We start from the raw sequence: 112,431 nt of genomic DNA on the forward strand, positions 1-112,431 counted from the left end.
CAGCACCAGCTCTTTGCGTTGCGGGCGCAGTCGGGGAAACCGGCTGCGCCTTGATCTTGGTCATCTGCGGCTGTGGATTTTCCACCTATGCTCGCTACGGTGGAACCAGGGGGAGTACCTATGGAAGAGACCCGGATCACCAAATCGGACGGTGTCAGGATCGTCTCCAACATGACCGATTATGACGCCCTGAGTGCTGCCTTTTCGTGGCAGCAGGGGCGGGCGCTGATCGATGGGCTGCCCGGTGGCAAGATGAACATCGCCCATGAGGCCGTGGACCGCCATGTCAGTGCAGGCTATGCAGATCAACTTGCGCTGCGCTGGATCACAAAGTCCGGGCAGCGGCATGACTTCACCTATGGCGACCTGCAGCGCGAGGCCAATCGCTTTGCCAATGTACTGCGCGCGCAGGGCTTTCAGAAGGGTGATCGGGTCTATGCGCTGTTGGGGCGGGTGCCGCAGCTTTATATCGCGGCCCTTGGCACGCTGAAGGCAGGTTGCACCTTCTGTCCGCTGTTCTCGGCCTTCGGCCCCGAGCCGATCCGGGCGCGGATGGAGATCGGCGGGGCCAATGCTCTGGTCACCAGCGCGCGGCTTTACAAACGCAAGGTCAAGGGGCTGCGCCCGGATTTGCCGGATCTGCGCCAGGTCTTCGTCATCGATGACGCCGCCGAGAATACGCTGCCATTGGCGGATCTGATGCGCGTTGCCCCGGATCATTTCAAAACCGAACCGATGGACCCCGAAGAGACCGCGCTGCTGCATTTCACCTCTGGCACCACCGGGAAACCCAAGGGGGTCGTGCATGTGCATGACGCCGTTGTCGCCCATAACTGGACCGGCCATATCGCGCTGGATCTGCGGGCGGGGGACATCTACTGGTGCACCGCCGATCCGGGCTGGGTCACTGGTACCTCCTACGGGATCGTGGCGCCGCTCACCAACCGGACCTCGATGATCGTGGACGAGGCGGAATTCGATGTAACCCGCTGGTATGACATCCTGCAAAACGAGCGCGTCACCGTCTGGTACACGGCCCCGACCGCCATCCGCATGCTGATGAAGGCGGGAACCGAGGCGATGCAGGGGTATGATTTCTCTGCCCTGCGCTTCATGGCCAGCGTCGGCGAGCCCCTGAATCCCGAAGCGGTGATCTGGGGTAACGCGAGTTTCGGCCAGCCCTTCCACGACAATTGGTGGCAGACCGAAACCGGCGGCATCATGATCGCGAACTACGCCGCGGCGGATGTGAAGCCCGGCTCCATGGGGCAGCCGCTGCCGGGGATCACTGCCGGGATTGTCGAAATGGACGGGGACAGCGGCGCCCTGCGCGAGGTGACGGAACCCGGTGCCATGGGAGAGCTGGCGCTGCGGGCGGGCTGGCCCTCGATGATGCGCGGCTACCTGCATGAACAGGCGCGATACGACAAATGTTTCCGCGATGGCTGGTATCTGACCGGCGATCTCGCCATGCGCGATGCTGATGGCTATTTCTGGTTCGTGGGCCGCGCCGATGACCTGATCAAAAGCGCAGGCCACCTGATTGGTCCCTTCGAGGTGGAAAGCGCCCTGATGGAGCATCCCGCCGTGGCCGAGGTGGGCGTCATCGGCATTCCCGATGAGACCGCCGGTGAGCTGGTCAAGGCCTATGTGGCGCTGAAACCGGGGTATGAGCCGTCCGAGGATCTGCGGCTCGATCTTCTGGGTCATGCCCGCAAACATCTGGGACCGGCGGTGGCCCCGAAAGATATCGCCTTTCGCCAGAACCTGCCCAAGACCCGCAGCGGCAAGATCATGCGCCGCCTCCTGAAGGCGCGCGAGTTGGGCCTGCCCGAGGGCGATATCTCCACCCTGGAAAGCGACGAGTCATGAGCATCGATCATGTGAAACCCCGTCTCGATCACGCGCATCTGCGCGATCTTCTGAAGGCGATGATCCGCATCCGGCGCTTTGAGGACACCTGCGCCGAGATGTACACCCGCGAAAAGATCCGCGGTTTCCTGCATCTTTATGACGGGGAAGAGGCAATCGCGGCGGGCATCATCCCCTTGCTTGAAGAACGGGACCGGGTGGTGGCCACCTACCGCGAACACGGCCACGCCTTGATGCGCGGCATCCCCATGGGCAGCGTCCTGGCCGAGATGTACGGCAAGGCGGAGGGCTGCGCCGGGGGGCGGGGCGGCTCGATGCATCTGTTCAGCCGCGATCACAATTTCTATGGCGGCAATGCCATTGTCGGGGGCGGTCTGCCTCTGGCCACGGGGCTGGCGCTGGCGGATCGGATGCAGGGCACAGGCGCCGTCACCGCCTGTTTCTTTGGCGAGGGCGCCGTGGCGGAAGGCGAGTTCCACGAGAGCCTGAACCTGGCGGCGCTTTGGGATCTGCCGGTGCTGTTCGTCTGCGAAAACAACGGTTACGCCATGGGCACGGCGCTGGAGCGTTCGGAGTCGCAGACCGACATCCATGCCAAGGCCGCCAGCTATGGCATCGACGCCCACGTGGTGGACGGCATGGATGTCGTCGCGGTCGAAGGCGCGGCGCGAAAGGCGCTGAAGGCCATCGCCGAGACCTGCAAACCGCAGTTCCTGGAGTGCCGCACCTACCGGTTCCGCGCCCACTCCATGTTCGACGCGCAGCTATACCGCCCCAAGGAAGAGGTCGAGGGTTGGCGCGCCAAGGGGCCGATTGTCCGGTTTCAGACCTGGGCCGAGGACAACAACCTGCTCCATGCCGGAGAAGTGGAGGAGATCACCGCCGAAGTGGACGCCGAGATTGCCGAGGCCGTCGCCTTTGCCGAAGCCGGTACCGAGGAACCCGTGGCAGACCTCACCCACTATGTCATGGCGCCGGACCGGCCTGCGCCGCCCGAGGTCGCACCTCCCGGCACCACGGTGACCACCACCTACCGCGAGGCGGTGCGCACAGGGATCGTTGATGCGATGACTCGCGACCCCCGCGTGTTCCTGATGGGAGAGGACGTGGGGCGCTACGGCGGCTGCTATGCGGTCTCCAAAGGTTTGCTTGATCAGTTCGGCGAGGATCGCATCCGCGACACGCCCCTGTCTGAATCCGGTTTCACCGGCGCCGGGATTGGCGCCGCGATGGCCGGGATGCGCCCTATCGTCGAGGTGATGACGGTCAACTTCTCGCTGCTCGCCTTGGACCAGATCCTCAACACCGCCGCCACCTTCCGCCACATGTCGAACAACCAGTTCGGTGTGCCCGTGGTGATCCGCATGGCCACCGGTGCGGGCCGCCAGCTGGCGGCGCAGCATTCGCATTCGCTGGAAGGCTGGTACGCCCATATTCCGGGGCTGCGGGTGCTGGCGCCCGCCACGCTGGAGGATGCGCGGGGCATGCTCTGGACCGCGCTGGAGGACCCGGACCCGGTGCTGATCTTCGAGAATGTCATGCTTTACAATCGCGAAGGCGAGCTGGCCGAGAACGCCGGAGCGGTGGATATCGACCACGCCGTCGTGCGGCGGGACGGCACCGATATCTCGCTGATCACCTATGGCGGCTCCCTGTTCAAGACGCTGGAGGCTGCCGAGGCATTGGCGCAGGAGGGGATCAATGCCGAGGTGATCGACCTGCGCTCCCTGCGGCCGCTGGACAGTGAGACGATCCTGGCTTCGGTGCGCAAGACCCGCCGCGCGGTGATGGTGGACGAGGGCTGGAAGACTGGCAGCCTCGCGGCCGAGATCGGCATGCTCCTGGCCGAAGAAGCCTTCTGGGATCTCGATGCTCCCCTGGCGCGCGTCTGCAGCGCCGAGGTGCCGATCCCCTATGCCGCCCATCTGGAGCAGGCCGCGATCCCGCAGGTGGCCGAGATTATCACGACCGCCCGCCGCGTGATGGGGGAGGCGCCATGAGCGCGTTTCTCATGCCCTCGCTGGGTGCGGATATGGAGGCGGGTACGCTGATGGAGCAGGTGATCGCCCCCGGTCAACCGGTTGCGCGCGGCGATATCATCGCGGTGGTGGAAACCCAGAAGGGTGCGATCGAGATCGAATGTTACGCGACCGGTACAGTCACCGAGTGGCTGGTGGCGATTGGCGAGCGGGTTCCCGTGGGCACGCCGCTGGCGCGGATCGATACCGGGGAAGAGGAAGCGGAGCAGGCCGCCCCACCGCAGCCAGAGCCTATGCCGCAAGTGGTGGAACAGGCGCCTGAACCAGCGCCCGTCCCCAGACCTGTCTCCGGCGGCACGCGTGTGGCGGCTTCCCCGGCGGCGCGGCGATTGGCGGCTGAGAAGGGCGTGGAGCTTGGCACGATCCCGGTGACGTCCGGCCAGCCGATCCGGCACGGCGATGTGGCGGCGCATCTCAAGGCGGGCGATAGGCCCGAGTCACAGACGGGTCTCAGCGCCATGCGGCAGGCGATTTCGGCTTCCATGTCGCGCTCCAAACGCGAGATTCCGCATTTCTATCTGACCCATCAGGTGGATCTGACCGCACTGACCGAGTTCATCGCGGAAGAGAACGCCGGTCGCGCGCCCGAGGAGCGCCTTTTGCCACCGGTCTTCTACCTGCGCGCCATGGCGCGGGCCTTGAAGAAATATCCTGAGTTCAACGGGCATTTCGAGAAGGACATATTTACCCCGGCGGAGGCCGCTCATATCGGCCTGGCCATCGCCCTGCGCGGCGGCGGGCTGGTGGCGCCGGCGCTGTTTGATGTGGCCGGGCAAGAGCACGACACCCTGATGGTGCAGATGCGCGACCTGATCGCCAGGGTGCGCGCGGGCCGCTTCAAGGCGCGGGAGCTGTCGGATGCCACCATCACCCTGACGAGCCTTGGCGATCGCGGGATCGACGGGCTGTTTGGCGTGATCTACCCGCCGCAGGTGGCCATTGTCGGCATCGGCACGCCCGCTCTGCGCCCCTGGGTGGTGGACGGCACGGTGATGCCGCGCCAGATCGCAACCCTCACCTTGGCCGCCGACCACCGCGTCAGCGACGGCCACCGCGGCGCGCTGTTCCTGCGCGCCATCGACCGATTTCTGCAGGAGCCCGAAACCCTATGACACGTGACGACATCGCACAGGCCTTTGGCGAAGAACTGGTCCGGATCGCCCCGGATATTCCGCTGGACGAGATCGACCGCAGCGCGGATCTGCGCGATGAGTTCGATATCGATTCCATCGATTTCCTGAATCTGGTCACCGCGCTGGGCAAGCGGTTTGCGCTTAAGATGCCCGAGGCGGATTATGGCGCGATGGACAGTTTCGATCATATGGTCGACTATCTTGCCGAGCATCTCTCCTAGGCTCAGGACCAATTGATCCTGCACCTAGTCTCTATCGGTCTTGCGCGTAAGCAGCAGGATCTGCCCGATCAGCAAGGGCAGCAGGCTGAGGGCGACAGAAAGGGCAAGCCCGGCGGGTCCGGGATCGGGCAGGCGCAGCAGCCCGGCCAGCGCAGGGAACCATAGCGCAGATGCGATCAGGGCCGAACACAGGGCCAGTGCTGCCCAGACATAGGGGTTGCCGGTGACCTCATTTGCCAACAGCCGCCCCTCCGCGCTGCGCACATTGAAGACATTCCACAGCTGCGCCAGCGCCAGTGTCAGGAAGGCGACGGTGACCGATTGCGCCTCTTCCAGTTGCAGCCAGAACAGTGACAGCACAAAGGCCGAGAGGGTGGCCAGGGTAATCAACAGGCTCAACACCCCGATCCAGGTCCATTCGGGTTGGCCCGCGATGGGTTCGGAGGGGTCGCGGGGCGGGCGGGCCATCACCCCATGGTCGCCCTTGCCCAGCCCCAGCGCGAAGGCGGGGAAAACATCCGTCACCAAGTTCAGGAACAGGATCTGCAGTGGCAACAGCGGCGCGGGCAGGCCTGCGCCGACGGCGATGCCGACCACCAGCACCTCGCTGACATTGCAGGACATCAGGTAGACCACGAACTTGCGGATATTGTCGAAGATCACCCGCCCCTGCCACATGGCATCGATCAGAGTGCCAAAGGCGTCGTCCTTCAGCACCACAACGGCAGCCTCGCGCGCGACCTGGGTGCCGCGCTGCCCCATGGCGATGCCGATGTCGGATTTCTTCAGGGCTGGGGCATCGTTCACCCCGTCTCCGGTCATGGCGACCACATGGCCAGCCTTCTGGAACAGGCGGACGAGGCTCAGCTTGGTTTCGGGTGCCACGCGGGCAAAGACATCTGCCGCCAGCACCCGGTCGCGCAGGGCGGGATCTGCGGTCTCGGGATCGAGATCGCGCAGTTCCTTGCCTTCGATGACATGCAATCCGCCCTCTTCCAGCCCGGCCTGGCGGGCGATGGTCTCAGCCGTGGCGGCATGGTCTCCGGTGATCATCGCCACCCGCACGCCTGCGTCCAGACTAGCGCGGATCGCAGCGGGGACATCGGCGCGCAGGGGATCAAGGAAGCAGACCAACCCCACCAGGGTGAGACCCGAATAGGGATCGGTATCGGCCCTGTCGGCACTTTTGCAGGCCAGAGCCAGCAGCCGCAGGCCTTCGCGCGCGGCGGCCCCTTGCCGGGCCTCCCAGTCCTGGCGGGCGGTGGCATCCAGCGGCACCGGCCCGCCCTGACCATATGCGTGATCGCAGATCGCCAGTACCGCTTCGGGCGCGCCCTTTACCGCGTAGAAGAAATCAGGCCCGTCCGCGTGCACGGTGGCCATCATCTGCCGGTCGGGGTCAAAGGCGTGCTGGGCCACCTCGGGCAGGCTGTGCGACAGCTCTTGCCGCGCAACCCCTTGAGAGCTTGCAAGCCGCAAGAGGGCGATCTCCATCGGTTCGCCACTGGCCTCGGCTGCCCCATCGCCATGGGCGAGTTCGGCGTTGTTGCACAGGGCGCCGATGCGCAGGGCGAGGTCAAAGCGTGGATCCCCTTGCGGGGCGGTTCCGCTGCCTTCCAGGCGCAGATCACCCCCGGCCAGAAGATAGCGCACCGCCGCCATCTTGTTTTCGGTCAGCGTGCCGGTCTTGTCGGTCAGGATCAGCGTCGTGGCGCCCAGGGTCTCGACCGAGGACAGCCGGGTGATCACCGCATTGCGCGCCGCCATCCGCCACATGCCACGCGCCAGGCAGAGGGTGGCGACGATGGGCAGCCCTTCGGGGACGGCGGCCACCGCCAGTGCCGTACCGGTGCGGATCATGTCGATCAGCGCATGGCCGCGCATCACGCCAGCCACCACCATCAGCACCGCAAGGCCCAGCGTCAGCCAGACCAGCCGGTGCCCCAGCCGATCCAGCCGCCGTTCAAGGGGAGAGACCTCGGCCTGGGCTTCTTCGGTCAGGGCGCTGATCCGGCCGATCTCGGTCTCCATGCCGGTGGCGGTCACGATCCCCTCTCCGGCGCCCTGGGTGATGGCGGTGCCCTTGAAGGCCATGTTGCTGCGGTCGGCGACATCGGTTTTCGGTGGCAGCGCATCGGTGCCCTTGGCGACCGGCAGGGATTCCCCGGTCAGAATAGATTCGTCGCTTTGCAGGTTGGAGGCCTTCAGCAGGCGCAGATCGGCGGTGATCACATCGCCCGCATCCAGGATCACGATATCGCCCGGCACCAACGCGCGGGCATCGATGCGCTGCACATGGCCGTCGCGGCGCACCAGGGTCTGCACCTCGGCAATGCGCAGCAAGGCCTCCATCGAGCGCACGGCGCGCAGCTCGGTGAAGAACCCGATGGCGCCGTTGAACAGAATGACGACAAGGATCGCGAAACCTTCGGCCAGATCGCCAAAGGCAAAGGACAGCACCGATGCCGCCGCCAGCAGCCAGATGATGATGCTGCGGAACTGATGCGCCAGCAGTCCCCATGCGCTATGCGGTTTTTGCGCGCGCAGACGGTTCATCCCGTGACGCGCGCGTCGGGCTTCGACCTCCGCCGCAGCAAGGCCCCGTGCCGGATCCGAGGCCAGCGCCGCAACAATATCTGCCACCGGCAGGCCATGTGGCAGACCGGTGGGCAGACCGTGGGGCGCAGCGCCCGTGGATTGTGTCATTTCCGTCTCCGTCACGTGGCTGTCTGCGTCCTTTGTGCGTCAGCCCCGTCGCGGATCATACTGTTGCGGATTACACCGGGGTCGAGTGGCGATGACCTGCATCCTTGATGGTTTCGGAAACCGCGTCCATGGTTTCCTTGTTTGCAACCGCCTCGCCCGAGGCGACATGTTCGGCGCTGCGGGTACAGAGGTCGATCCATTCCTGGATGTCCGCGCTCACCCGTTCGGCGGATTGCATCTGCCAATCGCGCAACACCTTCGCGGCGGCGGGATCGCCGGGGCTTTTCTCAAAAATCGCGGCGGTGGCCTGGAGCGCCGTGCGCGCCGCCGTATGGCGCCGCTCGAACCAGTGTTTGGTGAAGGCTTCGGTCTCTTTCAGCAGCTTTTCCTGGATCTCCCAGAACTGGTGAAGCTGGGGACCGGCCAGCGGGCTAAGCGACAGCAGGGCCTGCGCCGGGCCTTCCAGTGCATTGGCGGATTTGGGGGCGGTTTGTGTCTTGGCCATGGGAATACCTTTGGGATTTGCGTGGGTGGCATGTCGAGAAACAGGCGCCCGGCGTATCGATCAAAGCCGCCCGGCCCTGGGTATTGTGACAAGGCTACCCTGATTCCCGCGTTACGGATTTGACCCCAATCAAGGTCAGGTCCCGCAATGGTTGAAAATTCAGCACAAAGCCGTGCAGCGGGCCGGACATGCACAGTGATCGAGCCAATCCGGTGCAGGCCCGGGGCCGATCAGCTGCCTGACACGGGAGCCTGACACGGGTACTATTGCGGTGTCAGTACACGTCGCGGACGTAACGCTTGTCGCGCTTGAGGCGGTTCACATAGTCACTTGCCGCCTCGGGCGTCATGCCGCCTTGGGTTTCGATGATCGAATGCAGGGCCGCGTCGACATCCCTGGCCATGCGCGTGGCATCCCCGCAGACATAGAAGGATCCGCCCTCTTCCAGCTGGGCGAATAGATCCTTGCCATTCTCGATCATGCGGTGCTGCACATAGACCTTCTCGGCCTGATCGCGGGAGAAGGCGAGATCCAGACGTGTGAGCAGGCCGGAGGCGCTGAAGGCGCTGATCTCATCCTCATAGATAAAGTCGCTCGCCCGGGTCTGGTCGCCAAAGAACAGCCAGTTCGCCCCGCTTGCCCCGCGCATCTGGCGCTCTTCCAGGAAGGCGCGGAAGGGCGCGATACCGGTGCCGGGACCAACCATGATCATCGGCGCGCTGTCATCTTCTGGCACCCGGAAGCTTTTGTTGGGCGACATGAAGATACCCGCCTCTGCGCCTTGCGGCACGTGGTCGGCAAGGAAGGTGGAGCAGACACCGCCATGGGGGCGGTTCTCGGCCATCCAGCGCACGGCGGCAACGGTGAGATGCACCTCGCCCTGGTGGGCCTTTGGGCTGGAGGAGATGGAATAGGCGCGGTGCTGCAAGGGTTTCAGCCAGCTTGTGACCTCTGCCGGATCGAGCTTCAGATCAGGGGCGAGGTTCAGCAGATCCAGCGCGTCCTTGCCCCACAGAAAGGCCTCCAACGCCTCCTTGTCGCCATTGCCGACGACATGGCTCAGCTCGTCATGGCGTGCCAGCGGTTCAATCGCGCGGATGAGATCGCGCGACGGTGTCATGATTTCCAGATCGGTGCGCAGCAGATCGCCCAGCGCGGTGCCGCCAATATCGGTCTCGGCGCTTGCGTCCAGACGGGTGAGCCAGGCCTCCACCAGATCCGGTGCGTTGACCGGCATCACGCCCAGCGCATCGCCGGCCTCATAGGTCATGCCGCTTTCGCCCAGGTCAAAGGCGATATGACGGATTTCCTTGGCGGATTTCGGCCCCGACAGCAGGCGATTGTCCAGCATGGTGGAGCGATAGGGATTTTTGCGGCCCCAGCCGGATTTGGCCTTTTTCGGCGCCGCCTGCGGCGCTGGGTCCCCGGCAGGGGCTGCGGCGCTGATACTGCCCGCATCGGGCAGGGTTGCGGCGATCCAGGCCTCGGCGGCATCCTCGAAATCCACATCGCAATCGATGCGCGACCCAAGTCGCCTGGCGCCCAGTTGCTCCAGCCGGGTATCGACCAGCTTGCCCGCCTGGCAGAAGGCATCATAGGAGGTGTCGCCCAGGGCCAGCACAGCGTAGCTGAGGCTTTCCAGGCGCGGGGCGGTGGGCCCGGACAGGGCCTCCCAGAACTGATGGGCATTGTCGGGCATCTCGCCCTCGCCATAGGTGGAGACCACGACGATCAGGGTCTGCATCATTGCCAGCTGCTCCATCGTCACCTCGTCCATTTCGGCAACCCGCGGGGTGAAGCCCCTGGCGCGCGCCTGGGTGGCGGCCTCCTCGGCAAGGCTCTCGGCATTGCCGGTTTGCGTGCCGTAGAGAATGTCGAGGTATGTGACCTCTGCCGCTTGGCCGGCAGGGGCGGCGGCAGCACCACCCACGCCTGCGGCAAGGCGGGAATGCAGACCTGCGAGAAAGCCGCCAAGCCAGATCTTCTGTTCGCCGGAGAAAGGCGCGTCTTCGGGGATATAGGGAACTTTGGTTTTCATATCAGTCATGTCCGTCATTCCGCCGCGGTGCGGGCGATCACCTCGGGGATCGCGTTTTCGACAAAGAGCGCGTCAAAGCTGGGCACAGCACCCAGTGCCGCGCGGTTCTTGGCGCTTTGATGCAGGATCCAGGCATAGGTGCCGGGGCTGTCCATGCTGAGGATGTTGCGCAGGGAGAGCGCGCGTTTGAAATCGCTCAGGCGTTTGTTGGCCACCAGTGCCGCAAGGCCCGCATCGTCATAGCCATCGATGGCCGCCTTGGCGTGTTTGGCAAGCGCCGCCATCAGCGCGAAATCCTCGGTCAGAATGAGGTTGCGGGCGGTCTTGTCTTGGGCAAGGCGGTCGGCGCTCCGCAGCCGCCTGGCGGCAAGGGTTTGCGCCTGCTCCAGCACGATATAGCTGCCCAGGAGGCGGGCCATCTCTTCGGTGTCCATCTCGCCATAGTCCGGCACCGCACCCTTTTGCACCGGGCGGCCCCGCTTCCAGGCGTTCTTCAGCGCGGTGATCTGATGCGCGGCGAGGGCGGTGGAGAGTTCCTCGACCAGTTCCTTGCGCGAGCGGGCGGCGAGGATGGCATCGGCGTCCTGATATTGCAGCAGGGCCTTGGGCATGATCCAGGCCATGTGCCGACGGGTGTTGTCCCAATCCTTGAGCAGGTCGCTGCCCCGCCGGGAGCCGGTCGCCTCGACATGCCATGCCAGCATCTGGCGCACCGCGCCTTCATGGATCGCTGCGTGGTCGGAGCCATCCGCGAGGGTGCCTGAGAACACGGAATCGGCGCTCATCAGCTCGGGAAGACGGCCTTCGGGATCGAATTGATAGGCAAAGCCCCCGGACATGCCGTTGCCAAACCCCTTGGCAAAGCTGCCGATATTCAGGATCGCGCCGTTGGTCATATATTCGGCGCAGAAGTCCCCGACGCCTTCGACCACGGCGGTGGCCCCGGAGTTGCGCACAGCGAAACGGTCCCCGGCCTGGCCTTCCACGAAGGTGCGCCCGCCTGTTGCTCCGAACAATGCGAAATTGCCGATCAGCACATTCTCGCGCCCCTGGGCGCCGCCGGGGCTGCGCACGATGATTTCGCCGCCGGACGCGCCCTTGCCGACGCCGTCATTGCAGGTGCCGGTATGTTCGAGGACCATGCCGTCATTGCAAAAGGCACCGTAGCTTTGCCCGGCTGAGCCGCTGGTGAAGATCTGCACCGCGCGCGGTTCAAGATAGCGACGGCCCCGACTGTCCTCGAAGGCGGCCGGGGGCAGCGCGGTCAAGTCATGGTTCAGCAGGCGCTCGATATCGATGCCAAGCTGACCGCCGACGGTCTTGTTGCGGTTGTTCAGCGGCGCGTTGGGGCTCAGCTTGATCTGTCGCTCGCCCTTGTCCACCAGCCTGGACTTCACCTGCTCCAGCAGGGCGTCATCGACCGAGAAATCCTTTTCCAGATAGATCGGGTTCGCTACCTTGATCTCGGGAACAGGGGTCAGCATCGCCCGCAGATCCAGCTGGCCGACCGAGGAGGGGTGATCCAACAGGTGCAGCAGGTCGCAGCGGCCTCTTGCCTCGGCCAAGGAGCGCAGCCCCAGGCTGGCCAGGATTTCGCGCACCTCATGGGCGATGTTCAGCAGATACTGTGCCAGGGCGCGCGGGTCGCCATCGAACACCTCGGGGTTCGTGGTCAGGCCGGCGGGGCATTTGACATTGCAATTCTTGGCCATCACGCATTTCAGCATCATCAGCGCGGTGGTGCCGAATTCGAAACTGTCGCCGCCCAGCAGCGCGCCCTTGACCACATCCGAACCGGTCTGCATCGCGCCAGAGCAGCGCAGCAAGACCTTTTGCCGGATCCCATTGGCACAAAGCGCCTGGTGGACTTCGGCGATGCCGATTTCGGCGGCGCGGCCGGTGTATTTCAAGGAGGTCACAGCCGCAGCGCCGGTGCCGCCTGTATTGCCTGCGATATTGATCACATCGGCCCCGGCCTTGGCGACGCCGACGGCGATGGTGCCGATACCCTCGGAGGAGACCAGCTTGACGATGACGCGCACCCGGGCGGCCTTGGCGTCGTGGATGAGCTGGCCCAGATCCTCGATCGAATAGGTGTCGTGATGGGGCGGCGGGCTGATCAGCTCCACCCCCGGGGTGCCGCCCCGTGCGGCGGCGATCTCGACGGTGACCTTGGCAGCGGGAAGCTGCCCCCCTTCGCCGGGCTTGGCGCCCTGTCCGATCTTGATTTCGATCTCTTCCAGGTTGGGATCGGCCAGATACCCGGCCCAGACACCAAAGCGCCCAGAGGCAAACTGCTTGATGCGGGAGGCGCGGATCGTGCCATAGCGCGACAGGTGCTCGCCACCCTCACCGGAGTTGGACATGCCGCCCACCATATTGGTGCCATGGGCCACCGCCTCGTGGGCAGAGGCGACCAGCGCCCCGTGCGACATGGCGCCGGAGGCCAGGCGTGGCGTGATGTCAGAGGCCGGTTGCACCTCGGACAGGTCAATGCGGTCTGCAGCAGGGCGCAGGCGGGATACGTAGTCCAGCGCCATGCCCTTGACCGTGACGTGCAGCGCACCCCTGGTGATGTAATGCCCTTCGACATCCTTGCCGAAGCGCTCCACCAGGGTTTCCGCCAGCACATCCAGGCGACCAAGATCCCCCGCCTTGGGTCCGGTCAGGCGGAGCCGGAACAGTTTTTTGTCGAGCGGTTCGGCATCAAGGCCGCGAATAACGAAGTCAGTGTTGCCCGCGCGGTTGAAGAGCATCATCTCGCGCTTCATCTCCGCCACCGTGTCGAGGAAGGTGATGTCCGCCGGAAAGGCAAGCACATCGCGCAAGGCGGCCGGGCGGCGGTTGCGTTCTTCGGCCATGGTCGCCGAGAAGGAGCGATAGCCCGGCGTGATCTGAAACCCGTCGATCTGCGCCTTGGACAGCTTCTCGAAAGAGGTGTTCACATAGCCGGTGTCGTCGATGCCGAAGGCGTCATCCATCTGTCGCAGGGTGAGCAGGCGGAAGGGGTCGGTTTCGCCATCCAGATCGCGCGCCTGGTCCGTGGCAAATGTGATGGCTTCTTCGGTCAGATCCACAAAGCCCCGCACGGCAGTGGTGCCATAGGAGTGGCCGGCCCCCTCGGCGCGTTCCTTGAACAGGCCAAGGATGGGGATGTCCTTGTCGCTTTTCACGCTGAGGGCGCGCTCATGCCAGTCGGCCACCGATTTGGCGACCACATCAAAGCGCACACCGCCGACCGGGGTTTTCATATTGGGCAGGTATCTGGCGAATACAGGATCGTTGGTGTCCAGGAAGTTGGGTTCGAAGAACTCCCCGCCCGAGTAGGATTCGACGGTGCAGAGCCCCACCTTGCCCATGGTCTTCATCAGGGATTTTTCTGCCGCTTTCCGGAACTTGAGATAGGCCGCGCGGGCTCCCTCCTGGCCATATAGCTCTTCGGCGCGCATCCGCACGGCGAGCGGGTAGACCGCAGAGGCCCCGAACCCAAGCGCGCAGGCGATGTGATGCGACGAGCAGATCTGCCCGCTTTCCACCACCAGCGAGACCTTGAAGCGCATCCCCTCCTCGATGAGCCGCTGGTTGATCGCCGAGACGGCAAGCGTCATCGGCATCGGAGCCAGGGCGCGGCTGATATGACGGTCGGACAGAATCGCGATACCGCCCTGGTCGCGCGCAAAGGCGACCACCTCATTGGCGATGGCGTCGATGGCCTTGGTCAGCGCCGCCTCATTGGCCGTCCCATCCGCGAAATCCGGCGCATAGAGCGTGTCAAAGCGTGCCCATGGGGTTGCGTCCTGCGCCTTGATCTTGAGCATTTCGCCCATCAGCAGAACCGGCGAGTTCACCACGATCTGCCGCGAGCGGCTTTGTCCCAGATGCGGCTTTTCGCCAAGCGCGACGCGCAGCGTCATGCCATCCGCTTCACGGATCGAGTCCAGCGGCGGATTGGTCACCTGCGCGAACCGCTGGCTGAAGTATTTGGCAACGCCGCCTTCATTGTCGCTCAAGGCATTGATCGCGTTGCCATAGCCCATCGCGGACACCTTCTCGACGCCGGTTTGCAGCATCGGATCCATCAGGAATTTGAAGCATTCCTGGTTGAGCGTGTAGCCGACATAGCGCGCGGGGCGCTCAAGATCGCCCTCATAACCCGCGGCGGCAACCGTAGGGGTCGTCACCGCGCATGCGGGCAGATCATCGATATTGACCTGTGCCTCGGCGAGGAGACGGGCGTAATCCTTGGCCTTGGCCAGCCGTTCCAGCGCCTCTTCGGTCTCGTAGATGCGGCCTTCGGCATGGTCGAGATAGATCATGCCGCCTGCCTCGACGCGGCCACGGCGCAGCACGGTTTCGGGCGGGAAATCGATCTGCCCCGCCTCGGACATCACCGCGAGATAGGCATCGGTTTCGACCGTGCGCATCGGGCGCAGGCCCAGGCGATCAAGACGGGCGCCAATGATGGTGCCATCACCAAAGACCAGCGCGGCGGGGCCGTCGTTCTTTTCTTCCGAAAGCGAGAAATACTCCAGCATCTGCCGCACCTGCGGGCTGATGCGGGCGTCGTTTTCCCAGGCCGGCGGCATCATCGCCACCACGGCGGTGACCAGATCGAGACCTTCGCCATAGACGCGGGCATTCAGGGTCTGATCCAGACGGCAGCTGTCCGATTGCCCCTTCGGGCGCAGGATGGCCGTGTTGCGCGCCAGCGCGATTGCGGCCTCGGAGAGGCGGTTCTTCTTGTCGGTGTTCAGCTCGCCATTATGCGCCATCAGCCGGAACGGCTGCGCCATGGACGGATGCGGATCGGTATTGGTCGAAAACCGGGTGTGGAAGTAGAGCGTATGCACCGCGTGGTCGGGGTCGCTCAGATCGCGGAAATACGGGATGATTTCCCAGGAATTGAGACGGCCCTTGAAGACCTGCATCCGCGCCGAAAGCGACAGCGGATAGAAGCCTTCAAGCGCCGGATCGGTATAGGCCTGGGCCTCGATCTCCAAGAGCGCCGAATGGATGCGCCGGTCAAAGGCGGCTTGTTCCATGCCTTCGGGCGCGGTGAAGACCCATTGCACGATGGGCAACTGCAACTTGATGGCGCGCGGCCCGATCGCGTCAGTGTTGACCGGCATATTGCGCTGGGTCTTGGTCTGGAACCCGGCCCCGGAGAGAGTGGTTTCGATGATCCGCGCGGCGCGGTCATGCTGCGCCGGATCGGCAGGCAGGAAGAAATTCCCGACGCCAAAGCGCCCTTTTTCCAGGTCCACTCCGGTCAGCTTGCGAAAGAAGGCCACAGAAAGGTCCACCGACACGCCGGCGCCATCGCCAACGCCTTCGGACGACATGCCGCCCCGATGCGGCACCGCACAGAGCGCCTCATGGCCTTTCAGCAAGACGTCATGAACCTGTGTTCCGTCTTTGCGCGTGAGGAATCCGACACCGCAATTGCTGTGTTCAAGCGTAGAGTCGTAAAGACCATGGGGATTGGGACAGGCGGGCAAGCTTATCTCCCTAGACAGCATTATGAGACGCGAAAGGAGGGATCCTTTCGTGCACAAGAAGGCTTTGATGTCTGGCGAAAAGCTTGAGAGCCACGTTGAGCCGAGACGGGGTATCCCGCCTCTGGCCGATTTGCAAGGGGCTGGGCCCGGAACACGGAACCAGTACCCTGCACCGGGGTGCCGGTGGTTCCGAGGCTAGAACTTGGTGATGACGGTTGCGCCGACGGATTGGAACTTGTCCATGTCCATCAGGGCTGCGGGCGCCTCTTCAAGGCTGATCCTGTTGCCCACCAGACGTCCGGGATCCAGTTTGCCATGGGCGATCATATCCAACATGGCGTCATACCGGTGGGCTTGCATGCCATGAGAGCCGATGATTTCGATCTCCTGGCCAACGACTTTTGGCATCGGAACGGCAGGGGCCGCGTGATCGCCCAGCAGCAGGCCGACTTGAATGTGCTTGCCGCGTCGTTTCAGGCACATGATCGAATTGTGCATCGTCACCGGGTGCCCCAGGGCATCAAGCGACACATGCGCACCACCACGGGTGATCTCCATTATGGCCTCCGGAACGCTGGCGACAGTCTTGCCGTTGATCGCCGCGACAGCACCAAGATCCCGGGCCAGCTGCAGCTTCGTGTCGTCCAGATCGACCGCGATAACGTTGCAGCCCAACGCGTTGGCGATCATCACCGCGGACAGGCCCACGCCTCCGCAACCATGCACGGCAACCCATTGACCGGCTGCGGCCTGTCCCTGATCCACGACCGCGCGAAACGAGGTCGCAAAGCGGCAGCCAAGGCTGGCGGCGGTGGCGAAATCCATGCTTTCGGGCAAGGGCACAACATTCAGATCCGCCTTGTGGATCGCGACATATTCCGCGAAGGATCCCCAATGGGTAAAGCCGGGCTGTTCCTGATTGTGGCAGACCTGCTGATTGCCCGAATGACACTCCGGGCAGGAGCCACAGCCGGAAATGAAGGGGACCGTCACCCGGTCACCGGGCTTCCAGTTCTTGACGTCGCGCCCCACCGCTTGGATCACGCCGGCCAATTCGTGGCCCGGCACATGCGGCAACTCGACATCGCTGTCATGCCCCATCCAGCCGTGCCAATCCGAGCGGCACACGCCGGTGGCCTCGACCTTGATGACAACCCCATCAATGTCGGGAGTCGGGTCATCAACGGTGACCAGCTTCGGGGCCTCTTGGAATTTCTCAAACAGGACTGCTTTCATGGCTGTACCTTTCGACGCATCGGCAAACCCGGGGCGGTCTGTCCCGGCAGGGTGGAGAAGCCTTGCTAACCCAGCCTTGGCGTGAAGAAAACAGGGCAGGGGCTTCCACACGGTTACGGGTCCATGAAGGAATCCGTGCTTGCAGTGGCCGACCAACAAGGATGCCCTGCTTGGGGCACCGGGACACACTGGATGCCGGAAAAGCGCAGGCAGGGGACATTCCCGACGTGCCGATACGGGAAAAACAGGTCTGTCGTGAGCCGCGCCAGAGAAGATGATTTCCATCTCAAAAGAACGGACCAAGCCCCACCGCAAGCGGCAGCATCGCGTGTGGTCTGTTTTCAGTGTTTTGATTTCATTTCAGAAAGTGGTGAGCCGTGCAGGATTCGAACCTGCGACCCACTGATTAAAAGTCAGTTGCTCTACCAACTGAGCTAACGGCCCACTTCTGTTCTGCGGTCTAAGCGAATTCATCCAGAAGGATCAAGCGCTTAATTCGCTTCGGTCCGGCTTGGCTTTGTCATCCATGCTGTCCCGATAGGCGGCGTATCTAGGGGGAGAGCGGCGGGGGGTCAACCCCTTTTTTCAAGTTTATCCGCGCAAGGCTGGATTCATTTCGATGCGAGGTCTATATGCCCGCCATGAGCACATCAGATCATATCGGATTCCCCTTCATGAAGATGCACGGGCTGGGCAACGACTTTGTCGTTGTGGATACGCGTGCACAGGATATCGCGATCACGCCCGCGCTGGCGAAGGGAATCGCTCATCGCCAATTCGGCGTGGGTTTCGATCAGCTCGCCGTGATCTCAAACGGCGCCGGGGATGCGCATCTGACCTTCTACAATGCCGATGGCTCCACCTCGGCGGCCTGCGGCAATGCCACGCGCTGTATCGCCCGTCACCTGATGGAGGAGAGCGGCAAGGACGCGCTGCATCTGACCACCGATCGCGGCGATCTTTATGCGCGGGACGCGGGGGAGGGGCTGACCTCGGTCAATATGGGTGCCCCGCAGTTGGACTGGCAGGAGATCCCACTGGCCGAGGAAATGGACACGCTGGAGCTGCCCATCGAAGGCGGCCCCACCGCCACTGGCATGGGGAACCCGCATTGCACCTTCTTTGTCGAGGACGCCGATCTCATTCCGCTGGAAGACTTCGGACCGCGCTACGAGCATCACCCGCTTTACCCCGAACGCACCAATGTGCAGGTCGCGCATATCGTCGGCCCCGATCACATCCGCATGCGGGTCTGGGAGCGCGGTGTGGGGGTGACGCTGGCGTCTGGGTCCTCCTCTTGCGCCACCGCCGTCGCAGCGGCGCGCAGGGGCCTCACAGGGCGCCGGGTGCGCATTGATCTGGATGGGGGCACCCTGTGGATCGACTGGCGCGAGGATGGCGTCTGGATGACCGGTCCGACCATGCATGTGTTCAGCGGCAGCTTCACCGCCGAATTTCTGGAGTCGCTGGGATGACAGCGCCCAAATTCACCACATTGGGCTGTCGCCTGAACGCCTATGAGACAGAGGCGATGAAAGAGCTGTCCCGTGCCGCCGGGTTGGAGGACGCGCTGGTGGTGAACACCTGCGCGGTAACGGCCGAGGCGGTGCGCAAAGCGCGGCAAGAGATTCGCCGCCTGCGCCGGGAAAACCCCGAGGCGCCGATCATCGTCACCGGCTGCGCCGCCCAGACCGAGCCCGAAACCTTTGCCGCCATGGAAGAGGTCACGCGCGTCATCGGCAATACCGAGAAGATGCAGCCCGAGACCTGGGCCGAAATCGCCAAGGGGCCGGATTTCATCGGCAAAACGGAAAAGGTTCAGGTCGACGACATCATGTCGGTGACGGAAACCGCAGGCCATCTGATCGATGGATTCGGCACCCGCAGCCGCGCCTATGTGCAGGTGCAGAACGGCTGCGATCACCGCTGCACCTTCTGCATCATCCCCTATGGCCGGGGAAATTCGCGCTCGGTGCCTGCTGGCGTCGTTGTAGACCAGATCAAGCGGCTGGTGGACCGGGGCTATAACGAGGTGGTGCTGACCGGCGTTGACCTGACCTCCTGGGGCGCCGACCTGCCCGCACAGCCGAAACTGGGCGATCTGGTGATGCGGATCCTGAAGCTGGTGCCGGACCTGCCGCGCCTGCGGATTTCATCGATCGATTCGATCGAGGTGGACGAGAACCTGATGCAGGCCATCGCCACCGAGTCGCGCCTGATGCCGCATCTGCATCTCAGCCTGCAGCATGGCGACGACATGATCCTGAAACGCATGGCGCGGCGGCATCTGCGTGACGATGCCATCCGCTTTGCCGAAGAGGCGCGCCGCATGCGCCCCGATATGACCTTTGGCGCCGATATTATCGCGGGGTTCCCGACCGAAACCGAGGCCCATTTCGAGAATTCGCTGAAGCTGGTCAGTGATTGCGATCTCACCTGGTTGCACGTCTTCCCCTACTCGAAACGCGAAGGCACGCCTGCGGCGAAGATCCCGAAGCAGGTGAATGGCAAGGTGATCAAGGAGCGCGCCGCGCGTTTGCGTGCCGTAGGTGATGCACAGGTGCAAAAACACCTGGCGGCGCAGGTCGGGCGCAGCCACCGCATCCTGATGGAAAACCCCCATATGGGCCGCACCGAGCAGTTCACCGAGGTGACATTCGATGCGCCTCAGGAAGAGGGACAGATCGTGACGGCGGTGATTACGGCTGTGCGTGGGGGCCAACTGATAGCGGCAAACGACGAACATTCCTGATCACCGTTGATTGCGCTTACAGATATTGGGTGCGCTTGTGGGAATGTCGTCAGCGTATCACCCTTTTGGCGACACACTCATAAATTGTTCACCATCTTTCTCCACTCTCCCTCATCACACTGCAAACAGAATGTTTGAGGGAAAAATGGTAGAAATTCATTTCAGTGGCGGCAACGTCGGCATGTTTTCCTGGAGCGGACGGGGGTACCGCTTCAACCCGGAGACCGGTGCGTTCAGGCTGCAAAGCGGCAATGAACCCGGGAGCTATGAGCCTGCGGTCACGATCGAGACAATCGCGGGCAAAGGTGATGTTGTCACTGAGTTCACCCTGCGAAATACATCCGAAGATATTGGAAGTTGGGAGGTGGAGACGCTTGGTGTTTCCGGCCTCGAAATACCCGTAGACGAATTCGCGAGCGTCATATCTCGCGGCTTTTTTGTAATCGACGAGATTGTGAATTACGCCGAAGCAGAAAATGGTTCGGGAAACTCAGGTGTTGTGAGCATCCATGGCGGCATCGACAAGGATGTCTTCTATCAACCGGATTCCGCCGCCCTTGCCGTCGATAATACGATTCATATGGGCGGTGGCGACGACGTGGTGTCTGCTGGAAATGGCCGGGATACTGTCTTTGGTGGCGCAGGCAACGACAATCTTCTTGGTGGCGATGGAAATGACCGGCTCTTTGGCGGGCGGGGGGATGACTACCTGATCGGCGAAGGTGGAAACGACAGGTTGAACGGCGGCGCAGGCACCGACACGCTTTACTCCAACTATGGAAACGACACGCTGCGTGGCGGCGGTGGGGATGATATTTTGATCTCCATAGGCGGCGATGAAGGCGGCGATCACCGCCTTTACGGTGGGCGTGGAAATGACACTCTTTGGGCAGGTGATGGCGGCGATGGAATGCTCACCGGCGGCGCAGAGGCGGACACCTTCTTCTTCCGGCAGGGTACCGGTCATGACACGATCACCGACTTCGAGCTGGGGGTCGATACGCTTTGGCTGCATCCGAACATGGGGGTCGATACGCAGGATCTGGCGTCGGTTACGCAGATCACCGATGACGGGATCGTCCTCACCTTTGGGGCTGATGACAGTATCACGCTGCTGGGTATCAGCGATCTTGATGCCCTGATCGACAATAGCATCGTGTCCTACAGCGACGGCACCCTGAGCTTTGGTGATAGCGTGGTCAATATCCTGTACTGACGCCTGGCCGTTCTGGAGTGCGCTCAGTGAGGGCTCATAAGAAAAACCCCCGCCACTGGCGGGGGTTGCTGTTTCTGCATCAAGGTCCGACCCGGTTTAGGAGGTCTTCTTGCCCTTGTGCGGTGCCCAGAGGCGCTTGTTGGTCAGGTACAGCAGAACCGACAGCAGGGTCAGGATCAGCACACCGACGAAACCGGCCTGTTGGCGGGCCATCATCTTGGGCTCGGCGGTCCACATCAGGAAGGCCGCGACGTCCTGCGACATGTGGTGCACGTCATTGGCATGGCCGTCAGCGAATTCCACCTGCTCGTCGGACAGCGGCGGCGCCATCGAGATCCAGCCACCGGGGAAGGCGGTGTTCTCGTAGAAGATGGTGCCTGCTTCTTCCTTTTCCTTGCCGGTGTAGCCGTCCAGCAAGGAGGCGATGTATTCCGCACCGCCCATGCCCTTGAACAGCTGGTTCATGCCCGATCCGTAGGGACCGTGGAAGCCGGCACGCGCCTTGGCCATCAGGCTGAGGTCGGGGGCACCTGCGGCGGTGTTCGCCGGGAAGTGATCGACAGGCTTGGCCGGGCGGTCTTCGTCCAGTTCCGGGTCGTAGACGGTGAAGTTATCGGCCGCATAGGCGCGCACCTGTTCCTCGGGCAGGCCGGGGCCGCCTTCATCGGAGAGGGTGCGGATCGGCACGAACTTCAGCCCGTGACAGGCCGCGCAGACCTCGGTGTAGATCTGAAGGCCGCGCTGCAGCTGGTTCTGGTCGTACTTCCCGAAGGGACCTTCGAAGGAGAACTGGAAGTCCTCCACGTGGCCGGACCCACCTGCCGCAAAACCTGCGGCAGGGACGAGCGCCAGAGCGAAGGCGGCACCGGTTGCGAGTTTCTTCAACATAGGTAGCAGTCCTTCTAGCTTACTCGGCAGGAGTGGCTTCACCGGATTTCTTGCCATAGTGGGCGTCGAAATCCTCTTCGATGGTTTCCGGCATCGCATCCGGCTTCTCGATCACACCCAGGAGCGGCAGGATCACCAGGAAGTAACCGAACCAGTAGGCGGAGGCGATCAGCGAGAAGGAGGCATAGGGCTCTTCCGCGGGCATCGCACCCAGCCACATCAGGGCGAAGAAGTCGATGACCAGCAGGTAGAACCACCATTTGAACATCGGACGGTAGCGACCGGAGCGCACGCGGCTGGTGTCCAGCCAGGGCGCCAGGGCCATCACCGCGATGGCACCGAACATGGCCAGCACGCCGAAGAACTTGGCGTCGATGATGCCGCCGGTCACGAAGGAGGCGATCTGAACCACCCAGACTTCGGAGGTGAAGGCACGCAGGATCGCGTAGAAGGGCAGGAAGTACCATTCGGGCACGATGTGCGCAGGTGTCACCAGCGGGTTGGCTTCGATGTAGTTATCGGGGTGACCCAGGTAGTTCGGCATGAAGCCGACGATGGCCCAGAAGATCACCAGCACCACGGCCAGACCCAGGAAATCCTTGATCACGAAGTAGGGCCAGAAGGGCAGGGTGTCTTTCGCGGCTTCTTCCTTGGACCCTTTGCGGACATCAACACCGGTGGGGTTGTTGTTGCCGGTGGTGTGGAACGCCCAGATGTGGACGATCACCAGGGCGGCGATCACGAAGGGCAGGAGGTAGTGCAGCGAGAAGAAGCGGTTCAGCGTGGCGTTGTCCACGGCGGGTCCGCCCAAGAGCCAGGTCTGGATCGGCTCGCCGATGAAGGGGATGGCGCCAAACAGGCCGGTGATCACGGTCGCGCCCCAGAAGGACATCTGACCCCAGGGCAGAACGTAGCCCATGAAACCGGTGCCCATCATCAGCACGAAGATCAGCATGCCGATGATCCAGGTGATCTCGCGCGGGGCCTTGTAGGAGCCGTAGAACAGACCGCGGAAGATGTGGATGTAGACGGCAACGAAGAACAGCGAGGCGCCGTTGGCGTGCAGGTAGCGCAGCATGAAGCCGCCGTTCACGTCCCGCATGATGTGCTCGACGCTGGCAAAGGCCAGGTCCACATGGGGGGTGTAATGCATCACCAGGACGATGCCGGTGACGATTTGCAGCGCCAGGCAGAAGGCCAGGACGATGCCCCAGATCCACCACCAGTTCAGGTTCTTGGGGGTGGGGATCATGATGGTGTCATAGATCAGGCCGACGATGGGCAGGCGGCTGTGCAGCCACTTTTCTGCGCCCGTCTTCGGTTCGTAATGGTCGTGCGGAATACCGGACATGTTGCGTCTCCTTATCCCAGCTTGATGGTGGTTTCGTCGACGAATTCGGCGACCGGCACATGCAGGTTCTCAGGCGCGGGACCTTTGCGGATCCGGCCTGCGGTGTCGTAGTGCGACCCGTGGCAGGGGCAGAACCAGCCGTTGAATTCACCGGCACCATCGCCCAGCGGCACACAGCCGAGGTGGGTACAGACACCCATCATCACCAGCCATTCGCCGGCTTCGTCCATGGCGCGGTTCTCGTCCGACGCGTCGGTGCCCGGCTTGTTCGGGTTTTCCGAAGCGGGGTCGATCAGATCCGTCAGTGCAACCGCACGGGCTTCGTCGATCTCCGCCTGGGTGCGGCGGCGAATGAACACCGGCTTGCCCAGGAACATCACGGAAATCTGTGTTCCCACTTCCACGCCACTCACATCCACCAAGATCGAGGACAGAGCCTTGACGTCAGCAGAGGGATTCATCTGGTTGACCAGCGGCCAGACTGCGGCACCTGCGGTGACAGCTCCGGCGCCAGCGGTAGCGTAGTAGAGGAAATCTCTCCGAGTTCCTTCGTTATCTTCTACGTGGGACACGAGGTTTTCTCCAATTCCAGCGCCCGTTTAGGGCAAACATGCGCATGCACTGCTAGAATTCCGCAGTGCCTCATCGCGGGTATCTAGCGGGGAGAACTGCTTTCGTCCAGCCGTCATATACGCGCAGTACCCCGGTGCATGCAGTTTCTTTCGACAAGCTGTCACAAAAACCACTGTTCCCCGGTAGGGATCCGTTAAACCTTAAAGGGCGGTCTCAGGCGGCGGGCGGCATGCTGGCCTGCATCGAGGGGCGCGATTCGAACTCTGCGAACCAATCGGCCAGGGCCTCGTTGCCGTGACGCCAGTTGGAGGTGGGATGGCGGAAATCGAGATAGGCCAGCGCGCAGCCTACGGCGATTTGCCCCATGTCCAGCGGCCCCTTCAGATGCGCCATCCAGCGATCGTTGAGCGCCGAGCAGGCGCCCAGAACCTTGCCCAGCTGCGCCTCCAGCCAGGGCTCGAAAACCATCTCCTCGGGGCGCAGGCGGCGCTCGTAGGTCATCAGTACGGCGGCATCCATGATGCCATCCGCCGTGGCCTCCAGCACCTTGGTATCCCAGGAGCGCCCATATAGATTGCTGCCCGCGCGGTGATCCAGATAGGCGCAGATCACCCGGCTGTCATAAAGCGTCGGCCCGTTGCCGCGCGACAGGGCCGGGATCTTGGCCAGGGGGTTGCTGGTCTTCACGCCCTCGTCGGGGTTCAGTGCCGTGGTCTGCACATCGATGATATCCACGTCGTCCAGCTGCTCGGTTTCGTGCAGAACCACCATGACCTTGCGCACAAAAGGCGAGGCCGCCGAGTAATAGAGCTTCATGATCTCTCTCCCCTGATTTTTCCCGCAGCCTACAGGCTGTTGCGACAAAGGAAAGAGGCGCTATGGCTCCTTGGCCGCGCGCATCAGGGAGGACAGCTCCTCCAGTTCCGCGCCAAAACCGCCGGAAACAGACCCCGCGGCGCCCAGACGGGCGGTCTCCGGTTTGTTCTGGCTCAGCTTCCAGGTGCCGTCCACGCCGGTAATCTCCAGCCGGACGGGAACGATCATCCGCATCAACCGGTCCAGCGCCGAGGCGTCCATCTTGGCGCTGGTCCAGGGCGGTTTCGGCAAAAGTCGCGCCTCGTAAAAGGCCGATTGCCGGTCCAACAGGTCACGCAGCTCATCGTCGGGGCGCCGCTCCAGCCTGCCGGTCAGGTGGACGGCGATATAGTTCCAGGTCGGCACCTGGTCCTCCAGCCCGTACCAGTCGGGCGAGATATAGCCATCCGGCCCGCTGACGGCGAGGCGCGCGGGCTGCGGAGTGGCCAGCGCTCGCGCAATCGGGTTTGACCGCACCAGGTGCAGATCCGCATATGTGCCATCGTCGCTGAGCAGGAAGGGCACATGGCTGAGCAGGGGCGCTTCATCGGCCGAAATCGCCAGCACGCCAAAGGCGCGCATCCGGGCGAACTGCAAGTTCTGCGCGGTATCGGCATCGTGAAAGATGGGATTGGGGTGCATGTGGGCCTCCTGACGTCGCGAACAGACTTGAATCACCCGGGCGCTCTTGGCAAGTTGCATCCGTTCTCAGGGCGGGGCGGAATTCCCCACCGGCGGTATGCGGGGCATCGACCCCGTAAGCCCGCGAGCGGCTTTTCGGGTCATGCACCCACAGCCAATGGAACGAGGATCGGCTCCGGTAGCTTGGACCAACGCGTCCACAGCCCAAAAAGTGGGAACCGGTTTTCGGATCAAGCTGTGGAGCAGACAGGAAAGTGTCTAGCAGATCTGGTGAGAAGCCAGAGCCGACGGTTACAGTCCGGATGGAAGAGAACGTACGACAGGGCCTGCCAATGCGGCGGGTCTCCTGCCGTTCGTTATCGCCTTGGGTGACGTGTCGAACCTAAAGGAGATACCCATGACACACACCCGATATGCATTCATCAAGGCCAACTGGCATGCCGATATCGTCGATCGCGCGCTGGAGGGGTTTCAGGAATTGATCCCGGCCGATCAGATCGATGTTTTCGATGTGCCCGGCGCGTTTGAGATGCCGCTGATGGCGCAGGAATTGGCAAAGACCGGCCAATATGCCGCTGTGGCCTGTGCTGCCCTTGTGGTGGATGGCGGCATCTACCGGCATGATTTTGTCGCGCAGGCCGTGGTGGACGGGCTGATGCGTGCGGGCATGGACACCGGGGTTCCGGTGCTGTCGGTCTCGCTGACGCCGCATCATTTCCAGGAAACCGATCATCACATGGCGATCTACCGCGATCATTTCGTGCAGAAGGGCCGCGAGGCCGCGCAGGCTGCGCTAATGATCACCAAGACGCGGGAACAGGCAGCGGCGATCTCCGCCGTGAAGGCTGCCTGATAAGTGGTGTGCGCCCGCCATCCTGCGCGGGCGCGTCCCTAACCCAGATAGGCCTTCAAGGCAGGCGGCGGGTTGTCCAGCAGCTCCGCCGTTGGCCGGGGCGGATGAGCCGTGCCCTCGGCGACCAGCACCACCTGATCGGCGATGCGGCGGGCGTCATTTGGGTCATGGCTTACCATCAACAGCGTCGCGCCACTCTCGGCTGCCAGCTCGGCCACGAGATCCAGCATCTCGGCCTTCAAGGCCGGTCCCAGCGCCGCGAAGGGTTCATCCAGCAAAAGGATATCCCGCCCCTGCACCAGCACCCGCGCCAGCGCCACCCGGCTTTGCTGTCCGCCCGACAGCGCCGCGGGCTTGCGCGACTCCATGCCTGCAAGGCCGACGCGCTCCAGCGCCTGCTGCACACGGGCGTGTTCACCGTCGCTGAGCCGCAGGTTCGGATTGAGGCCAAGGCCCACGTTCTGCGCTGCCGTTAGATGGGGAAAGAGGTTGCCGTCCTGAAACAGCATCGCCACCGGGCGCTTGCCGGGCAGATGGTCTGTCAGTTCCACACCCCGCCACAGGACACGGCCAGAAACGAGGGGGAGGAACCCGGCAATCGCCTCGATCAATGTGGATTTCCCGGCACCAGAAGGACCGATCACCGCCACGCGGGCGCCGCGCGGGATCTCCAGATCAGCGGCCAAAGTGAAGGTGCCGTTCTCGATACGGGTGCGATCAAGCTTCAGCATGCCAGCGGCCTCCACGGTCCAGGATCCAGAACGCCCCCATCGACAACAGCAGCAGCAAAAGCGCCGCGCCCGCCGCCGCCTGCATCTGATAGGCGCCCATCAGGCGATAGACCTGCAGGGGCAGGGTGGCGACCTCGGGGTCGGCAAACAGGGCGATGACCCCAAGATCCCCCATCGACAGCGCCGCGGCAAGCCCTGCGGCAAATCCGATCTGCGCCCGCAGGCGCGGCAGCACCACCCGGCGCAGGAAGGGCCAGCCGCGCATATCGAGCGTCAGCGCCAGTTTCCTGTGCCGCTGAACCACGTCACGGCTGGCGGGCACCAGAATGCGCAGCGCGAAAGGCAGTGCCATCACCGCATTGACCAGCGCCGTCACCGGCAGCGCCAGCGCAAAGGGGCTGGCCACGGGATAGATAAGGATGAACAACCCCGTCCCGATCACCAAAGGAGAGGCCGCAAGCCCCAAGAGCCCGGCAATCTCCATCGGCAGGGTGCGTCCCAGCGCTGCCGCCAGCGCCATGGGCAGGGCCAGCGCCAGCAGGATCAGGGTGCTCGCCCCTGCTACAAGGACCGAGGCCAGCGCCGCCTGCCAGACCGAAGCGGGCAATGAAAGCACGCCGGGTAGCCCGGACAAGACGACTGCCAGCAAAGGGAGCAGCAGGAAGAGAGCTGCAAAGACAATCCAGAAGGCATCAAGCCCTCGTGCGACCGCGCTGCGCCCGTCCCAGCGGCGTAAGATCCGGTCAAGGCCGGTGCCGAACCCCTCACCCACCGGCGCGCGCAGGGCCAGCGTTGCCGCCAGCGCGGTCAGCACCAGTTGTAAGCCCGACAGAAGTGCCGCGCGCCCCAGATCGAAATCGAAGCTAAAGGCTTGGAATATCGCCAGCTCGATGGTGGTGGCGCGGGGTCCGCCGCCCAGGGTCAGCGCCACGGCGAAACTCGACAGGCAAATGGCAAAGACCACCGCCAGTGCGCCCGGCACGATCCTAGCCAGCATTGGCGCTTCCAAGAGCTGCCACATAGCGCGCGGGCCTGCATCCAGCTGCGCGGCAAGTCGGAAACGTTCGGCGGGGATCTCTTGCCAGCCCTGCAGGATCAGCCGGGTTGCCAGCGGCAGGTTGAAGAAGACATGCGCCAGCACCACGCCGTGCAGACCATATATGGAGAGCGGCTCAAGCCCGACCAGCGCCAGCGCATCGCTGACCCAACCCGCACGGCCAAAGACAGCCAGAAGACCAAGGATCGCAACGATCACCGGCAGGATGAAGGGCGCGCCGAGAAGCGCGATCAGCACCGAGCGCCCCCTGAACCGCCGCCGCGCCAGCGCACGGGCAACAGGTACCGCCAAGGCAACGCTGAACAGGGCCGAGAGGCTCGCTTGTATCAGGGTGAACCGCACCGCCGACCAGTCGGCGGCACTGAGACCCCGACCGGCCTCGGCCCGCAGGGCGACAGCGGCCAGGGTGCCAAGGATCAGCGCCGCCACAAGGGCAGCGGCGCCATATCCCGCAGCCGGGCTTAACGGCTGAGCGCGCCGCGCCATTCGTCCAGCGCCGCATCACGCACCACCGCAGCCTGATCGGCGGGCAGCAGCAGCGATTTTTCCGGGGTGATCAGCGTTTCAAACCCCTTGGGCAGACCGCCTGCGGGGGTCACCGCCGGATACATCCAGTTGGTGGTGGGGATGATCGACTGGAAGGCATCCGAGACCATGAACTGCAGGAACTGGTCGGCCAGCTCGGGCTGATCACTTGCGGCCAGCTTTCCGGCGACCTCGACCTGCATGTAATGCCCTTCGGCGAAGGCGGCGGCGGCTTTGCTCGCGTCCTCCTCGGCGATCAGGTGATAGGCGGGCGAGGTGGTGTAGGAGAGCACCATGTCGGCCTCGCCCTCAAGGAACATGCCATAGGCCTCGGACCAGCCCTTGGTGACGGTGACGATATTGTCGGCAAGACCGTCCCAGATTGCAGGCGCCTCGTCGCCATAGGCGGCCTTCACCCACATCAGCAGGCCCAGGCCGGGGGTAGAGGAACGCGGGTCCTGGATCACGATCTTGGCGTCGCTGGCGGCCAGTGATTTGAAATCGCCGGGAGCAGCGGCATCCGCATTGTGCACAAAGGCGAAATAGCCCCAGTCATAGGGAACGAAGGTGTCGTCCTCCCATGCGATGGGCAGGTCATAGTCGGCGCTGACGGAATGCGCGGCAAAGAGCCCGCTGTCCCTGGCGGCGGCGGTGAGGTTGGTATCGAGCCCCAGCACAACATCCGCGTCCGAGCGCGCGCCTTCCAGCTTGACCCGCGCCAGAAGGGCCGCGCCATCGCCTGCGCCGACCAGTTTCAGGTCGCAGCCGCAGACCTCTTCAAAGGCGGCCTCAACCGCCGGGCCGGGGCCCCAGTCGGAGACAAAGCTGTCATAGGTGTAAACGGTCAATTCGGGCGTCTCGGCAAATGCCGCCGATGCGCCCAGCAGTCCCGCTGCAAAAACAGAATACTTCATGGCATCCTCCTTTGCGGCGACGGGCAAGGGTGGAGCCTTCTGAGGGGTCTATCCATAACCTTCCCTCCGCCGGTGTTAGCCGGTTCAGGTTCAACGGGTGTGATCTCAGCGTCTTTTGCGACGCACCCCGAGGTGAGGCGCACCCTAAGTCCCGAAGTCAGAGAAGACAAGAAAGGACGGGATGTTTCGCGTGCGAAACAGGTGACCGGGACCTTGCCGCGCCGTGCGCTGCGACTGCAATTGCACTTGAGCCATGCCCGCCCCGCCGCTAAGCACGTTTCGCAAAGGAGACCGCCCCCATGTCGATGAACAGCTTTGGCCATCTTTTCCGCGTCACCACCTGGGGTGAAAGCCACGGTCCCGCGCTGGGCGCCACCGTCGATGGCTGCCCGCCGAACGTGCCGATTGAACCGGAGATGCTGCAGCAGTGGCTCGACAAGCGGCGCCCCGGTCAGAACAAGAACATGACCCAGCGCAACGAACCCGATGCGGTCAAGATCCTGTCGGGCGTCTTCGAAGGCAAATCCACCGGCACGCCGATCCAGCTGATGATCGAGAATACCGACCAGCGGTCCAAGGATTACGGCGATATCGCCCAGACCTTCCGCCCCGGTCATGCGGATATCACCTACTACCAGAAATACGGCAACCGCGACTATCGCGGCGGCGGGCGCTCCTCGGCACGGGAAACGGCGGCGCGGGTTGCGGCGGGCGGCGTTGCGCGCGAGGCGATCAAGACGCTGGTGCCGGGTCTTGAGATCAAGGGCTACATGGTCGCCATGGGCGAGATGGAGATCGACCGGGAGCGGTTCGATTGGGACGCCATCGATCAGAACGACTTCTGGATCCCCGATGCAGGCGCGGTTCAGGATTGGGAAGACTACCTGCAGGCCCTGCGCAAGGCGCATGATTCCGTCGGCGCCGTGGTCGAGGTCGTGGCCCGCGGCGTGCCCGCCGGAATCGGCGCGCCGGTCTATGGCAAGCTCGATACCGATCTGGCGGCGGCGATGATGTCGATCAACGCCGTGAAGGGCGTGGAGATCGGCGAGGGCATGAATGCTGCGCGCCTGAAAGGATCGGAAAACGCCGATGAGATCTTCATGGGCAATGACGGCCAGCCGGTCTACTCCAGCAACCACGCGGGCGGCATCCTGGGCGGGATTTCCACCGGTCAGGATGTGGTGGTGCGCTTTGCGGTCAAGCCGACCTCCTCGATCCTGACGCCGCGCCAGTCGATCCGCAAGGACGGCACCCCGGCGGAGGTGATCACCAAGGGCCGCCATGATCCTTGCGTCGGCATTCGCGCCGTGCCGGTGGCCGAGGCGATGATGGCCTGCGTGATCCTCGATCACCTGCTGCTGCATCGCGGCCAGATCGGCGAGAACCAGGGGCGGATCGGCTAGGGGGAGCGGGCCGATGGGCGCGATCCTTGCCATCACATTCCCGATCTATGCGGCGCTGGGCCTTGGCTATCTCATCGTCTGGAAGGGCTGGTTCAGCCCTGAGGACATGCGCCGGTTTGGCGCTTATGTGCTGAATATCGCGCTGCCTGCGCTGATCTTTTCCGCCGTTGCGGCGCGCAATCCGGCAGAGGTGTTCCAGCCCGGCTATGTGCTGATCTACGCGCTGGGTGGGATTGCCACCATTGTGGTGGCCTATCTGCTGTTCACCCTTCGCGGCGTCGATCCGCGCCGCCGGGCGCTGGGGGTGATGGGGTCGACCTGCCCCAACAATGGCTTTGTCGGCTATCCGATCATGCTGCTGACCTTCCCGGATCTGGCCGGGGTGATCCTGGCGCTGAACCTCTTGGTCGAGAACCTGATCCTGATCCCCACCTGCCTGTTGCTGATGGAGCTTGCGGGAAGCGCGCCGGGTCAGCCGCGGCTGCCGAGGCTGCGGGGGATCCTTTGGAACATGGCGAAGATGCCGATGCTGATCGCGCTGGCGCTGGGCATCGTGGTCTCGCTTTCTGGCCTGTCGCTGCCGGGTCCGGTCTTGCGGTTCGTGGATATGCTGGCGGCCTCGGCCGGGGCCTTGTCGTTGGTGGTGATTGGTGGCTCACTGGTGGGGCTGCCGATGCATGGCAACCGCAGCCTTGCCGCACAGATCGCGGCGAGCAAGCTGCTGTTGCATCCCGTCCTGGTGGCGGGGGTGGCGGCCTTGCTGCTGGGGGCGGGGCTGGTGACGCTGCAGCCCGAGTTGCACAGCGCGGTGATCCTCTCGGCGGCGATGCCGATGTTCGGGATCTACACGGTGCTGGCCCAGCGACAGGGGCTGGAGGGGGCTGCAAGCCTTGCCATGCTGACCGCCACGAGCCTGGCCTTTGTGACCTTGACCGTTCTTCTGTGGCTGCTGGTCTGACTTGATTTTGTGCCATGACCGAGTGCTCCCGCGCCCGCAGAGGCCCGACGTTGCCGGACCCCTTTCGTGCGGCCTTGGGCCGGGCGCTGCCCTTCGGGCAGCGGGGAAGGATCTGCTGAGAGGTCCATTGAGGGGCAAATATGCCCTCAATGGACCCTTTCGAGGGTCATGCCCTCTGGCGAAGCCTCAAGGGTGAACCGCGCTGTCGCGCGGCCGCGAGGCGGCCCTTGACCCCTCTCCAGAGCACGGAACCGGATCAGGCGGTCGGGATGGCGTAGCAATTCACCGGGCGGGATACATTGTGCAGCTCGACCTCTCCCAGCGGGATGGCGGTGGAGGGATCCTTCAGCACATCGGCGCTGACCACGATCTGGTGGCCAAGCGATTTGCCGTAGTCCCCGAGCCTTGCTGCCACATTGGCGGCCTGGCCGATCACGGTGAAATCGAGCCGTTCCTGCGAGCCGACATTGCCATAGGTGACCGATCCATAGGCCAGCCCGGTGGAGCAGTGCAGCGCCTCCAGGCCGGTTTCGGCTGCAAGATCCGGCAGGGCATCGACGATGGCGCGGGCCGATTTCAAGGCCTGGTTGCGGGCGCGGAAGCTTTTCTGCGGATCGGCGGGAAACACCGCCAGCACCGCGTCGCCGATGAATTTCAGCACCTCGCCGCCATTGTCGTGGACAATGGTCGAGGCGCGTTCAAAGAAGCCGTTCAACAGCTGGATATAGGCGCGCCGCCCCAGATCCTCTTCCAGCCGGGTGGAATTGCGCAGGTCGCAGAACATGATGGCGGCGTCGATCTCGTCGCCGTCGCCGCGGCGGATCTCGCCGCCCAGAACCCGCGCACCGGAGCGTTTGCCCACATAGGTTTCCAGCAGGGATTGCGCGTTCTCGCGCTGCATGAAGACCTCGTAATAGCGGGCGATCACGGCGGAGCATTCGAAGATCAGGCCGAGATTGGCGGTGGTGAAGCCATCCGGGTGATCGCTGGCGACGGTGATCACGTTGATGCGCCCGTCGGAGAAGGGCAGCGGCATGGCGACGTAATCGGTGGCGCCTGCCTCGCGCAGGTCCTGAAGGATCGGGAAGGCATCATCCGGCAGATCGCGGTGCAGCCGGTGGCGCACACCCCCCAAGCCTTGGGAGACATGGCGCAGGGGGCTGCTCTGATACTCGGGCGAGTTGAGGATGTCATAGCTGGGGGTCATGACCGTGATCTCGTCCGTGCCCTGTTTCCAGACATAGTTCTTGCCCGCGATCATCGGATGCAGCGACCAGGAGAGCACCGACAGGCGGGTCAGATGCACGCCCTGTTCGCGCAGTTTCTCGGCCAGGGCCTTGGTAAATCCCTCGGGGGTGGGCAGCATGGCCGCCTCGCGCAGGAGCCAGTCGATCAGCGGCCCGGAGATATTGCCATGGGCGGGCGGCGTCAGCTCGTTGTCGCCCAGATCGATATGGGTGTTCTGATCGCAGACAAAGCCCACATGGCCCGCGATCCCCGAGGCTTCGGGGAGGGTCTGCTCGTAGATCCAGACGGCGTTGTCGATGCGCTCTTCCTGCAGTTTCAGGTCGTGGTAGCAGGCGGTGCCCTTGAAGGGGCAGAAGGTTTGGCGGCCGACCCGATCAGACAGCGGCACGAGGATATCTTCGCGCGGGAAATAGACCGTGGGCGGCATGCGGGTTTCATACATGACCTTGGCGGCCTGGCTTTCGGCCAGAAGGATACCGTTTCGATAGACACGAACCGGACCGCTGAGCGGCTCGACAAGGATGCCATAGCCTCCGGCGGGTGGCGCAACATGAACGTTCATCGGACAGGAACCTGTTTTGGACGGTATGCCGCTATATGGAGCTGCCACCGCCCGGTTTCCAGAGAATGTCACAGTCGCTCTCGCACAGGTGATGTGCAGAGGCTGCGCCGATCTGTTGGGTCGGCACGGTCAGATCATGCGGATGACGTCCTTGCGGATGGCCAGCACATAGCCGCGTTTGGCGATGTTCTTGACCAGTAGCTCGCTCACCATCTGGTTGCCCAGGGTATCGCGCAGGCGCTTGATCCGTGTGGCGCCCGCGGCCTCGTCGCAATCGCTGCTGTGACGGCCCGAGATCACCGCTTCGATCTCGGCACCCGAAAGGACATCATCATCCATGCGCGCCTCAGCCAGGGCCGAGAGGGTTTCCATCGCGGCGGGGGTCAGCTTGAAGCCCATGCTGTTGAGGTAGACGGTGTTCTCTTCCCGGCTGATCAGCAACTCGCTGACCTGGATGCCCGACCGTTCGATCTGGGCCATGCGCCGGTTCAGCATCATCAGCATGGTCAGCACCACCAGGGCGGCAATCAGCATGGCGGTGGCAAAGACCAGCAGCACGAAGATCACCATGCGGTAGCTGGCCAGCGTGTCGGCAAAGGCGGTGCCGGACTGGGCGAGGATTTCCAGCAGCTTGATCTCGGCCTGGCTGGTCAGGTCGTTTTCGACAAAGACCCGCTCGACCCGGGCATTGAAGGCATTGGCATCCGGCAGGGTCAGCAACAGCCATGTGCCCGCGAAAACCAGCATGGCGACGATGGCGCCGATGCCCAGGGTGATCACCCGCCCACCGGCGGCGCGCATCTCAGAAACGGAGGAAGTAGGTGCCCGCATTGGCCTTCCTCTGTTGCAGGCCGTCGGGGCCGAAGACCGAGATCACATTCAAGAGCGTCCAGCCCGTGGGCGCAAGGCGGGCGGCGATTTCCTGGCGTGCGGCGCCTTTCTTGCAGGGGCCCGAGATCTGGATGACGCCATAGTGCAGTTTCAGCGGGTTGTCCTGCTTGGCCTTGTAATCGGCGTAGCAGTCTGCCGCGCGGGCCTGTGCAGCGCCCGACAAAAGCGCCAGAGCCAGGACGGGGATGAGGAGGAGCTGTTTCATGCGCCAACCCTGCGCGCGATTGCGGTGATATTCAATAACAACAGCGCTTTGCAGGGGCTGATATTCGATATCAGGCTGCCGTTATTGCCTGTCCGGCCGGGGCAGGGGGAGGGTCATCTCATCGGCCCGGAGATCTTGTCCGGCGTCCTCACCCGTATCCCCCGGCGTCTGTCAAACCGTGACGGTTGCCCCTTATCGAAAGGTCCTGATATGTCCCTGATCGCTTTTCCCCGGAACCAGCACCGCAAGTTCATTGCCCTGATCCTGTCGCTCTCCCTTGCCCTGACCGGGGTTTCCGCTGCGCCCGCCCGCGCCGACGAGGATGTGGCAAAGTTCATCGCGGGCATGGCCCTGCTCGGCATCCTGGGGGCGGCGATCAACGATGCGCGCCACGACAATCAGCACGGGCATGTGGTGCCTCCTCCGCAGCATCCCCCGCATCACCCGCGCCCGCATCCTCCTACGGTGCATCCCCGTCCGCTGCCGCCGCATGTGGCAAGATACGACCTGCCCGCGCAATGCGTACGCTACTTCCCGCGCTACAGCAAAAGCCACACCCTGGTCGGGCAGACCTGCCTTCAGCGCCACTACAGATTCGAGAGCAGCCTGCCGCAGGCCTGCCGGGTGACCTTCTGGAATGGGCAGGTGCACCGCAGCGGCTACAAGCCCAGCTGCCTGCAAAACCGGGGCTACCGCATCGTGCGAAAGTGATATTTGCGCAACATCGCGCTGTGATATCAGAGGGGCCTCGGCCCCTCTTTTCCTGTCTGGGTCGGCGCAAGCGCTTGCAAACCGGCGCCGGTTTCGCTCTGACAGGGGCATGGATATGCCTGACTACAGCTTGGAGACTGCCGCCCGCGATCGGGGGCATATACGCATTGCCGGTGTGGATGAGGTGGGCCGCGGTCCGCTGGCCGGGCCGGTGACGGCGGCGGCGGTGATCCTGGATCCCGCGAACATCCCCGAGGGGCTCAACGATTCGAAAAAACTGAGCGCCAGGAAGCGCGATGCGGTGGAGCAGGCGATCCTGCAGGGGGCGACGGTCTCCATCGCCCATGCCACGGTGAAAGAGATTGATTCCCATAACATTTTGCGGGCTTCCCATATCGCCATGGAGCGCGCTGTGGCGGCCCTGGATCCGCAGCCGGATTACCTGCTGATCGATGGCAACCTGATCCCGAAGGGGCTGGCCCTGCCCGCCGAAGCGGTGGTCAAGGGCGACGGCAAATCCCTGTCGATCGCGGCGGCTTCGATCGTGGCGAAACAGGCGCGCGATCGGATCATGGTGGATTTGGCGCAACAGTTTCCAGGATATGGATGGGAGAAAAACGCAGGCTACCCGTCGAAACAGCACCGTGAAGCGCTGGTGGAATTGGGCGTCACCCCACATCATCGGCGTTCCTTCAAGCCGGTCCACAAGATATTGTATCAAGAGTGAACCGTAGCCCGCTGTTCTAAAAAACAAATTGACCTCGAATCCGGGATGACTCATCCTGTGGATAACCAAAATGAGCGCAAAAATGCGCCGTGGTTATTGAGGCAGAGCAAATGAACAAAACCATGACGAAGGGCGCCGCGGCGCTCCCTCTAAACGCGATTCTTGGTGGCAATTGCATCGAGGTCATGGCCGGGCTTCCGGCAAATTCCGTCGATCTGGTCTTCGCGGATCCCCCCTATAACCTGCAGCTGAAAGGCCAGCTTCACCGGCCCGATAACAGCAAGGTCGATGCGGTCGACGATCACTGGGATCAATTCGACAGCTTCCGCGCCTATGACGATTTCACCCGCGCCTGGCTGCGCGAGGCACGCCGGATCCTGAAACCCAATGGTGCGATCTGGGTGATCGGCTCCTACCATAATATCTTCCGGGTCGGTGCGGCGATGCAGGACGCAGGCTACTGGCTGCTGAACGACGTGATCTGGCGCAAGTCGAACCCGATGCCGAACTTCCGTGGCAAACGCTACACCAACGCCCATGAGACGATGATCTGGGCGTCGAAGTCCGAAGGCGGCAAATACACCTTCAACTACGAGGCGCTGAAGGCGCTGAACGAAGGCATCCAGATGCGCAGCGACTGGGTGCTGCCGATCTGCACCGGGCATGAGCGCATTAAGGACGACAATGGCGACAAGGCGCATCCGACGCAGAAACCGGAATCGCTGCTGCACCGGATCCTGATCGGTTCGACCAATCCCGGCGATGTGGTGCTGGATCCCTTCTTCGGCACCGGCACCACCGGCGCCGTGGCCAAGATGCTGGGCCGAGAATTCATCGGGATCGAGCAGGAAGAGGCCTACCGCGAGGTGGCCGCCAAGCGCATCAAGGCAGTGCGCAAGTTCGACCGCGAGGCGCTGCAGGTTTCCGCCAGCAAGCGTGCCGAACCGCGTGTGCCCTTTGGTCAGCTGGTGGAACGCGGCATGCTGCGCCCCGGCGAGGAACTGTTTTCCATGAACCAGCGCCACAAGGCCAAGGTGCGGGCCGATGGCACGCTGATCGGCGACAACATCAAGGGATCGATCCATCAGGTTGGCGCGCATCTGGAAAACGCGCCCTCCTGTAACGGCTGGACCTACTGGTGCTTCCGCCGCGATGGAAAAACGGTGCCGATCGACGTTCTGCGCCAGCAGATCCGTGCGGAAATGCAGAACTGATCCGCCAACAGATCCTCTGACAATATCCAAAAGAACACCGCTGGTGCCTGCGCCCCGACCTTTCGGTCCGGGGCCGGGCACCTCACCTTGCCCCGCCGTTCAGGCGGGGTCTTTTTGTTTCAAACCGGCGGATAGGGGGTGCGCCGGGCCGGGGCGATGCCTATTGTTGGAGCGGGAACGAAGGAACGAGAAATGGCGGATACGGCTCTGAGCAGCGTGCAGGAGGCGCCCGAACGCGAAACCGATCGGGCGGCGGACCCGATCGGAGACAGTCAATATGCGGCAGCAGCCCTGGAAGCGCACAAGCGCGAAGGGCTGGAGCTTGCGGTGCGGGCGCGCTGGATCGCGATGGCGGTGATCTCGATCTTCCTGGTCGCCGTCAACCCGGCCTGGGACGTGCTCTATTATCACGCCATCCTTCTGATTCTCTGTCTCAACGGCTGGCTGATCCAGCGGTTCGGGCAGGTGGGCCGCTCCCGCGCCGAATTGATGCTGATCTTCCTCGATCTTCTGGTGATGACCGTGGGGATCGTCGCGCCGCATCCGTTCAGCCCGGAGGATCTGCCGGTCGCAATGCAGTACCGGTTCGACAACTTCCTCTATTTCTTTGTGATCCTGGCGGGGGGCACATTGGCGTTTTCCTGGCGCACGGTGATCGCCATCGGGGTCTGGACCAGCGCGATGTGGGCGGCGGCGCTGGGGCTGGCCTGGTGGTATGCGACCCCTTACCCCGAGCTGACCGACGCTACCCAGGCGGCCTTTGGCCCCGGAACCGAGCTTGCGGCGGCCATGGACCCCAACAATTTCGCCTTTCCACTGCGCATTCAGGAGATCTTCGTCTTCCTCCTGGTGGCGGTGACGCTGGGCGTGTCCTCGCGCCGGTTCAGCAGGCTGTTGATGGACAACGCCGGGCTGGAACGGGAGCGCGCGAACCTGTCACGCTATTTCTCCCCCAATGTGGTGGATCAGCTGTCGCAGAACGACGACCCGCTGAAACAGGTGCGCAGCCAGGACGTGGGCGTCTTGTTCATCGACATCGTCGGCTTCACGCGGATGAGCGCGGGTCAGGATCCGCATCAGGTGATCGAGCTATTGCGCGATTTCCATGGCCGCATGGAGCGCGAGGTGTTTCGGTACCGGGGCACGCTGGACAAGTACCTGGGCGACGGGCTGATGGCGACCTTTGGAACCCCGATGGCGGGACCCCATGATGCCACCGATACACTGGCCTGTGCGCGGGCGATGCAGGATGCCCTGTCCAAGTGGAACCGGGATCGCCGCCGCCGGGGTGAGCCGGAAATCTGCGCCGGGATCGGCATCCACTTTGGAGAGACGGTGCTGGGCGACATCGGTGCCAATCGGTTGGAGTATGCGGTGATCGGAACTGCCGTCAACGTGGCTGCGCGGTTGGAAGAGATGACGCGCAGCCTGCAGGCTCAGATCGTGATGAGCGGCGAACTGCGTGGCCAGGTGATGGCCGAAAATGCCGCTTTGGATCTGTTGGACGGGTTCTCCTGTCACGAAGCGCAGGATATTCGCGGTCTGGATCAGACCATGCAGGTCTGGAGCCTGCCAGCGAATCCCGGATAGCGGGCCCATCAGGGATTTGCGGTTTTCGGGCGCCATGCGCGCGTATCAATCTGAGGGTTCGCCTGATTTTTCAGGTGCAACCCTGAGGTGCGGCCTTGTGGGCGATCGGCAGGGGTATTCATTTAATGGTGAATTATTTTGCTGAAAAAATAGGTGTTTACCCAGGAAAATCCATGCATCCAAATTATCATTTTAAGACCTTGTAAAAGGCTGGCTGGCACAAGGGCAGGAAGTCTTACCAATAAACAGGGGCATGCCATGTCATCTGCCGATCATCAAAGCTTTTATCAGTGGTTTGGTTTGGATTCCGACTGCAAGGCGCTCGTTGCCGAGACAGGGAAACTGCTCATGCCGCATATGGACAGGGTGCTGGATCGGTTCTATGCGCGCGTGCTTGAGCGCGAGGAAACGCGCCGGTTCTTCCCCGATGACAAGGCCGTCTCTCATGCCAAGGCGGCGCAAAAGGCCCATTGGGCGCGGCTGTTCTCAGGGCAATTCGATCAGGGATATTTCGATTCTGCGGCGCGGGTTGGCCGGGTCCATTACGAACTGCGCCTGCCCTTCATCCAGTATCTAGGCGGCTATTCCTCGGCCGGTGCGGATATGTTCGATGTCCTGGTCAGCCGACGTCTGACGAGCCGGGCCAAGCTGTCGCGGCAGGTGCAGCTGCTCAACCGTCTGATGATGGCGGACTGCGAGCGGGTGATTGCCTCCTACTTCGAGGCACAGCATGCTGAACACACGAAGGCGCTGGATGTTCTGACAGGGGGCATTGAGGAGCTGGAAAAGGGCAACCTCTCCAAACCCATCCAGAAAGAAGACGGCATTCCGCCCCGTTTCGACGGCATCCGCAAATCCTACAACAACCTGATCTCCCATTGGTCGGGGATCATTGCCGATGCCACCACGCGGGCGCATTCGGTGGATGAAAAGGTGTCCTCCACGGCTGAAATGACCAAGGAAATGGCCGAACGCGCCGAACAGCAGGCTGCGGCTCTGGAAGAGGCGGTCGCCGTGGTCAGCTACGTGACGGCGGGCACCAAGGATGTCACGCTCATGGTGGAACGGGCCTCAAACCGCTCCGAGGTCAATCGCAACGATGCCGAACAGGGTGGCCTGGTGGTGCAGCAGGCCATCGAGGCGGTGGCCCGGATCGAGGAATCCTCGGAAAAGATCGCCAAGATCGTCGATGTGATCGACGATATCAGCTTCCAGACCAATCTTCTGGCCCTGAACGCAGGGGTCGAGGCCGCCCGTGCCGGCGAAGCGGGACGCGGCTTTGCCGTGGTGGCCTCCGAGGTGCGCTCGCTGGCGGCCCGTGCCTCGGATTCGGCGACCGAGATCAAGGCGCTGATCGCCGAAAGCTCCTTGCAAGTCCAGCAGGGCAGCGACCTGGTGCGCGCCACCGGATCAAGCCTGGAAGGCATTCGCGACGGGGTTGTCGATGTCTCCAAGGTGATGACGGAAATCGCCTCGCATATCTCCAGCCAGGCGCGCAGCCTGGAGGAGATCGACGGCAATATGACCGAACTGGGCGAAACCACGCTGGACAATGCGACCCGCGCGTCGCTGGTGCATCAGACCTCCATCAAGCTGACCGAAGATTCCGCCAAGCTGAAAACCAGTATGGATGGCTTCAACACCTCGGTCGCGGGCCACGAACGGGAGCTTGACCGCGACTACGAGGCACATATGGCCGCAGGCAACGACGATGCCCGCGTCGCATAGGGCCACAATAGAGTGAGCTGAAAAAACACAGACAGTCCGGGCACTTGCCTGGGCTGACATGCGTTGAACTGTCGGCATCCACGCGTGGCGGAGCGGGATATCTGGTGACCCCGGCAGGATTCGAACCTGCAACCTGCCCCTTAGGAGGGGGCTGCTCTATCCAGTTGAGCCACGGGGCCACGCGTGTTTACGCGATAGCAAATCGGATCTGTCATCACAATGGGGCGCGGTCCGGTCGGATCGGTTTTGATCTTTGGGCTAGGCTGCGCCTCTTGCATGCTCTTCCCATTGTGCAGCCCGCGCTGTCTGCGCTAACATCAGGCAACCAACTCAAAGAGGCCCACGCCCGTGACCACCGACAACAAGCGCCCGCTCACCCTTCGTGATGTTTCTGAGGCCACCGGCGTGTCGGAGATGACCGTCAGCCGGGTGCTGCGCAACCGCGGCGATGTCTCGGAAAAGACCCGCAGCAAGGTGCTGACCGCAGCCAAGGAACTGGGCTATGTGCCCAACAAGATCGCCGGGGCGCTGGCCTCCAAACGGGTGAACCTGGTCGCCGTCATCATCCCGTCGCTGTCGAACATGGTGTTTCCCGAGGTGCTGACCGGCATCAACAAGGTGCTGGAAAACACCGAGTTGCAACCCGTGGTGGGCGTCACCGATTACCAGCCGGAAAAAGAAGAGAAAGTCCTCTACGAGATGCTGTCCTGGCGTCCCTCGGGCGTGATCATCGCCGGGCTCGAACACACCGAGGCGGCGCGCGCCATGCTCAATGCCGCAGGCATTCCGGTGGTGGAGATTATGGATACCGACGGCAAGCCGGTGGATGCCATGGTCGGGATTTCCCATCGCCGCGCAGGCCGGGAAATGGCCAAGGCGATCCTGAAAGCGGGTTATCGCCACATCGGTTTCATGGGCACCAAGATGCCGCTGGATCACCGCGCCCGCAAACGCTTTGAAGGCTTTACCGAGGCGCTGGCCAAGGAAGGGGTGGAGATTGAAGACCGTGCCTTCTATTCCGGCGGCTCGGCGCTGGCCAAGGGGCGCGAGATGACGGCGGAGATGCTTGAACGCTCCCCGGAACTCGATTTCCTGTATTATTCCAACGACATGATCGGGGCCGGTGGCCTTTTGTACCTGTTGGAGCAAGGTATCGATGTGCCGGGTCAGATCGGTCTTGCGGGCTTCAACGGGGTTGAGCTGTTGCAGGGTCTGCCACGCAAACTGGCCACCATGGACGCTTGCCGTCAGGAGATCGGGCGCAAGGCGGCGGAGATCATTGCCGCCCAGCTCGAAGATCCCGAGGTCGAACTCGAACGCCATGTGACCCTGACGCCCACGATCACCTATGGTGATACGCTGAAACGGCGCTGAGTGATGTACGCGCGGCTGGGCAACCGGGCCGCGCGGCGGCTGTTTCTGGACCGGCACGGGCTTCTGGAGGCGCCCACGGGCCCCTCAAAAGGCGCGGACTTGCATGACTTGATCCGGCGGCTGGGGTTCGTGCAGCTCGACAGTATCAACACGGTCGCGCGCGCCCATGACGTGATCCTCTATTCCCGCAGGCCCAGCTATCGCCCCGCCCATCTGAAACGGCTCTATGAGCGCGACCGCGCCCTGTTCGAACATTGGACCCATGATGCCGCCGTGATCCCGATGGAGTTCTACCCCCATTGGCATCTGCGATTTCAGCGCGATGCGGAGCTGTTGCGCAAACGCTGGCGCAACTGGCGGCGCGACGGGTTCGAGGAGCGGTTCAGATCGGTGCTGGATCACATCCGCGACCATGGGGCGGTGAGCTCTTCGGATGTGGGCAAGGACGAGAAGAAGGGATCGGGCGGTTGGTGGGACTGGCACCCGTCGAAGACCGCGCTGGAATACCTCTGGCGATCTGGCGCGCTCACAGTCGTCGGGCGCGAGGGGTTCCAGAAACGCTATGACCTGACCGAGCGGGTGATCGAAGAGCATCTGCACCCCGGCGCCTCTGATTGCGACGCCGAAGCCACCGTGGATTGGCTGTGCAACGGGGCGCTGGATCGGCTCGGCTTTGCCACCTCGGGCGAGATCGCGGCGTTTTGGGATACCGCGTCAGCCGCCGAGGCAAAAGACTGGGCAGCGGCGCAGCTGAAATCCGGCGCCCTGCAGGAGATCGAGATCGAACAGGCGGATGGTGGCTTTCGCCGGGTGCTGGCACGACCGGGCATGGTAGATGAGGCCATGGATCTGGGGCCAGCGCCGGGGCGGATGCGGCTGCTCAGCCCCTTTGATCCGGCGCTGCGCGACCGCAAGCGGGCCGAGCGGTTGTTCGGCTTTCACTACCGGATCGAGGTCTTCACCCCGGCGCCGAAACGCAAATACGGCTATTATGTCTTCCCCCTGATGGAGGGGGAGCGGCTGGTGGGGCGGATCGACATGAAGGCGGACCGCAGCGCGGATCGGTTGAACGTCACCGCGATCTGGCCAGAACGGGGCGTTACATGGTCGCCGCGACGGGTTCAAAGGCTTGAGGCGGAGCTGGACCGGGTCGCACGGTTTGCGGGGGTCGGGGATGTGTGTTTCGCAGATGATTGGCTGCGCGAGCCCCAATAGCAGGATCAGCCGGTGAAGCCCTTTTCCTTGATCATCGCGATCAGGCTGTCGCAGGACTGCTCCACCGTCTGACCAGAGGTGTCAAGCTGCGCCAGAGCGCGGCCATATAGCGCCTCGCGGCTGGTCAGGATCGAACGCAGCTGCTCCATCGCCTCCGGGTTTCCGGCCATGGGGCGTTCGTCGCCTTGGGCGCGGACGCGGGCCATATGTTCGTCGGGCTGGGCCTTGACCCAGATGGTGTGGAAATGAGCCAGGACGTTGGTGTAGGTCTCCGGCTCGGCCACGATGCCGCCCGCCACCGCCAGGATCAGGCTGTCGTGGGTGGCGATGATGCGGTTGATCGCCTGGGCTTCGAGCTGGCGATAGCCTTCCTGACCATATAGGGCCATCAGTTCGGACACGGGCATGCCGGACTGGCTTTCGATCTCGCTGTTGAGTTCGAGAAAGGGAATGCCAAGGATCTGTCCCGCCATGGCGCCAAGGGTCGATTTTCCGGCGCCACGCAGGCCCACAAGGCAAACACGGCCTGCCCTTCGCGTTTCGGGTGTTTCCGGGGTCAGCAGGTCCAGCACCGCCTGCTGCGTGCGGCTGGTCGCGCCGCGGAACAGATCCGCCACCCGCAGCACGTCCGAGGTCCAGGGGTCTTCCTCGCCGATCAGCCATTCGATGCGGTGATCCAGGGCCACGGCCACCCGTTGCAGCAACCCGATAGAGATATTGCCCTCGCCCGCCTCAAGCTGCGCGAGGTAGCGGGGTGACACGCCCGAGCGATCCGACAACACCCGGCGGGGAATGCCTTTTCGTTCGCGTGCCTTGCGCACGCGTTCGCCGACCCGCGTGATCAGCGCGGGAACCGCCTGATCGATCTCGCTGACGGTCTGAACCGGGCGGGTTTCACCCCGAAAGTTGGTGATCTCACTCATGCGCTGCCGAATTATGAAACATAATGCACAAACTTACGGCGCTGCCGGGGCATGTTCAAATGAAAACCCACAGAGACCGGGTTAGACGGTGCATTATCCTGCGGAACCCTGCGTCGGGCGCAGCTGCGGGGCCGCGTTACTCCGGGCGCAAGCGGGGTTCGACGACCGCGCGGTAATCGGCTGGCGCCGCCTTGGAGGTGAAATCGACCGGATCGATGAAGACGCAGGTGAATTTGCCCTCAAAGCACAGCACTCCGTCCTGACGCGCATCGACCCGGAAGGTGATGGATTTGGTGCCCAGCTTGCAGGGCCAGACCTCGCACATCAGCCGGTGGCGGGGTGTGACAGGTGAACGGAAATCGATGCTCATATTGACAAATGGCGTGCCGGTGCCCCGGTCCAGCTCCATCTGAAACCAGCCGTCGCCATCCAGGCAGTGTTCCCACCAGGCGTCGATCGCCTCCAGCGCAAAGGCGGGCAGGCGACCGGTATAGGCGATCTTGGCGGGATCGCAGTCGCCCCAGCCGACGCGAATTTCATGCACGAAGGTATCCGGACCGGAGCCTTCTCCGGCGGGGGCGATCTGATCTGTCATCTGGGTTTTGTCCTGCGGCTCAATAGGTTTCGACGTGGTAACGTCCATCGGCGCGCATCGTATCGCGCAGATCGGCCCAGTTCAAACCATTGGCGCGGGCGATATCGCGCAGGGCTTCCTCGACCCCCTGTTCCATCGCCTTGAGACCACAGATGTAGATATGGCCCGTCGGGCTTTGCATCAGCGCGGCAACCCGGTCGGCCTCTTCACGCAGGCGGTCCTGCACATATTGCTTGGGCGCATCCTCCTGCCGGGAAAAGGCGAAGAGCTTGCTCATGAAGGCATCCGGCACCTTTTTCAGCGGGCCAAAATACGGAAGCTCGCCGGGGCGGCGGGCGCCGAAGACCAGGGTCATCTTGCCGGTCTCATGCGGCGCTTCGCGCAGGCGACGCATGGTGAAGGCGCGGAAGGGGGCCGAGCCGGTGCCGGTGCAGACCATCATGATGTCCGCCGCCGGATCCGAGGGCAGCAGGAAGGTGGCACCGAAGGGGCCGGTCACCTGCACCTCGTCGCCCGCGTTCAGATCGCAGACGTAGTTGGAACACAGGCCCTGTTCCTCGCGCTTCACGGTCAGCGAGATGTTGTGATAGCCGGGCCGCTCCCCGTCGCGGGGGCTGGAGACGGAGTAGAGCCGGGGAAGATGCGGCTTGCCGTCTGCATCCGTGCCGGGCGGGATGATACCGATGCTTTGCCCCTCCAGAACCGGGAAGGGCAGGCCCGCCGGATCCAGGATGATATGGCGCACATCGCTGTCGCTGTCCTTGTCGGTCAGCCGGTAGTTGCCCTGCACCTTGAGCGTGGCGGGCTTGCCGGGCGTGTACATGTTGATGACGGGCTTGCTGGCACTGGCGGGGGCAACCGCCTTGCCGCCGGCACCGGCGTGGGCGTCGGCCAGAAGCGCCGCCACGGCATCGTCCATCGCCTCCACGTCGCCTTCGGCAGCATCGCCGCCGGAGATTTCCTCCTGTTCGGGCAGCTCCATCCATTCGAACTGCTCGTCCACCGAATAGGGCGTGGTCACCACCCGCCATTCGTCGATCGAGCCGGTCGGGCAGACCGGGATACAGTCCATGCAGAAGTTGCATTTCTCGGCATCGACGACGACGTTCATGTCGTCATGGACGATTGCCTCTTCCGGGCAGGTCATTTCGCAGGTGTAGCAGCGGATGCAGATCTCGGGGTCGATCAGGTGCTGTTTCAAGGGCGCGGTGTGGGCGTTGGTCATTCAGCTTCTCGGTGCTTTCTTGAGGATCGCATCGGGAACGGTCAGCGCATCGATCAGCGCGCGGCACATGCCGACGCAATCGGAACAGCCCACGCAGGGCCCCTTGAGGCCATTGATCTGCACCGACACACGGTCGGCATTGGGGGTTTCGGCTTGGTTGCGGGTAATGTCCATCTGGTGATCTTCCGGTCTGGCTGGGATAAATCCGGCTGGTGTGCTCCGGTCTGGATGCCCGGCGCCTGTCGTTGACTGTGACAGGCGCCGGGAAAAAGAGGATGAATGCCTCTTATGCCATGTGCAGTTTCACGTATTCGAAATCGCCAGGCTTGTTGTCGATGCCGACCTTGGGCGGCGAGATCCAGCTGGCGTATTGACCGGGCTCGTAGACCGGCTTCATCAGCGACTGGATGAAATCGCCATCCGCGTGGGTCGGCAGCCACTCCTGCAGGCCCTTGTCGTATTCGGCGCCAGAGACGTGGTTGCCATCGGGGTCGAAGTTCTTGCCGGCAAAGACACCGATCTTGCGGTTGAAGGCCTGGTGCGGCAGCTTCATTTCGAACTCGATGCCATACTTCTCGATGATCTTGTTCCAGCGACCGACGCCACCGGCTGCGTCTTTGACGTAATCGTCGCGCAGGCGCATGTTGATGGCGGTCAGGGCAGGCACTTCGCGTTCGACGATCGTGTCGCCTTCCAGATCGAGCACATTGTAGGTGTCGTTGGTCAGCTTGTGGTCGTCCTTCAGGCGCAGCTCCATGTAGCGGCCCTTGATGCCCGCGTTGAAGGCATTGGCCGCATTGGTGGAGACTTCCTGACCGAAGAGATCCAGCGACAGCGTGTAGTGCAGGTTCAGCTTTTTCTGGATGGTCGGCAGGTCGATGACACCCAGGTCACGGATCTTGTTGATGTCGAAAGGATCGGTGATCCCGGCCTTCTTCATCGCTTCGCAGGTCGCCTGGATGGTGCGGCCGACGCCGGTTTCGCCCACGAACATGTGGTGCGCCTCTTCAGTCAGCATGAAGCGGCAGGTGCGCGACAAGGGGTCGAAACCCGATTGCGCCAGGCTTTCCAGCTGCATCTTGCCGTCACGGTCGGTGAAATAGGTGAACATGAAGAACGACAGCCAGTCCGGCGTTTCCTCGTTGAAGGCGCCCAGCATGCGCGGCGCTTCTTCGGAACCGGAGGAGCGGATCAGGAGATCGTTCGCTTCTTCGCGGCCATCGCGGCCAAAGTATTTCTGCAGCAGGTAGACCATCGCCCAGAGGTGGCGGCCTTCCTCGACGTTCACCTGGAACAGGTTGCGCATGTCATAAAGAGACGGCGCGGTCAGACCCAGGAAGCGCTGCTGCTCGACCGAGCCCGGCTCGGTGTCGCCCTGGATCACGATCAGGCGCTTCAGCATGTTGCGGTATTCGCCGGGAACCTCCTGCCAGGCGGGTTCGCCATAGTGTTCGCCCATGGGAATGGTGCGGCCTTCGACCTGCGGCGCCAGCAGCACGCCCCAGCGGTACTCGGGCATCTTCACGTAGTCGAACTTGGCCCAGCCTTTCGGGTCCACGGACACGGCGGTGCGCAGGTAGACCATCGATTCCTGAAAGTTCTGCGGGATCAGGTCATTCCACCAGTTGATGTAACCGGGGTGCCATTTTTCCAGCGCTTTCAGAACCTTCTTGTCGCTGGACAGGCCAACGTTGTTGGGGATCTGGGTGTCGTAGCTGACATTAATGAGATCAAGCATTTTGTTCCTCCGTCGTGCGGTGCCCTATCGGCTGCCGCTGAAATCCTCGGGTTACACGCGTTCCATGTTGTATTCGCCGCGCTGGCCGGTGCCGTAGCGCTGCAGGGCACCATCGCTGCCCACCGCATTGGGGCGCTGGAAGATCCAGTTCTGCCAGGCGGTCAGGCGGCCAAAGATGCGGGTTTCCATCGTCTCGGGGCCGGCAAAGCGCAGGTTGGCTTCCATGCCGGTCATTGCATCGGGGCTGAAGCTGGCGCGTTCCTCAAGGAAGATACGCACCTCGTCCTCCCAGTCGATATCGTCAAAGGCATAGGTGATGAGACCCAGTTCCTCGGCCTGATCGGCCTCCAGCGGCTCACCAATGTGTTCGCGCAGATCCTCGACCGCCTCGGGGGTGCCAAGGAAACGGGTCTGCAGGCGGGTGAGATCGTTGCCCATCGGGTAGGTGCCAAAGTTCCCCTCGCTGAGGGTCACGGCGGCCAGCGGGCGATTGTCGCCTTCGAATTCCTCCAGCATCATGTAGGAGCGGTCGACGGCCCACAGCAGTTCTGCCAGCGGTCCGGCAAAGCAGGAGCCATGCTCGACCACCGCCACCAGCGAGCGGGAGGTCATGTCGATGCGTTTCAACAGGCGCTTCCAGTAGGCCAGGATCTCGTTCGCCAGCCAGTGATCGCGGTTGTTCAGCAGCAGGGCCTCATGCGCCAGCAGTTTCTCGGCGTCACCTTGGGTCTGGAACACCACGGTGCCGACCTCGCGCTCATTCAGGCGCAGGTGCAGGATGGCATCATCCAGTTCGCGCGCCAGGCGAAGCATGTAGGTCTGGTCACCCTCGGCCTGCAGCGCTGAGGTGTCCGCCGGGGCATCCGCCTCGGGGCCTTTCAGGGTGATGGTCGCGCGGCCACCGTCGCGGTCGATCTCGACCTCGACCAGAGAATAGGTGATGGCATTGTCGCCAAAGCTGCGCGAAATCGGCCCCAGGGTGATGCCGGTCAGCCCGTCTGCCTTGCTGCTGGCCTCGGCGAATTCTTTCGCACGCTCGGCCACGGTGTCTGCGAACTTGGAGTTCGGCACCACCTCGTCCACCAGGCGCCAGTCGACGGCGCGCTGACCTTTGACGCCTTCCTCGATCGAGCAGAAGACATCGGCCAGATCGCGGCGCACCTTGCGTTTGTCTGTGACGCGGGTCAGGCCGCCGGTGCCGGGCAGAACCGCCAAGAGCGGCACCTCGGGCAGGGCCACCGACGACGTGCTGTCATTGGTCAGCATGATGTAGTTGCAGGCCAGCGCCAGCTCATACCCGCCACCGGCGCAGGCGCCCTGAACGGCAGCGATGTATTTCTGACCCGAATCCGCCTCGGCGGCCTCGAAGGTGTTGCGGGTCTCGTTGGTGAATTTACAGAAGTTCACCTTGTGAGCGTGGCTGGCGCCGCCCAGCATGCGGATATTGGCGCCCGCGCAGAAGACCTTCTCCTTGCCGGACTGCATGACCACCACCTTCACCTCGGGGTGTTCAAAGCGCATCCGCTGCACGATGTCGGCCAGTTCGATATCGACGCCCAGGTCATAGGAGTTCAGCTTCAGCTGATAGCCATCAAACAGCCCGCCGTCCTCATCCACGTCCATATAGAGGTTGGCGATGGGGCCATCATACTCCACCCGCCAGTGCCGGTATTTCGAAGGGTCGGTCTGAAAATCGATTGCCTGGGGCATGTCGCGCTCCTGAGTTCTGTTGTTTGCAACTTACCGCAGCTTTTGGGCGCGGCAAAGAGGGATGTGCACAATAATGCCGGTTATTGGCAAAATAATGCAGGACATTTTGGTGTTTTAGCGAGCCTGAGTGTCTATGTGTGCATTATAGTGCATAATTTGCCCTTGATTGACGAAGATCGACCAGCCGGTTGCGAATCTCTGTCTCCTGAATTCCGGCCCTGTCCCAAAGGTCTGGGTCCAGACCTTGCAGATGGGTGAGGGCGATCTCGCAAAGGCGCAAGCTGGCCTTGGGGCGCTGCATCACCTGTTTCAGCTCGGCATTGGCCAGCTGGATCATGCCCTGCACCAGCCGCCGTGCCTCTGTGCCTTCAGGAAGCGCCATCCAGACCGCTTCCCAGACTTCATGGGCTTCCCAGAAATATCCGGTTTCCAGGAATTGCAGGCCGGCGCGCCAGGCGTCCGAAGCAAAAACAGCCCCTGGGGGCTGTTGCGCTTGCACGGTATTGCAAAGTGCTGCGAAGGTGCCTTCCGGATGCCGGGGCGTCTGGCCCGGGACATGGGCATGCGGCGGATCCGGAAAGCGGGCCATGTCAGGCGATCTCGACCTCGGCGGCCTCGATCCGGGCCAGGCGGCTGGTGAAATCGGCCACGGCATCGATGACCTTTTGCGGCTGATCCTGATGCGGGCTGTGCTTGCAATCCTCCAGCACCAGCATGTCGCAGGGGCAATAGGTGCGCTCCTCGATCACCTCGACCTGGGCCAGGGTGCCGTATTGATCTTCGCGGCCCTGGATCGCCAGCACGGGAATGCGCAGGTAGTCGATCACATCGGCCACGTCCCAGTCGCGGAAGCCCTCGGCCAGCCAGACATCGTTCCAGCCCCGGAAGGCGCCGTCGGGATCCTTGTGATATTTCGCCAGCTTTTCCTTCAGTTCGCCGCTGTCATAGGCCTCTTTCGCCTTGGCGATCTCGGCCAGACCACCCGGTTCGGTGAAGAAATGCGGCGCCATCAGGATCAGCCCGCGCACCCGGTGATCGATCACGCTGCCGCCATAGATCGCCGCGATGGTCGCTCCGTCGCTGTGGCCCAGTAGCACACCGTGCTCCAGCCCGATGGTATCCAGCAGTTCCGGCAGCACATCCTTGGCTTCGCGGGTCATGAAATCAAGCGGGCGCGGCAGGGTCACGGGATCGGACTGCCCATAGCCCTGGCGCGAATAGACAAAGACACCCCAGCCGGTGGCCGCCGCCAGTTTTTCCGGGAAGTCCCGCCACAGGGCAACACAGCCGAGGCCCTCGTGCAGCAGCACCAGCGTCGGCGCCTTGTCCGGTGCCGGGCCATGGCTAGCGTATTCCAGATTGGCGCCGCCGACCGCGACGGTGCCGCTTCCACCCCATTCAAAAGCCATCATGCATCCTTTCGCAGTTTGAAGCGCTGGATCTTGCCGGTTGCCGTCTTGGGCAGATCCTCGGCAAAGACGATCCAGCGCGGGTATTTCCACTTGCCGACTTTCTCTTTCACAAAGGCCTTCAGCTCATCGGCCAGGGCGTCATCCCCGGTTCCGTCTTTCAGCACGATATGCGCCTTTGGTTTTTCCAGGCCGTCCTCGTCGCGGGCGGGCACCACGGCGGCTTCCAGCACTGCCGGGTGGGCGACCAGCGCCTGCTCCACCTCGAAGGGCGACAGCCAGATGCCGGAGACCTTGAACATGTCGTCGGTGCGGCCACAGTAGACGAACCGTCCGCCTTCGCCACGCTCATACTTGTCGCCGGTACGGGTCCATTCGCCCTCGAATGTGCCCCGGCTTTTGCCGCGCTGGTTCCAGTAGCCTTCGGCGGCCGAGGCGCCGCGCACCAGAAGTTCGCCAATGCCTCCCGGCTCTGTCACCTCTGCGCCCGCCTCGTCCACCAGGCGCAGCTCGTATCCGGGCACCGCAATGCCGGAACTGCCGTAGACCACATCGCCCGGCGCATTCGAGAGGAAGATATGCAGCATCTCGGTGGAGCCGACACCATCCAGGATCTCCACACCCCAGATCTGTTCCCACTTGCGGCCGACCTCTTCGGGCAGGGCTTCGCCTGCCGAGATGCAGCGGCGCAGGGGCGCATCGGGTTTGGTCGTACTCTCCAGCGCTGCCACGGTCGCGGCATAAAGCGTGGGCACACCGCAATAGATGGTGGGTTTCTGCTCTTCGAGAATGGACAGGACCACATCCGGAGTGGGGCGACCGTTGAACAGGATGGTGGTGGCGCCGACGGACAGCGGGAAGGTCATCCCGTTGCCCAGGCCATAGGCGAAGAACAGTTTGGCCGCAGAGAAGACGATGTCGTCCTCGGCGATCTGCAGCACCTTGTCTCCATAGGTTTCCGCCGTCGCCGCCAGCGCCCCGTGGACGTGGCGCACGCCCTTGGGCTGACCGGTCGAGCCGGAGGAATAGAGCCAGAAGGCGGTTTCATCCGGGCAGCAGTCGATCGCAGGCAGCGGCTCGGCTCCGGCGATGAAATCCTCATAGCTGTCGCAGCCGTCCGGCGTGTCGCCACCGATCACCACGATCTTTTGCAGGTCGGGGCAGGCGGCGATGACAGGTTCCACCACCGGCCAGAGTTCCGCGCTGACAAAGAGGATGGTGGCGCGGCTGTCCTTCAGGATGACCTCATAGACAGGGGTGGCTAGGAGCGTGTTCAAGGGCACCGGCACCACGCCGGCCTTCAGCGCGCCCCAGAAGATCTGCGGGAATTCGATCTGGTCCAGAACCAGCATCGCGGCGCGGGTCTCGCGGGCGATCCCGGCACGGCGCAGGGCGCCTGCCATCCGGTCCGTTGCCTCGGCCAGCTCCCCGTATGAAATCTCGCGCTGAGCGCCTGCGGCCTCTCGGAACGCCGGTTTGTCCGGGCGCTCTGTCCGGTGGCGGTCCACAAATAGTCCTGCCGCATTGCCGCTGGGTGTCATCCTTGCTCCTCCCTGATGTGCCGTCAGGGGCTGTATCAGCCCCATGGCCTGCGCGGCCCTCCCCGGCGACGCAGTCGTTTCCTGGGCAGATTAAGGCACCAGTCGCAAAATAATGCAACATTTCGCATGCAAAAAATGCACTATTGTGCACAAATTGCTGTGTATCACCCCGCCCGAAAGAGCCCAGCGGTGTTGCGGTACCGCTTCTGAAACAGGAAAGCCCCCGCCATGGAAAATGGCGGGGGCTTCAAGGCCGGTTGATTCGCTTTGCCAGCGGCTAGTGCAGCAGCATCAGCGGCAGCAGCGTAATGATCGGGAAGGCGACCAGGATGATCACCCGGATGATGTCCGAGGCGACAAAAAACATCACCGCCTTGTAGGTGTCGATCATCTTGGTGGTGCGGTCCATCGCGTTGATGATGAAGAGGTTCATGCCCACCGGCGGGGTGATAAGACCCACTTCGACGACGATCAGCACCAGGATGCCAAACCAGATGGCGACATATTCCGCCTCGATCCGGTTGACGCGGCCCTCGGTGACGCGAATGCCCAGTTCCTTCATCTGCTCGCGGGTCAGCTCCATACCGTTGGCCATGGCCTCTTGTATCGAGGCGAGCATTTCAGCCCCCATGCCGTCGGGCACCCCGTTGCGCAGCACCTCCATGGCTGCATCCGCCTGCATTGCGGGCAGGGACAACAGGCCGAAGTCCATCGCCGAGATCACCGGGAAGAAGATCGGAATGGTCAGCAGGATCATCGACAGGCTGTCCATCAGGCAGCCGAACAGAAGGTAGAAGGCGAGGATCAGCGCCAGCACCACCCAGGGACTCAGACCCTGGCTGACGACGAAATCGGCCAGTTCCTGCGGCACTTTGGTCAGGGCCAGGAAGCCATTGTAGAAACCGGCACCCAGCACGATGAAGAAGATCATCGCGGTGGAACGCGCCGTGACGATGAAACTGTCCACCAGGGATTCGCGGTTCAGACCGCCATTGAGCCAGGCGATGAAACCGGTGCCGAACGCGCCGACGGCTGCCCCTTCGGTCGGGGTGAACCAGCCCGCATAGATGCCGCCGACCACCAGGCCGAAGACCAGCAGAACCGGCCAGACCTTGACCAGGTTTTCCATGCGCTCGGCCCAGGGGATGGCCGGACGGGTGCCCGCGCTATCGGGGAACATGCGCACATAGATCGAGATGGCGACGACATAGCCGATCGCGGCCAGGATGCCGGGGATGAAGGCTGCCAGGAACAGCTTTGCGATATTCTGCTCGGTCAGGATCGCATAGATCACCAACACCACCGAGGGCGGGATCAGAATGCCCAGGGTGCCGCCCGCCGCCAGTGTCGCGGTGGAAAAGCCGCCCGCATAGCCGTAGGCGCGCAGTTCCGGCAGGGCGACGCGGCCCATGGTGGCCGCCGTGGCCAGCGAGGATCCGCAGATCGCGCCGAAACCCGCACAGGCCCCGATCGAGGCCATGGCGACCCCGCCCTTTCGGTGCCCGAGGAAGCCGGCCGCGGCCTTGAACAGCGCCGAGGACATGCCGCCAAGCGTTGCGAAATGCCCCATCAGCAGGAACATCGGCACGATGGTCAGCGAATAGGAGGAGAAGGTCGAATAGGTCTCGCTTTTCATCCGGCCAAAGGCAACCTGGGTGCCATCTGTCACCAGGATCAGCCCGACGAGACCGACGAGGAACATCGACAATCCGATCGGTACCCGCAGGAAGATCAGGATCATCAGGATGGGAAAAGAGGTAATTCCGATTTCAAGAGCTGTCACTGCTCACCCTCCACACCGTCCCACAACTCAATGCGGCCGGTAATAAATTCGTTTGTGCGCACGATCGCGACATAGAACGCGACCACCGCAGCCATGCAGGATGCAAACAGGCTGGCCGCGTAGGCCCACCAGGTTGGGAACTCCAGCAGGAAAGACGTCTCGCCGTTGTGGTACTTCCCGATCATCCCTGCCGCGAGCCGCTCGGTGATCAGGCCCAGAACGATGGCAAACAGGAGGGCCACCACCATGCGCAGGAAGCGGTTCACCTTGCGGGGAAAGGAATTGGCGACCACATCGACCGATGCATGACCGGAGGTGATCTGGCACAGCGGGATAAAGGCGAAAATGGCAAAGGCAACGCCAGCTTCGACCAGTTCAAAATCGCCGTTGATTGGCCCGATATAGTTGATCAGCCAGTTGGAAAGATCCGGCGTAATCCCCTGCATGAAGCCTCCGTGCAGGATGCCGTTCAGCAGGCGGCCGATGATCGACAGGCAGGTCAGGAGAATCAGGAGAACCAGGACCATACCGCCCAGAATAGCCATCTTCCTGGCCAACCCCATCATGAGCTTTTGCATGGTGTTTACCTCTATATGAGTGCGCAAAGGGCCGCGGCACGGGTGCGCAGCGGCCCTTCGACTATGGTATCGCTTACTTCACGTACTGCGGAGTGTATTTTTCGATCAGGTAGGTTGCTTCTTCCAGCAGAGCCTGGCCGTCGATACCCTTTTCCGACATGTCGGCCAGCCACTTGTTGTAGATCGGCTGGGCCAGAGCACGCCATTCATCGGTCTGCTCTTGGTTGAGGGTGATGACGTTGTTGCCGTTGTCCAGCGCGAATTCACGTGCAGGACCGTCCGAATCTGCCTGGGTGCCACCGGCGAAGACCGAGAACTCCAGGCCGGAGTTGTCGTCGATGGCCTTCTTCAGGTCGTCGGGCAGGCTTTCGTACTTGTCCTTGTTCATCGCCAGAACGAAGGTCAGGGTGTAAAGCGCCTTGCCGGTGAACTCGGTGTGGTTCTCGACCAGCTCCGGAACCTTCAGCGCGGTGGTGACTTCCCACGGAATGGTGGTGCCGTCGATCACGCCCTTGGACAGGCCTTCCGGGATGGCGGGAACCGGCATGCCGACCGGGGTTGCACCCAGTTCGGTCAGCAGTGCGTTGACCGAGCGGGAACCGCCGCGGATCTTCATGCCCTGCAGGTCGGCTGGGGTTTCAACCGGATCCGAGGTGTGGATCATGCCGGGGCCGTGCACCCAGGTCCCCAGGATGTGGACGTCCTTGAACTCGGTGTCCTTCATGTGACGCTCGAACATTTCCCAATAGGCGTGCGAGGTGGCGCGCGCATTGGTCATCATGAAGGGCAGTTCGAAGACTTCGGTCGACGGGAAGCGGCCCGGCGTGTAGCCGACCACGGTCCAGACGATGTCGGCAACGCCGTCGATGGCCTGGTCCATCAGTTCCGGCGGCTTGCCGCCCAGCTGCATGGAGGGATACCGGTCGATCTTGATACGGCCACCCGAGGAGGCTTCAACATTGTCGGCCCAGACGTCCAGAACCAGCTTCGGCACATTGGCCTGTGCGGGCAGGAACTGGTGAAGCTTCAGCGTCACCTCCTGAGCGAAGGCGGACGTGGCGCACATTGCGGCGATGGCCGCTGCGCCTGCTGCGCCAAGAATCTTTCTGCGAGTGGTCATGTGATTCCTCCCTTTGACCCTATTTCCAAGCAACATAATGCCGGCAACTAAGATTATTGCAATATATTGCCTATTTCTTTCTTCATTGGTCCCGTTCACCCCGTACAGGTTCGCAAAACGAACCAGCTCGCCCTCCTGCTATTTGGTGCATTTGTAACCATCAACAGCAGATCATGCATTTTTCACTCATGAATTGGCCGGTCCCAAGTCACCTCTCAGACCCGCGCCGAAGAATGTTACATAATTCGAGTCATTTTGGGCTGATTGATACATATCAACATTTTGGCGTGTGAAGATCAATCTCTCATTGGCGCAGAAGCCATGAAAAAAGACATTCCGGACCACCGCCGCGGAAGCGGGGTTGCGTATTTCTACCGACTCCTCCTCAAGGCGGCCCTTCCGATTGTCAGGCAGCCTTCATTTGATAGGCGCAAGTCGGCCTGCGCAGGAATGGACCAAGCGCACAAAATCTTGACGGATTCGAACCTCGGTCGCGCGGGCGCGCAGGGATTCGCGGCTATTCGGCCTCGCTCAGGGTCAAGCTGACATCGCTCAACCCTTCGATTCCGCCCCGGATCGCCTGTCCGGCTTGGACCGCGCCGACCCCCGCCGGAGTGCCCGTCAGGATCAGATCGCCCGGGCGCAGGTGGTAGTATCCGGACAGGTGGCACAGGATATCCTCCACCGACCAGATCATTTCATCCAGACTGGCATCCTGGCGCAGCACGTCATCGACCTTGAGCCAGATCTTCTTTCCCGCCGGGCCATCCCAGTCGGCGGCGCGGGTGAGCGGCGCCAGAACGGTTCCCTGTTCCAGATCCTTACCCAGATCCCAGGGGCGCCGCTTGTCCTTGGCCTGGCCCTGCAGATCGCGCCGGGTCATGTCGAGCGCGCAGCCATAGGCATAGATGGCGGCGCGGGCCTCTTCGCGGCTGGCGCGGAACAGCGGCGCGCCCACGGCCACGGCCAGTTCCATCTCGTGATGAAAATCCGAAGTGCCGGGCGGATAGGGAGCGGTGGCGCCGCTGAGCACCGCATTGGCGGCGGATTTGGTGAAATAGAAGGGCGCCTCACGGTCGACCTCATTGCCCATTTCGGCGGCGTGGGCAGCGTAGTTGCGCCCGACGCAGAAGATCCGCCCGATGGGGTAGCTGCGTGCCTCGCCCAGAACCTGGATCGCGGGTGTTTTTGGCAGGTCGAACAGGGTCTCGGTCATCTTGGGCGCTCCGTCTGGCGAGGGGATCATGCCAGATGCCTAGCACAGCCGCGCGCGCGCAACAGCCCCGCATGCGCGACGCACACTCAGATCCGACAGATTACTGTCGAGATGTCATCGGTCTGGGAATGTCGGGATGATGGTGCCCAGGAGAGGACTCGAACCTCCACGTCCATACGGACACTAGCACCTGAAGCTAGCGCGTCTACCAATTCCGCCACCTGGGCAGGTGTCGTGGAGAGGGCGTATAAGCGGAGTCGCGAGGGGCGTCAAACCCAAAATGACGCAGATATGACAATTTCTTTTTTCACCGGGCGCGCGCGTGTATTTCGCGCGAATTCAGGCGCTTGCTCCGGGTCGTTTTGCGCTGGCAGCGATGCTCGGGCCAAGGGACTGATGCAGATTTTGCGGGCGGTTTGATCCTGCGCAAAGTCGGACGCGGTCAAAGCGGCCAAGCATGGGTGCATGAAACAGATTGATCGCCTTGCCGCCCTTGGGCTGTTCGACAGCCGGGTGCCCCGCTATACCTCCTATCCGACCGCGCCGGTCTTCTCGCCAAACGTCGGTGCTGCGGAACAGGTGGAACATCTGGAAGCGCTGGATCCGGCGGTTCCGGTCTCGGTCTATCTGCATATCCCCTTCTGTGAACGGCTGTGCTGGTTCTGCGCCTGCCGCACGCAGGGCACCCGGCGTCTGGATCCGGTGGAGGCCTATGTCGGCACGCTGGAAAAAGAACTGCACCTGATTGCGGCCCATCTGCCCAAGGGGGTTCAGATGGGGCGTCTGCACTGGGGTGGTGGCACGCCAACGATCCTGCCGCCGCATCTGATTCACCGGCTGGCGGCGGCGGTGAAATCGGTCTTTGAACCAACGCCCGACTGGGAGTTTTCGGTGGAGATCGATCCGACCCTTGTGGATCGTGACAAGATTGCCGCCCTCGCCGAGGTGGGCATGAACCGGGCCAGCATCGGCATCCAGGATTTCAATCCCGAAGTCCAGGCGGCGATCGGCCGAGATCAATCCTACGAGGTGACCCTCTCTTGTGTCGAGGATCTGCGGGCGGCGGGAATCACCTCGCTCAATGCCGATCTGATCTACGGGTTGCCGCATCAGGATGCCGCGCGCCTGTCGGATACGGTGGACAAGGTGCTGACCCTGGCGCCGGAGCGGATCGCGCTGTTTGGCTATGCGCATGTGCCCTGGGTGGCCAAGCGCCAGCAGCTGATCGACGAATCGGCGCTGCCGGGGGACGCGGAACGCTATGATCTGGCCTGCCTGGCGGGGGATCAGTTCCGCGCCGCCGGATTCGAGACGATCGGGATCGATCATTTCGCCCTGCCGGGTGACGGTTTGGCCGTCGCGGCCAAAAGCGGCCACCTGCGCCGCAACTTCCAGGGTTATACCGACGATCGCTGCCCGACGCTGATCGGGGTGGGGGCCTCGTCGATCTCGCGCTATGCCGGGGGCTATGTTCAGAATACAGCGGCGACGCCCACCTATGTGGAGCGGGTCGAAAAGGGTCAGCTTGCCGGGGCGCGCGGTCACGAGATGAGCGAAGAGGATCACCTGCGCGCCCGTGCCATCGAAATGGTGATGTGCGACTTCCATCTGGACCGGCGCGCATTGATCCGGGAATACGGCGATCTGGCGCGCAGCCTGGACGTCGAGATGGCAGCCATTCAGGCGCGGTTTGGCGATCTGGTGTCCTTGGATGAACAGGGGCTGTCGGTGCTGCCCGAGGGCCGCGCCCTGACGCGGATCATCGCCAGCCAGTTCGATGCCCACAAGCCCGAAGGGGTGCGCTACAGCCGCGCCTCCTGATCTTTTGCGAAACGGTGATGCTCCCGCCCGTCGGCGGGCAGTGTCCTGCCCTTCTCCCGTTGGGCCTGGCACCGCGCAAGGCGCGGTGCGGGCGCCGCGTTATCAACGGGGCATCGGGTTTTTGGCGCGATTATAGGGCGTCCAATCGGTGATTTCGGGATAATACATCTGCCGCCAGCGGCGCACCCGGGGATTCATCATCCGGCGCCAGAGCGGCGGCATCATCGCCGCCACCGTCATCACCGGATAGCCATAGGGCAGTTGCGGCGCGTCTGCTTCGGTATAGTTCTGCAACAGGGGAAAGCGCCGGTCGGGCTTGTAATGGTGGTCCGAATGGCGCTGCAGGTTGATCAGCAGCCAGTTCGTGACCTTATGCGCGGCGTTCCAGGAGTGGCAGGGGCGGACATGTTCGTACTTGCCTTCGCCCAGGTGTTTGCGGGTCAGCCCGTAGTGTTCCACATAGTTGACCAGCTCCAGCTGCCAGATCGCGACACCCGCCTGCACCAGGAACAGCAGCAGCCCAGCAAAGCCGCCCACAAGCATCGCCAGCAGCAGCATCGCGCCCTGCAGGGCCCAATAGCGGAAGAAGGGATTGGAAAGATCGGTCCAGGGGCGATCCTTTTTCGCCAGCTTTTCCTTTTCGGCGCGAAAGGCAGATTGCCAGCATTCGCGCAGCACGCGGGGGTAAAACCGGTGAAAGCCCTCGTTGTAGCGCGCGGTCACCGGGTCGCGGGGCGTGCCCACATAGCGGTGGTGCACCAGAAGATGCTCGGAGCGGAAATGCGAATAAAGCACCATCGCCAGCAGAATATCGGCCAGCCAACGCTCGTGCCTGCTGCGCTGGTGCATCAACTCGTGGCTGTAGTTGATCCCAACGGTACCGCTGACCACGCCCATCCCGAAGAAGATAGCGAATTTCTCCAGCGCATTCAGCGTGTCGCTGGGCGCCACATAGGCGATCAGCCCGAACAGCGTCAGGAACTGGATCGGAACCCAGGCGATGGTCAGGAGACTGTACCAGCGCAGGTCTTCCTCGGGCGTCATGGGATCGGCATTGTCGAGGTTGAGACCAAAGACGCCATCAAGGGCCGCGAAGAGATACCAGGTCACAAAGGGCGTCAGCAGCACCCACCAGCTGCCCATCAGGGCCGAGAACCACAGCAGCGGGACCAGCAGGAAGGACAGCCAGAAGGGCAGGGCGGATTGCCAGCGGCGCAGGATGTCAGGTGCGATTTTGTGAGCGATGCCAGGGGTCTTCATTTATGGCTCTCCCATGATGTCATGGCGCGTCTGGGGGAACCCTATGCCGGTGCCAACGCAAACCCAAGAGGCGAATGGCCTCACCCCGCGCTACCCTGGCTGCCGCGCCACAGATCGAAGGCCTTGCGCATCACCGTGGGCAGGTCCGAGGGGCGGAAATCGTGCCGGGCGATCACCTCTTGCCCGGTTTTGGGCGCAAAATCTTCCGGCAGCTCGGCCCGCATCACCTGCAGGATCAGGTGAAAATGGGTGAAGGTATGACGCACCTCGGCGCCCAGATCCTGCCAGTCGGCCTCGAAAGGCGCAGCGGGGTCCGGTGCTTCGTTCCACTCCGAACCGGGCCAGCCCAGCATGCCGCCCAACAGCCCCTTGTCCGGGCGCCGCTCCAGGAGCCAATCACCGGCGGGGCTGCGGGCCAGGTAGATGATGCCATGGCGGGTGGGTTTTGGTTTTTTCGGGGTCTTCCGTGGCAGCTCAGCCGCCGTGCCTGCAACACGCGCCGCACAAGGGTCGCGCCAGGGGCAGATGCCACAGGCGGGGGACTTGGGCGTGCAGATGGTGGCGCCCAGATCCATCACCGCCTGGGCATGGCAGCCGGGGCGTTCCTGCGGTGTCAGCTCGGCGGCGCGCTCTTTCAAGAGCGGTTTTGATCCGGGCAGTGGCGCGTGAATGTCATGCAGCCGGGCCATAACCCGTTCCACGTTGCCGTCCAGCACGGTCTCGGGCCGGTCAAAGGCGATGGAAGCAATAGCGGCCGCCGTGTAGGGGCCGATGCCGGGAAGCTTCAGCAGGTCCTCATAGGTGTCGGGAAAGATGCCATCCAGATCATCCGCCACCACCCGTGCGCATTTCAGCAGATTGCGGGCGCGGGCGTAATACCCCAGGCCCGCCCATTCGCCCATCACATCGGCATCGGCTGCGGCGGCCAGATCCATGACGGTGGGCCAGCGGCTGGTGAAGCGGTGAAAATAATCCTTCACGGCGGCAACGGTGGTCTGTTGCAGCATGACCTCGCTCAGCCAGACGCGGTAGGGATCGGGGCGCACCCCGGCAGCGCGCTCTGCCGGGGAGATACGCCAGGGCATCACGCGGGCATGGGTGTCGTACCAGTTCAACAGGTCGCGGCCCAATTGACCGGTATCCTCTTTCAGGTCACGCATAGTTTATCCCCTGCTCTCGTGTTTTGCTGGCCCCGGCAAACGGACCCTTTACAATAGGGCGCACAGTCACGCAAAACCACAGTCATGTCAGTCAGACGCAGCAGCACACGCGGATTCGCACGGACCTCCAAGCTTTTGAACGACCAGATCCGCAAGGCTGGCGAAAGCCGGGGCTTTGCGGTGTCGCGTCTACTGACCCATTGGGAAGAGATCGTCGGCACCGATCTGGCCGCCATGGCGCGGCCCGTCAAGGTTGGCTACGGGCGCAGCTCCTTTGGCGCCTCGCTGACGGTGCTGACCACCGGCTCCAATGCGCCGATGCTGGAGATGCAAAAGGAGCGGCTGCGGGAAAAGGTGAACGCGGTCTATGGCTACAACGCGATTTCCAAGGTGCTGATCACCCAGACCGCGCCGATCGGGTTTTCCGAAGGACAGGTCTCGTTCAAATATGCGCCGAAACAGGCCGCCCCGGTTCAGCCTGACCCAGAGGCGGTTGCCGAAGCCGCCCATGTGGCCGAAGGTGTCGGTGATGAAGGGCTGCGCGCCGCGCTGGAACGGCTGGGGCGCAATGTGCTTACAAAACAGAAAACAATGCGAAAGGGGTATGAATGACCCGTCTTATGTCTGGTGTCTTTGCCGTGGTGGCCGTGGCCGCCGGGGCCTATGCCATCTCTGGTCTGAATGGCCAAAACCGGCTGCCCGAAAATCCGCTGATCGGGGCCGCCTATGCGCAGGAGGGTGAGGTCGACACCTCGACCATCGTCGAGATGGTGCAGGGCGCCGAGGATGCGCCGGTGACGCTGATCGAATATGCCTCCTATACCTGTCCGCATTGCGCCAACTTCCACTCTGGCCCCTACAAGCAGCTGAAGGCGGATTACATCGACACCGGCAAGGTGAAGTTCATCTACCGCGAGGTCTATTTTGATCGTTACGGCCTCTGGGCTTCGATGATCGCACGCTGCGCCGGGCCTGAGAAATTCTTTGGCATGACCGACCTGATCTTTGAGCAGCAGTCCGACTGGGCGCGCGCTGGTGGCGCCACCGAGATCATTGATGCCCTGCGCAAGATCGGCCTTCTGGCGGGTCTGGAGAAGGACCAGCTGGAGGCCTGCCTGCAGGACGGCACCAAGGCGCAGACCTTGGTGACCTGGTATCAGGAAAACGCCGAAGAGCATGACGTGACCGCGACGCCCTCTTTCGTGCTGAACGGCAAGAAGGTCGAGAACCAGTCCTATGTCGACTTCAAGGCGCTGATCGACGCCGAACTGGACGGCTGATCGGTTCCAGAGACACGACATGAAAACCCGGCCCCGGTGGCCGGGTTTTTCTTTGGTCATGTCTGCAGATCCTGTTGCTCCGTTTTGAGGCCAGCTTGACGTTTTTCTGCAGTTGTCCAAAGCTGATAGGGAATTTCAGTCAGGACATAAAATGCCTTTAGAAGTGAACCTCCCGCTCATACTCCTCGCTGCATTTGTTGCATCGGTCAGCCCCGGTCCTGCAACCCTTGCCCTTGCTGGCACCTCGATGGCATCAGGCCGCACGTCAGGCCTGGCGCTTGCATCCGGGATCACGACCGGCTCGCTGATGTGGTCGGTCGCCGCTGCTCTGGGTCTTGGGGCGGTTATGCTCGCAAACGCATGGGTCTTTGAGGTGATCCGCTACTTCGGCGCGGCTTATCTGATGTTTCTTGCCTATAGGGCGGCGCGATCGGCCTTGTCTCAGAAGAACATAGCAACGCGGTCATTCACGGGCGGCAAACCTACGCTTTATGCAAAGGGGCTTGCTCTGCATCTGACGAATCCCAAGGCAATTCTGTTCTTTGGCTCGCTCTTCTCGCTTGGCATTCCACCGGGAACGGAAGTGGCCCAGCTGGCCATCGTGATTGCCGCCGTTGGCTTGCAGAGCTTTCTGGTCTTCCACGGCTATGCACTGATCTTTTCGTCACAGGCCATGACAGCTGTCTACTTGCGGCTGCGGCGCTGGTTTGAAGGTGCATTCGCGATTGGCTTCGGCGCGGCGAGCTTGAAGATCCTGACAGCAAGGGTGCAAGCACCATAGGTGAGCTTCGTCCGCAACGCAGGCCAAGACGTTTTTCTGTTCGTGCCTAGGGCGGCGGTGGAGCTGCCCGTTTCAGAAGATCCGTCAAAGCATCTGCTTCTTCGATCTCTAGCCGCACCGGCAGGGTGATCACCTTGTAGCGAAAACTCGCGGGCAGGCGCACGGCGTCCTTTTCGGTGGTGACCAGCTGCGCGTTCAGCGCCTTGGCTTCGGCCTCCAGCCGGGTGAGCAGCGCCGTGGGCAGGGTCTGGTGATCGTCCAGCGCCTCGGCCCGGACCAGATCGGCGCCGAGGGCTTTCAGCGTGTCAAAGAACTTCTGCGGATAGCCAATCCCGGCAAAGGCCAGAACGCGGGTGCCCTGCCAGGGCATGCCTGTGGGCAAGGGGGCAAGGTGCCCCGTGACATGGGGCAGGCTTTGCAGCTGATCCCCCCAAAGACGGGAGAACCGCTCTTGCGCCGCAGGGGCGCCGATGGAGAGCACCGCATCGGCGCGGCTTAACCCTTCGGCCACCGGCTCGCGCAGGGGGCCTGCGGGAAGGCAGCACCCGTTGCCAAAGCCCCGCGCCGCATCCACCACCACCAGTGACAGGTCCTTGGCCAGGGCGGGGTTCTGGAACCCGTCATCCAGCAGGATCACCGTCGCGCCCGCATCCGCTGCGGCGCGTGCCCCGGCGGCGCGGTCGCGGGCCACCCAGACATCGGCAAAGGCCGCCAGCAAGAGCGGCTCGTCCCCGCAGTCCGAGGCGGTGTGGCGGTTGGGATCGACCTCTTCCGGGCCGGTGATGCTGCCGCCATAGCCCCGGCTGACCACATGGGGGCTATGGCCCATGGCGCGCAAAGTTTCGATCAGCCAGATCACCGTGGGCGTCTTGCCGGTGCCGCCCGCGTTCAGATTGCCGACGCAGATCACCGGCACGCCGACTGCTTCGGGCGTGCCCTTGGCGATACGTGACCGGGTCGCGGCGGCGTAGATCCAGCCGAGCGGCGCCAGAAGCGTGGCGCGCAGATCGAAGGCGCCCGGAGGCTCGTTCCAGAATTCAGGTGGCCGCATGGCGATCCTCCTGCGCATCCAGCAGATCCTGCACATGCTCGATCAGTTGATCCGTCATCTCTGCTCCTTCGGTCACCGCCTGCCAGCCCGCCAGGGCCATTTCCGCGGCCATGTCAGGGGCGGACAGATGCAGCACCATCTCGGCCAGTTCCTGCGTCGTATACACGCATTCGGCGGCGCCGACCTCGGCCAGCTGCGCGTAGATCGCCTGGTGGCGTACCGTGCCCGGCCCGTGCAGGATGGCCGATCCCAGTGCGGCGGCATCCAGCGGCGAATGCCCTTCGCGCCCGCGCAACAGGCTGCCACCCATCAGGCAGACCGGAGCCAGGCGATACCACAGGCCCAGATCCTCGCCATCGGTCAGCAGCACCTGGGTGAAATCATCCGTTTCCTCGCCCGTCTCCCAATCGGCAAATTGCAAGCCGCTGTCCCTGAGCGCGGTGCGGAACTGCCCCAGGGTGGCAGCCCCTTCGGGCGACAGCACCAGGATCAGCCGGTGCAACAGGCGCAGCGCGATACGATGGGCCTCCAGCACCATGGGCAGCTCGTCCGGGCGCACATGGGCGGCCAGCCAGACCGGGCGGCTGCCAAAGGCAGAGTGCAGGTCTTCCAGGTCGTCATCGTTGCAGCCCGGCGGCGTGGTGGAGATCCGCAGCCGTCCGGCCAGTTGCACCTTCTGCGACGGCAGCCCGGTGCGCAGCAGCTGAACGCGGACCGCAGGATCGGGGGTCAGGATTGCGGAAAAGCCCTCCAGCATGCGCTTGCGCTGATCGGGCAGCCAGCGGCTGGTGCGGCTGGGCAGCTCCTCTTCGGTGATGTCGACCAACAGGGCATCGATCTCTTGTTCCCGCATCCGTCGCAACAGGGTGCGGCGCAGCCTGCCGCCGGACCAGATGCAGAAATCCGGCTGCCAATGGTCGAGGAAGGCACGCACATCCGCTGTCTGGTCAATCGGCAGCAGCCCTGCCGCGATATCGCAGCCCTCGGTGTTGGGCGGGACGATCATATCGGCTTCCCAGGTGGCCAGGACCACCAGATCAGGGCGCGCCAGTTTCAACCGGGTGCCGAGATCGCAAAGCGCCAGATAGCGCTCTGGCGTGGTTGCATGGACCCACAGAAGCTCTCCATCCGGGCGGGACGGCTGGTCCGGGTGCGAGTGAGCATGCAAGGCCATCGGGTCAGGTCATCCATTCCATGTTTTGCGGACCACAGGTTTGCCGGATCAAAAGGGCGCCTCAGCTGTCGATGCCGGGGCCTTGTGGATCCAGGGCCGCGATCAGCTCTTTATGCAGCGCCGGAGGGCCGGCCACCACCCCGTCCAGTTGCGGCCGCGGGTTGTTGAAGCGCAGATCCTTGCCAAACCGGTCGCTGGTCTGCCCGCCCGCCTCGCGCAGGATCAGATCGCCCGCGGCGATGTCCCATTCCCAGCTGCGGCGCAGGGTCAGCATGGCGCCGGCGCGGCCATCGGCGACCTTGGCCATGCGATAGGCCAGCGAGGGGCGATAGCTGCGGCTGAACTCAGGGGGTTGGCGGTCCCGCCAGTGCTGTGCTGCCAGATTGGGGCGTGCGGTCAGCACATCGGCCTGGGCCAGATCGGTCAGCTCGGTGGCCCGGATCGCCTGCCCGTTCAGCGCGGCACCTTCGCCAAGGGCGGCCGTGTAGATCCGCTCGCGTTGGGGCAGGTAGATGACGGCGGCGGTCACCCGCCCGGCCTTGGCAATGGCCAGCGAATGCGCCCAGGTGCGGGATCCTTCGGCAAAGGCGCGGGTGCCGTCGATCGGGTCGATGATGAAGACACTCTCCCGCTGCAACCGGTCGGAATTGTCCTCGGTTTCCTCCGACAGCCAGCCATAATCGGGCCGCGCCGCTGGCAGCATCTCTTCCAGAAGGGCATTGACCGCAAGGTCCGCCTCGGTCACCGGACCCTGGCCGCCGGGCTTGTCCCAGCGCCGCGCGTCTGGCCCACTGTAGCGGCTGGCGATCTCTCCGGCGGCCTCGGCGGCGCGGATCAGCAGCTCCAGATCCGTCACCGCGTTCCGTTGCGCATCCTCAGTTGCCGGCAAGCGCCATCCCCTCGACCAGCAGCGATGGCACCACCCGCGACAGGTGGCTGCGGGCATCATTGGCGGGCTGGATCCGCAGCAGCATCTCAAGGAGGTTGCCCGCGATGGTGCATTCATTGACCGGATAGGCGATCTCGCCGTTTTCCACCCAGAAGCCCGAGGCGCCGCGCGAATAATCCCCGGTATTGGGGTTGATGGTCGATCCGATCAGCGAGGTCACCAACAGACCGGTGCCCATGCCAGCAATCAGATCTGCGCGGCTTTGCGCGCCCTGGCTGAGCGCGATGTTCCAGTTCGAAGGCGAAGGCACCGAACCGATGCCGCGCGCGGCATTTGCGGTGCTCTCCATGCCCAGCTTGCGGGCCGAGGCCAGATCCAGCGTCCAGCCGGTCAGCACGCCATCCTCGATGATGGCGCGGCGGCGGGTGGACAGACCTTCGCCATCAAAGGGGCGCGAGCCGGAAATGCGGGGGCGGTGCGGATCCTCGATCACCGACAGGTTGGCGGGCAGCACCTGTTGTCCCAGCGAATCCTTCAGCCAGGAGGAGCCGCGCGCAATCGCGGCGCCATTGGCCGCCGACAACAGGTGCCCGATCAGCGAAGAGGAGATCCGCTCGTCAAACAGCACCGGGTAGCTGCCGGTCTTGGGCTTGCGGGCGCCCAGCCGGGCCACGGCGCGCTCACCTGCGGTGCGGCCGATCTCCTCGGGGCTGCGCAGATCGCTTTGGTAGGTGCGGGAATCACCGTCGTAATCGCGCTCCATCCCGGTGCCGGTGCCCGCGATCCCGGTGCAGGAGGTCGAGCGCCCGGTGCGGGTATAACCCCCGGCAAACCCGGTGGATGTGGCCAGATAGACCGTATGACGCCCATAGCCGGCCGCAGCTGATTGCACCTGGGTGATCCCCTCGATCGCCTGGCAGGCGGCTTCGGCGGCCAGCGCGTCGTCCTGCAGGGCGGCGGGGGCGGGTTCATCCGCCGGGTCGACAAGATCCAGCGCCGCCAGATCCCAGGTCTGCGCCAGCTGATCCTTATCGGCGAGACCCGCATAGGGGTCCTCGGGCGCCTCGCGGGCCATGGCGACGGCGCGTTCGGCCATCGCCGCGATGGTTTCGGGGCGGCTGTCGGAAGAGGAGACCTGCGCCTGACGCTGCCCGATGAAGACCCGCAGGCCCAGATCCGTGCCTTCGGAGCGTTCCGCATGCTCCAGCTTGCCCTCGCGGACCTCAATGCTGAGCGAGGAGCCATCGGCGGCCATCGCATCGGCCGCATCGGCGCCTGCCTTGCGGGCGGCTTCGATCAGGGCATGGCAAAGGGTTTCGGGAGATTGGGTCATGCGCAAAGGGCCATCTTGTTTTTCTGGTTTGCCTTAGAGCTAGCCAGAGTGGTGCCCTGCCGCAAGGGCAGAGGATGAAATGAAGTGCCCTTGCGCATGGAAAAGGGACCGCGCGATGGCGGTCCCTTCAGACGATTTGCCCCAGAGAGGCGTTATTTCAGGCGCTGACCGTTGGCCAGGATCTTGCCGTCCTCGGTGATCTCGATCTTCGAGTTCAGCGTATCCTCGCCTTCGCCCGGAACCGCCAGCATGCCCATCATCATGCGCGCGCCCATGGCGTCCTCATCGCTCAACAGACCCATGCCGACCAGCTTGTCCACCAGGCTGTTGGCGCCGCTCAAGGAGAGGTTCGCCTCGCCAGACGGTGCGGGCAGGCCGTCAAAGCTGGCCAGGTCTTCGTTGTTGAAGGTGAAGTCGCCGGTCCCGGTCAGCTTCGCCCCTGCGGCCGAAACCAGGAGTTCGTTGATGGAGACAGCGTTCAATTCACCCGGTGCGATATCGCCGTCCTCGACTTTTTCCATCGCCTCGGGGTCGAAGATGTCAAACAGCACCTTGCCCTTGCCGGTGAGGCTCAGCACCACGCTTGCAGGATCATGCGGCAGGGCGCCGGAGGGATCGATCATGCCCCAGAGCATCTCTGGCACTGCAAAGTCGCGCAGGGCGACGCCAAGGGCGAAATCCTGTTCCGCTTCGGATTTGGCCACCGGGATGGTGATGTTGAAACCCGCCTCGGCCATGCTCAGCGCCAGCGGGAAGGGGATCTCCGAACCCGCCACGTTGAAGGCCATGTCCTTGTGCGTGATGCCGTAGGACAGTTTGCTGGCATCCATCGTGACATCGAACGCGCCACCGCCAGAGGTGCTGTCAAAGGCGAAACTGTCGCGCCCGTCCTTGAAGGAAATGGCGGAGTTGCCGCTGGTGTAGGAAAAGTCCGCAACGGCGCTGAAGCCGGCGGCCAGAAGTGCCGAGAAATCGCCGGAGGTGCCCAGGTCGGAGGGCAGGGTGCTGACGCTATGCGTGGTGATCTGCTGCATGGCACCGGCGGCAGAGAGGTGATCCTCGCTGCCCGGATCCTTGAAGCCCAGGTCGTAGCTCAGCGCCGAAGCGGTCCAGCTTTGATCATAGGTGCGGTTGCCTGCCAGGGACATGGTGGTCTTGGTCACCACGTCGGACAGGGTTGCGGTCAGCCGGATCGCATCCTGCGGGATGTCCTCTCCGGTGGCTTCCAGCTTGTCCAACGTCATGGTCATCTGGCTGGTGGCATAATCGTAGGCCATGTTGCTCGGATCGCCCGATACCATAATCGGGCTGCCGTCATGGGTGAAGAGAAGGCCGACCGTGACCTTGTCGTTCCCCTCGCTGGCGAGGACGGTCATCGGGAAGTCCTTCGGCAGCAGGATGCTGACGGTGCCGTCGTCGTTCTCGGTGAATGTGATCTCATCCGTGGTAATCGCGGCGGTGACGTCGTCTTCGTCGGGAATCGGAACGATCATGGAGAGGTCGGAAACCGTCAGCGTATTGCCAGACTGGTTCTCGGTGGCGGTCATCTCGTAGCCGACGCCGGACATGTAGGATTTCCAGTCGGTCCAGACATCCTGGGCGCTGAGATCGGCCAGCGCACCTTGGGCGGAGGCAATCAGAACAATAGCGGTGCAGCAACTGCGTGAAAGAAAAACGGACATGGGTGAAACCTTTCATAGCCAGCAATCCGGTCCATCGTCCGCTGGCCTGCCTGCGGCGTCAAGGGGCCTGGGGCTGGACCGTTCCCCCTAGGCGGTTTACCACGTAGGCATCACAGGAGCGCGACAGGACTGCGCGCGGCAGGCATTGGAGAGATAGGGCATGGATATGCAGGGCAAGACAGTCGTCATCACCGGGGCGAGCCGGGGGATCGGCGCCGATGCAGCACGGGTATTTGCGGCGGCGGGGGCAAATGTTGCCCTATTGGCGCGCAGTGCGGCAGCACTGCAGGATCTGGTGGCGGAGATCGGCGACAAGGCGCTGGCATGTGCCTGCGATGTGGCGGATGCAGAGGCTGTCTCAGCTGCCCTGAAAAAGGCGCATGACCACTTTGGCGGCCTTGATGTGCTGATCAACAATGCAGGTGTGATCGAACCGATCGCGCGCCTGGAAGACGTGGATCCAGCGGCCTGGGGCAAGCTGATCGACATCAATATCAAGGGCGTGTTCTATGGTATCCGCGCGGCCTTGCCGATCATGAAATCGGCGGGCGGTGGCACCATCATCACGGTGAGCTCGGGTGCCGCGCATAATCCGCTGGAGGCCTGGAGCGCCTATTGCACCTCGAAGGCGGGCGCCGCGATGCTGACCCGTGCCCTGCACCTGGAGGAAGGCGGCAATGGCATCCGCGCCATGGGGCTGTCGCCGGGCACCGTTGCCACCCAGATGCAGCGCGAGATCAAGGCAAGCGGCATCAACCCGGTGAGCGAATTGAACTGGGAAGATCACATTCCCGCCGAATGGCCGGCCCGCACCCTCCTGTGGATGTGTGGCAGCGATGCAGAGGAATTCCTGGGCCAGGAAATCGCCCTGCGCGACGAGGCGATCCGTCGCCGGGTCGGGCTGGTATGATCGATCTTGAGATCACCGACGAGGACCTGTGGGTGGTGACGATCAACCGCCCGGACAAGGCCAATTCCCTGACCGGTGAGATGCTGACCGAGCTGGCCGAGATTGCCGAACGCGCGAGCGAGGCTCGTGGGTTCATCCTGACCGGCACCGGCAAGGTCTTCAGCGCCGGGGCTGACCTGGAAGAGGCGCGGGCCGGTCTGGCGACCTCCCCCCTGTGGGAACGTCTTTCGGGAGCCATCGCGGCGCTGCCCTGCCTCAAGATCGCGGCGCTAAACGGCACGCTGGCAGGCGGCGCCAACGGGATGGTGCTGGCCTGTGACATCCGTCTTGCGGTGCCGGGGGCGAAGTTCTTTTACCCGGTGATGAAGCTTGGCTACCTGCCGCAGCCCTCGGACCCGGCGCGGATGGTGGCGTTGATCGGCCCGGCCCGCACCAAGATGATCCTGGCCGGTGGTCAGAAGATCGAGGCGGAGGAGGCCTGCGCCTGGGGGCTGGTGGACCGGATCGTGGATCCGGAGGCCTTGATGGGCCAGGCACGTGCGTTGCTGGGGGATGCATTGGCCGCCAAGCCCGATACCGCGCGAGGGATCCTGGAGATGTGTCGTTAAGAGGGAGGGGCGGCTCCCGCCCGTCCTTGGGGCATTGACATGCCCCGCGTCCCGTTGGGCGTAGCGTCGCGCTGACGCGCGGCGTTTTCTTTTTGCCGAGAGGCCCTCTGAGGGCAGGATCTGCCTCAGAAGGCCATATCGAGGGTATCGACTTTGTCATCGCGTCAAGGCGCTGCGCCCCTGCTGCGCAGGGTGGCCTGCGGCCAGCCTTGACCCGCTGTCAAAGCCGGAGCGTACGCCCTACCGATTGCGGCGCTTTCCGGGGACGCGGGAGGAAAACCCCGGCGGCCGTTTCCGGATCCAGGCGAGGAAGCGGGCAAGGCGGGGGTGACTGCGCAGCGCCTCGACGGTGGCATAGTCGCGGGCAAGTTCGGCCTCGGTCAGGGTGGCGTGGATCTCCCGGTGGCAGATATGGTGCAACAGGACGGTCGGCCCGCCCTTTCCGCCTTTGAGTTTCGGGATCAGGTGGTGCAGGCTTTGCGGGACCTCCGCCGGTATCGGGCGGTCGCACAGGGGGCAGATCGGGGGAGCGTCTGGCTCTGACATCCTGGCCTCTCGTCTTTGGCGTTCAGGTGCATTAGATGCAGCGGGATCAAGCGCGGACAAGGGGCGGAAAGCGGAGTTTCATGGCGGGGAAACCGGAACATTGGGATGCTGTGGTGATCGGCGCCGGGCCTGCGGGCTTGATGGCGGCCGAGGAACTGGCGCAGGCTGGGTACGCCGTGCTGGTGGCCGAAGGCAAACCTTCGGTGGCGCGCAAGTTGCTGATGGCGGGAAAATCCGGCCTGAACCTGACCAAGGACGAACCTTTCGAGGCTTTGATCGAACACTATGGCGCCGCGCGGGCCTGGCTGGGGCCAATGGTGCGGGCCTTTGATGCGGCGGCCGTTCAGGCTTGGGCGCGCGGGCTGGGGCGCGACTTGTTCACCGGCTCCACGGGGCGGGTGTTTCCAAAGGAGATGAAGGCCTCGCCGCTGTTGCGGGCCTGGTTGGAGCGGCTCGAGGGGCTGGGTGTCGAGCGGCGCACGCGCTGGCGCTGGACCGGCTGGCAGGGCGAGGGTCTGGCCTTTGACACGGCCGAGGGGCCGGTGGCGGTCAGTGCCAAGGTGACGGTTCTGGCGCTGGGCGGTGCGAGTTGGGCGCGGCTGGGTTCGGACGGGGCCTGGGCCCCCTTGCTGGCGGAGCGGGGCGTGCAACTGGAGGCCTTCAAACCGGCCAATGCCGGGCTGGTGGTGGCGTGGTCGGATCACATGAAAACGCATTTCGGTGCACCCCTGAAGGGTATTGCGTTGCGGGCCGGGGCGTTGTCGTCACGCGGGGAGGCGGTGATTTCCGAGCGCGGGTTGGAGGGCGGTGGGATCTATGCGGTCTGCGCGGCGGTGCGGGAGGGCGCTGATCTGACGCTGGACCTGATGCCCGATCTGACAGTGGATGAGGTTTCCCGTCGGCTGCAGCGTCCGCGCGGCAAGGCGAGCCTGTCGAACCATCTGCGCAAGGTGTTGAAACTGCAGCCCGTTCAGATCGCTCTCATGCAGGAATTTGCCCGCCCCCTGCCGCAGGATCCGCAAGCCCTGGCGGCGCTGATCAAAGCCCTGCCCGTGCGCCACCAGGGGCTGCGGCCAATGGATGAGGCGATTTCGACAGCCGGGGGCGTCTGCCAGGAGGCGCTGGATGAGGCGCTGATGCTGAAGGCGATCCCCGGCACGTTCTGCGCCGGGGAGATGCTGGATTGGGAGGCGCCCACCGGGGGCTACCTGCTGACCGCCTGCCTAGCCACCGGGCGTTGGGCCGGGCGGGGCGCGGTCGATTACTTGGCCCGTTGAATACTTGGCCCGTTGATTATTTGGCCAGTGCTGCCGTGCGCTGAAAGGCGTCGCGGCTGCGCACCAGTTTCGAGTAGTCCAAGAGGGCGCGGCTTTCGATCGGGAACTTGGCGCCAAAAGCCCAGTTCAGGCAGTGCACACAGAGGATATCGACGATGGTGAAATCATCTCCCATCAGGTAGGGGCCGGTCAGGCGCTTCTCCAGCCGGGCGATGTTGCGCTCGAACTCCCAGCGCAGGCTGTCCTTTACTGCGGGCACGCGCTGTTCTTCCGGCAGGGCAAAGCTGTGGCGGGCGGCGGTCCACAGAACCGCGTCGATCTCGTCCAGGATCTGATGCATCACGGCGTCCTGCTTGGCCCGCGCCAGCGTACCGGCCGGGGCGGTGAGCGCACCGTGCTTGTCCGCCAGATAGGTGATGATGGCGCTGGAATCGGTGATCACCTCGCCATCCTCGACCAGGGCCGGGACCTTGCCCGAGGGGTTCACGGCAAGGATGTCCGGGCTGTGCGGCGCGGCGGTGTTCAGCTCGTAAGGCTGGCCCAGCTCCTCGAGCGTCCAGATCACGCGGAAGGCGCGGGTCATCGGTTTGCCGATCACGGTGTACATGTGTCTCTCTCCCTAATGTGTTGGCCGCATCAGATGCGCGCGGATGTCGTGGCGTCAAGGCAGAAGCGGCGGAACGTTGCGACCTAGCGCGCCCGTCCCAGCATGGCGAGCCGGATGAGCGCCCGTTCCATCAGCGCCAGCGCAGGTGCCGTCTGCCCGGCAGAGCGCAGCTGCAGGTCGGTGTCGGTCAGGATTGTGAGCGCGGTCTGCAGTTTCGCCGCCCCCCAGGCTTGCGCCTGCCGCAGCACCCTGTCGCGGCGTTTTCCATATAGCGGCGGGCGCATCCGGCCGATGCCCTGCGCCGGGCCACCCGGATCGGCGGCCACGGTGTAAAGCGTGCGGAAATGGCGCGTCGCCCCGATGCACAGCGTCACCGCATTGGTGCCCTGCGCCTGAAGGCGGCGCAACAGCGGACCGATCTCGGCGCTGCGCCCCTCGGCCACCACGTTCAACACATCATCAAGCGCGGCCTCGGTGGATTGCGGGGCAACCGCCTCGATATCCTCAAGGCTGAGGGGGCTGGTGTCTTCGTATTTGTAGAGCGCGAGTTTCTCGATCATGCGGGAGAAATCGCCGGGGCCTATGTCATTGGCGATATCGGTCAGCGCCGACATGCTGTCGCCGGGGACATCGCGGATATCGGCATCGCGCAGGATTCGCTCGATCTCGGCCCGCGACGGCGGGTCGTCGTAGATGCCGGTGGCATAGGCGTTGCGGTGGCCTTCGAATCCCTTGCGCAGCTTGGATGTGGCCTTGAGCTGCCCGGCGGTGACCACGATTTGCGCATCGCCCGGCTGCCAGTCTTCCAAAGCGGCCAGAATCGCCGGTGCGGCCGCATCATTGGCGTCCTCGACAAAGACGGCGCGGGTGCCGGGAAAAAAGCCCACTGCCTTTACCGCGTCGAGCAGCTGCGCGGGATCCTTGCGCAGATCGGAGCCGGGCATGCGCGACAGGCGCATTTCCTCTTCGGCGCCGGGGCCAAGCAAGGCTGCCAGCATCTGTTGCCGTTTCAGCGCCACCCGCATGGCATCGGCACCATAGATCAGCAGGCCGGTCTTGTCCGGGTCGGGCCTGGCGAAATAGCCCTCTGCGTCGCGGGGGGAGAGTTTCATCCCTCGACCGTATCGGTGGAGGCCAGATCCGCAGTCGTCAACAGACGCGCGATGATCCGGTCGGCAAGGATCTGCATCAGGCGCTCGTGGGCGTCGCGTTCCCCGGCCAGGGTTTCTACGGTGGAACCGGTGGCGGAATAGCCGGTGAAGCCGTCCTCGCTGCCGCTGGCGACAATCGCGCCATCGGATTGCCGGGTCAGAACAAAGCCAGCCGTGCCGACGATGGAATAGCGTGTGGTGGCGTTATTGGCGGTGATCGCCTGGCCTTCGCTGCGGGTGCTGAGCGTCAGATCGAGCCGGTAGCCGCCGCCTATCGCAGCATTTTCACCGCGTCCCAGGCGCTCTTCGAGATTGCGCACCAGGTGATAGGCATCCACCTCGCTGTCGGCGCGAATCTCCTCGGGCGCCTGCACGATGACCTTGCCATGAAGGGCGGCGCCGGTGCCCCCCGGCGCATAGACCGGGGTGAAGCCGCAGGCCGACAGTCCAAGGACCACGGCCAGCGGTAAAAGCAGGATATGCCTCAGATCAGGCAACGACATTGACGATACGGCCCGGCACCACGATCACCTTCTTCGGAGCGGCGCCATCCAGCGCCTTTTGCACAGCTTCGTGCGCCAGCGCGATTTTTTCAACCTCCGCCTTGTCCAGATCCTTGGCGACGGTGATTTCGCCGCGGCGCTTGCCGTTGATCTGGATCGGCAGGGTCACGCTGTCCTCGACCAGCATCGATTCGTCCGCCACGGGCCAGGAGGCGGTGGCCACCAGACCTTCGCCGCCCTGTGCCTCCCAGACGGCTTCGGCCAGGTGCGGGGTCATCGGCGACATCAGCTGTGCCAGGGTGCGGATCGCCTGTTTCTGGGCGGCGGCACCTGCCTTGGATTTCGCCAGCGTGTTGGTAAAGGCGTAAAGCTTGGCGATGGCTGCGTTGAAGCCGAAGGATTCGACGCCCAGCGTCACGTCGCGGATGCATTTATGCATCTCGCGCAGCAGATCCTCGTCATCCGCGCCTGTTTCGCTTGCGTCCATTTCCGCGATCTTCACCGAGAGGTTCCAGACCCGGTTGAGGTGCTTATAGGCGGCCTCGGCCCCGGCGGCGGTCCATTCCACGTCACGCTCGGGCGGGCTGTCGGACAGCACGAACCAGCGCGCGGTATCGGCCCCGAAGGCGGAGATGATGCTGAGCGGGTCGACCACGTTGTTCTTGGATTTCGACATCTTGGCAGAGGGAATCACCTCTACCTCGGCGCCGGTCTCCTTGAGGACCGCCTTGTCGCCCTGCAGCTCTACCTCTTCGGGGTAGTGATAGACCGGGCGGCCATTGTCGCCCTTGGTCTGGTAGATCGCGTGGGTCACCATGCCTTGGGTGAAGAGCGCATCGAAGGGTTCTTTTGCGGATTCGGGCAGGTGGCCGCAGATGTGCATCGCGCGGGCGAAAAAGCGCGAATACAAGAGGTGCAGAATCGCATGCTCGATACCGCCGATATACTGGTCCACGTTCATCCAGTATTCGGCCTCTTCCATCACCGTGGGGGTTTCGGCGCGGGGTGCTGTGAAGCGGGCGAAATACCAGGACGAATCGACGAAAGTATCCATCGTGTCGGTTTCGCGCTGGGCAGGCTTGCCACAGTTCGGGCAGGCGCAATCGCGCCATGTGGGGTGGCGGTCCAGCGGGTTGCCGGGCTTGTCGAAGGTCACATCATCCGGCAGGCGGACGGGCAGGTTTTCCTTCTTCTCGGGCACCACACCGCAGGCATCGCAATGCACCACCGGAATCGGGCAGCCCCAGTAGCGTTGGCGGCTGAGGCCCCAGTCGCGCAGGCGGAACTTGGTGACGCCCTGGCCCCAGCCCTCAGATTCGGCCTTGTCGATGGTTGTGTTGATCGCCTCTTCGCCGGTGGCCACGTCCAGACCTGCGAAATGGTTGATCCATTTCACCTTTTCACTCTTCGGCGGCACGAAGGCCTCGTTCTCGACCGATTTCGGATCGTCCAGGGCGACAAAGGTATCTGTCACCGGCAGATCGTATTTGCGGCAGAAATCGAGGTCGCGCTGGTCATGCGCCGGGCAGGCAAAGATCGCGCCGGTGCCGTAGTCCATCAGGATGAAGTTGGCGATCCAGACCGGCAGCTCCCAGTCGGGGTTCAGCGGGTGTTTCACACGGATGCCGGTGTCGCGGCCCAGTTTCGGCGCGGTCTCGATCGCCTCGGCGGTGGTGCCGCCCTTGCGGCATTCGGCGAGGAACTCGGCCATCTCGGGGCTGTCGGCTTCCAGCTGCTTTGCAATCGGGTGATCCGGCGAGATGCCCACGAAGGAGGCGCCCATCAGCGTGTCGGGGCGGGTGGTGTAGACCTCGATCGCCGCGCCGCCATCGGTGCGCTCAAACGAGAATTGCAGGCCGCGCGATTTGCCGATCCAGTTTTCCTGCATCAGACGTACCTTGGCGGGCCAGTTCTCCAATCCGTCCAGCGCCTCCAAGAGTTCCTCGGAGTAGTCGGAGATCTTGAAGAACCACTGGGTCAGCTCGCGCCGCTCCACCAGCGCGCCGGAACGCCAGCCGCGCCCGTTTTCGACCTGCTCGTTGGCCAGGACGGTCATGTCGACCGGATCCCAGTTGACCACGGCGTTCTTGCGGTAGACGAGACCTTTTTCAAGGAAATCAAGGAACAGGGACTGCTGCTGGCCGTAGTATTCGGGGTCGCAGGTGGCGAATTCGCGGGACCAGTCGATCGACAGGCCCAGGGGCTTCATCTGGCCGCGCATGTCGGCGATGTTGTTATAGGTCCAGTCCTTGGGGTGGCCGCCGATGGCCATGGCGGCGTTTTCCGCGGGCATCCCGAAAGCATCCCACCCCATCGGGTGCAGCACGTTGTGGCCGGTGGAAATCTTGTAGCGCGCCACCACGTCGCCCATGGTGTAGTTGCGCACATGCCCCATGTGGATGCGTCCCGACGGGTAGGGGAACATCTCCAGCACATAGTACTTCGGCTTGTCAGCCGTCCGTTTGGCCTGGAAGATCCCGGCCTTGTCCCAGGCCTCCTGCCATTTTGCTTCGATCTCGGAGGCAGAGTAACGCGACATGGATGCGGTCCTTTGAGAGTGAAAACGCCGGGCGATGGGGCCCGGCGCTGGTGATACTGATGTTTGATGCGGCTTTCCAGAGGGGAGCGGCGTTAGAACTTCTTATCCGCAATGCGCAGCTGACGCGCGCGGGACAGAATCGCATCCTCCACCGCGCGGGTGGTAGAGGCGCTGACCGGGCCGCCCTTGGAGTGGAGCGAGACATTGAGGGAGCGCGCATCCAGTGCCGGATCCTTGATATGCACCGTGGCGCGATAGGCGCGCCCGCCGCCCGGAGGCGTGCCATATCCGGTGACGATCACGCCGGTGAAGGGATCGACGCTTTGGACCGGCAGGAAGCTCAGCACATCCATGCTGGCGTTCCACAGGTAGCGGTTCACCTGCACCTTTTGATCCGGTTTGCCGCCGAACACATCCCAGATCGAGGATTTGTCGCTGGCAGCGGCATCGACATCATTGTTGAATTCAGACGGCGCAGTGGTATTCACCGGGCGGTTCTTGCCGCGCCCGCCACAGGCCGCAACGCTCAGGCATAGTGCACCGATCAGGGTTACCTTGAAGATGTTCTGCAGTTTCATAGCCGCTCCCTGAGCCTTTGACTTGGGGAAGTCCTATCCCAAGGGCGGCAAGCGGGGCAAGGGCTTTGGCTATCGTTGTGGGTGGCGACGAATCGTCGGGAGCGCTCTGCCCGCCGCATTCCATTCCAAAGAGCACATGTTGGGCACCGCCGCCTGTATCGCGCTCTCTTTTGCCCGGCATGACAGCGATTGAGCTGTGTCCTTTATGGCCGGTGTAATAAGGGGCTTTGGTAAGGATGGTAAACAGAACTGTGGCAAAGCTGCACCATCGTGGGGGGCAATGATCTGAGGGCCGGGAGCGCCTCTTGCCAAACCGGGGGGGAAAAAGCGAAACCCCTTGTCATACCCACGCCGGATTCCCCGGTTTGGGCATGTGAATTGAAAACCGAGGGAAAAACTATGAAAAAGGTTCTCTTCGCAACCACCGCGCTGATCGCAACCGCGGGTATGGCTGCAGCAGACGTCCGTATGTCCGGTTACGGCCGCTTTGGTCTGGACTACAACTCCGCAAACGAGCGCGTTGCTGGCGTTTCCAAAACCAACATCACCAGCCGTCTGCGTCTGCAGTTCGACATGTCGACCGAAACCGACTCCGGTGTTGGCTTCAACGCTCGCTACCGCGCACAGGCCGAAAGCCGTGACGGCGTTGCAGGCACCGGCGCATTCAACGGCGCTCGTTTTGGTGTGACCTACAACGGCATCGCCGTGAACGTTGGCAACATCATCGGTGCTGTTGAAAACGCAAAAGGCCTGTACACCACCGGTACCCGTTCCGCTGGCACCGGCATCGACGGCATGGGCTTCCACTCCCTGGTCATCAAGTCCCGCACCGGCACCGCATTCAACTGGGATGCGTACTCCTCCGCTGGCGTTGGCGTGAACGGCATCGAAGTCATGTACTCCGCTGGCGGCTTCACCGGTCACCTGTCCTACTCGCAGCGTAACGGCGGCGCGGTTCTGGGTTCCGCTGGCGGTGAAGACCGCACCGGCGCGATGGTCACCTACTCCTTCGGCGACTACTATGTCACCGCAGCGATGCAGTCCTCCTCCGTTGCAGCCAACGACATCACCTTTGCTGCTATCGGCGGTGACTTCGGTGCCTTCGGTGCGAAACTGGCCTACGGTTCCACCGACGCAGCTGACTCGATGACTCTGGAAGGCAACATGGATATCGGCGCAGCGTCGAACATCCTGGTCTGGGTCAACTCCACCGAAGTTTCCGGTGTTGTGACCGCGGCTGACACTGCTGATGGCACCTCCTTCGGCATCAACTACCAGTACGACCTGGGTGGCGGCGCCACCATCGTTGCCGGTTACGTTGACGAAGCCGACGACGACAACCAGTTCCAGGCTGGTGTGTACTTCAGCTTCTAAGCTGAACCACGCTTAGCGTGAAATTGGGGGCGGGCCTGCTTGCAGGCTCGCCCTTTTCTTTTGCCCTTAACATTTCGGCGCAAACAGTGTTTCTCTGCGGCCAGATCGCATACCGTTTCACGTCACTCGGAGGCCGCCCATGTCCCTGGAAGAGATCAAGACCCGTATCACAAAGGCGGAGCAGGCCGCAGGCCGCGCGCCGGGATCGGTGCAGCTGATCGCCGTCTCCAAGGTGCAGCCCAACGAACGGGTCGAGGCGGTGCTGGAACAGGGGCATCGCTGTTTCGGTGAAAACCGCGTGCAGGAGGCCGCAGGCAAGTGGCCCGATTTCGCCAGCCGATTCGACGGGATCGATCTGCATCTGATCGGCCCCTTGCAGACCAACAAGGCCCGGCAGGCGATGGAGTTGTTTGACAGCATCCACTCGGTTGATCGTCCCAAGCTGGCAAGCACCCTTGCGCGGTTGGCGCAGGAGATTGGTCACTGCCCGGATCTGTTCATCCAGGTCAACACCGGCGAGGAAGAGCAGAAGGCGGGCGTACTTCCGGCCGATGCCGATGCCTTCATCGTGGAGTGTCGCGGGCTGGATTTGCCCATCAAGGGGTTGATGTGCATTCCCCCGGTGGACGAGGAACCGGCGCTGCATTTCGCGCTTCTGGCCAAGATCGCCGCGCGCAACGGGCTGGACGGGCTGTCGATGGGGATGAGCAGCGATTTCGAGACGGCCATCGCCCTGGGTGCCACCCATGTGCGGGTCGGTTCGGCCATCTTCGGTGAACGGGGCTACGCCTGATTTTTCTACCCGGGGTCTGAAACTCTGCTAGGCTCCTTGCCATTGAAGGGTGAGGAGATTGAAATGAAAGCAGTAGTGTTGGCCGCTTTGATCGCGGTCTGCGGCTCGGTCGCCAGCGCCGGAGATTTTTCCGTCAGTTTTTCATCCTGGGGGAAGATTCCCCTGTGCACCACCGGCAATCCCAACAAGGTCGGCAATCCCGAGTTCAAACTGAAGAACCTGCCGGCGGGGACCACCACGGTGCAGTTCCGCCTCACGGATCTGGATGTACCGGGATATAACCACGGCGGCAGCAAGCGTCTGAAGATAACCGCGGATGGGCGGGTTCCGGCCGGGACCTTTACCTACAAAAGCCCCTGCCCGCCGGGCGGCAGCCACACCTATGAATGGACCGCAACCGCGCGCAACGGCGGCAAGGTTCTGGCCCAGGCCAAGGCACGACGCCGGTACCCCGAGTGACGATTATCCCGAGTGACGATCAGGTCGCGAAGGGTTCGATAATCACCCGGCTGCCCAAGGAGATGCGGCCCGCGATCCACTGCAGGTCGCCGCGACTGAAGGCCAGACAGCCTTCGGTTGGATATCCGGGTCGGCGCCATTGGTGGATGAAAATCGCCGATCCGCGCCCCTTGACCGCATTGGGCCAGTTCCAATCGGTGATCAGCACCAGATCATACAAGGGATCGGTCCGGCGCAGGCGCTCGTGGCTAAACCGGTGGGGTGCGCGGACCATCCCGTTGTAGTCTGGGTCCATGATGTCGTCCGACCACAGATCGCCGGGGCCGATCGGCACCGCCCAATCTGTCGGCCGTGCAAGCCTGTCGGGGCGATAGAGCATCCCGACGATGTGATGGATGCCTGTGGGGGTTGCGCCATCGCCTTCGCGTTTGTGCGGCGTGAGCCCGCCCTTGCCGATGGTACAGGGCAGCCTGCGGCCCATGAAGCGCACGCCGCTAGGTGTCAGTACCAGATCGGCGGGCGAGGCTGCGCGGCGGATCACAGCATATGCCCCGATTTGGCGGCCTTGGTGGCAAGGTAGGCACGGTTATGGGCGTTTTCCCCTACCTTCAGCGGCACCCGTTCGGCGACGGTGATTCCGGTCTTTTCCATCATCGCGATCTTGCCGGGATTGTTGGTCATCAGGCGTACCGCACCGAATCCCATCTCCTTGAGGATGGCGGCACCCAGCCGGAAATCGCGCTCGTCATCCTCGAACCCCAGCCGATGGTTGGCTTCCACCGTGTCGAACCCCTGATCCTGCAGGCTGTAGGCGCGCATCTTGTTGGCCAGACCGATGCCGCGCCCCTCCTGGTTGAGGTACAATAGCACGCCCGCGCCCTCTGCGCCCATCTGCGCCAGTGCTCCACGCAATTGCGGGCCGCAATCGCATTTCAGCGAGCCCAGCACATCGCCGGTGAAACAGGCCGAATGCAACCGCGCCAGCACCGGCTTGCTGCGGTCCGGGCGGCCGATCTCGACGGCATAGTGTTCCTCGCCGCCGTCCTCGGGGCGGAAGATGTGAAGACGGCCTGCCTCGGCGGCATCCATCGGCAGGCGGGCGGCGGCCACCGGGTGCAGCGGAGAGCTTTGGCTCAAGAGCGGTTCGGCAGCGGTTTGCGAAATCCGGGTCAGCCCGTGTTCGGCGGCAAAGCGGTCGGCCTGATCAATGGGCACCAGCAGTGCCGCGGGCAGAAGTCGCGCCGATTTGACCAGCGCAATCGCCAGCCGGTGCAGATCGGCAGGCCCGGCGCGCAGGCTGGCAAGCGGGCCCTTCATCGGGGTCTTCAGGTCATCCGCGGGATCGGCCAGGGCCTGGATCCAGTCCAGCGTGGCATTGTCTGGCACCTCGATCCGGGCCAGATCCCCGTCATAGGCGCGCGCCTTCAGGGTTTCAGCGCGCCGGGCCGTCAGCGCCAGAGACACAGGCCCAAGGGCGCGCAGGTCTGCCAGCCGGTCGGCCGACAGGCTTTCTACCGCCATCGCCAGCGCCGCCGTGCCGCCGCCCTTCAGCACCACGGGCAGCCCCATGCGCAGATCGACCCGCGCGCGGGCCAAGAGTTCAAGTGTGGTGGGCAGCAGGCTCATGCGACCATCCAGGCGTTCGTGACATTATAACGGTCCTTTCCTAGGCCCAAATGCAACGGAAGTGAAACAATTCCTGTATCCGGGACACGAGGGCGTGAAACTTCTGAAGCATATCTTGTGGTTGTGCGATGGTGACCGCATCTGTTTGCCAACGCAAAGGAGGACAGTGCCGTGGCGCAATTGAAAAAGATACTGCTGGTAGACGACGACGATGATCTGCGCGAGGCGCTGAGCGAGCAGCTGATCATGACCGAGGACTTTGACGTCTTCGAGGCAGAGAACGGCCAGGCCGCGATGGAGCGCGCCAAGGAGGCCTTGTACGATCTGGTGATCCTGGATGTGGGCCTGCCCGACACCGACGGGCGCGAGCTGTGCCGCCTGATGCGCAAGCAGGGCGTCAAGGCGCCGATCCTGATGCTGACCGGCCATGACAGCGATGCCGACACCATCCTCGGCCTTGATGCGGGTGCCAATGACTATGTGACCAAGCCCTTCAAGTTCCCGGTCCTGCTGGCCCGCATCCGCGCCCAGCTGCGCACCCATGAACAGTCCGAAGACGCGGTGTTCGGCCTTGGCCCCTATACGTTCAAGCCGGCGATGAAGCTCCTGGAGACCGAGGACAACCGCAAGATCCGCCTGACCGAGAAGGAAACCAATATCCTGAAGTATCTCTATCGCTCCAACGACAGCGTCGTTGCCCGCGATGTGCTGCTGCACGAGGTCTGGGGGTACAACGCCGGCGTCACCACCCATACGCTGGAAACCCATATCTACCGCCTGCGCCAGAAGATCGAACCCGATCCCTCGAACGCGCGGATTCTGGTGACGGAATCCGGTGGCTACCGCCTGGCGACCTGACCTTTGAGGGGGACACCCTGACGCAGGGGAAGCGCATTGACGCAGATCAAAGTGAGATCTAACAGTCACCTTTACCTTTTATGAGGTATCGACCCTATCCCGCGCATATCCGGGTCACGATATGCACCTCCCTGTTGGACTGGACCGGGCCTGTGTGCCCGGTCTTTTTTTGTCCAGACGTCAGGGCGTTTGGGTCAGTTGAACGCGGAAGTTTTCCGCTCTGGCGTTGATCGATTCCTTCCAGATATCGGCTTTGATCGTCAGGGACAGGTCCGCAATATCGGGATACTCCTGGGTCCAGGCCGAGGATTTCCCATCATTGAGCAGGGTCAGGGTCCGCGGCTTTCCCTCACTGTATTGATTGGTCTTGGTCAGAAGGGCCGTGTAATGCGGTTGGGCCCCATCCCAGTAGACCAGGTTGCCGATGACCAGATAGGCCTCCAGTTCGGTGTCGCCATCCCAAAGCTGATAGATCACCGCGCCAAAGCTGCCATCCAGCCCTTTTGACTCCATGCCCCAGACACGCCCATGGTTCGGCTGCAAACCGTCTGTCGGCTCCATGAAGTTGCCCTGCCAGCGATAATTCCCGACGTGGTAGAGCGTGTATTTGGTTTCGTTCATCAACTCGATCACCACCGCGGTGGAGGGCTCCTGGAAACCTTTCCAGACCAGCTTGCCCAGGGCGGCCATCTGATCCAGGGCCTGGTTGATGTCGCCACTCAGTTCGATTTGCCAATTCGATTCTTTCGACATGGGTGCTCCTTGCAATTTATTGGATTTTGAAAAACTAAAACACACCAATAAGGATATTGCGGTGGCGTGGCCGGGGGTCAACAGATGGCTTTCGGTCTGCCGGACTTCTCGCCGGGCCGGGGCTGTGTTACCGAGGGCAAATCCTAGCCTTCGGAGACTGCGCATGCCCTTCACCCTTTGCACCTGGAACATCAACTCCGTCCGCCTGCGCGAGCCGATCGTGCTCAAGCTGCTGCAGGAAGAGGCGCCGGATGTGCTGTGCCTGCAGGAGTGCAAAAGCCCGGTGGAGAAGATCCCGATGGAAGGCTTTGCCGCGCTTGGTTACACCCACATGGTGGCGCGGGGGCAGAAGGGCTATAACGGCGTCGCCATCCTGTCGCGCCTGCCCATCACCGAGGTCGGCAGCGAGGATTTTGCCGATCTTGGCCATGCCCGCCATATTGCCGGGCAGCTGGAGAATGGCGTCACCATCCACAATTTCTATGTGCCTGCGGGCGGCGATAAGCCCGACCGCGAGATCAACGAGAAGTTCGGCCAGAAGCTCGACTACCTCACCGGTATGCGGGACTGGTTCCATGGCGACAAGCCGCAGAAATCGATCCTGGTGGGCGACCTCAACATCGCCCCGCGCGAGGATGATGTCTGGGATCACAAGAAGCTTCTGAAGATCGTCAGCCACACGCCGGTCGAGGTGGAGCATCTGGCGGAAACCCAGGACGCGGGCGGCTGGGTCGATATCACCCGACAGGACATCCCGGATGGGCGGCTTTACAGCTGGTGGTCCTATCGGGCGAAGGACTGGGATGCGGCGGACAAGGGGCGGCGGCTCGATCATATCTGGGCCACCGGCGATATCTCGAACGCCGGTCATTCCAGCCGGGTGCTGCGCGATGCCCGCGGCTGGGACAAACCCAGCGACCATGCGCCGGTCTTTGCCACCTTCGATCTCTAGCACCTGGCGGCAGGGCGGGGGGCTCCGGCCTGTTCTGGAGCAATCACAGATTGCCCCGCCACAGTTGGGCCGGGCGCCGTGCTGGCGCACGGCGGGGCTCTGTTGGCTTCTGTCATGGATAGACGCGCAACCGTAGTGCGCTTGCGCGCTGCGCGGTCCAAGGCCGCATAAAGGCGCCCGGTCAGGGCGCCTACGGGCGCGGGAGTGTCCCGCTCGCCGGTCTTGAGCGGGACGGTCTGAGAACTCCTCTCTTGGTTTCTGGACCGCAGCGATCCATATAGGGGGCAAGTTCCAAACGGAGAACAAGAGCATGATGGATATTCTCGGTGGTGGCGGCGCAGCGGCGCCCGCGGGTGACCTGATCAAGGACGTGACAGAAGCGACCTTTATGCAGGATGTGGTCGAAGCCTCGATGCAGGCGCCGGTGATCGTCGATTTCTGGGCACCCTGGTGCGGCCCCTGCAAGACGCTCGGCCCGGCGCTGGAGGCGGCGGTGACGCGCGCGAAAGGTGCTGTCACAATGGCCAAGATCGATGTGGATCAGAACCAGCGCCTGGCGCAGGCACTGGCACAGCAGGGCCTGCCGCTGCAGTCGATCCCCACGGTTGTGGCCTTTGTGCAGGGTCGCCCGATCGACATGTTCCAGGGTGCGCTGCCGCCCAGCGAGATCGACGCCTTCCTGAAAAAGGTGATCGAGGCTGCAGGCGGTGAAGCCGATGGCGGTCTGGGCGCTGCCCTTGAGGCCGCCGAAGAGATGCTGGCCGAAGGCGCCGTGGCCGATGCGGCGCAGACCTTTGCCGCCGTCCTGGGCGAGGATGACAAGAACGCCGCCGCCTATGGCGGACTTGCGCGGGCGCATATTGCTCTGGAAGATCTGGATCAGGCCGAGGCCATCCTGAACGGCGCCCCGGCCGAGATTTCCGCAGCCCCGGAGATCGAAGCGGCCCGCGCCCAGATCGAACTGGCGCGCCAGGCGCAAAGCGCGGGTCCGGTGGCCGAATTGCGCGCCAAGGTCGAGGTGGATCCCGCCGATCACGCGGCCCGGTTCGACCTGGCCCAGGCGCTGCATGCGGCGGGCGATGCCGAGGGTGCCGTGGCCGAGCTCTTGGACCTGTTCCGCCGGGATCGCGACTGGAACGATGGCGCGGCCAAGACGCAGCTCTTCACAATTTTTGATGCGCTGCAGCCCAACGATCCGGTGGTGCTGAACGGACGGCGGAAATTGAGCTCGATGATATTTGCCTGACGCGGCTGACGCGCTAGACTTCTTATCATGTTCAACTCTGCAGACCTGCCGGATGTACTGCCTGTCTTTCCCTTGCCCGGGGCGCTGCTGCTGCCCCGGTCGAAACTGCCGCTGCATATCTTCGAGCCGCGCTACCTGCAGATGCTGGAAGACACGCTGAAAACCCCGGCACGCCTGATCGGCATGGTACAGCCCTGTCCGGCCCGGGATGGCGGCGCCGAGGGTCTGCACAGCATCGGCTGCGCTGGTCGGATCACGCAATTCTCGGAAACCGAGGATGGCCGATACCTGATCACCCTGTCCGGCGTGTCGCGCTATCGGATCAGCGAGGAATGCACGGGCTTTACCCCCTATCGCAAATGCCGGGTGGACTGGTCCGGCTTTGATGCGGACCTGGGCCGGGCCGAACCGGATTCCGGTCTGGAACGCGCGGCACTGCTGGAGCTGTTGTCGCGTTACTTTGCCGCCCGCAACCTGTCGACGGATTGGGACGCGCTGCAAGGGGCTGATGACGAGCTGTTGATCAACTCCCTGTCGATGTTGCTGGACTTTGAGCCCGAGGATAAACAGGCCTTGCTTGAGGCTCCCTGTCTTGCCACAAGGCGGGAAACCCTAGTCACCCTGATCGAATTCGCTTTGCGAAGCGGTTCACACGAGGATCCCCTGCAATGAGCGACGCGCAGACCACCCCGCCCGCCTTTGACCGCCGCATGCTGGAGGCGCTGGTCTGTCCGGTCACCCATGCGGTGCTGGAATATGACGCCGAGGCGCAGGAGCTGATCTCCAAACCCGCCAACCTGGCCTTCCCGATCCGGGGTGGCATCCCGGTGATGCTGGTGGACGAGGCCCGCCCGCTGGAGTGAGCAGCGCCCGCAAAGGGGGGCGGCACTTCGTCACTTTCGCCAGACTGAGAACGCAGGCGCTCCCGCGTCGGGCCTGTCCGTTGGCTGCACCAAAGCACAAGGCGCGGACTTGGGCCCGGCGCCGCGCTGGCGCGCGGCGCGGTTGCGCCCTGATCAGGGGGAGTGGCTCAGATGGGCTTGCCCTGCAACAGGCGTGGTAGATCGCCGGTCAGACCCGCCGCCTCGCGCATGAAACCACGGCGCAGGCCGGGCAGGGCGCCTGCCAACCCCATGCCGATGTCGCGGCCGAGCCGCAAAAGCGGGTTGTCGTTGGAAAAGAGCTTGTTGAACACATCGGTGGCCAGGGCCAGCGTCGCGGTGTCGAAACGGCGCCACTGCTGATATCGCTCCAGTACCAGCGACGATCCGATATCCTCGCCCCGCCGTGTGGCCTCGGTCAGCACCTCGGCCAATGCCCCCACATCGCGCAGGCCCGCGTTCAGGCCTTGCCCCGCGATCGGGTGCATCCCGTGGGCGGCGTCGCCGATCAACGCCAGGCGGTCCGCGATGAAGCTGTTGGCGACGGTGAGGTTCAGCGGGTAGGTGAAGCGTTTTCCGGCCAGCGAGATCTCGCCCAGGAAATCCCCGAAGCGGGGTTTAAGTGCTGCGATATAACCGGCGTCATCCAGCGCCTGGATGGCTGCGGCAGTCTCGGTCTTCTCGCTCCAGACGATGGAGGAGCGGTTGCCGGGCAGGGGCAGGATGGCCAGCGGCCCGGCGGGCATGAAGAACTGATGGGCGATGCCGCCATGGGGTTTTTCATGATCAATGGCGCAGACCAGCGCGGTCTGGCCGTAGTCCCAGCCGCTGCGCTTGATCCCGGCGCGCAGGGCGGTGCCGCTTTTGCGACCGTCCGATCCGACCAGCAGCCTGCCACGCAGCTCGGCCCCGTCATCGAGGGTCACGGTAACGCCGGTCTGATCGGGGGCCTGGGCCACAACACGCCGACCGTTCACCATTGTGATCAGCGGCTCATCTTTCATGGCAGCCAGGAAGGCGCGGCGCAGGAAGCGGTCCTCGACCATATAGCCCATGGGGCCTTCTTCGATCTCGGTGTGATCAAAATGGATGAAAAACGGTGCAGGCCCGTCACCGGCGTGCCCGTCCGAGGCCTTGATCTCCAGCATCGGCTGCGCCTGGTCCGCCACGTGTTGCCAGACGCCGATCCGGTCCAGCAGGCGCTTGGAGGCCAGCGCAAGCGCATAGCCGCGCCCGTCGAACCCGTCGTCCTGCAGGGCCAGTTCGGGGAGGGCGTCGATCACGGTCACGCTGTGGCCGGTCTGGGCCAGCGCAAGGGCAAGGGCCGGGCCATTCAGCCCGCCGCCAACGATCAGGATATCGGAGCTGTTCTTCATGGGGTGCAATATGCGCCTTGCGCGGGGATTGTCCAACCGATTGTCCATTCGGGCGCCTCAACATCCTGCGTGGGATTGCCGCGCCGTGCCGCTGCCGCTACCGTCGCGTCAAACGGATCAGGGGAGATCAACGGGATGCATGAATGGCTGAAGATGACGGCGGCGGAATTGGGGCGCGGAATCGAGGCCGGGGAGATCGATCCGATCGACCTGACCGGCTGTTATCTGGATGCCATCGATGCCCACCCGCTGCGCGACAGGATCTACACGCAAGTCACCCATGAGCGCGCCCTGGCCGAGGCCGAGGCGGCGTCGCAGCGGGCCAAGCTGGGTCTGCGGCGCTCTGCCCTGGACGGGGTGCCGATCAGCTGGAAGGACCTGTTTGACAGTGCCGGAACCCAGACCGAGGCTGGGTCGGACCTGTTGAAGGGCCGGGTGCCAGAGCACGATGCGCGGGTTCTGGCAAATGCCACATCGATGGGGACAGTGTGCCTTGGCAAGACCCATATGAGCGAGCTGGCCTTTTCCGGTCTGGGCCTGAACCCGGTGAAGGCAACGCCTCCTTGTGTGAATGACGAGGATGCGGCGCCGGGCGGGTCCTCTTCCGGGGCGGCGGCCTCGGTGGCCTATGGGCTGGCGGCCTGCGGGATCGGATCTGATACCGGTGGATCGGTGCGGATCCCCTCGGCCTGGAACAACCTGGTGGGGCTGAAGACCACCTCGGGGCGGATCAGCCTGGAAGGCGTCGTGCCGCTGTGCCTCAAGTTCGATACGGTCGGACCGCTTGCGCGTTCGGTCGAGGATGCCGGGCTGATGCTGGGTCTCATGGAGGGCACATCGGGGCCGGACCTGCGCAACCCGCCGTCGCTGAAGGGCTGCCGCTTTGCCGATCTGCGCAGCATTGCCTGGGACGATCTGGAGCCCGAGGTTGCTGCCGCCCATGTGGAAACCCTGGGCAGGCTGAAGGCCGCAGGCGCCGAGATTGTGCCGCTGGAGGTGCCGCAGCTGGAAGAGGCGATGGGCCTCAGCGCGATCCTTTTCACGACCGAGGCCTATGGGTTGTGGAAGGATGTGATCGAGGCCAGTCCCGATGTGATGTTTGCCGAGATCCTGGAACGCTTCCGGTCGGGCGCACAGCATAGCGGGGCTGATTACGTGGCAGCCTGGGCCAAGCTGGAGCAGTGCCGGATGGCCTGGGATCAGGCGGTTTCGGGCTTTGACGGGGTGCTGACGCCGACCTGCCCGATCCTGCCGCCCAATATGGAACGGCTGCACAGCGATCATGACTACTACGTCAAGGCCAACCTTCTGACCCTGCGCAACACCCGTATCGGCAACCTGATGGGGCTTTGCGCGCTGAGCCTGCCGACCGGCAAAGCCAGCTGCGGCTTGCAGATCCTTGGTCACCCCGATTGCGAAGAGGCGCTGTTGCGGATCGGGGCCAGTGTCGAGCTGGCCCTCTCCTGATGGCCGCAGGGCAGCGCCTGGGGCGTTGTCCTGAAAGCCACAACTTGACCGCGCGGCGTCCATGCGACTGGACGGATGGGGCCGCGCTCTGTACCTTATCTGCAAACGGGGCGCCAATGATCCCGAACCTGAGGCATAAGCGATGAACTTCCCTGAGCGGTTTTCGAACCTGCCAGCCTATGCGTTTCCGCGTTTGCGGGCGCTTTTGGACCACCACGCCCCGGGCGGGGATGTGGTGCATATGACCATTGGGGAGCCGAAACACGCCTTTCCGGCCTGGGTCACGGATGTGATCGCGGAGAATGCCGCCGGGTTCAACAGCTACCCGCCCAACGACGGTTCCGACGATCTGCGACAGGCCATGTGCGACTGGATCGCCCGCCGCTATGGCGTGACGATGGAGCCGGACCGCAACGTCATGGCGCTGAACGGCACCCGTGAGGGGCTGTACAATGCGGCGATGGCGCTTTGCCCCGAGACCAAGAATGGCCAGCGGCCCGTGGTGCTGATCCCGAACCCGTTCTACCAGGTCTATATGGTGGCGGCGATCTCGGTCGGGGCCGAGCCGGTCTTTGTGCCCGCGACCTCTGCGACCGGCCATCTGCCCGATTACGCCAGCCTGCCTGAGGAGGTGCTGAACCGCACCGCCGTGGCCTATATCTGCTCGCCCGCGAACCCGCAGGGGGCCGTTGCCAGCCGCGACTATTGGGCCGATCTGATCCGGCTGGCCGAAAAGTATGATTTCCGCATCTTTGCCGATGAATGCTATTCCGAGATCTACCGCGATAGCGCGCCCGTTGGCGCATTGACCGTCGCGCAGGAGCTGGGCGCCGATCCCGAGCGGGTGGTGTTGTTCAACTCGCTGTCGAAACGTTCGAACCTGCCTGGCCTGCGCGCCGGGCTGATCGCGGGTGGACCTGAAAGCATCACGCGTATCAAGCAGTTGCGCGCCTACACCGGTGCCCCGATGCCCGGACCTCTGCAGGCAGCGGCGGCGCGGGTCTGGGCCGATGAGGCGCATGTGGAGGAAAACCGCGCACTGTATCAGGAAAAGTACCGCATCGCGGATGAGGTCCTGGGCGGCCTCAACGGCTATATGGCGCCCGAGGCCGGGTTCTTCCTGTGGCTGCCGGTCGAGGACGGCGAGGCCGCGGCGCTGAAGCTGTGGACCGAGACGGGCGTGCGGGTTCTGCCCGGTGCCTATCTGGCGCAGGGCGAGGCGGCAGAAAATCCGGGCGCAGGATACATCCGGGTGGCGCTGGTCGCCCCGGCTGACACCACACGGGCGGCGCTGACCACTCTGCGCGACTGCCTGTACTGAAACGACTGCGGCTCGCCCCCGGCAGCGGGGCGGGTGGCCAAGATCAAGAGAGCAAAGCAGGTACAGACCTGGCGGGACAGCCGGGCGGACTGCGACAACTGGAACTGAGGTAGGCATGGCATTTCAAACTCGTAGCCGCGATCCCTTGCTGGACAGCACGATGCAGGCAGCCATTGAAAAGCGTGGCAAGGAACTGATCGGCATCGTTCTTTTGGGGCTGGGCCTGATGGCCGCGGCGATGATCGGCTCCTACACGCCCGACGATCCGAACTGGATGGTCTCTACTGATGCGCCGGTGCAGAACTGGCTGGGGCGCATGGGCGCCTCGATTGCGGCGCCTTTGTTCATGGTGGTTGGCTGGGGCGGTGTCGCCCTGGCGATGACGCTCTTGGTCTGGGGCGGGCGCTTCCTGCTGCACCTTGGCTCCGATCAGGCGATCGGACGCCTGGTCTTTGCCCCGGTCCTGATCGCGGTGGCCTCGGTCTATGCGGCCACGCTGGTGCCGGGTGCGGAATGGCTGGCGACCCATAGTTTCGGCCTGGGCGGTCTGTTTGGTGACACGGTGATGGGGGCGCTGCTGACGCTGGCGCCGATCAGCTCGCATTTCGCGGTGAAGCTGATGTCGCTTCTGATGGCGCTGGGCATGGTTGTCCTGGGTATCTTCGTCTGCGGGTTTTCCCGGGGAGAATTGCTGCGGGCAGGCCGGTTCCTGCTGCTGGGCGTGGTGATGATCTATGGCGCAGTGGCCAGCCTTTTAGGCCGCGGCGCATCGGGCAGCCTGCAGGCCGCGATGTCCTATCGCGAGAAACGTGCCGCCCGCGCTGAAGAGGCCGCGGTCGCCCGCGACGATGCCCGCGCTGCCATGGCCGAGGCCCAGGCAGAGCCGCAGATGTTCGAGACCTACCCCGAAGAGCCTGCCGTTGCTCCGGTGCCGGAAAAGACCGGCCTGCTGGCGCGCATGCCGGGGTTGATCCGCCGCGCCGATCCCGAATTGGCGAATGCCCCGATGCCGCAGCCGGAACTGGTGGAGCAGGAGCCGCCTGAATTTGACGAGGATCTGCCGGGCGATGACCGCATTTCCCAGAAGATTGCCAATGCCATCCGGGTGCGCCGGGCTGCCGGACAGGTGACCGAACCCGATCCGAACCTGCCTCTGACCAAGGGGCGCGGCCGTCGTCCGGAACCGCTTGTGTTCAATGCCGACCCGGCGCCGCAGGCGGGACTGCCGCCGGAACCGCCCTTGACGGCGGCTCAGGCTCCGTCCGCTCCGCAAGAGGTCAAGCCCGAAGCCGATTACCCCGAGGTCGTCGCCGAAGCGCCTGCATCGCTGCCGCCCGCACCCGTCGTGGCACGTACGGCAGAGCCCGCCGCAGAGGCGATCAGCATTCCGGTGGCCGAACCGCGCAAGGTGGTGGTGGAACAGCCCCAGCGGCGCGCGCCGGAGCCCTCGACCCGCGCCAAGGAAGAGGCGCAGCCCCGTCTTGCGCTGGAGGACACCGACAGCGATGCCTTTGAACTGCCGCCGCTGTCGCTCCTGTCCAACCCCTCGACAGTCGAACGCCATCACCTGAGCGACGAAGCGCTGGAAGAAAACGCGCGGATGCTGGAATCGGTGCTGGATGACTATGGCGTCAAGGGCGAGATCGTTTCGGTCCGCCCCGGCCCGGTCGTCACCATGTATGAACTGGAGCCCGCGCCGGGTCTGAAGGCGAGCCGGGTGATCGGTCTGGCGGATGATATCGCCCGCTCCATGTCGGCCCTGTCGGCGCGGGTGTCCACCGTGCCGGGGCGCTCGGTGATCGGTATTGAACTTCCGAATGACAAGCGCGAGATGGTCAGCTTCCGCGAGATCCTGTCGAGCCGCGATTATGGCGACGGCACGCAGAACCTGCCGCTGGCGCTGGGCAAGGACATCGGCGGGGACGCGGTCGTGGCCGATTTGTCGAAGATGCCGCACCTCTTGATCGCGGGCACCACCGGGTCGGGCAAGTCGGTTGCAATCAACACCATGATCCTGTCGCTGCTCTACAAGCTCAGCCCGGATGAATGCCGCCTGATCATGATCGACCCCAAGATGCTGGAGCTCTCCGTCTATGACGGCATTCCGCATCTGCTGTCTCCCGTTGTCACCGACCCCAAGAAGGCGGTTGTCGCCCTGAAATGGGTGGTGGGCGAGATGGAGGACCGCTATCGCAAAATGTCCAAGATGGGCGTGCGCAATATCGCGGGCTACAATGGCCGCGTGAAAGAGGCGCTCTCGAGGGGCGAGCTGTTCTCCCGCACGGTGCAGACCGGCTTTGACGATGACACCGGTGAGCCGGTGTTCGAGACCGAAGAATTCGCGCCCGAGGCGCTGCCCTATATCGTCGTCATCGTGGACGAGATGGCCGACCTGATGATGGTCGCGGGCAAGGAGATCGAGGCCTGCATCCAGCGCCTGGCGCAGATGGCGCGGGCAAGCGGCATTCACCTGATCATGGCGACCCAGCGGCCCTCGGTCGATGTGATCACCGGTACCATCAAGGCGAACTTCCCCACCCGGATTTCCTTCCAGGTGACCGGCAAGATCGACAGCCGCACCATCCTCGGCGAAATGGGTGCCGAGCAGCTTTTGGGCATGGGCGACATGCTCTATATGGCCGGCGGCGCCAAGATCACTCGCTGCCACGGGCCCTTTGTGTCGGATGAAGAGGTCGAGGAGGTCGTCACGCACCTCAAGCAATTCGGCCCGCCCGCCTATGTGGGCACGGTGCTGGATGGTCCGGATGACGAAAAGGCCGATGATATCGACGCGGTTCTGGGTCTGTCGACCGGCGGCAACACCACCGGTGAGGATGCGCTGTATGATTCCGCGGTGCAGATCGTGATCAAGGATCGCAAGTGTTCGACCTCATACATCCAGCGCAAGCTGGCGATCGGCTACAACAAGGCCGCCCGCCTGGTGGAGCAGATGGAGGAAGAGGGGCTTGTCTCTCCGGCTAACCACGTAGGCAAACGCGAAATCCTGGTGCCCGAGCAATAATTGGCGGAACCGCGCGCAGGGCTGCCCGTTTCGCGGGCGGCCTCTTCCCTTTGCCATTGCAGGGCTTATCTAGGGCACATGAAACAGATCCTACTTGCCATCGCGCTTGTCACCCTGGCTCCGGCGTCCTGGGCGGCAGAGAAGCTGAGCCTTGATCAGCTCTCGGCCTATCTCAACGGGCTGACCACCGCCGAGGCGACGTTCACCCAGATCAATGACGATGGCAGCCTGTCTACGGGCAAGCTCTATATCCATCGCCCGGGCAGGATGCGGTTTGAATATGACGGGGACAATGGCGCAACCGTGGTGGCCGGAGCGGGATCCGTGGTGATCCATGATCCAAAGTCGAACCAGCCGCCCGAGACCTATCCGCTGAAACGCACGCCGCTGTCGATCATTCTTGCCAAACAGGTGGATCTGGCGCGGGCAGGCATGGTTGTGGGGCATCAGTTCGATGGCACCTCCACCATCCTGCAGGCACAGGATCCGGAGAACCCGGAATATGGCGGGTTGGAGTTGATGTTCACCGGCGATCCGGTGGAGCTGCGCAAATGGGTGGTGCATGACAGTGCCGGGGGACGCACGACGGTGATCCTGGGCGCGCTTGAGACGGGCGGCAAGCTGTCCGCCTTCCTGTTCAACACCGGCCCCGGAAGCAATTCACGCTAGCTGACCGAATGGCGCGAGGGGCTGCAGCTAGACCTCCCGCCCCCGCAGGTGCCCGGGCTGCGCCCGGCCGCCTTTGTGCGGCGTTGGGCCAGGCGCCACGCCAAAGGCGTGGCGCGGTCGGTTCCGGTCAGTTGTGGTTTTGATCCTTTGCCTGGGAAAGCTGCAGCACCGCCCGATGGGCGGTGCCGGGCCCAACGAGCGAGGGTCCTTCGCAGAAGGTCCCGAGATCGGCGGGAGCGCCCGCTTAGCGGAACTTGCGGCAGGTGGCGAGCTGTGCCTGATACATCATCGAGCGGGCCTCGACCTTGTCGGCAACGCGGATCAGCCAGGATTTCCTGCGATAGGTGCCGCGGGCATAGCCACTGTGGCCTTCGTGATAGGCAAGGTACTGGTTGCGTGCGTCATAGAGCGGAATACCGTTCTTTTCGCGGGTGCGGTTCATGTACCAGCCCATGAAATCGGCGGCATCCCGGATCCGGTCCCGCTTGGCGCGGCGCCTGCCGGTGTCGCGGCGGTAATCGTCCCAGGTGCCATCCAGGGCCTGGCTGTAGCCGTAGGCGCTGGACTGGCGCCCCATTGGGATCACTCCCAGAAGGTACTTGTGCGGCGTGCGCGCATCGCCGTCAAACCGGCTTTCGTGGTAGATTGTGGCCATCTGCACATGCACGGGCACGCCCCAGCGGCGCTCGGTCGCGCGGAAGGCTTTCAGGTACTCGGGCCGCTGCTTGATAATGCTGCAGGCGTTATCAAGATTACGCGGCGGGGACTTGTGCCCACCTCCACAGGAGGCAACCGCCAACAGGAGGATCAGGGCGAGGACGATTCTGCTCATTGCCTCTGCCTTATGTTTTTCAGGCAGTTTAGCGAATTCACCCTGTCGAGGAAATCACATTTCCAGAAGCAGGGACAGAAGCAGAGGCAGAGCTGCAACGGACATCAGGGTGGAGACCACGACCATGCCAGCCACAGCCTGGGCATCGGCTTCGAATTTTTCCGCCAAAAGATAGGAGGTGACGGCCACCGGTGTTGCCAGTTGCAGCACCAGGACGCCAAAGGCGGTATAATCAAGGCCAAAGGCCAGCCCCAACCCCCAGCCGATGGCAGCGCTGAGCGTGACCTTGATCAGCGACAGCACCACGGCAAGGCCGGTTTTTCCCGGTGTCAGTCGGGCAACGGCAACGCCAAGCGTAATCAGCATCAGCGGAATGGCCATCTGCCCGATCAGGTCCAGCGCATTCGTCAGGAACCGGGGGGTCTGCCAGCCCTGCCACAGGAAGAGCGCACCCAGCAGCGTGGCCCAGACCATGGGTTCGCGCAGCGCCTTGCTGCCGCCGCCTTCTCCGGCGACCAGATAGATCCCGAAGGTGAAGGACAGCACGGCCGAGACCGCCAGCATCGCCACCGCATAGCCAAGGCCCGCCTCACCAAAGGCAAAGAGCGACAGGGGAATGCCGAGGTTGCCGGTATTGCCAAAGATGAAGGGGGCAAGGTAGCTGCGCCGTTGCAGCCGCATCACGCGTACAAGCGCCGCACCGGCCAGGGCCAAGAGAGCATGCCCGGCAAGCGCCGCCAGCACGAACCAGCCGATGGCACCCTTGTCCAGCTCTGTTTTCATCAGGGCGGTGAAGATCAGGCAGGGCACGGCCAGGGTCATCGCCAGCCGGGTCACGAATTGAATGCGATACTCGAAGCCAAGGCGCACCCAGGCAAAACCGACTCCCGCCAATAGGAAGACCGGTGCCACGATCTCAAGCACTGTCACAGCAAGGTTCACAGTCTGTTTCCCCGAAAATTTGCCTCAAGCGTTGGACATCCGCCGCCCATACGCGTTAGTAACAAACGACGGGGGCAGCAAGACCATGTTGAGAACGCGTGCAAAATATAACCTGGGCCAGGTCGTCCGCCACCGGAAGCACCCGTTTCGCGGTGTGGTCTTTGACGTGGATCCCACCTTTGCCAATACCGAGGAATGGTATGAAGCCATTCCCGAGGGCAGCCGACCGGTGAAGGACCAGCCGTTCTATCACCTTCTGGCGGAAAACGAGCAGAGCTACTACGTGGCCTATGTGTCGGAGCAGAACCTGGTTGCCGATTACTCGGGCGAGCCGGTCAGCCATCCCGATGTGCCGGAGATGTTCGGCCAGTTCGACGGCGCCACCTATTCCCTGCAGTACCAGCTGAACTGATCGCCCGGCAGTTTTGGGGCTTGTGACCCGTAGCGGCGGGCTCCCGCGCCTGCGGGTAGACCGGCTGTGCCGGTCCCCCTGGCAGCCTTGGGCATGGCGCCGCACCTGACGGCGCGGCGCGGTTGCGTGATACCGATAGGACCCGTCGATCAGTACCCCAGGGCACAGCCGTCCTTGCGGGGATCGCTGGCGCCTTCCAGAAGATCGCCGTCGTGAATGCGGATGGCCTGCGATCCGCCGATGGCGGTGTCCGGGATCTCGACCTTGTGGCCCATGTCCGAAAGCGTCTGGCGTACGGCGTCCGAATAGCCGCGTTCGACCTTCATCACCCCGGCATCCGAGAAGCTGCGCGGCGCATCCATGGCGGCCTGCGGATCAAGGCCGAAATCGGTGATATTGGAGACAAAACGCGCATGGCCATTGGGCTGATAGGCGCCGCCCATGACGCCAAACGGCATGATCACGCGGCCGTTCTGGCGCAGCATGCCCGGAATGATCGTATGCATCGGGCGCTTGCCGCCGCCAAGTTCGTTGGCGTGACCTTCCTCCAGGGTGAAGCCCGCACCGCGGTTCTGCAGCAGGAGACCGAATTTCTCTGACGCGATCCCAGACCCGAAGCCATGGAAGATCGAGTAAATCAGCGAGACCGCCATCCGGTCCTTGTCGACCACGGTGATATAGATCGTATCCTTGTGCACCGCCTCGCTGAGCGGGCCCGGGGCGGCCATGGCACGCTTGGGGTCGATCAGCGCGGCCAGTTTGGCGGCGGTTTCCGGTGCCAGCATGTGATCGAGGCGGCTGGTGTGATCGGGGTCGGCAATGAAGCGGTTGCGGGCGTCATAGGCCAACTTGGCCGCCTCGGCCTCGATATGGGCGCGTTCAGCACCGAAGGGATCCATGCCGGCAATGTCGAAATGCTTGAGGATGTTCAGCATCAGGATCGCGGTCGCGCCCTGGCCGTTGGGCGGATGTTCCACCAGATCGATGCCCTTGTAATCACCTGCAACCGGGGTCGTGGCCATGCAGGCGGTGGCGGCGAAATCCTCGGCCGTGTGGACGCCGCCACGGGCATTGAGGGCTGCAACCATGTCTTCGGCCACTTCGCCGGTGTAGAAGGCATCGCGCCCGTCCTTGGCGATGCGGCGCAGGACTTCGGCCTGACCGGGGGCGCGGAAGATCTGCCCGACCGATGGCGCCTTGCCACCAAACAGGAAGCTGTCGCGCGCGCTCCCCTGCAGGGTGCCTGCGTCATTGGCCCAGTCAAAGGCCACGCGCGGGGCCACCGGAACGCCGGTCTCGGCATAGTGGATCGCGGGCGCCAGAAGCGCATCAAGGCCCAGTTTGCCTTCGGTTTCCGAGAGGTGGCAAAAGGCGTCGATGGCGCCGGGCACGGTCACCGCATGAGGGCTGCGCAGGGGAATGGTGTCCAGACCCTGGCTGCGCAGTGCCGCGGCATCGGCGGCGGCAGGCGCGCGGCCAGAACCGTTGAGCGCGTGGATCTCATCGCTGCCGGGGCGGGTATAGAGAACAAAGCAGTCGCCGCCGATGCCGGTCATCTGCGGTTCGCAAATCCCCAGCAGAACGGCACCGGCGATGGCTGCATCCATGGCATTGCCGCCGCGTTTCAGGATGTCGATGGCAGCGCCTGCGGCCAATGGGTGCGATGTGGCGCAGATCCCGTTCTGTGCAAAGACGGCTGATCGCCCCGGTTGTTGAAAGTCGCGCATGGGCCTCTCCCTGTTCGTTTCGGGCGCAGGGTAGTGCCTATTGATCCGAAGGCAACGCGAAAGACGGGGTCGGGCCAGTATCGAGGAGGGAAGGGTCGCAAGCGACGGCAGCTGTCGTGCCAAGGGAATACCCGGCGCCAAGACTTCGGTGGGGGCAGTGAAACATGGCGCCGGGCAAAGCTACAACCAGCTCATGTTAAGAGAAAAGCATATCAATTGGGCGGTCTTAGGCCGGTTTTGTGGCGGCTTTTGGGCGGTATGGATTGGCTCAGGACCTGTGCCTCCTAGGCCCGTGTCACCTGTATTTCGAAACACAGGGACAGCTGGTTGTTCCCGGCGTTGCGCTCATATTGAATATCGCTGGTAAGTTCCCGGATGAGGAACCAGCCAAATCCGCCCTCTGGAAGCTGGTCCAGTGGTACGTCGATGTTTGCAGGTTTGCCTTCGGGCAGCTGGCCTTCGGGAAAGGGATCGCCGGCGTCGCTGATATCGATCCAAAGTCGCTGCGGGTCAAGCGAACAGCGGATCCGCACATCGCCGGGTGTCTTGCCGGCATAGGCGTGTTCCACGACGTTGTTTACGGCTTCCGCCAGCGCGATTTGGACTTCGTCGACCCGAAGTTTCGGAATGCCCATTTCGCGTAGCCGTTTCACAACCTCTGTGATGCCCGAACGAGCATCCAGTTCAGTGGCCGTGAACGAGCAGGCAAAAGTTTCAGCCATTAGCATCTCGCTTCGCGCGGGGGGTCACGTGTTCGATCACGTCCCGACTTGGGTTTCTGAGATCGCTTCGGTCAGCGAACTGTAGAGGTTGAAAATCGTATCCATGCGCGTCAGCCGGAATACTTTTTCCACCATGGGGGTCGGGCCTGCCAGATCCAGTTGGCGCCCTTGGCCCAGTTGCTTCATGGCGGCAACAATCGCGCCAAGGCCGCTGGAGTCGATGAATTGGACTTCGGATAGGTCAAGGATCACGCGATCCGGTCCGCTTTCGGTGGCGGAGCGCATGTCCTCTTTGAATCGAATCGCCATAGCTGCGTCGATGCGCTCGGCATTGACTGTCACGATCTGGGCGCCGTCCGTTACAGTACTGGATAGGCTCATAGTCATTCCCCGGGGATCAATCTGTACTTCACAAGAACTCTAGACCTCAAACCTTAGCATTCTGTATGGATTATTTCGACGATTGGAGGAAAATTTCATGAAACAAGTTGTCATTGCTGGTGCAGCCCGGACCCCGATGGGTGGTTTCCAGGGTGTCTTTGATGGCGTCAGCGCCGCCGAACTGGGCGGAGCGGCGATCAAGGCGGCACTGGCCGGTGCCGGCGCCGAGACGGTGGACGAGGTTCTGATGGGCTGCGTTCTGCCTGCAGGCCAGGGCCAGGCACCTGCGCGCCAGGCCGGATTCGCAGGCGGATTGGGCGAAGAGGTGCCCGCCACCACGCTCAACAAGATGTGCGGATCGGGCATGAAGGCGGCGATGATCGCCTATGATCAGATCGCGCTCGGCCATGCCGACACGATGATCGCGGGCGGTATGGAGAGCATGACCAATGCGCCCTATCTGCTGCCCAAGATGCGCAATGGCGCGCGGATCGGTCACGGCCAGGTCATCGACCACATGTTCCTCGACGGGTTGGAAGACGCCTATGACAAGGGCCGCCTGATGGGCACCTTTGCCGAAGATTGCGCCGAGAAATTCCAGTTCACCCGTGAAGCGCAGGATCAATATGCGCTGGCCTCTCTGTCGAACGCGCTGGACGCGGAACGCAGCGGCGCCTTCGAGGGTGAGATCACCCCGGTCATCCTGCACACCCGCAGCGGCGAGCGAATCATCACCACCGACGAGCAGCCCCAGTCGGCCCGTCCTGAGAAGATCCCGAACCTGAAGCCTGCCTTCCGCAAGGATGGCACGGTGACGGCGGCCAATGCTTCGTCGATCTCCGATGGTGCGGCGGCACTGGTTCTGGCTTCGGAAGAGGCGGCCAAGGAAAAGGGACTGAACGTGCGGGCGCGCATCATGGGTCATGCCAGCCACGCCCAGGCGCCCGGCTGGTTCACCACCGCGCCGGTACCCGCAGCGCAAAACCTGCTGAAACGTCTTGGCTGGTCGGTTGATGATGTCGATCTGTGGGAAGTGAACGAGGCCTTTGCCGTGGTGCCCATGGCCTTCATGCATGAAATGGGCATTTCCCGCGACAAGATGAACGTCAACGGCGGCGCCTGTGCCCTGGGCCATCCCATCGGAGCATCCGGTGCGCGGATCATGGTGACGCTGCTGAATGCGCTGGAGAAACGCGGCCTGAAACGCGGTGTTGCGGCCATCTGCATCGGCGGCGGTGAAGGCACGGCGATTGCCATCGAGCGTGTCTGATCGCGCCTGATCGCGTCTGATTTCTATCAAAGGGCAGGGGCATTTCCCTGCCCTTTGCTTTGCCGCCGTGCCAGATGACTTGCGCGGCGGCTGTCTCCTCCGCAGAGTGATCCTGCCTGTGCCGACTGTATCATGGCGAAGGGCAGGTGATTTCAGCCGGGAGATTTCAATGAAGACTTTAAAACTGCTTTGGGCTTTGGTGCGGGTCCTTTTGCCCGAGCGCCTGGTGCGTGCGTCATATGGCGGGGCCTTGCCCGTGGTCGATGGCCGCCGCGCCGACCCCAAGGCGCAGGCGGTTGCGGATCTGGTGAGCCTGGTGCGCGATCCCGCAGCCCAGCCGACGGTAGAGGAAAGCCGGGTGCAACTTGCTGGATTTGTTGAAAAGTTCGATGCGCCCTGCACGGCTCCGGTAGAACGGCGCGATATCACCCTGCCGGGTGCTGACGGGGTGCGGCCCGCGCGCCAGTATATTCCCGAAGCGATCGATCAAAGCCGACCGATGCCCTGCCTGATGTATCTGCACGGCGGCGGCTGGATCCAGGGCAGCATCGACACCCATGATGCGCTGTGCGCCAAGCTGGCGGCGCGCGCCGGGGTCTGCGTTGTGGCCTTCAGCTATCGCCTTGCGCCGGAAGCTCCCTTCCCGGCGGCGACGCAGGATGTGATGGCAGGCTACCGGGCGCTGCTGGATCATGCCGAGGATCTGAGGATCGATCCGGCCAGACTGGCGGTGGGCGGCGACAGTGCCGGTGCCAACCTGACCGCAAGCCTGCTGCACAGCCTGTCGCAAGGCGGGCTACCCCTGCCACAGGCGCAGCTCCTGATCTATCCGGCGGTGGATGCGCGGCTCACCTCGGCCTCGGTGCAGGCGCTGCATGATCATGCCCTGCTGTCGCGACCCCGGATGGAATGGTACATGGATCAATATGTGCCAGAGGGCCAGGACCGGCTGGCGCCGGAGATCTCTCCCTTGATGTCGCCCTGCCTTGCCGGACAGCCGCAGGCCTTTGTGCTGGTGGCGGGGCATGATCCCCTGTGGGACGATGGCCTGTCCTATGCGGCGGCGCTGGAACAGGCGGGTGTTCCCGTCACCGTCTCGCGCTATCCGGGCCAGATCCACGGCTTCCTGAACCTGACCAAGGTAGTCCCGCAAGGCGATATGGCCATTGCGGAGGCGGCGCAGTGGCTGGCCTTTGCGCTCCACACCGATGCGTGAGGAGATCTTGCGTCCAAGTGCCTGTCGCGGGATAGAGCATCCTGAGAACCGAAAACGCGGGAGCCTGACAGGATGAGCCTCGATTACACCACTTTGGCCAAGACCATCGCCGCCCTGACCGAGGGCGAGACGGATGAGGTTGCCCTGATGGCCACCGTTGCCTGCGAAGTGCATCACAGTGACGCGCGGTTCGACTGGACCGGGTTTTATCGCGTGGTGGCGCCCGAGCTGCTGAAGATCGGCCCCTATCAGGGCGGCCATGGCTGCCTGCAGATCCCGTTTTCGCGCGGGGTCTGTGGTGCGGCAGCCCGCACGGGTGAGACCCAGCTGGTGCCGGATGTGGAGGATTTTCCCGGCCATATCGCCTGCGCCTCTTCCACCCGGTCGGAGCTGGTGCTGCCGGTCTGGAACGCGGCGGGGGATCTGATCGGCGTCTTCGACATCGACAGCGATCAGCCCGATGCCTTTACCCAGGAAGATGCGGATCAGCTGACTGCGATCCTGAAACAGGTCTTTGCGTACTAGGTGGAGATTTCTTCGCCTTCGTGAAAAAACACTTTGAAATTTCACCGACTCGGGTCATCGTGAAAAAGCGCTGCATTTTTTCACGAGCCGGAGCCGCCCCTTGTCCGATCTGTCGCCCTCCTCTGCCAGCCTTGGCGCCGATATCCGCGCCCTGCGCAAGGCGCGCGGGCTGACCCTGACGGAAATCGCGGAGCGGTTGGAGCGTTCCGTCGGCTGGCTCAGCCAGGTGGAGCGGGACCTGTCGGAGCCCTCGATCTCGGACCTGCGCCAGATCGCCCAGTGCCTGGGCGTGCCGATGTCGATGCTGTTTGCCCATTCCCATGTGCCTGCGCAGGAACAGGGCTATGTGGTGCGCGCCGGTGCCCGCCGCCCGATGGGCTCGGGCGAGGAAGGGTTGATCGAAGAGCTGCTCTCACCCGATCTGACCGATGATTTCGAGATGGTGCATTCGACCTTTGCGCCGCGCTCGCGCATGCAGACCCCGGCGGACCGTCCCACCCAGGAGGTGGGCTACATGATTTCGGGCAAGCTGGACCTGGTGATCGGCGGGCGCGCCTACACCGTCGGCCCCGGCGACAGTTTCCGCATCCGCCATGAACCCTATCAATGGGCCAACCCCTATGACGTGCCCGCCGTGGCCGTCTGGGTCATCGCCCCGCCGGTCTACTGAGGGGGACGCGTCATGAGTTTCGAAGCCTGGAGTGTCTTTGCCCTGTTCTGGGTGGTCTTTGTCACCACGCCTGGTCCCAATGCGGTGAACTGCATCTCCAACGGCATGACGCTGGGCCTGCCCAAGGCGATGCTGGGGGTGCTGGCGATCCTGACGCAGGCCAGCGCCTTTCTGGTGCTGTCGGCGCTGGGGGTGACGGCGCTGATCGCGGCCTCGCCGACCGGGTTCCTTGTGGCCAAGGTGATCGGCGCGGGGTTCCTGATTTTCCTCGGCATTCGCGGCTGGATCAATGCAACCCGCCCCACGCCCGCGGTCGAACGTCCCGCGCGCCATGTCTATCTGCACGCACTGGCGGTCGCCACGATCAACCCCAAAAGCGTCGCCGGATACCTTGCCGCCTTTTCACAGTTCGTGCAGCCCGGCGTGCCGATCTGGGAGCAGATGTCGGTGATCATGCCGACCGCGCTGGTGCTGACGACGCTCAGCTACACGGGCTTTACGCTCTTGGGGGTTCTGATGGGCAAGGCGGCGCTCAAAGCCGTTTTCAATGTCTGGATCCGCCGGGTGCTGGCCCTGTGCTTCATCACCTACGGCATCCTGCTGGGGGCCAGCAGCACACCAAGCGTGGAGACTGTCCGATGATCAAGGGATCCTGCCTGTGCGGCGATATCCGTTTCGAAACCGCTGCGGCCCCAAAAGGCGCCTCCATGTGCCACTGCGGCCAATGCCGCAAGCAATCGGGCGGTATCTGGGCCTCGGCCTATGTGCCGGAGGCGGAGCTTGCAATCACCGGATCCGTCAGTTGGTTTCAGGCCTCCCCGGATGCCAAACGCGGCTTCTGCGCCCGCTGCGGCTCCTTCCTGTTCTGGAAGGCCTATGACGAAGACACCATCAGCTTTGCCCTTGGCGCGGTCGAAGACCCCACCGGGCTGAAGATCGAAAAGCACATCTTTACCGGCAGCAAGGGCGACTATTACGAGATCGCCGACGGGCTGCCTCAGCGCGACTAGAAATCCGATGCGCGCGGTGTTCCCCTCATATGAACCAGTCGTCCAGCACGGTCTGAGCCGGGCTGTCCTGATAGACCTCATTGAGACCACGCCCACCGTTCACCAGATCCTCTCCGGTGCCGCCGACAAGACTGTCCCGCCCGCGCCCGCCGTGGATCACATCTCTGCCCGCGCCTCCAATGATGATGTCATTGCCGCCGCCGCCGTAGATGGTGTCGTTTCCGCCACCGGCAAAGATGATGTCGTCGCCGGCAGAGCCATAGATCACATCATCCCCGCGCCCGCCGAAGATAATGTCATCACCGCCGCGCCCGCGCAGGATATCGGCGTGGCCAAGCCCGATCAAAACGTCATCGGTGATGTCGCCGCGCAACCGGTCCGCACCGGCGGTTCCAATGCGCTCGGGTGTCAGGGCCGCATCGTAACCTGGGTCTCGCGCGATGAAGACCTCGGCCCCGATGCGGTCCAACCGCGACAGCAGCCGTCCGATATTGTCGATCCAGCCGGCGGTTTCGATTGCGATCAGATCGGTTTGATCCTCCTGAAACGCTTGACCGGCAACGCTCGCTCCGGGACCGGTCCCATTGAACCAGTCGCGCGCGGTGCGCCAAAATCCGAAGTCGGATTCGGTGACGTTCTCGATCACAAGACCATCCACCAGCGCCCGGTAGCGGTTGATCAGATCGTAATCGATTGCAGAGGTCTCATCCTCTGGACGGGCAAAGATATAGTCGCTGATGATGAAAGGCCCGCCATTCACCACCAGGGTCAGCGCTTCGGCGTCGATGCCATGATCGCGCTCAAGAACCTCGGCCAGATCGACGAGCAGCTGCATCATGTCCCTGGCGGCTTCCCATTGGGCATAGCTGCCGTCCGATTGATCCGCCGCTTGGTAGTATTGCGCGACATCGTCCAGGAACAGGCCGCCAAATCCGGCCTCGACGATATCGGCGGCATAGGGCGCCAGCACAGCCGCAAGCCAGTCCGGATCGCTGTAGTCAACGATGCGGCCAAAGTTCGCAGCCGTTCCATGGGCATTTTGAAGCCAATCCGGAACATCGGCATTCGGGTTGATCGTCCCCATGTCCGGGTTGTCCGCAGGTCCGCCAACAGTCCAGTCCGCCTGCCAGTAGTCCCGATTGTGATCGGTGACAGCCATATTGAGATATCCGATCGCCGTGGTGTTTTCGCGGTGCAACGCGGCCAGATCGGCAGAGGTGAAATGCGGGCTCACCGCTGTCGAGCGCAGCCCGGTTTCCACGATCAGAAGATCATGCCCCAAACCGCTGAGCCGGGCGGGTTCGACCCCGGACAGCTGAAACAGCACGCTGGAAAAGCGAGTCATGGTGCCTCCCCCGATCCTTTGCTCCTGGGATGTGATGCAAAGTCTAGCGCCAGACACCCTTTACACAAACCCTTCTTCCCGCCCGCCGTCCCGCAGCGCATGGGAAACCGGCACGTCACGTGCCGTCTCGACACATACACATTGAAAGAGGCTGAACATGACTGATTTTCCATCAAAGGCCCGCGTGGTCATCATTGGCGGCGGTGTTGTCGGCTGTTCGTCCCTGTATCATCTGGCCAAGAAGGGCTGGAGCGATTGCGTGCTCCTGGAAAAGAACGAGCTGACGGCGGGGTCCACCTGGCATGCGGCGGGCAATGTGCCGACCTTCTCGACCTCCTGGTCGATCATGAACATGCAGCGCTACTCGACCGAGCTGTACGCACGACTTGGGGACGAGGTCGACTACCCGATGAACTACCACCAGACCGGATCGATCCGGCTGGCGCACACGAAGGAGCGCATGCAGGAGTTCGAGCGCGCCGCCGCCATGGGCCGCTATCAGGGGATGGGGATGGAGATCCTGACCCCCGAGGAAACCAAGGCGCGCTATCCCTTCTTGGAAACCCACGATCTGGCGGGCGCTCTGTATGATCCCAATGATGGCGACATCGACCCGGCACAGGTGACGCAGGCGCTGGCCAAGGGCGCGCGGGACATGGGCGCGAAGATCCTGCGCTTCTGTCCGGCAACCGGGGTGACCCAGAACGACGATGGCACTTGGATCGTGCATACGGATAAGGGTGACATCGCCTGCGACTATGTGGTCAACGCTGCGGGGTATTACGCGCAGCGGGTGGGGGAATGGTTCAAACCCTATGGCGGGCGCACGGTGCCGATGATGGTGATGAGCCACCAGTACCTGTTGTCCGAGGAAATCCCCGAGATCGAAGCCCACAGCAAGGCGACCGGGAAGAAGCTGCCGCTTCTGCGGGATGTGGATGTCTCCTACTACCTGCGGCAGGAAAAGCACGGCTTCAACCTTGGCCCCTATGAACCCAATTGCCGCGCCCATTGGGATACCGACGCCGATCCCATGCCCGAGGATTTCTCCTTCCAACTGTGGAACGATGATCTGGACCGGATCGAGGATATCGTCTCGGACGCGATGGAGCGGGTGCCCGCGCTGGCCACTGCGGGGGTTTCGCGGGTTATCAACGGGCCGATCCCCTATGCCCCGGACGGTTTGCCCCTGATCGGCCCCATGCCAGGGGTGAAAAACGCCTTCGAGGCTTGCGTCTTTACCTTTGGCATTGCCCAGGGCGGCGGTGCGGGCAAGGTGCTGGCGGAATGGATCGTCGATGGGCAGACGGAATGGGACATGTGGTCCTGCGATCCGCGCCGCTACACCGATTACACCGATCACGACTACTGCGTTGCCAAGGGGATGGAGGTCTACGGCCACGAATATGCCATGCACTTCCCGCGCCACGAATGGCCTGCCGGGCGGGATCGCAAGCTCTCCCCGGTGCATGAGCGGGTCACCGGCTTGGGCGGCCAGATGGGCGCCTATAACGGCTGGGAGCGCGCCAATTGGTTTGCAAAACCAGGTGATGACACCTCCGAGGAAGCAACACAGACCTGGGGCCGTGCCGGACCCTGGGAGGCGCGCATCCGCGAGGAATGCGAGGCGGTGCGCGATCACTGCGGCGTTCTGGACCTGCCCGGATTTTCCCGCTTCGAGGTCAAGGGACCCGGCGCGCGCGACTGGCTCTTGGGCAAGATCACCGGCGGCCTTCCGGGCGAGGGGCGCATGGGGCTGGCCTATTTCACCGATCCCCGTGGCCGCATCCTGACCGAGATGAGCGTGATGTGGCACGGGGAGGATCACTACATGCTGATCACCGCCGCCACGGCGCAATGGCATGATTACGACGTGCTGGCCCATGACCTGCCCGAGGGGATCACGCTCAACGACCGCACGCGGGACTTCTCGACCCTGATCGTCACCGGCCCCGCCGCGCGCGACATCTTCACCGCCATCGGAACCGAGGCCGACCTGTCGTTGCCCTGGCTGTCTGTGCAGACCGCGCGCATTGCCGGGCGCGACTGTGGCTTGGCGCGGGTGTCCTTTGCCGGGGAGCTGGGCTGGGAGATCCACGCCGCCCCCGCTGACATCCCGGCGCTTTACGAGGCGGTGCTGGGGGCGGGTGCCAAACCCTTTGGCATGTATGCGCTGAACGCCCTGCGGATCGAGAAGGGATACCGCGCCTGGAAAGGGGACCTTTCCACCGATTACTCGGCCATCGAAGGCGGTCTTGATCGCTTCATCCGGCTTGCCAAGCCGCAGGATTTCCCCGGCAAGGCGATCCTCGCGGCAGAGGCCGAAAACGGCCCGGCAAAACGCTTTGTGACCCTGGTGGTCGAGGCGGCAGAGGCGGATGCCCCTTACATGTCCTGCATCTGGAAGGATGGGGAGATCGTCGGAGAGACCACCTCGGGCGACTGGGGCTACCGTGTGGGCGCCTCCATCGCGCTGGGCATGGTGCGCAGCGATCTGGCTGTGCCGGGCACCGAAGTGGCGGTGGAAATCTACGGGCAGATGTGCCCGGCCGTGGTGCAGAAGGACGAACCGCTCTGGGATCCTCAAAATGCCCGCTTGCGCGCCTGAGTATCTGTAGTTAGCGCGCAATCAGAAGAGTTTGGAGGGTGCAGATGTCCGATATCACATTGCTTGACGGTTCCATCGGTCAGGAGCTGGTGAAACGCGCCAAGGGGCGGCCGACGCCCATGTGGTCCACCTCGGTGATGCTGGAACAGCCAGAAGCCGTGGAGGCCGTGCATAAGGCCTATTTCGACGCGGGTGCCACGATTGCCACGGCAAATACCTATGCTGTGCACCGGGACCGCTTGCCCATGGGCGGGCTCGAGGATCGCTTTGAAGAGCTGATCGACATGGCATTGCGGGGCGCTTGTGCGGCCCGCGATGCCAACGGCGGGGGAAGGGTGGCCGGGGCGATGGGGCCGCTTGGCGCCACCTATCGCACCGACAAGACGCCCCCCGCTGCCGAGGCAGCGCCGCTGTTTGCGGAGCTGGTCGAGCTGATGCGCGATCGGGTGGATCTCTTCATCCTGGAAACCGTGGCCTCGGTGGATCAGGCGCGCGGCGGGCTGATGGGGTGCCGGAATGCCCGGCGTCCTGTCTGGTTGTCGGTGACGGTGGATGACGAGGATGGAACCCACCTGCGTTCCGGTGAGCCGGTTGCCGATCTGGCGCCGGTGGTGGCGGAGTTCGCGCCCGATGCGGTGCTGATCAACTGTTCCCGTCCCGAGGCGATCCCGGCGGGCTTGGAGATCCTGAAAACCTTTGGCCGCCCCTTCGGCGCCTATGCCAACGGCTTTACCAGGATCTCCGAAGGGTTTCTGAAGGATGCCCCCACGGTGGACGCCTTGCAGGAACGCAAGGACCTGGGGCCGGAGGCCTACGCCGATTTCGTGATGGGGTGGATCGACCAAGGGGCCACGATCGTCGGCGGCTGCTGTGAGGTTGGCCCCGATCACATCGCCGCACTGGCCCGCCGTCTGGTCGGCGCCGGTCACCGGATCGTCTGACAGGTCGGGGCGGCGATGGGACAGGGGCGTGGTGTTCAATCCGGCGGGTGGCAGTTTGACATCCTGGTCTGCGAAGGGTTTGTGCTGACCGAAATGGCCGCCGTCACGGATACGCTGCGCATTGCCAACCGGGTGCTGGCCCGCCCCCTGTTCGATTGGACCGTGCGGTCGGCCTCTGGCGGCCGGATTGGTTGCCGCTCGGGGCTCAGCGTCGAAACCGAGCGGTTTGCCGCAAGGCCCGATGCGGATTTTGCATTCGTGCTGGGCAACACGGATCCCGGTCATCCCGGCCTGTCGCTGGGCCGGGTGATCCAGAGCTATACCAGCCGCGGCACCCAGGTCTATCTGCTGGCCGAGGCCGCCGCCCGTCATATCCGCAGCCAGAGCGGCACCAGCGGCCCCCATACCACCCATTGGGAGAACTCGGACTTGCTCCGCGAACAGCTGGGGATGGAGCCGGGCAGCCAGGCCCTGGCGCATGAGGACGGGCTGGTGGTGACCTGTGCCGGCATGGGCGCCACCACCGATATCGTTCTGGCACTGGTCGGGCGGCTCACCTCGGCGGCGGCGCAGGTGACGGTGGCGAATATCCTGCTGCATGATCACATCCGCGATTTTTCCTCGCTGCAGCCCTTTGCGGGCCATGGCCCGACCACCTCGGGGGATCGCGATCTGGATCACTGCATTCGCCTGATGCAGGCCCATATCGAGGATCCCTTGCCGATCGGGGTCATCGTGGCGGAACTGGGCCTGTCCAATCGCTCCCTTGAGCGCAAGTTCAAGACCTTCTTTGGCACCACACCAAACGGATTTTACCGGGAAATGCGGCTGAGCAAGGCCAACAACCTGCTATTGAACACCACGCTCAGCGTGCGCGAGATCGGCATGGCTTGCGGTTTTCCCAACGGGTTTTCCTCGCTCTACAAATCCGTCTTCGGGATCACGCCCTTTGCCCTGCGCAAACAGCGGCGCATGCATCCTTCGGCCGGGTAGCGTTTCACGGCAGGCGGGGCAAAGACAGGGCTTTCGCTGACGTTTTTGATGCATTTTCTGCCGCCTATCCGTGCCATCATGGCCTGGAAACAGTGCCTTCGGAGTGCAGGACATGAGCGATCTTCCCAAATCGGCCCGCGTGGTCATCATCGGCGGCGGCGTGGTGGGCTGCTCGGTGGCCTATCACCTGACGAAACTCGGCTGGAAAGATGTGGTGCTGTTGGAGCGCAAGCAGCTGACCTCGGGCACCACATGGCATGCCGCGGGGTTGATCGGGCAGCTGCGCGCCTCCTCCAACATGACCAAGCTCGCGCGCTATTCCGCGGATCTGTACCTGGGGCTGGAAGAAGAAACCGGCGTTGCCACCGGCATGCGGCAGGTGGGCTCGGTCTCGGTCGCGCTGACGGATGAACGGCTTGAGGAGCTATACCGCAATGCCGCTATGGCGCGCGCCTTTGGCGTGCCGGTCGAGGAGCTGTCGCCAACCGAGGTGAAGGAGCGCTACGGCCATATCAATCTTGACGGCCTCACCGGCGGCGTCTGGTTGCCGACCGACGGTCAGGCGGACCCGGCCAATATCGCGCTGGCCCTTGCCAAGGGGGCGCGACAGCGGGGCGCCCTGGTGAAGGAACGGATCAAGGTCACCGGCATTTCGCGAGAAGGTCGCAGGGTGACCGGGGTCGATTGGGTCTCTGATTCAGGCTCTGATAAAGGGCATATCGCCTGTGACATGGTGGTGAACTGCGCCGGCATGTGGGGGCATGAGGTGGGCCGGATGGCGGGCATCAACGTGCCGCTTCACGCCTGCGAGCATTTCTACATCGTCTCCGAGCCGATCCAGGGGCTCAGCCAGATGCCGGTTCTTCGGGTGCCGGACGAATGCGCCTACTACAAGGAGGACGCGGGCAAGATCATGCTGGGCGCCTTTGAGCCAAATGCCAAGCCCTGGGGCATGACCGGCATTCCCGACAGTTTCGAATTCGACCAGCTGCCCGAGGATTTCGACCATTTCGAACCCATCCTGGAAGCCGCCTGCAACCGCATGCCGATGCTGGCGGATGCCGGGATCCATACGTTCTTCAACGGCCCCGAAAGCTTCACGCCCGACGACGCCTATCACCTGGGTCTGGCGCCCGAGATGGACAATGTCTGGGTCGCGGCGGGGTTCAATTCGATCGGGATCCAGTCGGCGGGCGGCGCGGGCATGGCGCTGGCGCAATGGATGCAGGACGGGGAAAAGCCCTTTGACCTGGGGGATGTTGATATTACCCGCATGCAGCCGTTCCAGGGCAACAAGCACTACCTGTTCGAACGCTCCAAGGAGACGCTGGGCCTGCTCTATGCCGATCACTTCCCCTACCGGCAAAAGGCCACGGCGCGCGGGGTGCGGCGGTCTCCATTCCATTACCAGCTACAGGAAAAGGGCGCGGTCTTTGGCGAACTGGCGGGCTGGGAGCGCGCCAACTGGTTCGCGGAGGAGGGCCAGTTGCGTGACTATCGCTACAGCTGGAAGCGGCAGAACTGGTTCCAGAACGCCGCTGCCGAGCACCGTGCGGTGCGGGAAAACGTCGGCATCTACGATATGTCCTCCTTCGGGAAGATCCGCGTCGAAGGGCCGGAT

99 protein-coding genes, 3 tRNA genes and 2 riboswitches (1 of these 104 cut by a window edge) are annotated in these 112,431 nt (G+C 63.4%); of the genes, 47 read left to right on the forward strand and 55 right to left on the reverse strand.

The window, feature by feature from the left end; all coding sequences use genetic code 11:
* Positions 1 to 120: 120 nt before the first annotated feature.
* The 4 genes from acsA to PXK01_RS06170 are packed head-to-tail and all read left to right on the forward strand — an operon-like array spanning position 121 to position 5,265.
* On the forward strand, positions 121 to 1,872 hold the full coding sequence (gene acsA / locus PXK01_RS06155) for an acetate--CoA ligase (RefSeq protein ID WP_274846911.1): 1,752 nt from the start codon (positions 121 to 123) through the stop codon (positions 1,870 to 1,872).
* A complete protein-coding gene (gene pdhA, locus PXK01_RS06160) occupies positions 1,869 to 3,872 on the forward strand; it encodes a pyruvate dehydrogenase (acetyl-transferring) E1 component subunit alpha (protein ID WP_274859280.1) in 2,004 nt (667 codons plus the stop codon). Before acsA ends, pdhA begins: the two co-directional genes overlap by 4 nt.
* Positions 3,869 to 5,023, forward strand: coding sequence for a dihydrolipoamide acetyltransferase family protein (locus PXK01_RS06165; protein WP_274859282.1), 1,155 nt, complete (start codon positions 3,869 to 3,871; stop codon positions 5,021 to 5,023). The genes pdhA and PXK01_RS06165 overlap by 4 nt, the downstream gene beginning before the upstream one ends.
* A complete protein-coding gene (locus PXK01_RS06170; protein ID WP_274859283.1) occupies positions 5,020 to 5,265 on the forward strand; it encodes an acyl carrier protein in 246 nt (81 codons plus the stop codon). Before PXK01_RS06165 ends, PXK01_RS06170 begins: the two co-directional genes overlap by 4 nt.
* Positions 5,266 to 5,289: 24 nt before the next feature.
* Here PXK01_RS06170 and PXK01_RS06175 read toward each other — a convergent pair whose 3' ends face one another.
* From PXK01_RS06175 to PXK01_RS06200, 6 genes are all read right to left on the reverse strand, one after another.
* A complete protein-coding gene (locus PXK01_RS06175) occupies positions 5,290 to 7,971 on the reverse strand; it encodes a cation-translocating P-type ATPase (protein WP_274859284.1) in 2,682 nt (893 codons plus the stop codon).
* 70 nt (positions 7,972 to 8,041) lie between these two features.
* Positions 8,042 to 8,476 carry a hypothetical protein gene (locus PXK01_RS06180; protein WP_274859285.1) on the reverse strand — a complete coding sequence of 145 codons (435 nt, stop codon included), beginning with the start codon at positions 8,474 to 8,476 and terminating at the stop codon, positions 8,042 to 8,044.
* A 274-nt stretch (positions 8,477 to 8,750) separates the two neighbouring features.
* Entirely contained in the window at positions 8,751 to 10,523 is a 1,773-nt protein-coding gene (locus PXK01_RS06185; protein ID WP_274859286.1) for a diflavin oxidoreductase, read from the reverse strand.
* Between the two features lie 5 nt (positions 10,524 to 10,528).
* Positions 10,529 to 16,033: a glutamate synthase-related protein gene (locus PXK01_RS06190; protein WP_274859288.1), complete on the reverse strand. Its 5,505-nt coding sequence runs from the start codon at positions 16,031 to 16,033 to the stop codon at positions 10,529 to 10,531.
* A 174-nt stretch (positions 16,034 to 16,207) separates the two neighbouring features.
* Positions 16,208 to 17,248 (reverse strand): zinc-dependent alcohol dehydrogenase family protein, encoded by a 1,041-nt coding sequence (locus tag PXK01_RS06195; RefSeq protein ID WP_274859289.1) that lies wholly within the window; start codon positions 17,246 to 17,248, stop codon positions 16,208 to 16,210.
* Between the two features lie 368 nt (positions 17,249 to 17,616).
* Positions 17,617 to 17,692 (reverse strand) — tRNA-Lys (locus tag PXK01_RS06200).
* A 188-nt stretch (positions 17,693 to 17,880) separates the two neighbouring features.
* On the opposite strand from PXK01_RS06200, the gene dapF reads away from it, so the two are divergent.
* The 3 genes from dapF to PXK01_RS06215 all read left to right on the forward strand — a co-directional run bounded on the left by dapF (position 17,881) and on the right by PXK01_RS06215 (position 21,216).
* Positions 17,881 to 18,723 carry a diaminopimelate epimerase gene (gene dapF / locus PXK01_RS06205; protein WP_274859290.1) on the forward strand — a complete coding sequence of 281 codons (843 nt, stop codon included), beginning with the start codon at positions 17,881 to 17,883 and terminating at the stop codon, positions 18,721 to 18,723.
* A complete protein-coding gene (mtaB, locus tag PXK01_RS06210; protein ID WP_274859291.1) occupies positions 18,720 to 20,000 on the forward strand; it encodes a tRNA (N(6)-L-threonylcarbamoyladenosine(37)-C(2))-methylthiotransferase MtaB in 1,281 nt (426 codons plus the stop codon). The genes dapF and mtaB overlap by 4 nt, the downstream gene beginning before the upstream one ends.
* A 145-nt stretch (positions 20,001 to 20,145) precedes the next feature.
* Positions 20,146 to 21,216, forward strand: a complete 1,071-nt coding sequence (locus PXK01_RS06215) for a calcium-binding protein (RefSeq protein WP_274859292.1) — start codon at positions 20,146 to 20,148, stop codon at positions 21,214 to 21,216.
* 96 nt (positions 21,217 to 21,312) lie between these two features.
* Here the strand turns inward: PXK01_RS06215 and PXK01_RS06220 are convergent, their stop codons facing one another.
* The 5 genes from PXK01_RS06220 to PXK01_RS06240 all read right to left on the reverse strand — a co-directional run bounded on the left by PXK01_RS06220 (position 21,313) and on the right by PXK01_RS06240 (position 25,525).
* Complete coding sequence (locus PXK01_RS06220) at positions 21,313 to 22,104, reverse strand: cytochrome c1 (protein ID WP_274859294.1); 792 nt, start codon at positions 22,102 to 22,104, stop codon at positions 21,313 to 21,315.
* Between the two features lie 19 nt (positions 22,105 to 22,123).
* Positions 22,124 to 23,455 (reverse strand): cytochrome b, encoded by a 1,332-nt coding sequence (gene petB, locus PXK01_RS06225; protein WP_274846924.1) that lies wholly within the window; start codon positions 23,453 to 23,455, stop codon positions 22,124 to 22,126.
* Between the two features lie 11 nt (positions 23,456 to 23,466).
* Positions 23,467 to 24,027: a ubiquinol-cytochrome c reductase iron-sulfur subunit gene (gene petA, locus PXK01_RS06230; protein WP_274846925.1), complete on the reverse strand. Its 561-nt coding sequence runs from the start codon at positions 24,025 to 24,027 to the stop codon at positions 23,467 to 23,469.
* A gap of 214 nt (positions 24,028 to 24,241) precedes the next feature.
* On the reverse strand, positions 24,242 to 24,844 hold the full coding sequence (locus tag PXK01_RS06235; protein ID WP_274846926.1) for a glutathione S-transferase: 603 nt from the start codon (positions 24,842 to 24,844) through the stop codon (positions 24,242 to 24,244).
* Between the two features lie 60 nt (positions 24,845 to 24,904).
* Positions 24,905 to 25,525: an FMN-binding negative transcriptional regulator gene (locus PXK01_RS06240; protein ID WP_274859295.1), complete on the reverse strand. Its 621-nt coding sequence runs from the start codon at positions 25,523 to 25,525 to the stop codon at positions 24,905 to 24,907.
* A 58-nt stretch (positions 25,526 to 25,583) separates the two neighbouring features.
* Positions 25,584 to 25,843, forward strand: a riboswitch (FMN riboswitch).
* A 79-nt stretch (positions 25,844 to 25,922) separates the two neighbouring features.
* Between PXK01_RS06240 and PXK01_RS06245 the strand changes: the two genes are divergently transcribed.
* Positions 25,923 to 26,378, forward strand: coding sequence for a 6,7-dimethyl-8-ribityllumazine synthase (locus tag PXK01_RS06245; protein WP_274846928.1), 456 nt, complete (start codon positions 25,923 to 25,925; stop codon positions 26,376 to 26,378).
* Positions 26,379 to 26,416: 38 nt separating this feature from the next.
* Here PXK01_RS06245 and PXK01_RS06250 read toward each other — a convergent pair whose 3' ends face one another.
* Genes PXK01_RS06250 through thiB form a run of 3 tightly spaced genes read right to left on the reverse strand, consistent with a single transcriptional unit; the run spans position 26,417 to position 29,605 of the window.
* Positions 26,417 to 27,109, reverse strand: a complete 693-nt coding sequence (locus PXK01_RS06250; protein ID WP_274859296.1) for a thiamine ABC transporter ATP-binding protein — start codon at positions 27,107 to 27,109, stop codon at positions 26,417 to 26,419.
* A complete protein-coding gene (locus tag PXK01_RS06255; RefSeq protein ID WP_274859297.1) occupies positions 27,096 to 28,652 on the reverse strand; it encodes a thiamine/thiamine pyrophosphate ABC transporter permease ThiP in 1,557 nt (518 codons plus the stop codon). The genes PXK01_RS06250 and PXK01_RS06255 overlap by 14 nt, the downstream gene beginning before the upstream one ends.
* The gene (gene thiB, locus PXK01_RS06260; protein ID WP_274859298.1) at positions 28,628 to 29,605 is read right to left on the reverse strand and encodes a thiamine ABC transporter substrate binding subunit; all 978 of its coding nucleotides are present in this window, start codon (positions 29,603 to 29,605) and stop codon (positions 28,628 to 28,630) included. The genes PXK01_RS06255 and thiB overlap by 25 nt, the downstream gene beginning before the upstream one ends.
* A 44-nt stretch (positions 29,606 to 29,649) precedes the next feature.
* A riboswitch (TPP riboswitch) is annotated at positions 29,650 to 29,745 on the reverse strand.
* A 159-nt stretch (positions 29,746 to 29,904) separates the two neighbouring features.
* Here thiB and aroC point away from each other — a divergent pair.
* Both aroC and PXK01_RS06270 read left to right on the forward strand, forming a co-directional pair.
* Positions 29,905 to 31,008 (forward strand): chorismate synthase, encoded by a 1,104-nt coding sequence (gene aroC, locus PXK01_RS06265; protein ID WP_274859299.1) that lies wholly within the window; start codon positions 29,905 to 29,907, stop codon positions 31,006 to 31,008.
* Positions 31,009 to 31,021: 13 nt separating this feature from the next.
* Positions 31,022 to 31,966 (forward strand): AEC family transporter, encoded by a 945-nt coding sequence (locus tag PXK01_RS06270; protein ID WP_274859301.1) that lies wholly within the window; start codon positions 31,022 to 31,024, stop codon positions 31,964 to 31,966.
* A 256-nt stretch (positions 31,967 to 32,222) separates the two neighbouring features.
* Here PXK01_RS06270 and PXK01_RS06275 read toward each other — a convergent pair whose 3' ends face one another.
* The 3 genes from PXK01_RS06275 to PXK01_RS06285 form a co-directional block, all read right to left on the reverse strand.
* The gene (locus tag PXK01_RS06275; RefSeq protein ID WP_274859302.1) at positions 32,223 to 33,776 is read right to left on the reverse strand and encodes a DUF427 domain-containing protein; all 1,554 of its coding nucleotides are present in this window, start codon (positions 33,774 to 33,776) and stop codon (positions 32,223 to 32,225) included.
* A 129-nt stretch (positions 33,777 to 33,905) separates the two neighbouring features.
* Entirely contained in the window at positions 33,906 to 34,607 is a 702-nt protein-coding gene (locus PXK01_RS06280) for a winged helix-turn-helix domain-containing protein (RefSeq protein ID WP_274859303.1), read from the reverse strand.
* Positions 34,579 to 34,872: a hypothetical protein gene (locus tag PXK01_RS06285; protein WP_274846936.1), complete on the reverse strand. Its 294-nt coding sequence runs from the start codon at positions 34,870 to 34,872 to the stop codon at positions 34,579 to 34,581. The genes PXK01_RS06280 and PXK01_RS06285 overlap by 29 nt, the downstream gene beginning before the upstream one ends.
* A 210-nt stretch (positions 34,873 to 35,082) precedes the next feature.
* Between PXK01_RS06285 and PXK01_RS06290 the strand changes: the two genes are divergently transcribed.
* The 5 genes from PXK01_RS06290 (at position 35,083) to PXK01_RS06310 (ending at position 40,842) form a co-directional block, all read left to right on the forward strand.
* Positions 35,083 to 35,583: a hypothetical protein gene (locus tag PXK01_RS06290; RefSeq protein ID WP_274859304.1), complete on the forward strand. Its 501-nt coding sequence runs from the start codon at positions 35,083 to 35,085 to the stop codon at positions 35,581 to 35,583.
* 109 nt (positions 35,584 to 35,692) lie between these two features.
* A complete protein-coding gene (locus tag PXK01_RS06295; RefSeq protein ID WP_274846938.1) occupies positions 35,693 to 36,310 on the forward strand; it encodes a ribonuclease HII in 618 nt (205 codons plus the stop codon).
* A 110-nt stretch (positions 36,311 to 36,420) separates the two neighbouring features.
* Positions 36,421 to 37,524, forward strand: a complete 1,104-nt coding sequence (locus tag PXK01_RS06300; RefSeq protein WP_274846939.1) for a site-specific DNA-methyltransferase — start codon at positions 36,421 to 36,423, stop codon at positions 37,522 to 37,524.
* A 192-nt stretch (positions 37,525 to 37,716) separates the two neighbouring features.
* Positions 37,717 to 39,114 carry an adenylate/guanylate cyclase domain-containing protein gene (locus PXK01_RS06305; RefSeq protein WP_274859306.1) on the forward strand — a complete coding sequence of 466 codons (1,398 nt, stop codon included), beginning with the start codon at positions 37,717 to 37,719 and terminating at the stop codon, positions 39,112 to 39,114.
* Positions 39,115 to 39,372: 258 nt separating this feature from the next.
* Positions 39,373 to 40,842, forward strand: coding sequence for a globin-coupled sensor protein (locus PXK01_RS06310; RefSeq protein WP_274859307.1), 1,470 nt, complete (start codon positions 39,373 to 39,375; stop codon positions 40,840 to 40,842).
* Positions 40,843 to 40,944: 102 nt separating this feature from the next.
* Here PXK01_RS06310 and PXK01_RS06315 read toward each other — a convergent pair.
* Positions 40,945 to 41,021: transfer RNA gene (locus PXK01_RS06315), tRNA-Arg, on the reverse strand.
* 169 nt (positions 41,022 to 41,190) lie between these two features.
* Between PXK01_RS06315 and PXK01_RS06320 the strand changes: the two genes are divergently transcribed.
* Positions 41,191 to 42,216 (forward strand): LacI family DNA-binding transcriptional regulator, encoded by a 1,026-nt coding sequence (locus tag PXK01_RS06320; protein ID WP_274846942.1) that lies wholly within the window; start codon positions 41,191 to 41,193, stop codon positions 42,214 to 42,216.
* Positions 42,217 to 43,431 carry a winged helix-turn-helix domain-containing protein gene (locus tag PXK01_RS06325; protein WP_274859308.1) on the forward strand — a complete coding sequence of 405 codons (1,215 nt, stop codon included), beginning with the start codon at positions 42,217 to 42,219 and terminating at the stop codon, positions 43,429 to 43,431.
* 5 nt (positions 43,432 to 43,436) lie between these two features.
* Here the strand turns inward: PXK01_RS06325 and PXK01_RS06330 are convergent, their stop codons facing one another.
* The 14 genes from PXK01_RS06330 to PXK01_RS06395 form a co-directional block, all read right to left on the reverse strand.
* Positions 43,437 to 44,354: a helix-turn-helix transcriptional regulator gene (locus PXK01_RS06330; RefSeq protein WP_274846944.1), complete on the reverse strand. Its 918-nt coding sequence runs from the start codon at positions 44,352 to 44,354 to the stop codon at positions 43,437 to 43,439.
* Between the two features lie 136 nt (positions 44,355 to 44,490).
* Positions 44,491 to 44,949, reverse strand: a complete 459-nt coding sequence (locus tag PXK01_RS06335; protein WP_274846945.1) for an acyl-CoA thioesterase — start codon at positions 44,947 to 44,949, stop codon at positions 44,491 to 44,493.
* A 19-nt stretch (positions 44,950 to 44,968) separates the two neighbouring features.
* Positions 44,969 to 46,174: a benzoyl-CoA 2,3-epoxidase subunit BoxA gene (gene boxA, locus PXK01_RS06340; protein ID WP_274859309.1), complete on the reverse strand. Its 1,206-nt coding sequence runs from the start codon at positions 46,172 to 46,174 to the stop codon at positions 44,969 to 44,971.
* The gene (locus PXK01_RS06345; RefSeq protein WP_274846947.1) at positions 46,175 to 46,348 is read right to left on the reverse strand and encodes a hypothetical protein; all 174 of its coding nucleotides are present in this window, start codon (positions 46,346 to 46,348) and stop codon (positions 46,175 to 46,177) included. It abuts the gene before it with no gap.
* Between the two features lie 112 nt (positions 46,349 to 46,460).
* Positions 46,461 to 47,912: a benzoyl-CoA 2,3-epoxidase subunit BoxB gene (boxB, locus tag PXK01_RS06350; RefSeq protein WP_274859310.1), complete on the reverse strand. Its 1,452-nt coding sequence runs from the start codon at positions 47,910 to 47,912 to the stop codon at positions 46,461 to 46,463.
* 51 nt (positions 47,913 to 47,963) lie between these two features.
* Positions 47,964 to 49,622, reverse strand: a complete 1,659-nt coding sequence (gene boxC, locus PXK01_RS06355) for a 2,3-epoxybenzoyl-CoA dihydrolase (protein WP_274859311.1) — start codon at positions 49,620 to 49,622, stop codon at positions 47,964 to 47,966.
* Positions 49,623 to 49,764: 142 nt separating this feature from the next.
* Complete coding sequence (locus tag PXK01_RS06360) at positions 49,765 to 50,211, reverse strand: DUF309 domain-containing protein (protein ID WP_274859312.1); 447 nt, start codon at positions 50,209 to 50,211, stop codon at positions 49,765 to 49,767.
* Position 50,212: 1 nt separating this feature from the next.
* Positions 50,213 to 51,031, reverse strand: coding sequence for an alpha/beta fold hydrolase (locus PXK01_RS06365; RefSeq protein ID WP_274846951.1), 819 nt, complete (start codon positions 51,029 to 51,031; stop codon positions 50,213 to 50,215).
* Positions 51,031 to 52,572, reverse strand: coding sequence for a benzoate-CoA ligase family protein (locus PXK01_RS06370; protein ID WP_274859313.1), 1,542 nt, complete (start codon positions 52,570 to 52,572; stop codon positions 51,031 to 51,033). Before PXK01_RS06370 ends, PXK01_RS06365 begins: the two co-directional genes overlap by 1 nt.
* A 277-nt stretch (positions 52,573 to 52,849) precedes the next feature.
* Entirely contained in the window at positions 52,850 to 54,355 is a 1,506-nt protein-coding gene (locus PXK01_RS06375) for a TRAP transporter large permease (protein WP_274859314.1), read from the reverse strand.
* Complete coding sequence (locus PXK01_RS06380) at positions 54,352 to 54,933, reverse strand: TRAP transporter small permease (RefSeq protein WP_274846954.1); 582 nt, start codon at positions 54,931 to 54,933, stop codon at positions 54,352 to 54,354. Before PXK01_RS06380 ends, PXK01_RS06375 begins: the two co-directional genes overlap by 4 nt.
* Positions 54,934 to 55,006: 73 nt before the next feature.
* Complete coding sequence (locus PXK01_RS06385) at positions 55,007 to 56,053, reverse strand: TRAP transporter substrate-binding protein (protein WP_274859315.1); 1,047 nt, start codon at positions 56,051 to 56,053, stop codon at positions 55,007 to 55,009.
* A 517-nt stretch (positions 56,054 to 56,570) separates the two neighbouring features.
* The gene (locus tag PXK01_RS06390) at positions 56,571 to 57,269 is read right to left on the reverse strand and encodes a fumarylacetoacetate hydrolase family protein (protein ID WP_274859316.1); all 699 of its coding nucleotides are present in this window, start codon (positions 57,267 to 57,269) and stop codon (positions 56,571 to 56,573) included.
* Positions 57,270 to 57,409: 140 nt separating this feature from the next.
* A tRNA-Leu gene (locus PXK01_RS06395) sits at positions 57,410 to 57,496 on the reverse strand.
* Positions 57,497 to 57,734: 238 nt separating this feature from the next.
* Between PXK01_RS06395 and hemN the strand changes: the two genes are divergently transcribed.
* Positions 57,735 to 59,090 carry an oxygen-independent coproporphyrinogen III oxidase gene (gene hemN / locus PXK01_RS06400; RefSeq protein ID WP_274859318.1) on the forward strand — a complete coding sequence of 452 codons (1,356 nt, stop codon included), beginning with the start codon at positions 57,735 to 57,737 and terminating at the stop codon, positions 59,088 to 59,090.
* Between the two features lie 102 nt (positions 59,091 to 59,192).
* Here the strand turns inward: hemN and PXK01_RS06405 are convergent, their stop codons facing one another.
* The gene (locus PXK01_RS06405) at positions 59,193 to 60,350 is read right to left on the reverse strand and encodes an alkane 1-monooxygenase (RefSeq protein ID WP_274859319.1); all 1,158 of its coding nucleotides are present in this window, start codon (positions 60,348 to 60,350) and stop codon (positions 59,193 to 59,195) included.
* 80 nt (positions 60,351 to 60,430) lie between these two features.
* The gene (gene mutY / locus PXK01_RS06410; RefSeq protein ID WP_274859321.1) at positions 60,431 to 61,510 is read right to left on the reverse strand and encodes an A/G-specific adenine glycosylase; all 1,080 of its coding nucleotides are present in this window, start codon (positions 61,508 to 61,510) and stop codon (positions 60,431 to 60,433) included.
* 84 nt (positions 61,511 to 61,594) lie between these two features.
* On the opposite strand from mutY, the gene PXK01_RS06415 reads away from it, so the two are divergent.
* From PXK01_RS06415 to PXK01_RS06425, 3 genes are all read left to right on the forward strand, one after another.
* Positions 61,595 to 62,122, forward strand: a complete 528-nt coding sequence (locus PXK01_RS06415; RefSeq protein WP_274846960.1) for a DUF721 domain-containing protein — start codon at positions 61,595 to 61,597, stop codon at positions 62,120 to 62,122.
* The gene (locus PXK01_RS06420) at positions 62,119 to 62,790 is read left to right on the forward strand and encodes a DsbA family protein (protein WP_274859322.1); all 672 of its coding nucleotides are present in this window, start codon (positions 62,119 to 62,121) and stop codon (positions 62,788 to 62,790) included. Before PXK01_RS06415 ends, PXK01_RS06420 begins: the two co-directional genes overlap by 4 nt.
* Before the next feature lie 151 nt (positions 62,791 to 62,941).
* The gene (locus tag PXK01_RS06425) at positions 62,942 to 63,571 is read left to right on the forward strand and encodes a LysE family translocator (protein ID WP_274859324.1); all 630 of its coding nucleotides are present in this window, start codon (positions 62,942 to 62,944) and stop codon (positions 63,569 to 63,571) included.
* A 46-nt stretch (positions 63,572 to 63,617) separates the two neighbouring features.
* On the opposite strand, the gene lpxK is transcribed toward PXK01_RS06425, so the two are convergent.
* The 5 genes from lpxK to PXK01_RS06450 all read right to left on the reverse strand — a co-directional run bounded on the left by lpxK (position 63,618) and on the right by PXK01_RS06450 (position 69,700).
* Positions 63,618 to 64,622 carry a tetraacyldisaccharide 4'-kinase gene (gene lpxK, locus PXK01_RS06430; RefSeq protein WP_274859327.1) on the reverse strand — a complete coding sequence of 335 codons (1,005 nt, stop codon included), beginning with the start codon at positions 64,620 to 64,622 and terminating at the stop codon, positions 63,618 to 63,620.
* Positions 64,609 to 65,796, reverse strand: coding sequence for a 3-deoxy-D-manno-octulosonic acid transferase (locus tag PXK01_RS06435; RefSeq protein ID WP_274846964.1), 1,188 nt, complete (start codon positions 65,794 to 65,796; stop codon positions 64,609 to 64,611). The genes lpxK and PXK01_RS06435 overlap by 14 nt, the downstream gene beginning before the upstream one ends.
* 61 nt (positions 65,797 to 65,857) lie before the next feature.
* Entirely contained in the window at positions 65,858 to 66,685 is an 828-nt protein-coding gene (locus tag PXK01_RS06440) for an inositol monophosphatase family protein (RefSeq protein ID WP_274846965.1), read from the reverse strand.
* Complete coding sequence (locus PXK01_RS06445; RefSeq protein ID WP_274859329.1) at positions 66,672 to 68,018, reverse strand: TldD/PmbA family protein; 1,347 nt, start codon at positions 68,016 to 68,018, stop codon at positions 66,672 to 66,674. The genes PXK01_RS06440 and PXK01_RS06445 overlap by 14 nt, the downstream gene beginning before the upstream one ends.
* Before the next feature lie 152 nt (positions 68,019 to 68,170).
* Positions 68,171 to 69,700 carry a DUF2125 domain-containing protein gene (locus PXK01_RS06450; RefSeq protein WP_274859331.1) on the reverse strand — a complete coding sequence of 510 codons (1,530 nt, stop codon included), beginning with the start codon at positions 69,698 to 69,700 and terminating at the stop codon, positions 68,171 to 68,173.
* 160 nt (positions 69,701 to 69,860) lie between these two features.
* Between PXK01_RS06450 and PXK01_RS06455 the strand changes: the two genes are divergently transcribed.
* Together PXK01_RS06455 and PXK01_RS06460 are read left to right on the forward strand one after the other, a co-directional pair.
* Positions 69,861 to 70,610: an SDR family oxidoreductase gene (locus tag PXK01_RS06455; protein ID WP_274859332.1), complete on the forward strand. Its 750-nt coding sequence runs from the start codon at positions 69,861 to 69,863 to the stop codon at positions 70,608 to 70,610.
* On the forward strand, positions 70,607 to 71,218 hold the full coding sequence (locus tag PXK01_RS06460; protein WP_274859333.1) for an enoyl-CoA hydratase/isomerase family protein: 612 nt from the start codon (positions 70,607 to 70,609) through the stop codon (positions 71,216 to 71,218). Before PXK01_RS06455 ends, PXK01_RS06460 begins: the two co-directional genes overlap by 4 nt.
* A gap of 240 nt (positions 71,219 to 71,458) precedes the next feature.
* Here PXK01_RS06460 and PXK01_RS06465 read toward each other — a convergent pair whose 3' ends face one another.
* Positions 71,459 to 71,764 carry an HNH endonuclease gene (locus PXK01_RS06465; protein ID WP_274846970.1) on the reverse strand — a complete coding sequence of 102 codons (306 nt, stop codon included), beginning with the start codon at positions 71,762 to 71,764 and terminating at the stop codon, positions 71,459 to 71,461.
* Between the two features lie 80 nt (positions 71,765 to 71,844).
* On the opposite strand from PXK01_RS06465, the gene PXK01_RS06470 reads away from it, so the two are divergent.
* The gene (locus PXK01_RS06470) at positions 71,845 to 73,041 is read left to right on the forward strand and encodes a TIGR03862 family flavoprotein (RefSeq protein WP_274846971.1); all 1,197 of its coding nucleotides are present in this window, start codon (positions 71,845 to 71,847) and stop codon (positions 73,039 to 73,041) included.
* A 16-nt stretch (positions 73,042 to 73,057) separates the two neighbouring features.
* On the opposite strand, the gene PXK01_RS06475 is transcribed toward PXK01_RS06470, so the two are convergent.
* The 5 genes from PXK01_RS06475 to PXK01_RS06495 form a co-directional block, all read right to left on the reverse strand.
* The gene (locus PXK01_RS06475; protein ID WP_274846972.1) at positions 73,058 to 73,648 is read right to left on the reverse strand and encodes a glutathione S-transferase family protein; all 591 of its coding nucleotides are present in this window, start codon (positions 73,646 to 73,648) and stop codon (positions 73,058 to 73,060) included.
* Between the two features lie 83 nt (positions 73,649 to 73,731).
* On the reverse strand, positions 73,732 to 74,760 hold the full coding sequence (gene holA, locus PXK01_RS06480) for a DNA polymerase III subunit delta (protein WP_274846973.1): 1,029 nt from the start codon (positions 74,758 to 74,760) through the stop codon (positions 73,732 to 73,734).
* Positions 74,757 to 75,302 carry an LPS assembly lipoprotein LptE gene (gene lptE, locus PXK01_RS06485; RefSeq protein WP_274859334.1) on the reverse strand — a complete coding sequence of 182 codons (546 nt, stop codon included), beginning with the start codon at positions 75,300 to 75,302 and terminating at the stop codon, positions 74,757 to 74,759. Before lptE ends, holA begins: the two co-directional genes overlap by 4 nt.
* Positions 75,289 to 77,841, reverse strand: coding sequence for a leucine--tRNA ligase (gene leuS, locus PXK01_RS06490; RefSeq protein WP_274859335.1), 2,553 nt, complete (start codon positions 77,839 to 77,841; stop codon positions 75,289 to 75,291). Before leuS ends, lptE begins: the two co-directional genes overlap by 14 nt.
* A 92-nt stretch (positions 77,842 to 77,933) precedes the next feature.
* Positions 77,934 to 78,419 (reverse strand): DUF3576 domain-containing protein, encoded by a 486-nt coding sequence (locus PXK01_RS06495; protein ID WP_274846976.1) that lies wholly within the window; start codon positions 78,417 to 78,419, stop codon positions 77,934 to 77,936.
* A gap of 399 nt (positions 78,420 to 78,818) precedes the next feature.
* Between PXK01_RS06495 and PXK01_RS06500 the strand changes: the two genes are divergently transcribed.
* The 3 genes from PXK01_RS06500 to PXK01_RS06510 all read left to right on the forward strand — a co-directional run bounded on the left by PXK01_RS06500 (position 78,819) and on the right by PXK01_RS06510 (position 81,045).
* Positions 78,819 to 79,793 carry a porin gene (locus PXK01_RS06500; protein ID WP_274846977.1) on the forward strand — a complete coding sequence of 325 codons (975 nt, stop codon included), beginning with the start codon at positions 78,819 to 78,821 and terminating at the stop codon, positions 79,791 to 79,793.
* A gap of 139 nt (positions 79,794 to 79,932) precedes the next feature.
* Positions 79,933 to 80,586: a YggS family pyridoxal phosphate-dependent enzyme gene (locus tag PXK01_RS06505; protein ID WP_274859336.1), complete on the forward strand. Its 654-nt coding sequence runs from the start codon at positions 79,933 to 79,935 to the stop codon at positions 80,584 to 80,586.
* Positions 80,587 to 80,649: 63 nt separating this feature from the next.
* Positions 80,650 to 81,045 (forward strand): hypothetical protein, encoded by a 396-nt coding sequence (locus tag PXK01_RS06510; RefSeq protein ID WP_274846979.1) that lies wholly within the window; start codon positions 80,650 to 80,652, stop codon positions 81,043 to 81,045.
* A gap of 19 nt (positions 81,046 to 81,064) precedes the next feature.
* On the opposite strand, the gene PXK01_RS06515 is transcribed toward PXK01_RS06510, so the two are convergent.
* Entirely contained in the window at positions 81,065 to 81,526 is a 462-nt protein-coding gene (locus PXK01_RS06515) for a L,D-transpeptidase family protein (protein ID WP_274859448.1), read from the reverse strand.
* Between the two features lie 56 nt (positions 81,527 to 81,582).
* Positions 81,583 to 82,671: a GTP cyclohydrolase II gene (gene ribA, locus PXK01_RS06520; protein WP_274859338.1), complete on the reverse strand. Its 1,089-nt coding sequence runs from the start codon at positions 82,669 to 82,671 to the stop codon at positions 81,583 to 81,585.
* A 171-nt stretch (positions 82,672 to 82,842) separates the two neighbouring features.
* Between ribA and PXK01_RS06525 the strand changes: the two genes are divergently transcribed.
* Positions 82,843 to 83,529 carry a response regulator transcription factor gene (locus PXK01_RS06525; protein ID WP_274846981.1) on the forward strand — a complete coding sequence of 229 codons (687 nt, stop codon included), beginning with the start codon at positions 82,843 to 82,845 and terminating at the stop codon, positions 83,527 to 83,529.
* A 180-nt stretch (positions 83,530 to 83,709) separates the two neighbouring features.
* Here PXK01_RS06525 and PXK01_RS06530 read toward each other — a convergent pair whose 3' ends face one another.
* Positions 83,710 to 84,282 carry a hypothetical protein gene (locus PXK01_RS06530; protein WP_274859340.1) on the reverse strand — a complete coding sequence of 191 codons (573 nt, stop codon included), beginning with the start codon at positions 84,280 to 84,282 and terminating at the stop codon, positions 83,710 to 83,712.
* A gap of 163 nt (positions 84,283 to 84,445) precedes the next feature.
* On the opposite strand from PXK01_RS06530, the gene PXK01_RS06535 reads away from it, so the two are divergent.
* The 4 genes from PXK01_RS06535 to PXK01_RS06550 all read left to right on the forward strand — a co-directional run bounded on the left by PXK01_RS06535 (position 84,446) and on the right by PXK01_RS06550 (position 87,343).
* Positions 84,446 to 85,234, forward strand: coding sequence for an exodeoxyribonuclease III (locus PXK01_RS06535; protein WP_274859342.1), 789 nt, complete (start codon positions 84,446 to 84,448; stop codon positions 85,232 to 85,234).
* 310 nt (positions 85,235 to 85,544) lie between these two features.
* The gene (locus PXK01_RS06540; RefSeq protein ID WP_274846982.1) at positions 85,545 to 86,480 is read left to right on the forward strand and encodes a tetratricopeptide repeat protein; all 936 of its coding nucleotides are present in this window, start codon (positions 85,545 to 85,547) and stop codon (positions 86,478 to 86,480) included.
* 27 nt (positions 86,481 to 86,507) lie between these two features.
* Positions 86,508 to 87,152, forward strand: a complete 645-nt coding sequence (locus PXK01_RS06545; RefSeq protein ID WP_274846983.1) for an LON peptidase substrate-binding domain-containing protein — start codon at positions 86,508 to 86,510, stop codon at positions 87,150 to 87,152.
* Positions 87,149 to 87,343, forward strand: coding sequence for a Trm112 family protein (locus PXK01_RS06550; RefSeq protein ID WP_274846984.1), 195 nt, complete (start codon positions 87,149 to 87,151; stop codon positions 87,341 to 87,343). The genes PXK01_RS06545 and PXK01_RS06550 overlap by 4 nt, the downstream gene beginning before the upstream one ends.
* 167 nt (positions 87,344 to 87,510) lie before the next feature.
* On the opposite strand, the gene PXK01_RS06555 is transcribed toward PXK01_RS06550, so the two are convergent.
* On the reverse strand, positions 87,511 to 88,737 hold the full coding sequence (locus PXK01_RS06555) for an FAD-dependent monooxygenase (protein WP_274859344.1): 1,227 nt from the start codon (positions 88,735 to 88,737) through the stop codon (positions 87,511 to 87,513).
* A 135-nt stretch (positions 88,738 to 88,872) separates the two neighbouring features.
* Between PXK01_RS06555 and PXK01_RS06560 the strand changes: the two genes are divergently transcribed.
* The 4 genes from PXK01_RS06560 to PXK01_RS06575 all read left to right on the forward strand — a co-directional run bounded on the left by PXK01_RS06560 (position 88,873) and on the right by PXK01_RS06575 (position 95,216).
* A complete protein-coding gene (locus tag PXK01_RS06560; RefSeq protein WP_274859345.1) occupies positions 88,873 to 90,204 on the forward strand; it encodes an amidase in 1,332 nt (443 codons plus the stop codon).
* Between the two features lie 142 nt (positions 90,205 to 90,346).
* Complete coding sequence (locus tag PXK01_RS06565) at positions 90,347 to 91,525, forward strand: aminotransferase class I/II-fold pyridoxal phosphate-dependent enzyme (RefSeq protein ID WP_274846988.1); 1,179 nt, start codon at positions 90,347 to 90,349, stop codon at positions 91,523 to 91,525.
* A 115-nt stretch (positions 91,526 to 91,640) separates the two neighbouring features.
* Positions 91,641 to 94,547 (forward strand): DNA translocase FtsK, encoded by a 2,907-nt coding sequence (locus PXK01_RS06570; protein ID WP_274846989.1) that lies wholly within the window; start codon positions 91,641 to 91,643, stop codon positions 94,545 to 94,547.
* 78 nt (positions 94,548 to 94,625) lie between these two features.
* The gene (locus tag PXK01_RS06575; protein ID WP_274859346.1) at positions 94,626 to 95,216 is read left to right on the forward strand and encodes a LolA family protein; all 591 of its coding nucleotides are present in this window, start codon (positions 94,626 to 94,628) and stop codon (positions 95,214 to 95,216) included.
* 244 nt (positions 95,217 to 95,460) lie between these two features.
* Here the strand turns inward: PXK01_RS06575 and PXK01_RS06580 are convergent, their stop codons facing one another.
* Positions 95,461 to 96,048, reverse strand: a complete 588-nt coding sequence (locus PXK01_RS06580) for a transglycosylase SLT domain-containing protein (RefSeq protein WP_274846991.1) — start codon at positions 96,046 to 96,048, stop codon at positions 95,461 to 95,463.
* Between the two features lie 54 nt (positions 96,049 to 96,102).
* Positions 96,103 to 96,990: an AEC family transporter gene (locus PXK01_RS06585; RefSeq protein WP_274846992.1), complete on the reverse strand. Its 888-nt coding sequence runs from the start codon at positions 96,988 to 96,990 to the stop codon at positions 96,103 to 96,105.
* Positions 96,991 to 97,075: 85 nt separating this feature from the next.
* On the opposite strand from PXK01_RS06585, the gene hspQ reads away from it, so the two are divergent.
* On the forward strand, positions 97,076 to 97,402 hold the full coding sequence (hspQ, locus tag PXK01_RS06590; RefSeq protein ID WP_274859347.1) for a heat shock protein HspQ: 327 nt from the start codon (positions 97,076 to 97,078) through the stop codon (positions 97,400 to 97,402).
* 149 nt (positions 97,403 to 97,551) lie between these two features.
* On the opposite strand, the gene PXK01_RS06595 is transcribed toward hspQ, so the two are convergent.
* The 3 genes from PXK01_RS06595 to PXK01_RS06605 all read right to left on the reverse strand — a co-directional run bounded on the left by PXK01_RS06595 (position 97,552) and on the right by PXK01_RS06605 (position 100,232).
* Positions 97,552 to 99,129: a gamma-glutamyltransferase family protein gene (locus PXK01_RS06595; RefSeq protein WP_274859348.1), complete on the reverse strand. Its 1,578-nt coding sequence runs from the start codon at positions 99,127 to 99,129 to the stop codon at positions 97,552 to 97,554.
* A 284-nt stretch (positions 99,130 to 99,413) separates the two neighbouring features.
* Positions 99,414 to 99,851: an ATP-binding protein gene (locus tag PXK01_RS06600; protein WP_274846995.1), complete on the reverse strand. Its 438-nt coding sequence runs from the start codon at positions 99,849 to 99,851 to the stop codon at positions 99,414 to 99,416.
* 36 nt (positions 99,852 to 99,887) lie between these two features.
* Positions 99,888 to 100,232 carry an STAS domain-containing protein gene (locus tag PXK01_RS06605; protein WP_274859349.1) on the reverse strand — a complete coding sequence of 115 codons (345 nt, stop codon included), beginning with the start codon at positions 100,230 to 100,232 and terminating at the stop codon, positions 99,888 to 99,890.
* A gap of 97 nt (positions 100,233 to 100,329) precedes the next feature.
* Here PXK01_RS06605 and PXK01_RS06610 point away from each other — a divergent pair, with 97 nt between their 5' ends.
* The 6 genes from PXK01_RS06610 to PXK01_RS06635 all read left to right on the forward strand — a co-directional run bounded on the left by PXK01_RS06610 (position 100,330) and on the right by PXK01_RS06635 (position 104,923).
* Complete coding sequence (locus PXK01_RS06610; RefSeq protein ID WP_274859351.1) at positions 100,330 to 101,502, forward strand: acetyl-CoA C-acyltransferase; 1,173 nt, start codon at positions 100,330 to 100,332, stop codon at positions 101,500 to 101,502.
* Positions 101,503 to 101,671: 169 nt separating this feature from the next.
* Positions 101,672 to 102,718 carry an alpha/beta hydrolase gene (locus tag PXK01_RS06615; protein WP_274859352.1) on the forward strand — a complete coding sequence of 349 codons (1,047 nt, stop codon included), beginning with the start codon at positions 101,672 to 101,674 and terminating at the stop codon, positions 102,716 to 102,718.
* Between the two features lie 72 nt (positions 102,719 to 102,790).
* The gene (locus PXK01_RS06620; RefSeq protein ID WP_274859353.1) at positions 102,791 to 103,243 is read left to right on the forward strand and encodes a GAF domain-containing protein; all 453 of its coding nucleotides are present in this window, start codon (positions 102,791 to 102,793) and stop codon (positions 103,241 to 103,243) included.
* A 100-nt stretch (positions 103,244 to 103,343) separates the two neighbouring features.
* Positions 103,344 to 103,913, forward strand: a complete 570-nt coding sequence (locus PXK01_RS06625) for a helix-turn-helix domain-containing protein (RefSeq protein WP_274859355.1) — start codon at positions 103,344 to 103,346, stop codon at positions 103,911 to 103,913.
* A 12-nt stretch (positions 103,914 to 103,925) separates the two neighbouring features.
* Positions 103,926 to 104,555, forward strand: coding sequence for a LysE family translocator (locus PXK01_RS06630; RefSeq protein WP_274859356.1), 630 nt, complete (start codon positions 103,926 to 103,928; stop codon positions 104,553 to 104,555).
* Positions 104,552 to 104,923 (forward strand): GFA family protein, encoded by a 372-nt coding sequence (locus PXK01_RS06635; protein WP_274847002.1) that lies wholly within the window; start codon positions 104,552 to 104,554, stop codon positions 104,921 to 104,923. The genes PXK01_RS06630 and PXK01_RS06635 overlap by 4 nt, the downstream gene beginning before the upstream one ends.
* A 25-nt stretch (positions 104,924 to 104,948) precedes the next feature.
* Here the strand turns inward: PXK01_RS06635 and PXK01_RS06640 are convergent, their stop codons facing one another.
* Entirely contained in the window at positions 104,949 to 106,268 is a 1,320-nt protein-coding gene (locus tag PXK01_RS06640) for an endo alpha-1,4 polygalactosaminidase (RefSeq protein ID WP_274859357.1), read from the reverse strand.
* Positions 106,269 to 106,425: 157 nt separating this feature from the next.
* Between PXK01_RS06640 and PXK01_RS06645 the strand changes: the two genes are divergently transcribed.
* From PXK01_RS06645 to PXK01_RS06660, 4 genes are all read left to right on the forward strand, one after another.
* Positions 106,426 to 108,876: a GcvT family protein gene (locus PXK01_RS06645; RefSeq protein ID WP_274859358.1), complete on the forward strand. Its 2,451-nt coding sequence runs from the start codon at positions 106,426 to 106,428 to the stop codon at positions 108,874 to 108,876.
* Positions 108,877 to 108,920: 44 nt separating this feature from the next.
* Entirely contained in the window at positions 108,921 to 109,817 is an 897-nt protein-coding gene (locus PXK01_RS06650) for a homocysteine S-methyltransferase family protein (RefSeq protein ID WP_274859359.1), read from the forward strand.
* A gap of 15 nt (positions 109,818 to 109,832) precedes the next feature.
* Entirely contained in the window at positions 109,833 to 110,810 is a 978-nt protein-coding gene (locus PXK01_RS06655; protein WP_274859360.1) for a GlxA family transcriptional regulator, read from the forward strand.
* A gap of 112 nt (positions 110,811 to 110,922) precedes the next feature.
* Positions 110,923 to 112,431, forward strand: the 5' portion of a protein-coding gene (locus tag PXK01_RS06660) for a GcvT family protein (RefSeq protein ID WP_274859361.1). It continues 942 nt past the right edge of the window; the window shows 1,509 of its 2,451 coding nt (coding positions 1–1,509); its start codon is at positions 110,923 to 110,925; its stop codon lies beyond the right edge, outside the window.

Source organism: Phaeobacter sp. PT47_59, assembly GCF_028890025.1.
Lineage (GTDB): Bacteria > Pseudomonadota > Alphaproteobacteria > Rhodobacterales > Rhodobacteraceae > Phycobacter.

What these genes read in the sequence shown, in the direction of transcription:
- PXK01_RS06535 (WP_274859342.1), top strand. Translation starts at nt 84,446, where the DNA reads ATGCCCTTCACCCTTTGCACCTGGAACATCAACTCCGTCCGCCTGCGC.
- PXK01_RS06655 (WP_274859360.1), top strand. Translation starts at nt 109,833, where the DNA reads ATGGGACAGGGGCGTGGTGTTCAATCCGGCGGGTGGCAGTTTGACATC.
- pdhA (WP_274859280.1), top strand. Translation starts at nt 1,869, where the DNA reads ATGAGCATCGATCATGTGAAACCCCGTCTCGATCACGCGCATCTGCGC.
- holA (WP_274846973.1), bottom strand. Translation starts at nt 74,760, where the DNA reads ATGAAACTCTCCCCCCGCGACGCAGAGGGCTATTTCGCCAGGCCCGAC.
- PXK01_RS06620 (WP_274859353.1), top strand. Translation starts at nt 102,791, where the DNA reads ATGAGCCTCGATTACACCACTTTGGCCAAGACCATCGCCGCCCTGACC.
- PXK01_RS06615 (WP_274859352.1), top strand. Translation starts at nt 101,672, where the DNA reads ATGAAGACTTTAAAACTGCTTTGGGCTTTGGTGCGGGTCCTTTTGCCC.
- PXK01_RS06175 (WP_274859284.1), bottom strand. Translation starts at nt 7,971, where the DNA reads ATGACACAATCCACGGGCGCTGCGCCCCACGGTCTGCCCACCGGTCTG.
- PXK01_RS06635 (WP_274847002.1), top strand. Translation starts at nt 104,552, where the DNA reads ATGATCAAGGGATCCTGCCTGTGCGGCGATATCCGTTTCGAAACCGCT.
- PXK01_RS06455 (WP_274859332.1), top strand. Translation starts at nt 69,861, where the DNA reads ATGGATATGCAGGGCAAGACAGTCGTCATCACCGGGGCGAGCCGGGGG.
- PXK01_RS06650 (WP_274859359.1), top strand. Translation starts at nt 108,921, where the DNA reads ATGTCCGATATCACATTGCTTGACGGTTCCATCGGTCAGGAGCTGGTG.
- dapF (WP_274859290.1), top strand. Translation starts at nt 17,881, where the DNA reads ATGCCCGCCATGAGCACATCAGATCATATCGGATTCCCCTTCATGAAG.
- PXK01_RS06450 (WP_274859331.1), bottom strand. Translation starts at nt 69,700, where the DNA reads ATGTCCGTTTTTCTTTCACGCAGTTGCTGCACCGCTATTGTTCTGATT.
- thiB (WP_274859298.1), bottom strand. Translation starts at nt 29,605, where the DNA reads ATGAAGTATTCTGTTTTTGCAGCGGGACTGCTGGGCGCATCGGCGGCA.
- PXK01_RS06555 (WP_274859344.1), bottom strand. Translation starts at nt 88,737, where the DNA reads ATGAAGAACAGCTCCGATATCCTGATCGTTGGCGGCGGGCTGAATGGC.
- PXK01_RS06280 (WP_274859303.1), bottom strand. Translation starts at nt 34,607, where the DNA reads ATGCGGGCACCTACTTCCTCCGTTTCTGAGATGCGCGCCGCCGGTGGG.
- PXK01_RS06380 (WP_274846954.1), bottom strand. Translation starts at nt 54,933, where the DNA reads ATGCAAAAGCTCATGATGGGGTTGGCCAGGAAGATGGCTATTCTGGGC.
- hemN (WP_274859318.1), top strand. Translation starts at nt 57,735, where the DNA reads ATGAAACAGATTGATCGCCTTGCCGCCCTTGGGCTGTTCGACAGCCGG.
- PXK01_RS06165 (WP_274859282.1), top strand. Translation starts at nt 3,869, where the DNA reads ATGAGCGCGTTTCTCATGCCCTCGCTGGGTGCGGATATGGAGGCGGGT.
- PXK01_RS06220 (WP_274859294.1), bottom strand. Translation starts at nt 22,104, where the DNA reads ATGTTGAAGAAACTCGCAACCGGTGCCGCCTTCGCTCTGGCGCTCGTC.
- PXK01_RS06530 (WP_274859340.1), bottom strand. Translation starts at nt 84,282, where the DNA reads ATGTCGAAAGAATCGAATTGGCAAATCGAACTGAGTGGCGACATCAAC.
- lpxK (WP_274859327.1), bottom strand. Translation starts at nt 64,622, where the DNA reads ATGCGGCCACCTGAATTCTGGAACGAGCCTCCGGGCGCCTTCGATCTG.
- PXK01_RS06300 (WP_274846939.1), top strand. Translation starts at nt 36,421, where the DNA reads ATGAACAAAACCATGACGAAGGGCGCCGCGGCGCTCCCTCTAAACGCG.
- PXK01_RS06190 (WP_274859288.1), bottom strand. Translation starts at nt 16,033, where the DNA reads ATGCTGTCTAGGGAGATAAGCTTGCCCGCCTGTCCCAATCCCCATGGT.
- PXK01_RS06435 (WP_274846964.1), bottom strand. Translation starts at nt 65,796, where the DNA reads ATGGCCTTGCATGCTCACTCGCACCCGGACCAGCCGTCCCGCCCGGAT.
- PXK01_RS06270 (WP_274859301.1), top strand. Translation starts at nt 31,022, where the DNA reads ATGGGCGCGATCCTTGCCATCACATTCCCGATCTATGCGGCGCTGGGC.
- PXK01_RS06445 (WP_274859329.1), bottom strand. Translation starts at nt 68,018, where the DNA reads ATGACCCAATCTCCCGAAACCCTTTGCCATGCCCTGATCGAAGCCGCC.
- PXK01_RS06385 (WP_274859315.1), bottom strand. Translation starts at nt 56,053, where the DNA reads ATGACCACTCGCAGAAAGATTCTTGGCGCAGCAGGCGCAGCGGCCATC.
- PXK01_RS06640 (WP_274859357.1), bottom strand. Translation starts at nt 106,268, where the DNA reads ATGACTCGCTTTTCCAGCGTGCTGTTTCAGCTGTCCGGGGTCGAACCC.
- PXK01_RS06505 (WP_274859336.1), top strand. Translation starts at nt 79,933, where the DNA reads ATGTCCCTGGAAGAGATCAAGACCCGTATCACAAAGGCGGAGCAGGCC.
- PXK01_RS06570 (WP_274846989.1), top strand. Translation starts at nt 91,641, where the DNA reads ATGGCATTTCAAACTCGTAGCCGCGATCCCTTGCTGGACAGCACGATG.
- acsA (WP_274846911.1), top strand. Translation starts at nt 121, where the DNA reads ATGGAAGAGACCCGGATCACCAAATCGGACGGTGTCAGGATCGTCTCC.
- lptE (WP_274859334.1), bottom strand. Translation starts at nt 75,302, where the DNA reads ATGTCGTTGCCTGATCTGAGGCATATCCTGCTTTTACCGCTGGCCGTG.
- PXK01_RS06495 (WP_274846976.1), bottom strand. Translation starts at nt 78,419, where the DNA reads ATGAAACTGCAGAACATCTTCAAGGTAACCCTGATCGGTGCACTATGC.
- PXK01_RS06255 (WP_274859297.1), bottom strand. Translation starts at nt 28,652, where the DNA reads ATGGCGCGGCGCGCTCAGCCGTTAAGCCCGGCTGCGGGATATGGCGCC.
- PXK01_RS06335 (WP_274846945.1), bottom strand. Translation starts at nt 44,949, where the DNA reads ATGACAGATCAGATCGCCCCCGCCGGAGAAGGCTCCGGTCCGGATACC.
- hspQ (WP_274859347.1), top strand. Translation starts at nt 97,076, where the DNA reads ATGTTGAGAACGCGTGCAAAATATAACCTGGGCCAGGTCGTCCGCCAC.
- mutY (WP_274859321.1), bottom strand. Translation starts at nt 61,510, where the DNA reads ATGCGTGACCTGAAAGAGGATACCGGTCAATTGGGCCGCGACCTGTTG.
- PXK01_RS06235 (WP_274846926.1), bottom strand. Translation starts at nt 24,844, where the DNA reads ATGAAGCTCTATTACTCGGCGGCCTCGCCTTTTGTGCGCAAGGTCATG.
- PXK01_RS06550 (WP_274846984.1), top strand. Translation starts at nt 87,149, where the DNA reads ATGAGCGACGCGCAGACCACCCCGCCCGCCTTTGACCGCCGCATGCTG.
- PXK01_RS06560 (WP_274859345.1), top strand. Translation starts at nt 88,873, where the DNA reads ATGCATGAATGGCTGAAGATGACGGCGGCGGAATTGGGGCGCGGAATC.
- PXK01_RS06180 (WP_274859285.1), bottom strand. Translation starts at nt 8,476, where the DNA reads ATGGCCAAGACACAAACCGCCCCCAAATCCGCCAATGCACTGGAAGGC.
- PXK01_RS06610 (WP_274859351.1), top strand. Translation starts at nt 100,330, where the DNA reads ATGAAACAAGTTGTCATTGCTGGTGCAGCCCGGACCCCGATGGGTGGT.
- PXK01_RS06390 (WP_274859316.1), bottom strand. Translation starts at nt 57,269, where the DNA reads ATGACCGAGACCCTGTTCGACCTGCCAAAAACACCCGCGATCCAGGTT.
- PXK01_RS06195 (WP_274859289.1), bottom strand. Translation starts at nt 17,248, where the DNA reads ATGAAAGCAGTCCTGTTTGAGAAATTCCAAGAGGCCCCGAAGCTGGTC.
- boxB (WP_274859310.1), bottom strand. Translation starts at nt 47,912, where the DNA reads ATGCTTGATCTCATTAATGTCAGCTACGACACCCAGATCCCCAACAAC.
- boxA (WP_274859309.1), bottom strand. Translation starts at nt 46,174, where the DNA reads ATGACCAACGCCCACACCGCGCCCTTGAAACAGCACCTGATCGACCCC.
- PXK01_RS06170 (WP_274859283.1), top strand. Translation starts at nt 5,020, where the DNA reads ATGACACGTGACGACATCGCACAGGCCTTTGGCGAAGAACTGGTCCGG.
- PXK01_RS06600 (WP_274846995.1), bottom strand. Translation starts at nt 99,851, where the DNA reads ATGGCTGAAACTTTTGCCTGCTCGTTCACGGCCACTGAACTGGATGCT.
- PXK01_RS06360 (WP_274859312.1), bottom strand. Translation starts at nt 50,211, where the DNA reads ATGGCCCGCTTTCCGGATCCGCCGCATGCCCATGTCCCGGGCCAGACG.
- PXK01_RS06295 (WP_274846938.1), top strand. Translation starts at nt 35,693, where the DNA reads ATGGATATGCCTGACTACAGCTTGGAGACTGCCGCCCGCGATCGGGGG.
- PXK01_RS06310 (WP_274859307.1), top strand. Translation starts at nt 39,373, where the DNA reads ATGTCATCTGCCGATCATCAAAGCTTTTATCAGTGGTTTGGTTTGGAT.
- PXK01_RS06500 (WP_274846977.1), top strand. Translation starts at nt 78,819, where the DNA reads ATGAAAAAGGTTCTCTTCGCAACCACCGCGCTGATCGCAACCGCGGGT.
- PXK01_RS06185 (WP_274859286.1), bottom strand. Translation starts at nt 10,523, where the DNA reads ATGACTGATATGAAAACCAAAGTTCCCTATATCCCCGAAGACGCGCCT.
- PXK01_RS06645 (WP_274859358.1), top strand. Translation starts at nt 106,426, where the DNA reads ATGACTGATTTTCCATCAAAGGCCCGCGTGGTCATCATTGGCGGCGGT.
- PXK01_RS06595 (WP_274859348.1), bottom strand. Translation starts at nt 99,129, where the DNA reads ATGCGCGACTTTCAACAACCGGGGCGATCAGCCGTCTTTGCACAGAAC.
- PXK01_RS06460 (WP_274859333.1), top strand. Translation starts at nt 70,607, where the DNA reads ATGATCGATCTTGAGATCACCGACGAGGACCTGTGGGTGGTGACGATC.
- PXK01_RS06405 (WP_274859319.1), bottom strand. Translation starts at nt 60,350, where the DNA reads ATGAAGACCCCTGGCATCGCTCACAAAATCGCACCTGACATCCTGCGC.
- PXK01_RS06565 (WP_274846988.1), top strand. Translation starts at nt 90,347, where the DNA reads ATGAACTTCCCTGAGCGGTTTTCGAACCTGCCAGCCTATGCGTTTCCG.
- PXK01_RS06250 (WP_274859296.1), bottom strand. Translation starts at nt 27,109, where the DNA reads ATGCTGAAGCTTGATCGCACCCGTATCGAGAACGGCACCTTCACTTTG.
- PXK01_RS06575 (WP_274859346.1), top strand. Translation starts at nt 94,626, where the DNA reads ATGAAACAGATCCTACTTGCCATCGCGCTTGTCACCCTGGCTCCGGCG.
- PXK01_RS06605 (WP_274859349.1), bottom strand. Translation starts at nt 100,232, where the DNA reads ATGAGCCTATCCAGTACTGTAACGGACGGCGCCCAGATCGTGACAGTC.
- PXK01_RS06630 (WP_274859356.1), top strand. Translation starts at nt 103,926, where the DNA reads ATGAGTTTCGAAGCCTGGAGTGTCTTTGCCCTGTTCTGGGTGGTCTTT.
- PXK01_RS06275 (WP_274859302.1), bottom strand. Translation starts at nt 33,776, where the DNA reads ATGAACGTTCATGTTGCGCCACCCGCCGGAGGCTATGGCATCCTTGTC.
- PXK01_RS06305 (WP_274859306.1), top strand. Translation starts at nt 37,717, where the DNA reads ATGGCGGATACGGCTCTGAGCAGCGTGCAGGAGGCGCCCGAACGCGAA.
- PXK01_RS06240 (WP_274859295.1), bottom strand. Translation starts at nt 25,525, where the DNA reads ATGCACCCCAATCCCATCTTTCACGATGCCGATACCGCGCAGAACTTG.
- PXK01_RS06540 (WP_274846982.1), top strand. Translation starts at nt 85,545, where the DNA reads ATGATGGATATTCTCGGTGGTGGCGGCGCAGCGGCGCCCGCGGGTGAC.
- ribA (WP_274859338.1), bottom strand. Translation starts at nt 82,671, where the DNA reads ATGAGCCTGCTGCCCACCACACTTGAACTCTTGGCCCGCGCGCGGGTC.
- PXK01_RS06215 (WP_274859292.1), top strand. Translation starts at nt 20,146, where the DNA reads ATGGTAGAAATTCATTTCAGTGGCGGCAACGTCGGCATGTTTTCCTGG.
- PXK01_RS06465 (WP_274846970.1), bottom strand. Translation starts at nt 71,764, where the DNA reads ATGTCAGAGCCAGACGCTCCCCCGATCTGCCCCCTGTGCGACCGCCCG.
- PXK01_RS06475 (WP_274846972.1), bottom strand. Translation starts at nt 73,648, where the DNA reads ATGTACACCGTGATCGGCAAACCGATGACCCGCGCCTTCCGCGTGATC.
- PXK01_RS06365 (WP_274846951.1), bottom strand. Translation starts at nt 51,031, where the DNA reads ATGGCTTTTGAATGGGGTGGAAGCGGCACCGTCGCGGTCGGCGGCGCC.
- PXK01_RS06290 (WP_274859304.1), top strand. Translation starts at nt 35,083, where the DNA reads ATGTCCCTGATCGCTTTTCCCCGGAACCAGCACCGCAAGTTCATTGCC.
- leuS (WP_274859335.1), bottom strand. Translation starts at nt 77,841, where the DNA reads ATGTCGCGTTACTCTGCCTCCGAGATCGAAGCAAAATGGCAGGAGGCC.
- PXK01_RS06545 (WP_274846983.1), top strand. Translation starts at nt 86,508, where the DNA reads ATGTTCAACTCTGCAGACCTGCCGGATGTACTGCCTGTCTTTCCCTTG.
- PXK01_RS06510 (WP_274846979.1), top strand. Translation starts at nt 80,650, where the DNA reads ATGAAAGCAGTAGTGTTGGCCGCTTTGATCGCGGTCTGCGGCTCGGTC.
- PXK01_RS06470 (WP_274846971.1), top strand. Translation starts at nt 71,845, where the DNA reads ATGGCGGGGAAACCGGAACATTGGGATGCTGTGGTGATCGGCGCCGGG.
- PXK01_RS06245 (WP_274846928.1), top strand. Translation starts at nt 25,923, where the DNA reads ATGACACACACCCGATATGCATTCATCAAGGCCAACTGGCATGCCGAT.
- PXK01_RS06420 (WP_274859322.1), top strand. Translation starts at nt 62,119, where the DNA reads ATGACCCGTCTTATGTCTGGTGTCTTTGCCGTGGTGGCCGTGGCCGCC.
- PXK01_RS06580 (WP_274846991.1), bottom strand. Translation starts at nt 96,048, where the DNA reads ATGAGCAGAATCGTCCTCGCCCTGATCCTCCTGTTGGCGGTTGCCTCC.
- PXK01_RS06345 (WP_274846947.1), bottom strand. Translation starts at nt 46,348, where the DNA reads ATGGACATTACCCGCAACCAAGCCGAAACCCCCAATGCCGACCGTGTG.
- mtaB (WP_274859291.1), top strand. Translation starts at nt 18,720, where the DNA reads ATGACAGCGCCCAAATTCACCACATTGGGCTGTCGCCTGAACGCCTAT.
- PXK01_RS06425 (WP_274859324.1), top strand. Translation starts at nt 62,942, where the DNA reads ATGCCTTTAGAAGTGAACCTCCCGCTCATACTCCTCGCTGCATTTGTT.
- petB (WP_274846924.1), bottom strand. Translation starts at nt 23,455, where the DNA reads ATGTCCGGTATTCCGCACGACCATTACGAACCGAAGACGGGCGCAGAA.
- boxC (WP_274859311.1), bottom strand. Translation starts at nt 49,622, where the DNA reads ATGCCCCAGGCAATCGATTTTCAGACCGACCCTTCGAAATACCGGCAC.
- PXK01_RS06415 (WP_274846960.1), top strand. Translation starts at nt 61,595, where the DNA reads ATGTCAGTCAGACGCAGCAGCACACGCGGATTCGCACGGACCTCCAAG.
- PXK01_RS06330 (WP_274846944.1), bottom strand. Translation starts at nt 44,354, where the DNA reads ATGAGTGAGATCACCAACTTTCGGGGTGAAACCCGCCCGGTTCAGACC.
- PXK01_RS06370 (WP_274859313.1), bottom strand. Translation starts at nt 52,572, where the DNA reads ATGACACCCAGCGGCAATGCGGCAGGACTATTTGTGGACCGCCACCGG.
- PXK01_RS06285 (WP_274846936.1), bottom strand. Translation starts at nt 34,872, where the DNA reads ATGAAACAGCTCCTCCTCATCCCCGTCCTGGCTCTGGCGCTTTTGTCG.
- aroC (WP_274859299.1), top strand. Translation starts at nt 29,905, where the DNA reads ATGTCGATGAACAGCTTTGGCCATCTTTTCCGCGTCACCACCTGGGGT.
- PXK01_RS06515 (WP_274859448.1), bottom strand. Translation starts at nt 81,526, where the DNA reads ATGGGCCGCAGGCTGCCCTGTACCATCGGCAAGGGCGGGCTCACGCCG.